Raw genomic sequence first — 81,772 nt, forward strand, 5'->3', positions numbered from 1 at the left:
TTCCTTATCGGGCGTTTTCGGGGGGGGGCGCCCCGCCCGCGCCCGTGCATTCCCCCCCCCCCCCCGGGCGGGCGGGGTTCGGATTTGTGCCCCCCCCCCCCGGGGCGGCGGGCCGGCCCCGGCCGCCCCCGGCGGGTGCTGATCACGCTGTGTCTGACCGAGATCACCAGCTGGGGAATCCTGTACTACGCCTTTCCTGTACTGGCGGTGTCGATCTCGGCCGACACCGGCTGGTCGCTGTCGATGACCACCGCGGCGTTCTCGGTGAGCCAACTCGCCGCCGCGCTCACCGGGATTCCGGTCGGTCGTGTGATCGACCGGGCCGGGCCGCGGACGGTGATGACCGCGGGCTCGGTGCTGGCAGTGCCCGCGCTCATCGCGGTCGCGCTGGCACCGAACCCCGCGGTGTTCTTCGCGGGATGGCTCGCGGCGGGTGTCGCGATGGGGGCGGTGTTGTATCCGCCCGCGTTCGCGGCGCTGACCCGCTGGTTCGGCGCGGACCATGTCAAAGCCCTGATGATCCTCACCCTCTGCGGCGGCTTCGCCAGCACCGTCTTCGCTCCGCTCACCGCCACCCTCGTTCAGCACACCGACTGGCGCGCAACATATTTCACCCTCGCCGCCGTACTGGCGGTGGTGACGATTCCCGCGCACCTGTTCGGCCTGGCCGGCCCGTGGCCGAACCCCCCGACGGCTGCCTCGCCTGCCGACGACGACCACGGCGCGGTATCACGCAGTCCCGCGTTCGCGCTGTTGGTCGTCGCGTCGAGCCTCGGCGCGTTCGCGGTCTTCGCCGGGGTGTTCAACCTGGTCCCGCTGCTGATCGAGCGCGGTTTCTCACCGTCGCTGGCCGCTCTGACGCTCGGCCTGGGCGGTGCCGGACAGGTACTGGGCCGAATCGGCTACTTGCCGTTGCTCGCCCGCACCACCGTGCGTGGTCGCATCGTCGGCGCCTTCGCGGCAACGGCCGTCGTGACCGCCATGACCGGCTGGGCCACCACGGCCTTCGCGCTGATCACGCTGTCGATCGGCGCGGGCGTGGTCCGTGGCATCACGACCCTCGTCAAAGCCACCGCCGTCACCGATCGCTGGGGCGCCACCCACTACGGTCGCCTCAACGGACTCCTCTCGGCACCCGTGGTGATCGTGATGGCACTCGCCCCGTGGGCGGGAACCGTGCTGACGACCTGGACCGGCAGCTACGCCCGCACCTATTTCGTCCTCGCCGCCGTCGCGGGCCTTGCTGCGCTCGCGGCCTGTGCGACGATGCCCGCGCGCGATCACCGACTTGTCCAGGCAACATCCCGTTAACCTGCGGTTCGGTGGTATGGGTAATAGTCACCGGCTGGTGCGTCGGCTGTCGAACAGCTCCACAAATATCTGGATCGATCCCGGTTACCGGCGGGTAGTCACCTACATTGGGCTGATGAACGATGACACCGGCCATGGCGGGCGATCGCTCTCTCGAGGCGGTGGCGACGAGGTGCGCCGCAACCTCGAACTCGATTTGGGGATCGAGTCGCAAGGAAGCGATCTTTCAGCTACCCATCTGGGTTCGGTGGTCGATCATCTGGAAACCGCGATACAGCTCTGTGCCAGGGAGGGTATCCCGCTTCCGCTGGTGCTGAGCGAAGTGGAGTCCGCCCTCACCGCTATTCCTGACGATGTTCCCTTCGATCGGCATTCGAGCCTGCGCCTGCACCTCGTCGACTACGTGACAGCGTCGTTCGCGAAGAGTCACCTGCGATCGCCGTCGAGCGCGCAGTAGACCGTTTCAGGCCTGTGCTTTCGGGTCGACAGTGGTGTCGAGTCGGTGCCAGGCGGCGAGGAAAATCAGTGCCGCGATCACCGAACCGGCCGAGGCGAAGGCCGTGGCTCCGAGGTAGATGTCCCATTCGTCATCGTGGGTCGCGGCGGTGATGCCTTCCTCGCTCAACGGCACACCCCACAGCACGGCTCCCATCAGCAGGCTCGTCACGACCGAGATCGACGCCAGGACCGTGACGATCACCGGAAGCACCTTGGGGCGCCCGGTGTATCGCTGAACTCCGCCGCGCGCGACGAGGAACCAGGAGGCCAGGCAGGCCAGGCTCAGGGAGATGGCGTCGGCGGCGATGGTGTCGCTGAGGCGATGCCATTTCGCGGTCAGGGTGTAGTGGCCGATCCCGATCGCCCAGGTGAGCACGACGATCAGCGCGAGCCCGCGCCAGCGATAGGGCACCACGATGATCGTCGCGAAAAGCACCGTCATCGCGATCGTCGTGTGCCCACTCGGCAGGCTGTTCTGCGCGAAATGGCCGGTGATCTCCACCAATTCGGGCCGCGGCAGCACATACCGCTTGAGCGTCTGCACGACCACCTGTCCGGCGACGATCACCCCGACCGCGGCGACCAGCAGATCGAGCCGTCGGCGCAGTAGCGCGATCGCCGCGACGACCAACACCGCGATGCCGAGTGAATACACCGTGATCTGGTCCAGGTGTTGCGATGCCGCGTTCGCGTCACGCTCGGACGCCTGATCCGCGCCACGCAACGCGGCGTTCTCGATGGCCTGGCCGTCGCCGGTGCGCACGGCGAGCAGGTAGGTCGCGGTGGCGACGACGACGCCGAGGACGGCGATGATCGGCCAGCGGCGGTGGGGTGGCGTCGATGCGTCGGACATTGCGTCACGGTATGTCGCCCGGGAATCGGTTCTGGTCCGCCACGCCGAGGGCCTCGGGCGAGCAACTCGGATCATGGAGAGGTTCGCAATCACCCTGCTACCAACCGATTTGGATGCCGTCCGAATGGCTGCAAGTTTCTATGAAGCTCTGTATCAGGCAAAATGCGACATCAGATGGCCACATCAACCTTGACATACGTCCAGTTGCTGCAATTTACTTGGTCGGTTGTCGACGTTCGGCAATGTGACAGTTAATGACTTGGCGGTCGAGCGTGACACCGTCTCGACACGAGCAGAGGATCGACATTCATGCAGAAGACGATGAAGCGTTCGTTGGCCGTCCTGGCGGGTGCGACCCTGGTGTGGGGCGCCACGGCGTGCTCCGACAACAACTCGACACCGTCGCCGACGCCGAGCAGCACCACGACCGCGGCCCCGTCGACCTCGCCTGCCGGGCTGACTTCGGCATCGCCGCAGCCGACCACCAGCCCTGAGCAGCGTGGCGCCGACGGCTCGACCGGCAACAACCTGAGCGCGGAGTACTGCGCGAAGAACCAGGACCCGGGCTGCCCGGCAGGCAGCTACGTCGGTCCGAACGCGATCCAGAGTCCGAACGGTGACGGGACCTGGGTGCCGTGCGAAGGCACGATCTGCACCAACCCCAATCACGGCGCAGGCACTCCCGAGCCGACCACCCCCGCACCCGTCGTCACCCCGACGACCACCCCGGCGGACTCGGCGCCAGTCGCGGGCGCACCCTGTGAAGGCGATGGCCGCTGGGTCCACCTCGAGGGTGGCAATGCCGGCCATTACGGCACCGAATGGCTCTGCCAGCACTGACCGATACCTGCGGCCATCAGGCCGGTACTCGAGGTGGAGGTAGCGGCGCCGGTCGACGACAACAGTGGTTGTCGACCGGCGCCGAACTCATCGGCGCACCGGCACGGCGACCGTGTAGCCCTCGTCTTCCATGGCCAGCCGTAGTGACTCGCGGACCCGGGTGTCGTCCTCGACGATCATCAACTGTGCGTTCATGTGGGAATCTCCGTCGGGCTCAGCTGAGGTAACCAGCTAGCTGGGGGATGGCGTGGACGACGTGTTGGGCCCAGATCGGTTCGCCGATGGGGGCGAAGTCCCAATCCTGGTGGGGGCGGCGGAGTTTGCCGAGGACCAGGCCGGTGTGGGAACCGGCGCTGTCGAGGCCGATGCGCATCAGTTCGGTCCGGTCGACATTGTCGGTGACGCGGCAGAACCCGTTCTCGACCTGGTCGAATCGCTGCCCGGTATAGCAGGTCACGATGAAGACGATGGTGGTGACACTCGGGTTCAGCCGGGTCAGGTCCACCACGATGACCTCGTTGTCGCCGTCTCCGTCGCCGGTGACACTGTCGCCGAGGTGCCGGACCGAGCCGTCGCGCGAGGTCAGTTGCTCGTGGAAGGCGACATCGACGAGGCGGGTGCCGGCGAACATCAGGGCCGCCGCGTTCAGATCGACATCTTTACGCTGTCGTCCGAACATGTTGGGCCGCACGGGATCCCAGCCCAACCCCATCGTGACGTGGGCGAGACCGCCGCGGCGGGGGACAGGTCCGGTCATGGCGTGCTCCTCGTCGAGCGATCGATAGTCGTGCGCTGGTCAGCGCGGGTGTTGATAGACATCGGGGATGCCGTCGCCGTCGTCGTCGCGCGATTCGGCTTCGTCGAGTGCCCGGTAGACGCGGTTGCGAATGCGCAGCACGATGGTGGCCAGGATCGCCGCGGTCACCGTGCCGAACAGCACGCCGATGCGGACGTGGTCGGCGCTCGTGTGGTCACCGGCGAAGGCGAGTTCGCCGACCAGCAGCGACACGGTGAACCCGATACCGCCCAGCAGCGCCACACCGGCGACGTCGATCCACGCCAGTTCCGAATCGAGTTCGGCACGGGTGAGCTTGGCGGTGAGATAGGTCGTCGCGGTGATACCGATCAATTTGCCCGCGACCAGGCCCACGATGATGCCGAGCGTGACTTTGTCGCCGAGGGAATCGGTGAGCCCGCTCAATCCACCGATGGTGACGCCCGCGGCGAAGAACGCGAACACCGGCACCGCGAACCCGGTCGAGAGCGGTCGGATGGCGTGTTCGAACCGCTCGGCAGGCCCGTGCTCGTCGGGTTCGCCGTGCTCGGCCAGCACTGGCACGGTGAAACCGAGCAGAACTCCCGCGACGGTGGCGTGCACCCCCGAGGAATGGACAAGCCACCACGCGACGAGTGCGAGCGGCACCAGCAGCCAGGGCGAACTGATGCGACGCTGCACCGCGAGCGCGAACAGTGCGATCGGCACGATGGCCGCGGCCAGGTAGGGCAGGTTCAGTTCGCTGGTGTAGAAAATCGCGATCACCGTGACCGCGAGCAGATCGTCGACCACCGCCAGGGTGAGCAGGAAGGTGCGCAGCGCGGCAGGCAGGTGTGTGTTGATCACCGCCAGCACAGCCAGCGCGAACGCGATATCGGTGGCAGTGGGAATGGCCCACCCGTCCACCGCGCCGCCCCGGTTGATCAGCACATAGATGATGGCCGGACATACCATGCCGCCGATCGCGGCGACAACAGGCAGCGCCGCCCGACGAGGGTCACGCAGATCGCCCGCCACGAACTCCCGTTTGAGCTCGAGCCCGACCACGAAGAAGAAGATCGCCAGCAACCCATCGGCCGCCCAGGCGCTCAACGACAGATTCAGATGCAGCGACGACGGCCCGATCTGGAAATCACGCAACGCCTCGTAAGCACTCGCCCACGGCGTATTGGCCCAGATCAGCGCGATGATCGCCGCGATGATCAGCAGCACACCACCAACGGTTTCGCGCCGCAGCACCGAGGTCAGCCGTTGAGCTTCGGGCCAACTGCCGCGAGTGAGAACCTTGCGACGAGTCGCGGGCGGCGTCATCGGATCACCGCCCGGCATAGGCGGTCGATAGGGCCTGAACTGCGCAGCAATAGCAAGAGTGGTTACCCGTCACCAATCGAACCCCACTCGACGGAGTCGAGTCGGGGTTGCCGACCAGACTTCCCGGCGCACCTATCCGTAAAGATGCCGCACTGACCCCACCCACCGCAAACCGAACGCGCACTCACCCGACTTCGTCACAGTACCGCTGGCTGTGAGGGATTTACCGATGGCGCTTTTGGGGGCGGTGGTTCCGGCCATCGCGTAGTCGGCGTCGAATTCGATGTAGTCGATCATGTGGCCGGTGACCAGGTGGGCGACGCGTTCGCCCATGTCGTGTTCGGGGAGGACCACGTGGTGGGCGCCGACTCGTTCGAGGATCTGGCCGTGCTGGCGGCTGGTGGCCTCGGCCCAGATCTTCGGGATCTCGAGTATCTCGTGGTGAGGTGGTGTTTTCTACGTCGGTTCGGCGCGGAGGCGGTCGCGTTCGGCGCGCAGGCGGGCGACGGTGTCTTCGAGTTCGAGGATGCGGGCCACCGCGGTGAGGTTGACGCCCTCGCCGGTGAGGGTGGTGATGCGGTGCAGGCGGGTGAGGTCGTCGCCGCTGTAGCGGCGGGTGCCGCCCGCGCTGCGTTCGGGGGTGAGCAGGCCGTGCTGCTCGTAGAGGCGCAGGGTCTGGACCCCGATGCCGGCCAGCTCGGCGGCCACGGAGATCGCGTACACCGCCTGCGCGGGCGAGGGCATGCCGTCGTGCGGGGGGATCATCTAGGTCCTCACCTCGATTCCTTTGCTTCCCGATCAGGTTACTTGGTGCTGGTACTTGCACTCATCTGGGTCAAGTGCTAAATAATATCTATGTCAGATGACACAGGTTATCTGATAATCATCCTGAGTGAGAATGGAGTGAGTTGGAGGTGGCGACCATGTTGATGCGCACCGATCCCTTCCGTGATCTGGACCGGTGGACCCAGCAGATGTTCGGCACAGCAGCGCAACCGGCGGCGATGCCGATGGATGCCTGGCGCGACGGCGACGAGTTCGTCGTCGAATTCGACCTGCCCGGAATCGATCCGGATTCCCTCGACCTCGACGTCGAACGCAATGTGGTGACCGTGCGCGCGACGCGCCCCCGCCTCGACGCCGACCGATCGATGATCGCCGCGGAACGCCCACGCGGAGTGTTCAGCCGCCAATTGTTCCTCGGCGAGAGCCTCGACACCGACCAGATCCGCGCCGACTACCGCAATGGCGTACTACGCCTGTCGATCCCGGTGGCGGAGCGGGCCAAACCCCGCAAGATCGAGATCGCCCGCGACAACGAACCCCAGGTCATCAACGCCTGAGTGCGCTTCCGTCGGTCCACCGGCAGTGTGTACTGGCGCCCCCTTCGCGCCAGTACACACAGCTGTGGTCCCCTGTGCCGAGCCAGGCGCCGGTGGAGTCAGCGTGTGTCGCTGCGCGGCTAGATCTGCATATCATGAAACCATCACAGAAATATCATGAGTAGTTTCATGTCGGGATTTTCACGCTGTGAGCATAGCTGATATCGGCGTGAGTAGTCCATGTAGTCGTCAGGGGTCGAGGGCATGCGGAAAGGTGATTCGGTGAGGGTTGGCATAAGGTTTCGACTGTGGTGACTCGAGGTCTGCAGGGGCGCTTCGGCGAGATCGTCGCCGAGCGGCGCGGCGAGCTCGGGCTCTCGCGCAAAGAGGTCGGTGCCGCGGGCGGGCCCTCGGTCGCGACCCTGGCTCGGGTCGAGCACCCCGGCGACGGTACGGCGCCACCGAGTCCGAAGACGTTGAAACTCCTGGACATCGGGCTCCGGTGGGCTCCTGGCAGCGCCAGGCTCGCACTGCACGGCGGCGATCCGGCGGCGGTGGCAGAACCCTCGCCGACGAGTAGTTCGGGTGAAATCGAGAGCGACCCACTGGCTTTCCGTCTGGTCGAGGTCGATATCGACGTCGTGGACAGTCTCGTCGGCGCTGCCGATCTGTTCTTCCAGCTGTGTGATCGAACGGATCTTCCCGAGGCCGCTCAACAGGCCGCGCAGATGGTGAAAGAGCAGTTGGGCATCGCGGTCGGCAGGCTCGCCGCCGCGCAGGCGACCGAGGTGCTCGAACGGGCGGGCGGCCCCGGCCGGGAACTCCCGAAGGGCATCGAACGGCTGCTCGGCGCGCTGCTCGCGGCACCGCCGGTGACCACCGGGGGCGATTGCGAAGACCAGCAGTATCGGCGTTGGCTCGCAGCCAAGGCCATCGATCTCGACCCCGCCGGTGTGGACAGGTTCACCCGGCGATGGCGGTCTAAGCTCGAGCGGATACGCCTGACCGAGGGAGAAGGTCGTTGAATCAGCGCACCCGAATCGTGCCGTTGGACAAGCGGGTGAACACACTGTTCGCCACCGTCATCGACGGCGACGGCATCGAAGTGGCGGCATCGGCTGTGGCGCAAGCACTGTCGCAGAAGCTGGGGCGCCCGGTGGCGACGAAAGACATCGAAGCGCTGCGCCTGCCCGGCGCGCAACAACCGGCCGATGACATACTCGCGGAGCTGGCCCGATACTTCGATATGCCGGATGCTTTCCTGTCGAGCGACCCCGACCAGTACTACGCCCCCTACCACCAGCTCGGTCTATTGATCATGCAGCGCGACAAGCGAATTCCCTTCCTCGCACTGCGCGCCGACTCGGATCAACTGGGCGAGGACGCGGTACAAGAGTTGACGAAGTACCTTGACTCCCTCGACTAGCGGCGCCACCGACCCGGATCGTGTCGTCGCCGAACGCGCACTCGCCGAACTCACGCTGCGGCGCCCCTGGTCGATGCGCCGGTTCGTGGAGGAATTGAGCCTGCAGCGAGGCCGACCGATCGAAATCGTCGAGGGACTGGGCGAATACGAGTCCATCGACTTCTCCGGCATCTGGATTCCGTTGCCGGAGAAAGACCTCATCCGTCACCGGTCCGAGGTGACCGCGATCGAGCGGGACGGCATCATCGCGCACGAACTCGGCCACATCGTCCTCGGCCACGATGTCTCCGAGGACGAGCGGCTCGAGTACTACTCGCGCACCACGCCGTCGATCCCGGCGGCCGTCATTCAACGGCTGATCGACCAACAGGCTTGTCTGCGAAGCAATTTCGACGCACCCATCGAACGGCAGGCGGAATGGTTCGCCACGCTGCTGATGCAGGCCGCCGAGGAACTCAGCCGCCCACTGCTACCTGACCGGGAACTCAGCCCGCGCCAGCGGCGCATGCTCGAACGCGCGGCTGTGGTCTTCGGGTGGTCGATGTGAGCATCGCCGTCACCGCCATCGTTCCCGTCCTGTTGCTCCTGCTCGCGGCGCACCGCATCAGCTCCGGCTCCCAGGGTTCGGGGACCGGACTCGCGAATCCGCTCACTCAACTGCTGCTCGCTCTCGGCCTGGCGAAGGCCTGCCGTATCCGCCATGTCACCGACAATGTGATCAACCCGGTCCTGCAGGAATGGACGGGCGTCGCGAACGTGATGTCTCTGGCGGGCATGACTTTCGGTGCGCTGGCCGCGATTCCGTTGCTGACGCTGGTCTCCTACGTCACGGGCCGTGACCTGCCCATCCGAGTACAGGCCGCCTGCGCCGTCACCATCGTCGTCGCGATGGCTGTCACCTTCCTGTCGACCCCGATGGCCGACACCCCGACCGAATACATGAGCAACGATTTTCCCGTCACCGGCCCGGTGATCGCGTATTGGATCGCCTATCTCGCGCCGCTGGCCGGCGCGGTCGTCCTCAGTGGCGTGTACACGGTGCGTGAGCTCGCCTGGGTGCGGCGGGGACCGTTCGCGGCGGCCCTGGCACTCATCGCGACCGCCTGTGCCCTCGGCCTCGTCTACTGTGTGTTCAAAATCGTGAACCTCGTTCTCCAGCAGCAGGGTTCGGGTGGATTCTGGCATCGCAACGCCGAATTCATCTCCATCGCCCTCGGGCTCACCGCCGTCGTCGCCGCCGGTTCGGCCGCGGGAATCTATGCGGCTTACCTCCTCAAAGACCGGCTGCGCCGCTATCGGCTGCTGCGCCACCACGGCGACACCTGGGTCCGAGCCCGCACCATGAACCCCGATGTCGTGCTCGACCGAGGTTTCGCGTTCGGCACCACCCGGCGAGCCTGCTGGGCGGCGGCGAGATCGCCGGAGGCCGCCTACCGGCTACAGATCGAGTCGGCCGATCACGCGCACTCCGAGCGGCGCTCGGCCGCTACCAGCCACGCGATCTCGCGACCAGGGGTCTCCTCGTAGGGCAGCTCACGGCCGAGTGTCGCGCCGTGTGCCTTGATCGTCGTCGCGGTGACGTCCCAATCCCGTTCCGCGAGCCACGTTTTCGGATCGGTGATCCAGGATCGGAATCCGTACCCCGCCGAACTGGTGCGCTGGGTCATCTCCTTGGTCTGTGCTTCGGTGAGCGACCCCGCACCGAAATGTCCGCACAGCAAGCGGCTTCCGGCGGCCGACAGCTCGGAGACAGCGGTGATGATCCGGTCGTTGGTCGCGGAGTCGAAATAGATCAGAATCCCCTCGGCGATCCACACGGTCGGCTGCGAAGGGTCGAATCCTGCCTCGATCAGCCGGGCAGGCCAGTCGGCGGCAGTGAGATCCGCTGCCACGTCGACATATTCGCCGCCTCGCTCGTCCATCACCGACCTTTTGAACGCCAGCACATTCGGCAGGTCGATCTCGAAGAACCGGGCCCGCACACCGAGACGGGCAGCGCGCGCATCAAGCCCGGCTCCGAGCAGCACCACCTGCCGACACCCCGCCGCCACCGCGTCGACCACCCCGGCGTCGAGCCAGTGCGTGCGCACCGCGACCGACAGGTAGACCCGGTTCGAGGTCACATCCGAGAGACCGATGTCGCTCACCGGCAGCCCGGAGGCATCCACGAACAGTGCCGCGAACTCATCGTGGAACAGCGCGTCGTCTCGGCTGCTCTCCAGCGCGCGGAAGTGCGCGACGGCAACCGCGGTCGCACTGATGTCGGTTTCGGTGAACGAGGCCATTCGAGCAACATCCTGTCGAAGTCGAGACCGATGAAGACGTACTCAACCTACCGGAGGCAGCCGGTGGTCCCTCGCTACCATCAGGCAGTGATCACGATCGATAGTCCCTATACCGGAGACGTCTCGCCGGGGTCGAATCCCCAGCAACGCAACATAACCGGCGCTCGAATCATCAAGATGTCGGTAGGTGGCGGCGACAACAATGTCTACCTCGTGCAGGACTGCGCCACCGGTGCGGCGCTGCTCATCGATGCCGCCAATGAGGCAGCGCGGCTGATCGAGCTCATCGAGCAGGAAGCCGCGGACCAGGTGCGGCTCATCGTCACCACGCACCAGCACATCGATCACTGGTGGGCGTTGCCCGAGGTAGCCGGGCTCGGAATCCCCACCGCCGCACACGAACTCGACGCGGCCCCGCTACCCGTGACCCCGGATCGGCTGCTCTGCGACAACGACGCGATCGTCATCGGAGACCTGACGTTCACAGTCATCCATCTGCGCGGCCACACGCCCGGCGCGATCGCGCTCGCACTCACCGACGGCGCGGGCCGAACGCACCTGTTCACCGGCGACAGCCTGTTCCCCGGCGGCATCGGCAAAACCGCCACACCAGCCGACTTCGACTCGCTCTATCGCGATGTCACGACCAAGCTGTTCGACCGCTACCCCGACGACACCGCGGTATATCCGGGCCACGGCGCCGACACCACGCTCGGCACCGAGCGCCCACACCTCGACGAATGGCGACAGCGAGGCTGGTGAATCCGCCAGGATCGAAAAGTGAGTGGTTATCTCTAAATCGGGTGACCAGTTTCCGAGTTGGTTGGAACCCCGCAGCAGACTCCCAGGTAGGGCGCACTTTTTTCGGTTCAGAATGTGGTCGAAAAGAAAAGTAGAAGGTGAGCGGTAGCTCATCCTACTGTTATGCCCACGAACAATTCGCAGTGCGATCTGTCACATCGGAACGAGCGAAAGTGCCTACGCGTCAGCGTCGAACACTAGCCGTTCCATCGCTACCTGCGGAAGAAGGAACCGTCACCAACGACCTGTTCGGTCTCGTTGGTGGTACACAAAGGAGTCCGCGATGACGATCGAGCTCGACAAGGCGCCCACCTTCACCCCGCTGCGCGATGTGCGCGGCCTGACCGGTGAGCTGGTGAACCATTTCGTCGCGAATGTGGCGAGCAAAACCTCGCCAGGGGACGCGATCGCCGCCGACGTCACCCGGATGTGCCTCGAGATCGTGGGTGGTGTCATCGAGAGTCGTGACGTCACCGACAAGCTGAAGCGGCTCTCCGTCGCCGCGGCCGGGTGGGCCCACGTTGGGGTGCCGATCGAAGTCGTCCTGCGTGCATTCCACGAAGGCCTGCGCCTGAGCGTGGAGCAGGTCTACACCACGGAAGTGGCCCACGACCGCGACACCATGATCGATGGATTCCGAACGATTCTGTCGATCTCGGATCTGATGTGTACCACCGTGACCCGGTCCTACCTGCGCGAACAGCGTGAGGTCGCCGATGAGCACCGCACCGCGGTGCATACCCTCACCACCGCCCTGCTGGCCGGTCGCCCGACATCGACGATTGCCCGCGAATGCGGAATCTCCGTCGCGGACGCGTATTCGGTACTGGCGCTGTCGATCCCGGCCCATCCCGACGAAGCCGATGCGCGATTCAACGGCTCGGTCGTGGCACGGCGCAAGTTGCGTCGGGTGCAGGCGGCACTGGCCCACCACTGTGGCGAACGGGCGCTCGCGCAGCTGTCCGTCGACGGCGGAACCCTTCTCCTGCCGACCGAGTCGATGAACGACACCCAACTCGACGCGCTGATCGCGTCCCTGTCGCACGCCGCTCGGGTCGACATCACGGCCGCGCTGGTGCCGGCGGCGACCGCGGACATCGCCGACGGGGCCCGGCGCGCCCACGAAATGCTCGACATGGTCGAACGGCTCGAATGCGCACCGCGGCTTTACCGATTCGACGAGCTCGCCCTGGAATACCAGCTCACCCGGCCCGGCCCAGCCCGCAACCTGCTCGGCAACCTCCTCACGCCCCTGGACAACCACCCCGAGCTGTACGAGACGCTGCGGATTCACATCTCCAACAACATGAACCGTCAACGCACCGCCCGGCTGATGCATATCCACACCAATACCGTCGACTACCGGCTTCGCCGGATCGCCACCCTCACCGGGCTCGATCCCACGCAGTCCTCGGGTCTGTGGCAACTACGTTCGGCGATGATCGCCCGCAGCCACCAGGGCTCGCCGACGTCGACCACCGCACACGAGGTGGACGCCACCGGCTTCCTCGCGGCTCGCTCCGCCTGAGGCGACCTGTGATTTCAGAGACCGACGAAGTGGTGAACGGAGATGCGGTGCGAGAACGACGAACGGTGGAGCACGGCGACAGCCCGCTACTACCGTCGCAGGATCCGTTCATGCACTGCCCCGCCGACATTGCCACCTACGCGCCCGGTGCCCTGATCCGCAGTCGTCAGGTCGAGTTGTCCCTGTTCGGAACCGTTCGTCAGCGGGTCGAGGCATGGCAGCTGGCCTACCGCAGCACCGATCTGCACGGACATCCGGAATTGAGCGTCACGACCGTGGTGCTGCCCGCCGACGCGGTGCCGGATCCAGGCCGTCCGCTGCTGCTGTTCCAGTCCGCGATCGATTCGATCACCGAACGGTGCGCGCCTTCCTACGCGCTCAGACACAACACCCGCGCGCGTGGTTCGATCACCCGCCTCGAGTGGTTGCTCATCGCGAACGCGCTCAAACGCGGCTGGGCGGTCAGCATCGCCGACCACGGTGGCAAACACGGCAGCTTCGGGGCGCCGCGAGAACCCGGATACCGGTGCCTCGACGGCGCACGTGCCGCACTGGCCTTCTCTCCACTCGGTCTGCACTCTCGAACCCGAATCGCGGTGTGGGGCTATTCCGGTGGCGGGATGGCCAGTTCCTGGGTCGCGGAAATGGCTCCCCAGTACGCGCCCGAACTCGCGATTGTCGGAGCGGTACTCGGCGCGCCGGTGGGTGACCCCGGCGAAATCCTCCTGCGACTCGACGGTGGTCGTTTCGCTGGATTTCCCGCGATGGTGATCGCCGCGCTGCGTCGGCTGTACCCCGCGTTGGATCGTGCGATCACCGCGAACGCCACGCCGACGGGACTCGACCTACTGAGCCGAGCCGAGAAACTGCCACCACTCGTCGCGGTCTCGCGGATGAGCGGTCTCGAGTTGGACGACCACCTGTTTCGGCCGTTGCAGGAGATCCTCGCCGAACCCGCCGTGCGCGCGGTGATCGACGATCTGCGGCTGGGGCGGTCCACTCCGACGTGTCCGCTGCTGGTGCTCCAGCCGGTCAACGACCAGGTCATCCACTGCGGCAACGTCGACCTGCAGGTCCAGCGGTACCTGCGGGCGGGCGTGCACGTCACCTACTTCCGCGACCGACTCAGCGAACATTTCTCCATGCTTCCGCTGTCCACCTCGTTGAGCCTCGCGTGGTTGACCGACCGCCTCGAGGGCAAGCCGTTGCCCGCGCCACAGACCCGCACCGTGCTCTCGCTGAGCACCCTCTCATCGAGCTGGCGCGGTCTCCCCGGCGTCGCGGGTACGGCGCTCGCGGTCGCGGTCGGCCGACCCCTGCACGGTCGACGGGCCGCGGATCCGGTCACGGAAACCGAGAAGGCGGCCTAGGGGAGGAACTCGACGCCGACCGATCGACGGTCGCCGCGAAACGTCCGCGCGGAGGTCATATTCCGACGACCAGCGCGACCGCGACCAGGACGTCGACAACAGCGCACCATTCGGCGAACGAACGCGCGACCGTCCGGTTGAGCCGAAGATGCACGAAGTCCCACACTCCGTGCAGCAGCCAGCAGGCGGCCAGCACATAGCGCCCGATCTCAGGGTCGGCCACGATGCTGACCACTGCGAGAGCGCCGAAACCGGCCATGCCCAGCGCCTGGATCGTGAAATCCTCGCCGCGGCCCAGCTGGCCGTCGACCGCCGCCCACACCAGCAGAATCAGCGCGATCGCCGCGAACACGTACCCGGTCCGGACGATGTCGAATTTGCTCACGACGGTCGCCAGGACGAGCAGGCCGATGACGACCGGCCAGGTCGATGCGGGGCGGCGCAATTTCGCCACGATGAGGTAGAGCAGCGGCAGCATGAGCAGGATGTCGCCGAGTTCGTTGTCGGCATCCCCAGCCACTCCCGCGCCCAGCGCGGCGACCGTCGCCAGTCCCAAGACCGTCGGCCAGCGCTCGACCAGCTTTCCCAGCCAGTGCCTGCGCTCCGGCGTTTCGGTGGTGGCCATCTGAATTCCTCTAGCTAGGAGCACGATTCGACGCGAGAACGGGAAGCACGGTGGCGGTGACGAGACCGGCAGCGTCCGCAGACCGAACCCGACCGGCGCCGACCTCTTCGGCGGCACCCTTCAAGACGTAATGGATGACGTTGCGCAGCCACGGAACAGGTAGATCGGTGCGGAATTCACCCTGCCGCTGCCCACGGCGAATGAGTTCGTCCATGCGCTCGGCGTGACTGTCGTGGAGCTGCTGGATTCGACCCGCGGGCAGCGCCTCGACTGCGGCGGTCAACAACGCCGAGGACTCGGCGATCAAAGCCCAACTGGCACCGAGCAATTGGATCATCGCCCGCTCGGCGTTCCCACTGAGATCGGCCGCCGCCAACATCTCGTCACCCTCCGCCAGCGCGGCAGCCAGGGCCGCCTCGACCAGCGCGGCCCGGTTGGGAAAATGCCCGTACACCGTCATCCGTCCAACCCCCGCGACCACGGCGATGTCATCGATACTCGCCTGTGGATCCTTGCTCAGCTCAGCGCGGGCCGCACCGATGATGCTGTCGATGCTGCGACGGGCATCTGCGCGTTTGCGACGGGGTGTGGTGGCGCTCACATGCTCCAGCATAACTCGTATAGTGCTGTACGGGTTAGTGGTCATTCGGGGGCGACTGCCGGTCCGCTGGGCCGGCTCGGGTTCGCACTCGGCGTTCTCGCGTCGGCGGGGTTACGTCGAGTAGAGAGCTCGCTCCGGACTGCGGCCCTGAATCGATCCCGACCCCACGCCATGGCGACAGTGCTGGTCAATTGCGCGCAGGGCAGCGCTGCCCTGGCGGTCACTCCGATTCCGTCTGCGCCTCGGACAACCGCAGTGTCATAGCCATACGTACACGATGCCGGTAGATCTCACCCGTGTCGATTATTGACGTGAGTTCGAATCGCCTGCCGATATGTCCGGAGACGCCACCAGGATCGTTTGCGTGAAGATATCGTCGAGCGGGCCCGGTGCGGGGCGTTGGAAACCGTTCTCGGCGAACCATTCCCACCGGAGAAGCCGTGCCTGAGCGGGCGTTGGCATGTGCCGCAAGGTGTGGGCGATCTTGGCGAAACGGCCGCCGCCACGGAGGACGGAGCGGTGTTGGGCGAGTGCGTTCATTCGCTGTGGGGCGAAGGCGCTGACGTCGATGCGGTGGGTGATGTCTGCGCGGGCGGTGAAACCGGTGCTGATCGCGGTGGCGTCGTAGCCGAGTAGGCGCGCGGGCCAGGTCAGTCCCGTGAATAGTTCGCGGGGGATCGTCGCGTTCAGCACCCGGGGGATGCCTGCCCTTTTCGCGGCAAGGGCGCCGACTTCGTGGACCCGGATGTGGTCGGGGTGGCCGTATCCGCCGTTGCGGTCGTAGCTCAGCAGAATTTCCGGGCGTTCCTGGGTGAGGATTGCTGCCAGGCGCTCGGCCGCCTCGTCGATGGGTGCCCGGACGAATCGGGTCCGTCCGGGCGGGTCCGGATACAGAACCGGACCGTGTCCGCTGTCGGCGTAGCCGAGGTGTTCGACCCTGTTCACGCCGAGAACCTCAGCACTGGAATGTAATTCGCGCAGGCGGGGTGCGAGGTCGTCGTCGAACTGTTCCATATGTCCGTCGCAGGCGACCACGATGACGGTGCGGTGGCCTGCGTGGGCGAGTTTCGCCAGAGTTCCGCCGGTCAGGATTATCTCGTCGTCGGGGTGGGCGTGGAATGCCACGACGGTCGCCATCCCGCCAGTATCGCGCTCAATCGCGCGCGCGACCAAGGGCTGGTTTGGTTCGCCACAGCTCGATTCCGATGTCCACGAGGTCGACTCGGTCGAGTTGCTCGATGTCGGTGAGCGGATGCCAGGCGGCGAGGTCGGTCGAGCCGTCGGTTTCGTTGCGGAGTTCACCAGCGCGGATGTCGCCTTCGTACACGATTCGTAGGGCCCTGGAAGTCGGCGAATTCACTGAACGGGTGGTGGCGGTCATGCGGTCGCACTGCACGGGATGGGTTCGCGACCGTCCGAGGATGTCGATCTGTTCTCCGATCGGCGTGGCAGTCCAGGCGAGGTCGCCGACGCTTGCCGTTGCGCTGGAACATAACCCGGGCTTCGACCGGCACATGTTCGCCGAATCGCTGTCCTATCTGCGCCAGGTCCGTACCGTCGTTGGAGAACGAAACTATCGGAGGGGGCTTCATGCGTGTCGATGTCGAATTCACCAGTGGCGGGGTGGTTTTGAGGGGATGGCTGTATAGCCCGGACAATGCGCCGCGGAGTGTGCCGCTCGTGGTCATGACTCATGGCTTCGCGGGCGTGAAAGAGTGGGTAGCCCCTTTTGCTGAAGTGCTCAGCAATGCCGGCCTAGCATGCCTTGTATACGACCACCCGGGCTTCGGGACCTCGGACGGGCAACCGCGCCACGAGGTCGACCCTGGCGCACAGATCGAGGGCTATCGCGATGCGATCACTTTCGCCCAAACACTAGAGGGGATCGACTCCGACAGGATAGGCGTCTGGGGTACCAGCTTCTCGGGTGGACACGTCCTGGTGGTCGCTGCGACAGACCGGCGCGTGCGCGCGGTTGTCTCTCAGGTACCGACTACCAACGGGTGGGCCAACTTCCGCAGCTTGGTCCCAACGACAATGCTGCCGATCGTTCACGAGGCGATCGCTGCTGACCGCATGGCCCGCGCGTGCGGCAAGCCTCACCAAACGCTCAAAGCAGCCTCCGAAGTCCCGACAGACTTCGTCGCTATGCCCGGAACAGAGGCATATCAATGGCTGATGGCCAATGGTCCCCAGGTGCCCTCTTGGCGTAACGAGGTCACCGTCTCCAGCATCGATAAATTCCAGTCGTACACGCCGGAAGCGTTCATACGACGGGTGTCGCCAACCCCTCTGCTGATGGTGATCGCCGAACAGGACACTCTGGCACCGACCGACATCGCGCTGCAAAGCTACGCCGAAGCGTTGGAACCGAAGCGCCTCGTCCTGGTACCCGGGCCGCACTTCGCAGTGTACGAGGAGCAGTTCGAAAGAACATCCGGGGCTGCTCGTGATTTCTTCCTCGAAACCCTCGCCTAGTCCGCGGTCGAGACGCGACGACCCGATGGCATCCTTACAGGCTTCGGGGTTCGTCTCTAGACCTGTGTAGCAAGGCATGCAGCCCAAATGCGTTGGGCGTCCCACACCGCAACACCATCGGATTGCCGCCAGTCCAAGCCGGCGAACGGAGACTGGTACCGATTGGCTGCACGATGAATGTGCACTCGAGAGGTCGATGCGCCCCCAGGATCTCGACCGCGACCAGTGCCTGGTCTTCCTGCGGGCTGCGACTTGGCAGATTTCGGTGACCTGGCCGGAGGGGATCGCGTAGCGGTAGATGCCTGTCAGCGGCGGAACGAGCGGCTCGATCATCGCCGACCACCCTCGGTCGACGCAGACATACACCGCAGTCGCGGCCAGGCGAGAAGTGGTCTGCCTGCCACATTTGTCCGGCGTTCACGCTGGTCAGAGCTGTCACGGGCGATGGTCGAGTGCGCGAGAAAGTCCTCGAACACCCAAAACCCCGAAAACGGCACCTGTGCTGCAAATGTGTGCGCAAGGGGGGACTTGAACCCCCACGTCCGTGGACACCAGAACCTAAATCTGGCGCGTCTGCCAATTCCGCCACTTGCGCGTGGTGCGTGCTCTACCCGTTGGGATAGGTACGACCGTCCAAACTCTACCGGGCGAATCGGGCTGTGCGAAGCGTTGGGTCGGCGTGGCGTACTCGTGGGTAACACTACCTGGGATTATAACGATTCGGTAAACCTCAATGTGAGGGGTACTCATGTTTGAGAACTCGGGTAACAGTCCGGACCTGCGCGTTCAAACATGAGGTGGAGTCATGTTTCAGAAGGTTTTGGTACGAGCGTGCAGAAATACTGGGGAGTAGGGGATGATGTGGTCGGAAACGTGAGGCTTTCCTCATGATTTTGTGCGATTGTGGCTCTCAACAGGCCCGAGGGGCTGCCGGATACGTGCGCGTGCCGTCGGTGGGCGACACGCCAGGAGAAGGAAGTCGAGCGTCTTGACGATCAACGAGAGCACCGAAATCGGCAGGGGAGCGACCGCGAAGGCGAATGGTCGCAGCCAGGCGAAGGGTGCCCGCGTGGCGCTGCTGGAGCAGCTGCGCACCGGAGCGGGATACGCGTTGGCGTTCGGTGGACAGGGTGCGCAGTGGCTGCGCGAGCTCGAGGAGATCGGTCGCGACAGTGCGCTGGAACCCGAGCTGACCGCGCTGGTGAACGAGGCCTCCGTACTGATCGAGCCGGTTGCGACCCAGTTGCTGGTGGTGCGCCCCGGCGGTTTCGATCCGATGGGCTGGGTGCTCGAGAGCGAGCTCGACGAGCCGGAGGAGCCGTCCTCGGCGCCCGCGGACTCGGTACTGCGCTCGGTGGCGGTGTCGATGCCCGGCGTGCTGCTGGCTCAGCTCGCCGCGATCAGGGCGCTCGAGCTGCAGGGTCTCGACCTGGCCGAGCACGCGCCGGTCGCGATCATCGGACATTCACAGGGGCTGTTCGCCGCCGCGGCCGTCGAGGCGGGCGGCACGCGGGACGCGGAGCTGCTGGCCATCGCCCAGCTCGTCGGTGCGGCGGCCGGGCTCGTCGCGCGCAGGCGTGGGTTGATGCCGGTGGGCGAGCGCTCGCCGATGGTCGCGGTGTCGAACGTCGATCCGGAGCAGTTGCGGGCGATCGTCACCGAGGTCGCCGAAGGGGTGGATCCCGCGATTGCGGCCGTGGTGTCGATTCGTAACGGACGCAGGCGCGTCGTGCTCTCGGGTGCGCCAGCGCAGATCGATCGGGTGCGCACGCGTTGCGCGCAATTGCACGAGGAGCAGACCCGTCAGCGGGAGAGCAAGGCGCGCGGCGGTGCGGTGTTCTCGCCCGTGTTCGAGGACATCTCCGTCGACGTGGCCTTCCATCACCCGGCGCTGGCCGAGACCGTCGAACAGGTCGCGGGCTGGGCTCGCCAATGCGAACTCGACGCCGACCTCGCCGCCGCGCTGACCCAGCAGGTGCTGGTCGACCCGATCGACTGGGTCGCCACCGTGGACGCCGTGGTCGATGCGGGCGCGCAGTGGATTCTCGATCTCGGCCCCGGCGACCTGCTGTCGCGGGTGACCGGCGGCTCGCTCAAGGGCACCGGTGTCGGCGTGATCGCCGCCGCCACCCGCGCGGGCCAGCGCAGCCTGCTCACCCCGGGTGCCGCGCCCGAGCTGTCGACGCCGTGGTCGGCGTTCGCACCGAAGCCGGTGCGGCTGCCCGACGGCCGCATCGTCGTCGAGACCGCGTTCACCAAGCTCACCGGCCGCTCGCCGATCCTACTGGCAGGCATGACCCCGACCACCGTCGACGCGAAAATCGTTGCGGCCGCGGCCAATGCGGGCCACTGGGCCGAGCTGGCCGGTGGCGGTCAGGTGACCGAGCAGATCTTCGCCGATCGGGTCACCGAGCTGCGCGCACTGCTGCAGCCGGGTCGCGCGGTGCAGTTCAACTCGCTGTTCCTCGACCCCTACCTGTGGAAGCTGCAGCTCGGCGGCAAGCGGCTGGTGCAGAAGGCGCGGGCGGCGGGTGCGCCGATCGACGGCGTGATCGTCACCGCGGGCATCCCCGAACTCGACGAGGCCGTGGCGCTGATCGGTGAGCTGTCCGAGGCGGGCATCAGCCATGTCGCGTTCAAGCCGGGCACCGTCGCCCAGATCAAGGCCGTGCTGCGCATCGCCGATGCCGTGCCGGACTACCCGGTGATCATGCACATCGAAGGTGGCAAGGCCGGCGGTCACCACTCGTGGGAAGACCTCGACGACCTGCTCCTCGCCACCTACGCCCAGTTGCGCGCGCACACCAACGTGGTGATCTGCGTCGGCGGCGGCATCGGCACCCCCGAGCGCGCCACCGACTACCTCACCGGCACCTGGTCCACCGGCCACGGCTACCCGATCATGCCCCTCGACGGCGTGCTGATCGGCACCGCGGCGATGGCCACCCTCGAGGCGACCACAGCCCCTGAAGTCAAGCAGTTGCTCGTCGACACCCCCGGCACCCCCGACTGGGTCGGTGCGGGCACTGCCAGCGGCGGAATGGCTTCCGGGCGTAGCCAATTGGGCGCCGACATCCACGAGATCGACAACGCCGCCTCGCGCACCGGCCGCCTGCTCGACGAGGTCGCCGGTGATGCCGAGGCCGTGGCGAGCCGACGCGCGGAGATCATCGCCGCGCTCGACGCCACCGCCAAGCCCTACTTCGGCGACGTCGCCACCATGACCTACCAGCAGTGGCTGGAACGCTATGTGTCCCTTGCTGTTTCGAGCGACGTGCCGATCTCGTTCGATTGCGGTAGCGATATCGGTGACGCGATCCGCGACGCCACCCGCTCGGACTGGCTCGACATCAGCTGGCGCGACCGTTTCGCGGAGATGATGCGGCGCACCGAATCCCGGCTCAACCCGGCCGACAGCGGCGAGATCGAAACCCTGTTCGCCGACGACGAGGCCTTCGAACACCCGGTGCAGGCGCTGTGCGCGCTGAAGAAGCAGTACCCGTCGGTCGCCGACACCGTGCTGCACCCGGCCGACGTGCCGTTCTTCTTCTCCCTGTGCAAGACCCCGGGCAAGCCGGTGAACTTCGTCCCCGTCGTCGACGCCGATGTGCGCCGCTGGTGGCGGTCGGATTCGCTGTGGCAGGCCCATGATCCGCGCTACTCGGCCGATCAGGTGTGCGTCATTCCCGGCACCGTCGCCGTCGCGGGTATTACCCGCGTGGACGAGCCGGTGGGCGAACTGCTCGACCGCTTCGAGCAGGACACCGCGTACAGCCTGGTCCGGGCCGGTGTTGTCCCCGAACCGGTGGACGCGCGCCGCACCGCAGGCGTGGTGGCCGGTCCGATCGACTCCGTGCTCGCCGCCCCCGACGTGCAGTGGGCCGGTCGCACCACCGTCAACCCGGTGCACCGCCTCGGCGATGTCTCGGAGTGGACCGTCGAGCAGGGGAGTGCGGTGCACCAGAGCACCGGCGCCACCCTGACCGAAACCACCGGGCCCGAAGCCGAATTCGGCTACGTGGAGCTGACGGTGCCGCTGGCCCGTGACTCCGTGCGGATTCGCATCACCGTGCCCGCGAGCGTGTATTCCGGTGGCGCGCCGGTGATCACCGACGCCGATGCCGAGATCGCGATGTCGGCCCTGCTCGGCGTGGCAGCGGGCAAGGCGCTGCCCGAGGTGAAAGCCGGTGTGGCGCACCTCAACCTGGCCTGGATGCCGGATCTCATCGCCGACCACGCCGGTGTCACCGGTTCGGGTCTGCCCGACACCCTCAGCACCCTCGGCCGCATCGCTCCCGACGTGCTCGTCGGTGCGTGCTGGCCCGCGGTGTTCGCGGTGCTCGGTGCGGCCCGCACGCCGGTCGGTGGCTCCGTGATCGAGGGCATGCTGGACCTGGTCCACCTCGATCATCAGATCGAGCTGCTGAGCGAACTGCCTGCCGAGACAAGCATTCTCGTCGTCCGCGCCGAGGGTGGCGCGGTGGTCGACACCGATATGGGTCGCGTGGTCGAGGTCGTGGTGAACATCGGCCTGATCCTCGATCAGGGACTCGACGCCACCCCGCTCGCCCGCCTCATCGAACGCTTCGCCATCCGCGGCCGCAACGGTGCGGGCGAACTCACCGATCCGCCGCGCGCGGCAGGTGCGGTGTCGGACAACGCCACCGACACTCCGCGCCGCCGTCGCCGCGATGTGCAGATGGCCGCCCCCCGCGCCATGCACGCCTTCGCCGCAGTCTCCGGCGACCACAACCCGATCCACACCTCCGACGCCGCCGCCAAACTGGCCGGCCTCGGCAGCCCGATCGTGCACGGCATGTGGCTCTCGGCCGCCGCCCAGCACGCGGTGGTCGCACTGGATCCCGAAAGCTCCGTTCCCGCACGCACTCTCACGGCATGGACCACCAGGTTCCTCGGCATGGTGCGCCCCGGCGCGACCGTGGACGTGCGCGTGGAGCGGATCGCGGTGGACGCGGGCGCCGAGATCGTCGAGGTCTCCTGCCGCGTCGACGGTGACCTGGTCATGACCGCGACCGGGCGCACCGCCGCCCCGAAAACCGTGTACGCCTTCCCGGGCCAGGGCATCCAGCGCAAGGGGATGGGCCTGGACGCGCTGACCCGCTCGAAGGCGGCCAAGCGAGTGTGGGAGCGTGCCGACGCGCACACCCGCGACGCCCTCGGTTTCTCGATCCTGGCGGTGGTGCGCGACAACCCCACCTACCTCAAGGCGCGCGGCGTCGAACACCGCCACCCCGACGGCGTGCTGCACCTGACCCAGTTCACCCAGGTCGCCATGGCTACCCTCGGTGTCGCCCAGGTCGCCGAGCTGCGGGAAGCGGGCGCGTTCGTCGAAGGCGCGATGCTGGCCGGTCACTCGGTCGGTGAGTACAACGCCCTCGCCGCCGTCGCCGGTGTGCTGCCGCTGGAAGCCGTGCTCGAAGTTGTGTTCCAGCGTGGCTCGGCCATGCACGAGCTCGTGCCGCGTGATGCGCAGGGCCGCAGCGACTATCGGATGGCTGCCATTCGCCCGTCGCAGATCGGGCTGCCCGACGCCGAGGTGATCGACTTCGTCAACGGCATCGGCGCCGAAACCGGTGAGTTCCTCGAGGTCGTGAACCTGAACCTGCGCGGCTCCCAGTACGCCATCGCGGGCACGGTCGCCGGGCTCGAAGCCCTGGAAACCGAAATCGATCGCCGCCGAGCCGAATTCGGCGGCAAGCGGGCCTTCATCCTGGTGCCCGGCATCGATGTGCCGTTCCACTCCTCGGTGCTGCGCGACGGTGTACCGGAGTTCCGGCAGAAGCTCGGTCAGTTGCTGCCTGCCGAGGTGCACCCGGAAGTCCTTGTCGGACGATACATTCCGAACCTCGTGCCCCGTCCGTTCTCGCTGGATCGCGAATTCCTCACCGAGATCGCCGAACTCGTGCCGTCCGAGCCCCTGGCCGCCGTGCTGGCCGACTTCGACAACTGGGCCAAGCGTGACGCCGAACTGTGCCGCGTGGTGCTGATCGAGCTTCTCGCATGGCAGTTCGCCAGCCCGGTGCGCTGGATCGAAACCCAGGACCTGCTGTTCACCGACGCCGCCCACGGTGGTCTCGGCGTCGAACGCTTCGTCGAGGTCGGCCTCGGCGCCACCCCGACCGTGGCGAACCTGGCCACGCAGACGCTGAAACTGCCCGCATTCGGTGGGGCGACCGTCGAGGTCGTCAACGTCGAGCGGGATGCGGCGGTCGTCTACTCCACCGACACCGACCCGGCCCCGGTCGAGGACATCGACGAGACCCCGGTCGAGACGCAGGCAGCACCGGCAGCAGCAGCCCCCGCCGCCGCTCCGGTAGCGACCGGCGGCCCCCGCCCCGACGACATCGCCTTCAGCGCCGCTGACGCCACCCGCGTGCTCATCGCACTGTGGACCAAGCTTCGTCTGGACCAGATCGGCCCCGTCGACACCATCGAAGGCCTCTGCGACGGTGTCTCCTCGCGGCGCAACCAGCTCCTCGTCGACCTCGGCGCGGAACTGTCCCTCGGCGCCATCGACGGCGCGGCCGACGCCGACATGGGCGCACTCGCCGCCACCGTCGAACGCCTGGCCCGCACCTACAAGCCCTTCGGCACCGTGCTCACCGACGCCATCGGCGACCACCTGCGCAAGGTCTTCGGCCCGTCGGGCAAGCGGCCCGCCGCCATCGCCGACCGGGTCAAGAACGTCTGGGAACTCGGCGACGGCTGGGCCAGCCACGTCACCGCCGAGGTCTCGCTCGGCACCCGCGAAGGTGCGAGCGTGCGCGGCGGCGACCTCGGTGGTCTCACCGGCGGTGCGCTGAGCGACGCCGCTTCGGTCGACGCCGCCATCGATGCGGCCGTGCAGGCGGTCGCGGCGCGGCGCGGGGTCGCGGTCTCGATGCCCTCGGCGGGTGGCGCTGCCGGTGGCACCGTCGACGCGGCCGCATTGGGTGAGTTCACCGAGCAGATCACCGGACGCGACGGCGTGCTCGCCACCGCGGCTCGGGTCGTGCTCGAACAGCTCGGCCTCAGCGAGAAGATCAGCGCACCCGAGGCGACTCCCGACACCCTCGCCGACCTCGTTTCGGCCGAATTGGGTTCGGACTGGCCGCGTTTGGTCGCGCCCGCGTTCGATGCCCGCAAGGCCGTCCTCATCGACGACCGCTGGGCCACCGCCCGCGAGGACCTCGCGAAGATGTGGCTCGGTGACGACGCCACCACCGCCGCGCAGCCGATCGACGGCTTCACCGGCGCCGGGGAAGCTGTTGCGGCCCAGGCGAACTGGTGGCGTCAGCGGGCCATGCACGAGGCCCGTTCGGTGCTGGCCGGGGTGTACGCGCAGATCGCGAAGGCCGCGCTCGGCACCACCGAGCCGGGCCTGTGGTCCGACGATCTCGCCGTGATCACCGGCGCCAGTAAGGGTTCCATCGCGGCAGCGGTCACCGGCAAGCTCCTCTCCGGTGGCGCGACCGTGGTGGTCACCACCTCGGGTCTCAACGACGAGCGCCTGAGGTTCTACCGTTCGCTCTACCGCGACAACGCCCGCCACGGTGCGGCGCTGTGGGTGGTCCCGGCCAATATGGCCTCCTACCAGGACCTCGACTCGCTGATCGACTGGGTCGGTACCGAGCAGCTCGACAACGCGGGCGGCGCCAAGATCAAGGTCAAGGACGCCATGACCCCGACGATGCTGCTGCCGTTCGCGGCACCGCGCGTCGCCGGTGACCTCGCCGACGCGGGCGCCCGCGCCGAAATGGAAATGCGCGTACTGCTGTGGTCGGTCGAACGGCTGATCGGCGGCCTGTCCGCCCTCGGCGCCGACCACGACGTCGACGCGAAACTCCATGTGGTGCTGCCGGGTTCGCCCAACCGCGGCCTCTTCGGCGGCGACGGAGCCTACGGCGAATCCAAGGCCGCACTCGACGCGGTGGTCGCCAAGTGGAAGGCCGAGAAGTCCTGGGCCGAACGCGTCACCCTCGTGCACGCGCTCATCGGCTGGGTGCGCGGCACCGGGCTGATGGGCCACAACGACCCCATGGTCGAGGCTGTCGAGAAGGCAGGCGTGCACACCTGGTCGACCGCCGAGATGGCCGACGAGCTGCTCAAGTGGTGCACCTCGCGTGCCCGTCAGGTGACGATCACCGGCCCGCAGCAGATCGACCTCACCGGCGGTCTGGCGCGCGCCAAGCTCGACCTGCCCGCCTTGGCCAAGCAGGCACAGGAAGCCGCTGCGGAGAAGACGGAAGAAGTCGCGACCGCCGCGACCATCTCCGCGCTGCCCGCACCGCCCACCCTGAGTTCCGCACTGCCCGTCCCGGATTGGGCGCCGGTCACCGCGGACCTGAGCGAGATGGTCGTCATCGTCGGTGCCGGCGAGCTCGGCCCGTACGGCTCCTCGCGTACCCGCTTCGAGATGGAGGTCGAAGACAAGCTCTCGGCCGCAGGCGTGCTCGAACTGGCCTGGACCACCGGCCTCATCCGCTGGGAGAACGAGCCCAAGCCCGGCTGGTACGACACCGAATCCGGTGACTTCGTACCGGAAGCCGAGGTCGCGGAGCGCTACCACGACACCGTCGTCGAACGCTGCGGTGTGCGCCGCTACGAAGACGACGGCGCCATGCTCGACAACGCCGCCCCGCTGCTCACCTCGGTGTTCCTCGATCAGGACCTGTCGTTCACCGTCGCCAACGAGACCGAGGCACGGGCATTCGCCACCGCCGATCCCGAGCACACGGTGATCAGCCCGGTCGAGGGTTCGGGCGACTGGACCGTGACTCGCCAGGCCGGCACCGAGATCCGCGTGCCGCGCAAGGCGAAGCTCTCCCGGGTGGTCGGCGGTCAGATCCCGACCGGCTGGGACCCCACCATCTGGGGCGTCTCCGCCGACATGGCCGCCTCGATCGACCGGGTCGCGCTGTGGAACATCGTCTGCACCGTCGACGCGTTCGTCGGCGCGGGCTTCAGCCCCGACGAGCTGATGAGCTGGGTGCACCCGAGCCTGGTGGCCAACACCCAGGGCACCGGTATGGGTGGCATGTCCTCGATGCGCTCGCTCTACGTCGACAACCTGCTCGGCGAACCGCGCCCGAACGACATCCTCCAGGAGGCTCTGCCCAACGTCGCCCTCGCGCACGTGGTGCAGTCCTACGTCGGCAGCTACGGCGCGATGGTGCACCCGGTTGCGGCGTGCGCCACGGCGGCGGTCTCGGTCGAGGAAGGTGTCGACAAGATTCGGCTCGGTAAGGCCGAGGTCGTGGTCGCCGGTGGTTTCGACGACCTGGGTATCGAAGGCATCGTCGGCTTCGGTGACATGTCGGCCACCGCCGACTCGGCGAGCATGCGCGCCAAGGGCATCAGCGACCGCTACTTCTCCCGCGCCAACGACCGTCGTCGCGGTGGGTTCGTGGAATCGCAGGGTGGCGGCACCGTGCTGCTGGCCCGCGGTGACGTGGCCGTGGAGATGGGTCTGCCGGTGCTGGGCGTCGTTGCCTTCGCCCAGTCCTTCGCCGACGGCGTCCACACCTCCATCCCCGCACCGGGTCTCGGTGCGCTGGGTGCGGGGCGTGGCGGCAGCGGCTCGCGACTGGCGGCCGAACTGCGCAAGCTCGGCGTGACCCCCGACGACATCGCCGTGATCTCCAAGCACGACACCTCCACTGCCGCCAACGATCCCAACGAGTCGGAGCTGCACGAGCGGCTCGCGGGCGCGCTGGGTCGCACCGAGGGCGCACCGCTGTTCGTGGTCTCGCAGAAGAGCCTCACCGGCCATGCGAAGGGCGGCGCGGCGGCGTTCCAGCTCATCGGGCTGTGCCAAGTGCTGGAAAACGGTGTGGTGCCGCCGAACCGGAGCCTGGACTGTGTCGACGAGAAGATGGCCGCCTACCCGCACCTGGTGTGGGCGCGCGAGCCGCTGCGCTTCGGCGAGAAGTTCGCGCTGAAGGCGGGTCTGGTGACCTCGCTCGGCTTCGGTCACGTGTCCGGTCTGCTCGCGGTGGTCCATCCGCAGGCGTTCCTGGCCGCGATCGAACCGGGCGCGCGGGCCGAGTACCAGGAGCGTGCGCAGCAGCGTGCGCTCGCGGGCAGGCAGCGGTTCGCCGAGGCCATGTGCGGTGGGTCGGCGCTCTACGAGAAGCCCGCCGATCGTCGACTGGGCGCGGAGGGCACGCCGGCCAAACAGATTCGTCAGCTGGAAGCCAACATGCTGCTCTCGCCGCAGGCTCGCCTCGACAGCGACGGCCGCTACCGCGCGGACGGCTTCGGTTGTGGCACGGGGCAAATCGCTCCGCAGTCGACCGAAGCGTCGTAGGCTGCCGCTTCGTGACGATTCTCGGTATCGGCTTGGACCTGGTGACCATCTCCGAGTTCGCCGAACAGCTGCAACGGCCCGGGTCGACCATGCTCAGGGAGACATTCACCGCTGGTGAACGTCGCTACTGCCAGAGCAAACAGACCGACCCGGCCCGCAGCTTCGCCGCACGCTGGGCCGCGAAGGAGGCGGTGCTCAAAGCCTGGGCAGCGTCTCGCTTCGCCCGCAGTCCCCAGATCGGCGACAACCCGTATCCACTGATCGAAGTCGTCAACGACGCGTGGGGCAGGCCGAGCATCAAACTGCACGGCCTCGCCGCCGAGTTCCTGCCCCGCGTGCGCGTGCACCTGTCGTTGACCCACGACGGTGACACCGCCGCGGCGATGGTGGTGCTGGAAGACCCGGGCGAACTGGCCGACCTCATCGAGGGACGGACCAGCACCAGTCAGCGCGACAACTGATTTCGCGAGAACATGGGTAACTCGCCGGGGACATCCAGAACTCGGCGAGTTACCCACCGCAGGCCCGATTGAGACCTCGAGCGCACTCAGCTGTCGGCTGAATCCTCGGGGAGGCGGGACTGCTGCCGTGATTCCTTTTCTGCCACAAGCAGATATGCGACCATCAAACGCTTGAGTTCGGCGACGGCGTCTTTGTTGGACTGATCTTCCTGCACCGAGAAATTCAGCATCGAATACACCACGTGCACCAGCACTTCGGCCATCATCGTGCGCCGGGCGGGTGGCGTGCGCGGGGTCAGCGGCCGCAGCATCTGCGAGACGACCGCCGCGAATTCCTTCTCGTGCAGCGCGCCGGTAGCCCGTGTGGACGGGGTTGACTGCATCGCCAGCCACACCTCACGCCGGGACGGGTCGCTGGTCCACAGGTTCGCCATGTGGTCGACGAACTGGTTCATGTGCCGCAACCAGTCCAGCGAGGGGACTTCACCGTGGAAGTCGGCCAGCTCACGCGACACCGCGACCAGGTCCTGGCGATTGAGCTCGCAGACGATCACGTACTTGTTGGCGAAGAACTGGTACAGCGTGCCGATCGGCACCTCGGCGCGCTGGGCGACCTCTTCACAGGTGAACGATTCGAAACCCACCTCGGTGAGCAGTTCGCGCGAAGAAGCCAGCAGCGCGTCGAACTTGCGCTTGCTGCGCTCCTGGGTCGGCCGCTTGCGCGGCATCAACTCCTGCGGGTCGTCCTGCAATTCCAGCGCAGGGTCCGGACGGCTCTGCGGTGACCGGGCCTGCGCGTGTACTTCCACCCATCCAGGCTAGCGGTATGCGCACGTCCGCGGCACGCCTCTACCGACAGCGTGTCAACAACTGGCCGAAATCCTGACCCATCCACACCCCGACCGGTGACGAATCATCAGATAAGTGTGCGTGTATCCGCATGCTTATTCGCGGCTGAACGCTCACGCCGCACCAGACCTACCGCGAAGAGACGGACCCGTGCGGTCCCGTCCCGCACCGTTTCGCTCAGGGGAAGGGCTAGCTTGTGGCATCAGGATCTGTGGTAACACTCGGCGTCAGCACCGAGCGGGGAGCCGTACACGCGGTCGCGTTCGCCGACACCGGCGTCACTCTGACGGACCGGATGTTGCTGCGGCGCACTGTCCGTGCCGGTGGGGACGGCAAAGGAGACGTGGCGGCGGCGGTGCACAGCGCACTCGACACGATCGCGGCCGAACTCGACGACGAGCACGAGATCGCCGGGGTGGCAGTGAGTTACCGCGACGCGAACGAGCGGCGCGCGATCGTGACCCGGCTGGCCGAGACCGAATGGCGTGCGGCCTCGCTGGTTTCGGCGAAGTCGGCGCATCTGTTCGTCGCGGGCGCGATGACCTGGCTCGACGAGTTCGACAACCTGCTGGTCTACGAGGCGGTGCCCGGCTACCAGGCGATGACTTTGATCGACCCGGGCCGCCACCGTGTCCTCGCCGCCTACTCGCAAACCGGCGCGCCCACCCCCGATGCCTTGCGCGCCGGGGTGTCGTCGGCATGGGACCAGTTCGAGGCGGCGTCGGTGAAGCCCAGCGCGGTGGTGCTGATCGGTTCGTCGTCGGACTCGCCCGCGGTGCGTGACGCGGTCGCCGGATTCGGGGTGCCGGTCCTGCCGTGTCGATTGGCGCCGTTCGCGCCCGCCGCCGGTGCCGCGCTGGTCGCGCTCGGTGACACGGTCGTGGTGCCGATCTCGGTGGCTTCGCGGTCCAAGCGGGGGACGGCGATGGTCGCGGCGGCGGCGAGTGTGCTGGCGGGCGGACTCGTCGCGGGTGGTTCGTATGCGGTGATGAACGGCGGGACGCCGGTGGTCGACAACACCGCGGTGTCGTCGGAGCCGGGTGCGGCGTCGGCGCCGGTTGTTCCGCAAGCCCCCCAGACGCACGAAGCCGCCTCGGTCGAGACCGGGTCGACCGGTGGTGTGGGGTCGAGCAACGGGTTGCAGGTGAGCCCTGCGGAGGAATCGACCACCTCGCCGTACGAGACGGTGTCGCCGAATCCGCAGTTGGTGAACCCGGGCGAGTTCCCCCTCGACTACCCGACCCAGCTGTACGGCGATGCGCCGGAAGAAGATCCGCTGCCGCTCGAACCGGCCGCACCCGTGTTGCCGCAGATCCCCGCAGCAGTGCCGACCCTGCCTGGCACCGGCATCCCGCTCGGCATGCAGCCAGCGCAGGCCGGTGTGCCGGACGGTCCGCGCACCGAATCCGCCGACTGATCTTCGCCAGATCGAAATGGGGCAGCGCATCGCTGCCCCATTTCGGCGTTGCGACCGTCTATAACAACAGGCCCGGCAGTCGCTCCCCGAAAGTACTGCGGTGCCGCACGGCCTCGTCGAACCGCCACCGGTCCGAGCCTTGATGAAGTGCAGCTAACGAAGACGCTGCGGCGCGGCCAACGGTCTCACGTTCGTGTTCATGTTCCTGCCCCTTCGATGAAGTGCAGCTCCCGAAGGTGCTGCGGCTCGCCGATGTGACCGAACCAGCGCATTGGGCTGTGCCTCGATGGAGTGTAGCTCGCGAAGGTGCTGTCAGACGCTGAGTCGGCCGCCGATGGGCCCGACCACATGGCCTGGCCCATCGCTCGACGGTTACGAACCGTGTTCATCGCCAAATTCTGTCTACACCGACAGATCGCGGCGCAACTTGGCGACATGGCCGGTCGCGCGAACGTTGTACTGGGCCACCTCGATCTTGCCTTTTTCGTCGACCACGAACGTTGAGCGGATCACGCCGGTCACGGTCTTGCCGTACATCATCTTCTCGCCGAAAGCGCCCCACGCTTTGAGCACCTCGCGCTCGGGGTCGGAGAGCAGCGGGAAGGTCAGGCCCTCGTTGTCACGGAATTTCGCCAGCTTGGCGGGCTTGTCGGGGGAGATGCCGAGCACCTCCAGGCCCGCGCCACCCAGCTCGGCCAGGCTGTCGCGGAAATCGCAGGCCTGCTTGGTGCAGCCGGGGGTGCTGGCGGCAGGGTAGAAATAGACGATCACCTTGCGGCCGCGGTAATCCGACAGCGACACATCGTTGCCGTCGGCGTCGGGCAGCGTGAACTCGGGGGCGGTGTCTCCGGGGGACAGGCGTTGGTTGTCGGTCACCACCGCACGGTAACCGACCGGTCCGACAAGACGCATGGATAGACTCGGTGACGAGCAGTAGACATATACCTGGAGGTGACGGTGGCCAAGGACGACACCGACCGGATCGAACGCGAGATCGAGATCGCGCGTACCCGGTTGGCGACCACGCTCGACGAACTGGCGGTGCGCGCGGATCCGCAACGGATCGCCGACGACACCAAGAACATGGTGGTCGCCAAGTTCAACGAGCCGAAGGTCAAATACACGCTGATCGGAGCGGGCGCCCTCGTGGCAGGCCTGGTCCTGATCAAGATCTTCCGCCGCTGAATCAGTAGGCCGGACAACAAAAAACACCCGATGTGCCAACGAGCCACATCGGGTGTTTTTTCGTGCTCTTACTGCGTGGGGCAGGCCAGGCCGTCGCCGTCGGGATCGAGGTGCGGCGAGTAGCCCGCCTCGCCACGGAACAGCGGCGCGCGACCGGCGGCCATCGCGTCGTCACAGCTGCGGAACGCGCCACCGGCCGACCCGGACTGGACCAGGTTGGCCGAGCCGGTCGCGCCGAGAAGGGAGTCGAAGCTGGACGAACCGGTGCCGGCCGAACCCGCGAACGGGTTGGCACTGGCGACGGGAGCGGCGATCAGGGCGAGCCCTACGGCGGCAAGGCTGACGGTGAGCCGACGAACGTTCATGTATTCCTCGATGTCTGCTGCGGTTCAGTGTGGGCGCGGCCACGATCGGCCGCTAGGCCCCGTCCACCTTGGTGACGAGGCGACCGATTGTCAACCGCACGCGGTGTCACCTTCATTCAGGAATGCTCTACGGCGCCATGGATCACCACGATTCCGATGCTGCAGCTAGGAAATCTATGGCTGCACGTCATACGGAGGCGGCCTCGTGGCCCAGTGCTGTCAAGACCTTCGGAATTGACCATTTACATTGTCGCACTCAGGATTTGGCAGCGGGGGTGCCGTCTTTTGTGGGATCGTCTACTCGATGCAAGGCGCGGGTCGCGGAGTAGCTCAACCGACTAGCGAGGCATCAAACGATAACTACTATGACTATGACTAGAGGAGACGAGATGGCCGAACATAGGCAGGATCCGGCGGAAGGGGAATTTCGGATGGTGTGCGAAGAGAACGCCCGGTTGAAGCGCCTTCTAGGTCACGCAGAGCTCGAAAAGGATGTGCTGCGTGAAGATCTAGAGGGGCCCCAGTAACTGGGTGGTCACTGGGCTGGAGCGGTGTGCGGCAGTCAGTGGTATCGAGGGTGAGTTGGTAGCCTCGGCTTGCTGCACTTCATCCAGGTCTACTGTGCCTCTGACGAAAGTTGTTCGCCGCAGCGGCGGCTTCGGCTGTCTTGGGAGGTGGGGCTCAGGCATGAGCCCCACCTGCTTGGAGTTCATGTCAAGGTCGTGAGGGTGCCTGCCAGGATCTGGCGTTCGGGCGCGCTCGGATTGTCGCTGACGGACACCGGGAATTGAGCGATCGCTGGAACTCCTCTGTTGTACAACCACATTCGTGCTGCTGTATGTCCTGAATCGTTTGGTTCGACGGCTGACGCCAGCTGCTTGGAGATGAGAAGGCTGCGAAGGCGCGCGGTTGTCAGTGGTTCGGTCGGTACAGGCAGATGCATTGAGACCGGATGCGTTCGCCGGGCTGGCACCGTAGCGCCAGGCGTCACGGACTGTCTGTCTGTCTGGTGGATTGTGGGGAGCTGGCTGAGTCCCCACAGTGCGCACCAAGCGACCGCATTGTCGACGGGGCCCGGACGGGTGAGTCCGGTGGCGGTACGGGAGTCCGCTTTGCTGCTGCCATTTTCGTCGACAAGAGTGTCGCCACGAAGGCCGCTGAGGATTTGGGTGCCGGTGCGCGCGGTGACTGCGTGCGCCAGCGGGCCCAGCCGGTTGCCGACGAACTCTTCGCCACGATTGCGTGTCTTCATCTCCCATCGGCTCGCACCGTCATCGGGACGTGGCGCGTTCTGCTCGAATCGCCAGTAGGCGGGCTCACCCAAAGCGGCGATCAAACGGAGGTCGTCTGTCGATGGCTGCTCGAGTTGGTCGATCGTGAGGTGGCGCGCGGCTTGTAGGTGTCGCCACGATTCCGGCGACGACGGTGTTTTGATCCGAGGGCTGAAGGTCCCGGTCGCCCGTCCTTCGTGTGTAAACCTGTGTTGAACCCAGCTGTCGTCAGTGCTGTGTTGGGTGGCATGGCGGTGGACAGCCGCCGCGACATCGTCGAACTGTGCCTCGCCGATGTCTAGTTGTGGCTGTGGGGTTCGCGTGCGGCTCCACCACAAACGTGTTCGCTTACCAGTCTCGGACTCCCAGATCGCGGCCATCCCGTAGAGCGTGAAATGCGTCAGTGCATTCGTGACATCACCGGGAAAGGTGAGGATCGTCATCTGCCCTCCTGCGAGATCTGGCAGTCAGCCGCTCTGAGTAGCGCTTCCAAGTAGGCACATCCCCACGTTCCCCACTGCTCGTGCGTCGATTCGATCAGCTCATCCCAGCTGCCACGGTCGAACAATTCGGCGGTCGTGGCGCGAGCTTCGGGAGACTGGGTATCCACCAATTCCTGTGCCGAATGAGGGAACCCGGGTCGTCCGTGTCCGTGACTTGTTCCAACGAGGCGAACGGTCAGGGCGCTTGCTTCGTCGACGATACCGAGGGCGTTCGCCGCTAACGTGGCCGACAGTTGCTCGTGCCGCCAACCGACCGGAAGCCCACCAGTGCCATCTGCCCGTTGCGCGCGCCGCGTCGAGCCCCGGCCCTTTGCGAGGAGGACGGCAGGATCGCTGTTGCCGAGCCGAAAGACCTGGAAACGCCGGTCTGCTTTGCCCGCATCGTGCCAGCGCCCGGCGTTCCGCAGCGTTGGTATCAGCGTCTCGGACAGCCCGATCGCAGTCCCGATAATCGCCGCGCGATCGCCGACGTCCTGGTTGTGAGCATCCAGGTGAACGATATTTCGTGAATGAACTTGCTGGATCTGGTCAGTCAGGGTTTGTGCTTGCCCGACGGCGATCGTGAGCCACGCGCCCGACATGTCTTCTAGCCCTCCCCAACTGAACTGCACCATGCTGAGATCGGCCTCGACGAGTTGCGCGAGGCGCGGATCGTCGTCGATATACTTCGCCGCAAGGGCGACGAGATCTGATTCGCTGGGTTCCGGGTTGTCGCGGACCAAGTCGCTGAGGTCATCCAGCATTTGACTGATCCACGTCGCCGAATTCGGATTGAGGTCGGTGAAGAATCTCAGCCGAGCGTGGTCCAGCGAGTCGTAGACGTCGACACCTAGCTCGGTGGGTGCTTTCACAACCACTTTTCCGGTACACACCTTGTGGTCGCTGTCGATCACCACGACATCGCCGGGTTGCACGGACTCGTTGACTGCCCGTGTGGTGGCTGCCGCGTCGCCATCCGCGACGACAGCGGCGCTGATCTCGCCCTCCCTGAACACGAACGCACGTCGCGGTGCCTCGGTTTGCTTTCTGCTGTCGTCATCGAGCAGACGCGGGATCAGGTAACGCAAGTCATCCAGACTGCAGGGGTAGATTTCGTCGGCAAGTGGCGGCGTAGCGTCCATCAATGCCTTGGCCGCCAGCTCATCCGCCGGGAGCGTACGGACAACGAGACCTGCTGAAGCGGTGTCGGATTCAAGTGAATCTCGCAACCACAGCGCGAGGTCGGGATCGGTGACGAGATTGCCGTCGGTGCGACTCAACAGCCAGGCGTCCGGCGATTCGAGACGTTGCAGCAGTGTTCGGGCGAGACTGCCGGGAGCGGGTGGGTCGTCGGTGAGCGCCCAGGGGGCCAGGCCGTTCGGATCGGCCGCACGGCGACTCAGCCATTGCCACGTGTCGGCGAGGTGGTCGTATTCGGCGGTATCGCCCTTTTGCGCGTACGGGTAGATCGGGATAGAGCGCCGATCGGATGCGTCGGTGGCAAATTCGGCGAACAGCTCAGAATCAGTGGTCGGTCCGATCACCACGAACTCCGTGTAATCGCTTGTGCCAGTTCGGTTCACCCGACCGGCTCGCTGTGCCAATGGTTGCGCGGGTGCAAGCTCGGAAACACCGGCGGCGAGATCCAGGTCGACCCCGACTTCCAGCGTCTGCGTGGCAACAAGAACATCGACGGATGAATTACCCTGTGGTGTAAGAAGATCCGTCGGCATCCGCTTTAGGTCGAACGGCCGTAGTCGTCCGACTACGGCTTCGACCCTGAGCCCCGCTCTGTGCAACGACTGCGCGACGTCACCAGCCACCGAGACGGTATTGACGAAGCAGCCCACCGTTCGTCCGCCCGGACTCCCGTGACCATAGGTATTGTGTAGCCGAACAACCTGGTCGACGATTTCGTCGAGATAGGCGGCGCGGGCGCTACCGGTCCGCGCCGGTGGCCAATTCTCGGATTCGACCTGAACTATCTGCTTTGGTGTCGACAGTCGGTGCCGCAAGGCGTCACTGTGGTCGAGATCTGATGAGACGACACCGCATTCGGTGTAGGTGCCTGCTTCTCCGCCCGGGGTCGCCGTTGTCTCCACGACTTGCAGGGCGGGTACTTCGAGCAGCTCTGCTTTCGGTGCGGTCAGTTCGGAGATCCTGCGGGCGGTCATCAACAACTGCTGATTGAGGTGAGCCTCGTCGAGAACGATCACGCTGTCGTGTGTCAGCAGGCCCGCCGCACGGGGTGCTGTGAGGCGACTGGCACCGTATCCCCGGAACAACACGCGGCTGCCCCACATGTCAGGAGTCGCGCAGATAACCTGAACTGCGCTGGGGTCGTTCACCCAATCTCGTTGGAGCGCGACTGCACCGCGAAGATTGATGACGTCGAACGGTGCGTCAGATGAATTCGATGCCATCCGTAGTCCGGCCAGCGTAGCGGCGACTGTGGACGAGATCGATCCGGCGGATGCCGTCCCGATGGATTCACCGATCACTACGGCTCGTTGACCGTGGCGATCGACCAGTGCCCGTCTGTTCACGACGATGGCGAGTCTGCGCGGAACGCGCGCTCCTAAACCTGTCGCGGCCAATGCGCAAGCAAACAGGTGGACTTCGACGACGCTGGACTTTCCTGCCCCGGTCGGGGCAACGATACGGTCTGGCCACCTTCCGCTGGCGGCGACTTGGTCGAGTAGCCGTTGCTGCCACGGATACGGCCGCATTCCGTTGTTGACCTCGGCAAAGAAGTCACCGAAGTCACCGGTCGTCAGCACGACTGCTCCTTCGCCAATGAATCGAGCAACATCTCCACCGGAACGTCCCGAGGTACCAACAGGCCACCGCCGAGGTGTCTGCTCTGGCCGATCGCGACAAGCGTTCGATTGCCTGCCAGATCGCCGAGCGTGAGCGTTGCGCGATAGGGCTGCACGACGATCTGGCTCGGCGTCTTGTGGACCCAGTGGGACACGTCTGACGCGTGAACCCGCTGGGTGTCGAAGACATGGACCTGATGCCCGCGGACTTCATCGGACAGCTTCTCGAACCAGCGGTTACCGGTAGGCGGGCCGAACATATCGCGCCAGACCAGACCGACCGACACTAGGGCCGCATCCTTCAACGTCCATGTCGAGCGGGGGCCATTCGCACCCCGGCCACGCCGCTGCGGCGCGGTTTCCGGGATAACAACGGTATCGGTCCGCCACAAGCGGACATGGTCGGGCAGCGGGTCGTCCCACATCGAATGTCCGCTGATGGCGATCGGTTCGCCGAGACGGACAGTTCTATCCCTCGAGGTGATCTTGTGCAGCCAGGGAAGGTTCGCTTCTACCGCTTCCAGTTCCATCCCGCTGTTGGGCGGCAGCATGATAGCGAAGGCGGGACCGTTGATACCGTGCTGGCGAACGAAGTTTCGAGACAGGTACTGAATGGCGACACGATTCTGTGGAATCGATGCACCGTCGGGATACCGGCCGGTTATCAGGGGCGATGCGCCAAAGCCGATTGCTGAGATCAGGGCGCGATGCAGGGTGACACACCAACGAACCCGGTCCTGCGGTGCGATCTCGGCACCGAAGGACGGCTTCGCTGGAACAAGTAGAACTTGGGCCCATGGAGCCGTCGATTGTTCGGGTGTCGGCTCCCGATACCGGAACGGTTCGAGACCAGCACGCGATGGCGGTGTCGAGCCAGCGGATTCGGCGCTGGTGTGCCGATCTTGGGTGACTGACGGCGTACGAGCCGTCGCGACCTGATGGGCTTCGGTCAGTGCGCTGGTTCGACCGACGACAGCGACTTCGACGGCGACGCCGCCTGGATCGAATGGTGTTGCCTCGTGGTCGAGGAGATGGGTCGCCTCGACGTCGGCCAAGTCGAGCACAACGGGGCTCAGCGATTCGCCCAGACAGCCGACATCGTTGCAGAGCAGGCTCAACGTTTCCTGCACATCGGAAGGTATCGGCTCGTGCCAACACCAGCCGATCTCACTTTCGAACGCGTACCCGTCGGATGTCGCTCGTGCTGTGACCTTGTCCTTCCAGTCCTTTCCTTCCTTCGGAATCGTGCCTTCCTTTCGGAACGCCTTGACCGCGTCGCGGCTCAACGGTGCGATTCGTGGAACTCGAAGTCCGGTTGGGGGGTGCTGCTCCAGCCACTCCAGTGCAGCGATCGCTGCCGGTGACGGTGCCAGACCGTGTGCAGTCTCTACCGCGGTGATCCCTTGGCCCGCGGCGTTGAGCAGTGCGGCATGTAGCCGTCCGGGGCTTGGCATCGGCTCAGCCAACCCGTTCGGTAGATGCCCGACATATGTGCCGAGCAAGAATCGCGCACGAATTCCAGTCGCCACGGATCATTCCTCGCCGGCGTCAGCTACGGCAGACCCTGCGACCAATGGATTGCCGACCACCTCGAAGACCTGTCCCGACCAGTTCACATCCGCGACACGGCGCGCGGTGGTCAACGCTTCCTCGAAGACTGCGTCGGCGGCATCGATCGACAGCGGCGCCAGCTCCACGAACTGCCCGTGACGTGCATCCAACCGAACCTGGGTTGGAGCGGACTCGAGCAGATCGCAGTTCGCGCGCAGCGAGAGCTCTGAATCCGACCGAGCCAGGCCTGCTAGCGCGTACGCCGCCAGCAATGCTCGGCAGGCGGCGTCGCCCTCAACTCCTGCTCCGAACCGTAGCTGACGCAACGCTGCGAAACTCAGCACATGGGTGCGGATGATGCGACTGCACGACACAGCGCCGAGCGATTCGAGGGCGGGTGGGATTCCGCCAAGGCCCAGGACAGAACCTGAATTACCCTTTGCTGCACGGGCTTTCGCAGCCTTCTCGACCTTCTCGATCAGCTTGGGACTGAGCTCGGATTTTTGCTCGTTGACAAGTGAGAGCAGATCTTCGCCGCTGAGCTGAACGCTCATGCCGACCGGGTCGACGCGGGCTCCGCCACGGCGGGGTTCAGGGGCGTGACGATCCTGTTCTGACAGAACGCCAACGATCTCGCCGACCAACGCACTACGGTAGCGACCCTGTCGGCTACGCCGGGTGGAGTCCCAGCCACCGAAAACTAGTGCAGTGGGCGCGAATTCGAGCAGCGCGCGGGCATTCCCTGGTGAGGCGTCGCGTGCAGCCCGATAGGCGGCGCTCGCCGTGACCGGCTGTCCATCAAGGGATCCTGCGCGGATATGCCCGTCGAACACTCGGTGGGGGAGGCTCAAATCTGAGTACGAACCACCATCTCCTCGGTAGGTGACCTCCACACGCGGCACGGCGCCGAACAAGGGATGACCATCGGCAATCGCCTGTTCGATAACGGCTTCCACCCGATTCAACTGGCTCTGCTTTTGGTCGATGACCACCGTCAACTTCGGCCCATCGTCGATGAACCGTGTTTCGTAGGCGAAGATCGCCTGGCCCCGGCTGTCCACATACCGGGCGGGTGCAACCGCAGCATGTGGGCCACCGGCGGCGACGAGCTCGGTCACTGACGTCAATGCCGACGATCCTCCCGCTGAACACGCATCGAGTACCTGATTGAACGACAGGTCTGTCACTGAGTCTCCCCTGGTCACATTGTGTTTGGTGTCGAGCCCCACTGCTGCCACCACGAGCCTGGGCAGCTGACGAGCATCATTCATCATCGGTACGACATGTTCGGCGTTACGAGTCGATCCCGCGACGAACACACCTCGCCCTCGCGGTCGCACGCCCGAAGCCGCCGCCCAAGCGCCCGTGGATTCGGAAGCTTGTCGGTGGGGTGGACTACCTTCCGCCTAGCAGCCTTCGCGGCTGCAAGCTTCACCGTTCGATGGTCGATCACCGCAGTGATCAGAGCGGAGCGCTCATGGTGGCTCCCATGTATGAATCGGCATGTCAGATGAAGGATTCTGGGAATGGATATCGTCCCTATCAGTTTGGTTGCGCATCACGTGTTCTGCCCACGGCGGGCATGGCTGGAGGCGGCTGGCGAGAGCACTGACACCTACCAGATGGCAGTCGGTTCGGCTGCGCACCAGGCGGTGGACAACCCTGCGGCCTCAAGACTGGGCGTACATCGAGCCGTCGACGTCGCGCATCGCGCGCTCGGGTTGGTCGGCCGAACCGACGTTATCGACGATGGTGCCGACGGAATCAAGGTCGTCGAGTTCAAAGCCACGCCGGTGCGTCGAATTCCCGAAGTCACCGATGCGATGAAGATCCAACTGGCACTTCAGGGCGAGTGCCTTGCTGACATGGGACACGAGGTCGCGGAGTTTGGGGTCTACTTCACGACGCACAACAAGTATGCCGCGGTCGATTTGACCGACGCGGACAGAGCTGCCGCGGAAACTCTTGTGCTCGAGACCCGCAACTCCGTGTCGGCGGCTGTGGCTCCACCTCCGTTGGAGGACGATCCACGATGCCTGCGGTGCTCTCACGTCGGTGTTTGCCTGCCGGATGAGCGAGTTCAGAGCGAGGTCGTTCGGCGAATCAACGTCGCCGACCCCGACTCGAATATTGTCCATCTCGCTACTCCTGGGAGCCGGGCTTCGGTAGGGCGCGGCCGGATGAAGGTCGAACATCGAGGCGAGCAACTCGCGTCGGTGCCGCTCGAACGGATTCAGGGTTTGGTGCTGCACGGCAACATCGACTTGTCTGGCGCACTGATTCGGGAGTTGCTGTGGCGCGGACTGACGATTGTTTGGTGCTCGGGGGCCGGACGTGTGGTCGGCTGGAGCCATACCGCGCGAACGCCGAACGGTCTTGCTCGGGTGCGACAACACGAGGCCTCGGCAGAGGGGCGGATCGGCTTGGCACGCGAATTCATCGCCGCCAAGGTCGGAAACCAGGCGACACTGCTTCGGCGCAACGGCGATGCACCCGATGTCGCAAAATTTCTCAGGGTGCTTCAATGTGAGGTCGCTGCCGCGCAGACGCTGGGAATGATCTTCGGACTGGAAGGCGAGGCGGCCGCGCGATACTTCGGCGCGTTCACCACAATGCTGCGTGGGTCGCAATCGGAGTGGTTCAAGGATCGCTGGTCGGGGCGATCCGGCCGAAACGCTGTCGACCCGCTGAACGTCGCACTCAACTACGTCTACGGCGTGCTGGCAGCCGAGGCCATTCGGGCGATCGCCGCGTGTGGGCTCGACCCTCACGCCGGGTTCTTGCACAGCTCGAACCGAAACAAGCCCGCGCTCGCGCTCGACCTGATGGAAGAGTTTCGCGCCCCGCTCGCAGACGCGGTCGTCCTCGCTGCCATCAATAACGGCGAGCTCGGGGCGGACGACTTCAGCCTTGCCATGGGGTCAGCGCGGCTACGTGACCGGGGTCGTAAGAAGCTGATCGCGGCCTATGAACGGCGAATCGGCACTGAGTTCACGCACCCGGTCTTCGGGTACAAGATCACGTGGCGGCGCGCCATCGAGGTACAGGCGCGGATGGTCCTCGGCTACCTCGACGGCAGCCAAGCCGAGTACACCGGGATCACCACACGATGACCAGGAATGACACCCATCGATACCTCGTCGCCTATGACATTTGCGATGACGCCCGCCGTGACCGTCTGGCGAAATGCCTACAGCGACACGGTGATCGAGTCCAGTACAGCGTCTTCGTCGTGGACATCAGCCCGGCCCGGATGGTGCGGCTCGAGGTCGAAATCGGCACGATCATCGCCCACGTCGAAGACTCGGTTATCTACTGTGATCTCGGTGTGGCACGGACGGTCGACATCGAACGATATCGGGTGGTCGGGCGGTCGAGACGAATCACAGGCTCAGGTGCCGTGGTGATCTGAGTCGATCGCGACACGCAGCTCTTGTCCGCATTCGTATCCGCGCACAACTCGAACATTCTTTCGCGAGGGCTTCGTCGAAACGAAAAGTGCGGCGAGCCCTCGCGGCGTGTAATCCGAGGTGAACTCGAGATACACAGTGGGAGGTGCCGACTTTTGCGGTTCAGTCGGCGTGTCGAACAGGACCTCTCGCGGAGGGGCGCGTTATTGCTGGTCAGGTAGGGTGTAATTTGGACCCTGCCGCAGCGCCTTCCGGTGCTGCACTTCATCGAGGCCATGCGATCATGCTCCTGGGGGCGGGGGCATACCCCGCCGCAGCGCCTTCCGGTGCTGCACTTCATCGAGGCGTCGCGATCCCGCGAGCGGGGCGGAGGGGACACCCGCCGCAGCGCCTTCCGGTGCTGCACTTCATCGAGGCTCAGCGGCAAGTACAAATCCAAGCCATCCGACTCCACGCCGCAGCGCCTTCCGGTGCTGCACTTCATCGAGGCTTCGTCGATGATCGGGGCGACCTGGGCGCGGGCTGCCGCAGCGCCTTCCGGTGCTGCACTTCATCGAGGCCAAGCAAAGCGCGAGTAAGGCGGATTTCATCGAAGTTCGCCGCAGCGCCTTCCGGTGCTGCACTTCATCGAGGCATCCAGACCGCCGACACGGCTGAGGCATTCCGCAAAGCCGCAGCGCCTTCCGGTGCTGCACTTCATCGAGGCGCGCCCCCACGGTGTAGCGGCCATTCGCGATGGCCGCAGCGCCTTCCGGTGCTGCACTTCATCGAGGCAAGCAGGTGTGGGTGCCGACGCTCGACGAGATGGCCGAGCCGCAGCGCCTTCCGGTGCTGCACTTCATCGAGGCTGCGAAAAGCCAAGCGACGAAGCCCTTCCCGGGTCACTCGCCGCAGCGCCTTCCGGTGCTGCACTTCATCGAGGCTGTGGGAGCGCGCCGAACAGCGCGCCGAGCGTGAGCAGCCGCAGCGCCTTCCGGTGCTGCACTTCATCGAGGCCCCAGGCCATCAGGGTGGTGGCGCCGGGCACCCGCGCCGCAGCGCCTTCCGGTGCTGCACTTCATCGAGGCGTGATCTCCCGTGCCCGATACGGGCGCCGGTGGGAGCCGCAGCGCCTTCCGGTGCTGCACTTCATCGAGGCCCGGATACAGCCTTTCTTGTTCTTCCCTTTCGAGGCCGCAGCGCCTTCCGGTGCTGCACTTCATCGAGGCGTATCCATTCGTCTGGTAGTCCGACCCGTCGATCTCGGTGCCGCAGCGCCTTCCGGTGCTGCACTTCATCGAGGCGACTACCTCACCGACTCGATGGAGATCGACAACGGCGACAGCCGCAGCGCCTTCCGGTGCTGCACTTCATCGAGGCGCGAGATGCCCACGATTTCGTGAAGTTCCGTCCCATGGCCGCAGCGCCTTCCGGTGCTGCACTTCATCGAGGCCGCGCCTACGCCGCCACGCCAACGCGCTGACACAGCTCGCCGCAGCGCCTTCCGGTGCTGCACTTCATCGAGGCACATGGATTCATGCGGCCCTGGTGAACCCTGCACCACGCCGCAGCGCCTTCCGGTGCTGCACTTCATCGAGGCGACGAATCCCGTTCCCGCCGACTACCTTCCAGGCCGCAGCGCCTTCCGGTGCTGCACTTCATCGAGGCGCGGCTGCCCCCTGGCTCCGACCGGGGAGGGAGGGCCGCAGCGCCTTCCGGTGCTGCACTTCATCGAGGCCACCCTCGACACCGCTGTCCAGGATCTCGACACCGCCGCAGCGCCTTCCGGTGCTGCACTTCATCGAGGCCAGCACGACCGCCTGCGTGGGAGACGACTCGCGGCTGGCCGCAGCGCCTTCCGGTGCTGCACTTCATCGAGGCGGGGTCACCTCGAGCAGACGGCGCGCCTGCGACGAGGAGCCGCAGCGCCTTCCGGTGCTGCACTTCATCGAGGCAAGCGCATGTTCAGTGAGGACGTCTTGCGCGCGTTGGGCCGCAGCGCCTTCCGGTGCTGCACTTCATCGAGGCATTCCGAATGTTCGGCCTGCTCGCAGGTGGCGTAACGGCCGCAGCGCCTTCCGGTGCTGCACTTCATCGAGGCGCCTCGCATCGCGATCCATACCGGGCCATCGGCTACACGCCGCAGCGCCTTCCGGTGCTGCACTTCATCGAGGCCAGAACCCACGACGCGGCGATGTCGCCGCGATCATCAGCCGCAGCGCCTTCCGGTGCTGCACTTCATCGAGGCCTGCTGGCGCTCTACTCCGGCCGGACTGAGTTCCTGCCGCAGCGCCTTCCGGTGCTGCACTTCATCGAGGCTCGAACCGCGGTCCGCGATAGCCGGGCGCGTTGCGCCGCAGCGCCTTCCGGTGCTGCACTTCATCGAGGCGGCGGTCACTGCCACCACTTCCCCGCCTCTGCTCTGGGCTGCGGCCGCAGCGCCTTCCGGTGCTGCACTTCATCGAGGCGACGAATCCCTGTGGGACTCCCACGTTTCCGGAACGGCCGCAGCGCCTTCCGGTGCTGCACTTCATCGAGGCGGGTCGCCGCCACGGCCAACCAACCCGAAAGGAACGCCGCAGCGCCTTCCGGTGCTGCACTTCATCGAGGCCCATTTGCTTGTTGCCGGATTCCACAGCGGCACAGCAGGCCGCAGCGCCTTCCGGTGCTGCACTTCATCGAGGCGCAGCGCGCAGCGAGAACCGCAAACCAGTCACTATTTGGCCGCAGCGCCTTCCGGTGCTGCACTTCATCGAGGCTCAGCATTCCGCGCATGATCACCCGATGGATCGCCGCGCCGCAGCGCCTTCCGGTGCTGCACTTCATCGAGGCTACAAAGCCCATCCCGAGGACACTGCGGCCACCCCTGCGCCGCAGCGCCTTCCGGTGCTACACTTCATCGAGGCATACCGGGTAGGGGTTGGGGGTAGCTCGGGGCGTGGTCGCCGCAGCGCCTTCCGGTGCTGCACTTCATCGAGGCGGCGCTCGACGCGCTGCGTGAAGACGCGGTCGCACGGGCCGCAGCGCCTTCCGGTGCTGCACTTCATCGAGGCCCCAGAGCACGCCGCTCGCCATTGCCTCGATAAAGCTGAGCCGCAGCGCCTTCCGGTGCTGCACTTCATCGAGGCCGCAAGATCGGTGAAGAACTGCCCGGCTTGGTAGATCAGGCCGCAGCGCCTTCCGGTGCTGCACTTCATCGAGGCGCCACGATCTCGTCGCTGGTGGCCCAGTCTGCGGCAAGGCCGCAGCGCCTTCCGGTGCTGCACTTCATCGAGGCTCGTGCAGCTCGTCGACGACGAGGTAGTCGATGCCGGTGCCGCAGCGCCTTCCGGTGCTGCACTTCATCGAGGCCGCAACGCGGCCAAGGTTGCCGAGCAGGGCGCACGCGCCGCAGCGCCTTCCGGTGCTGCACTTCATCGAGGCGCCACCCACGGCATCCGCACCGTGGACAACTGCCACGCCGCAGCGCCTTCCGGTGCTGCACTTCATAGAGGCGACTGGGCCTCGGACTTCACCGACCGGACACCCGTGCCGCAGCGCCTTCCGGATCGCACTTCATCGAAGCTCGTGCATCTTGTTGTCGCGCGCAGCGATCGTCGCGCCGTAGTAACTTCGGGAGCTGTACTTAATCGAGGTGGTTCGGCGCTGGCTAGATCGGAGACAACTTGTTTCCATGTCAACCAGATGGGTTATAGGATCATCGGCGTGACTCGATGGTTGTCCAGCGAAGAGCAGCAGACCTGGCAGGCCTATATCCGGCTGAGGCAGCGCCTGGACGCGGCACTTGCTGCCGGGCTGGCGGGTTCTGGGTTGTCGATGGCGGACTTCGAGTTGATGGTGCCGTTGTCGGCCGCGCCGAATGGGTGCATGCGTGCCAAGGAACTGGCGGCGGAGGTGTGCTGGGACAAGGCGCGCTTGTCCAAGCAGCTGAGCAGGATGGTCGCGCGCGGGCTCGTGGACCGTGCTCCCGCTGTCGATGACGCCCGTGGAATAGTGGTGTCGCTGACTGAGCGGGGGAGCGTTGTGTTGCGGCAGGCGGCACCCGAACATGTCGAGTTGGTTCGGGAATTGTTCGTGGACAAAATGACTCGACGCGAGGCCGACGCGATTCGGTCGCTGTCAGACAAGGTCGCTGCGGCTAGCGAGGGTCAAACGACACCGTCTACATGACCGATGATGAGATCCTCGAATTGACGCCGAGTATGGTGCGTGGTTGTCGTGTCGACAGGGGGTTGTGGCCTCGAAGAGCAACAACGGCGCGATGGACGGTTGGGCGTCGGTTCGACGGGTCCTATGCGTCGACGGTGCTGTCGGCGTGTCGACCAGGACCCCTCGGGGGCTGCGGTTTGCGCAGTTCACAGAGGGTATATTCGGGACCCTGCCCCAGCTCCTTCGGAAGCTGCACTTCATCGAGGCGTTCCATACCCCGCCGCGTTCGGTGGTGTTGTCGGCTCCCCAGCTCCTTCGGAAGCTGCACTTCATCGAGGTTGCATCGGCGATCCGCCGCTGCCGACGATCGCGGATGCCGCGGCTCTTTCGGGAGCTGCGGTTTATCGAGGTCACGTCCAGCAACCCTGGTATGAGGACGTTTTCGCGGCCGCAGCTCCTTCTGGGAGCTGCACTTCATCGAGGCGATGGACTCGGCTCCCGGAACCGCGTCCGATACGCGGGCCGAATTGTCCGCGCTACGCGGTGCAGGTCGTAGCGCCTGACACCGTGGCGAACCCTGTCGGATTGGGCCGGTATCGTTCGCGCTTATGCCCCTCGTTTCGCTCAACGGTATCCAGCTGAACTATGACGTCACGGGTTCGGGACCGTTGGTCCTGCTCGTGATGGGGAGTGGGAGTCCGGGGCGGGTTTGGCGGACCTATCAGGTGCCTGCGCTGGTCAAGGCGGGGTTCACCGTCGCTACTGTCGACAATCGGGGGATCGCGCCCTCGTCGGAGTCGGCTTCCGGGATCACCATGGCGCAGTTGGTCGGGGATACCGCCGCGTTGATCGAGCACCTCGGCGCGCCCGCGCATGTTGTCGGTACCTCGATGGGGGCGCGGGTTGTCGCCGAGCTCGCGCTCGCCTGCCCCGACGTGGTGCGTAAGGCGGTCATGTTCGCGGCGACGGCTCGGCCGCATCCGGTGACCAGCGCGCTCAGCAAGGGTGAGCAAGCGTTGTACGACAAGGGGATTCAGCTGCCGCCGGAGTATTCGGGCGCGATCAAGGCGATGCTCAATCTGTCGCCGCACACCCTCGCCGATCCGGCCAAGGCGCAGGAATGGCTCGACATCTTCGAGTTCGCTTCGGGCAAGAGCACGGCGGGAACTCGCGCGCAGCTGGGGATGGATCGGTCGCAGGACCGGCGGCAGGCTTATGGCGCGATCATGGTGCCCAGCTTGGTCGTCGGTTTCGCCGATGACCAGATGGTGCCGCCGCAGTTCAGCCGGGAGGTCGCCGAAGCGATTCCGACCGCCACCTATACCGAAATCGAGCGGTGTGGACACTACGGGTATCTGGAGCGGCCCGATGAGGTCAATCGGGTGCTGATCGACTTCCTTTCCGGGTCAGCTGGTCGTCAGGGCTGAGGCCGCGGCTGCGGCGATCGCGGTGGCGACGGCGGCCAGGGCGGGGGAGTGGAGTTTCCACTGCTGCCAGTAGAGCGGGACATCGATGTGGGCGTCACCGTCGATGTTCACCAAAGTGCCTGCGGTGCGGTCTTTTTCGGTTTGGAGGTCGGGGAGCATGCCCCAGCCGAGGCCGAGCCGCACCGCGTCGGCGAACGCGCTCGACGACGGCACGTAATGACCCGGCGGGTCGACTCGGCGACGGGTGCGGCGGCGTAGCTGGCAGAACTGGAGGTCGTCCTTGCGATCGAAGTGCACGACGGGGGCGGCGGCGTACGCGGCGGCGGTCGGGCCGTCCGGGAACCAGGTGCGGACGAATTGTGGTGTCGCAGTGGGGCGGTAGCGCATCGCGCCCAGCGGGGTGACGGTGCAGCCCTGGACCGGTGTCGCGGTTGCGGTGATCGCGGCCGTCACTGTGCCGTCGCGTAGTAATCGGGTGGTGTGTTCCTCGTCTTCGCGGTGGAGGTCGAAGGTGATGCCGGCGGGGACCTGGGCGAGTGCGGGCATCACCCAGGATTCGAGGGAGTCGGCGTTGACGGCGATCGGGATGCGGATCGGGTTGTCGGCGGGGCGGTCGGCGTCGCCGAGTTCGCGTGCGGCGTCGCCTGCGAGCAACTCCACCTGCCTGGCCAGGCGCAACACCGCGAGCCCGGATTCGGTGGGGCGCACGGGTTTCGAACGTTGGACCAGGACTCGGCCCGCTGATTCCTCGAGCGCTTTGATCCGCTGACTGATCGCCGACGGGGTGAGGTCGAGGCGGCGGGCGGCGGCGTCGAAGGTGCCTTCGGTGAGGACGGCGTTGAGGGCACGTAACTGGTCCAGCTGGAGATCCACATCAGCAACTCTAATGGTTGTGAAGAAACATTAGCTGGACTGAAATGAAGCCTGCTCTTAGCGTCGATGGACGTGACTGCATCATCGGCGGCTTTGGCCGCGCTCTCCGGATTGGGCTTCGGGCTCTCGCTCATCGTGGCGATCGGCGCGCAGAACGCGTTCGTGCTGCGTCAGGGGGTGCGCGGGCAGCACGTGCTGCCGGTGGTCGCGGTGTGTGCGGTGTCCGACATCGTGTTGATCGGGGTGGGAGTGGCCGGGTTCGGGGCGGTCGTCGAGTCGTTTCCGGGGATCGTGACCGTGGCCCGATGGGCGGGTGCGGCGTTCCTGCTGGTCTACGCGGCCGTCGCGGCCCGCCGGGCCCTGCGCTCGTCGACGCTGATCGCCGACGGGGCGGGTACGACGGTCACCGTCGGTGCGACCGTGCTCACCTGCCTGGCGATGACCTGGCTCAATCCCCACACGTTCTTGGACACGGTGGTCCTGCTCGGCTCGTTCGCGGGCACCTACGCCTCGCCCGACCGGTGGTTCCTCGCCGCAGGGGCGATGCTCGGCAGCATCATCTGGTTCATCGCCCTCGGCTACGGCGCTCGGCGCCTGGGCCCGCTGTTCGCGCGTCCGGGTGCCTGGCGTGTGCTCGATTCACTGATCGCGGTGATCATGCTCGCGCTGGCCATCGGGCTGCTTCTCGCCTGACGGGCTAGGACTCCGCCGCCCAAGGCTTGACCGGTGGCTTCACCCACAGCAGCTTCTCGTCCGCGTGTGTGCGCACCGCGGCGGCGTGGTCGGGGTTGCGGGCCGCCCAGGCGTCCTTCTGGTCGAGGAGGTCGGCGACCACCTGCCAGGTCTCGCCGGTGCTCGGCGGGTTGGTGTCGGCGGCACGGGCCAGCTTGCGCAGGGTGGCCGCGGACAGTGCCAGCAGTTCGGAGCTGCGGATATCGCGCGACCAGGCGTAGGCGGCCATGCGGCGGGCCTTGGCGACGCGGCTGGCGGTGGCCGCGTCGGAATGCGCGTGATCGGGTGCCTGATCGGCGCTGTCTGGCACGAGGGCGATTCTACGACGAACGCCCGCGCTCCGGTCGACACGATGACCGGGGCGCGGGCGTTCGCCCGTCAGATGGTTCATGAGGCGCTGTTCACGCCTGGTTGGCTCAGTACGCCGAGTTGACGTTATCCATCGAGCCGTAGCGGTTGGCGGCGTAGTTGCAGGCCGCGACGATGTTGGAGACCGGGTTCCAGACATCGAAGGGGGTGCCCTCGACGTGGTAGGTCGCGAACGTGGGGTCGATCACCTGGAGCAGGCCCTTGGACGGGATGCCGTTGACGGCATTGATGTCCCACAGGTTGATCGCCTGGGGGTTGCCGGTCGACTCACGCATGATGTTGCGGTGGATGCCCTCGTAGCTGCCGGGGATGCCCTTGGCGGCCATGATGTCGAGCGCTTCGGTGATCCAGCCGTGCAGGTCGTTGCTGTAGACCTTGGGCGCGGGGGCGGGCATCGGGGCAGGCGCGGCCTCGGGAGCCGGTGCGGGCAGGGCCTCCGGCGCGGGGGCCGGTGCCGGGATGGCCTGGATGGCGGGTGCGGCGCCGACGGCGGGGATGTTCTCCGCCTGCTCGACGACCATGGCGGCACGCTCGGGAACGCTGTCGTCGGCGAACGAGACGGCGGAGGACGCGGCTACGGCGACCAGACCGACCGCGGCGACCGCCACGGTGAACGCCTCACGGCGCGAGCGACGGCCGATAACGGTGCTGAGCTTGTCTTTAGTGAGCATTGCTTTTCTGTTCCTTCATCTCTGTCTGGCGACGCAGGCCCTGGTTGAGGGCGCGATGGATCGCGCAGCGCGCACGGGAGTGCCACGCCGGTCAGGCGATGCGTTGTTTCTGTCTGTGTATGGAAGGTGCGACACTGTCGGGGGACGAACGCTCGATGGCTGTTTCGTCGCTGGCGTCGCACGGTGCTCCACAGCTGGCTGCGGGGAGACCACGCGCTGTTCGGTGCTATCGGAGGTTGGATACTTCCGGGCTAACCAAACCGCAGGTCCGTTTGTGACCTGATGACAGAATGGTCACGGTAGGTTAACGCAAGGTGAACGAAACTTGAACGGCAAACGTTGCCGATCTTGTTTCATTGCCGGGCAGTTGCAGAATCGTTATGTATGCAGGAGGTTTAGAACTCCGAACTGCGTGCTCGCCGTCACAAAAAAAGTTTGCCCGAATCGGGTTTTGCGGGGGTTTTCGCAGCTCGGGGGAGTTCGAATCGGGTCTCGAGCGCTCTGGCGTCAGCTCACCCATGGCAGTTCGATAACGAGATCGTGACCGTTGTCCGGCAAACCTCCATCGAGCAAAAAGACCGCATCCCGGCAGTTGTGGTAACTGCCGGGATGCGGTCTGTTGTGCGCCATCAGGGACTTGAACCCCGAACCCGCTGATCGGGAGTGAGCCATCCTCCGTGTTCCCGAGGGTACCTGTACGTGCCTTCTGCCAGCGCTTTTGCCGTAGCGGCGCTACCCGGACGTTCCCGGCCGTTCTTCAGGGTTCCCGGATTAAGCGTCGGCATATCCGCCTGCGCCGGGCTGGGGGCAGCTCCTAGTTGGTGTGAGACAAGTCACTACCACAGTAGGTGGTAACCCTTTGGCAACCCCTGCGCGTTGTTCCAGCGATGGGCGTAGGCGGTGCGCGATCTGCAGCAGCAGATCGGCATGGGGCCTCAATGTAGTGCAGCGCCTGAAGACACTGCGGGACGACGGTGACGTCTGCGCCTCCGCCCAGATGCATTGGCTTGCCTCAATGAAGTGCAGCCGCCCGAAGGCGCTGCCGGTGTGCGCCGTCGATGTCGGGGTGTGTCCAGCCGATGCCGCCTCAATGAAGTGCAGCGCCCGAAGGCGCTGCGGGACCACATTTTCGGGTTCGCCATCCGGCCAACATAGCCGCGGCCTCAATGAAGTGCAGCGCCCGAAGGCGCTGCGGGACGACGGGGGCGAACCGGCGCACCGCAATGGCCGAGCCTCAATGATGTGCAGCGCCCGAAGGCGCTGCCGGGGTCCTTGCCGACGCGCATATCGGAGAGCCGCCCGCCGCCTCAATGAAGTGCAGCGCCTAAAGACACTGCGGGGCTCGGCGGCGACGGTCGTGACCGCGATGAGCCAGACGCCTCAATGAAGTGCAGCGCCCGAAGACGCTGCGGGGGTCGGGCACGCGGATCGGCAGGACCCCGGTGGTGCCTCAATGAAGTGCAGCGCACGAAGGCTCTGCGGGTGCCCACGCAACTGGACTCGCCCCTGGGGTCTCGAGCCTCAATGAAGTGCAACGCCGCGAAGGCGCTGCGGGGAGTCCACCGTGGTGCCCAGCCAGTTCGACAGCAGGCCTCAATAAAAGTGCAGCGCCCGAAGGCGCTGCGGGATCTCGATGAGTACTTCGTCCTCGGAGTCCGGGAGAAAGCCTCAATGAAGTGCAGCGCCCGAAGGCGCTGCGGTAGTGCCGTCGCTTCCTCGGCATTGGTGCTGTTGCACACCCGGCCTCAATGAAGTGCAGGCCCCGAAGGCGCTGCGGGCCGGGCGGCGGTGCGGGCCGGGCGGCGCTGCGGGCCGGGCGGCGCTGCCAGAGGAAGGGGCCGTCATGGAGCCTCAATGAAGTGCGGCGCCCGAAGGCGCTGCGGGAGCGCCGGGCACGAGTCCATCACCACCACCGACAAGGCGCCTCAATGAAGTGCAACGCCGGAAGCCGCTGCGGGTCGCCCGACGGTCATATCCAGCGCGAGGGCTAGGCGGAAACCTCAATGAAGTGCAGTGCCCGAAGGCCCTGCGGGGGCACCCCGCAGGGGGCGATTCTGGCGTTCGGATGGTCGCCTCAATGAAGTGCAGCGTCCGAAGGCGGCATCACGGCCGCCTGGACCTGTTCGTCGAGAAGCCTCGATGAAGTGCAGCGTCCGAAGGCGCTGCGGGTGCCGAGAAGATCGCGGACAAGGTGGTCACGATCCTGCCTCAATGATGTGCAGCGCCCGAGGGCGCTGCGGGTCGAGGGCCGACGCCATCGCGAGCAGCGGGATGGCGCCTCAATGAAGTGCAGCACCCGAAGCCGCTGCGAGGGGTTGGAAGAAACCGTTCGCACCGATCGGCAGCCCGCCTCAATGAAGTGCAGCGCCTGAAGGCGCTGCGCGCGGGCCGCGCTGTGCAGCTCGGCGTTCGCCCACTGAAAGCCTCAATGAAGTGCATCGCCCGAAGGCGCTGCTGGGACGCTGACGAGATCGCCGTCCGGATCAACTCGCCGGGTGGTGATGTGCCTCAATGATGTGCGGCGCCCGAAGACACTGCAAGTCGGCCGTATCGGAGTGTCCGAGCTGTGCGCACACGCCACAATGAAGTGCGCCGTTCGAAGGCGCTGCGCCTCACCCCGTCGCAGGTGCGCAGGTGCACCGTGACGCCGCCTCAATGAAGTGCGCCGTTCGAAGGCGCTGCGGGCGGCAGATCGAGCAAGAGTCGGCGCAGCTCGTCGGCGCCTCAATGAAGTGCAGCGCCCGAAGGCGATGCGAGCCATCGCCAGCTCCACGACGCGGCGGGTCATCTCTGGGCCTCAATGAAGTGCAGCGACTGAAGGCGCTGCGAGAGGGTCCCGAAATGGTACCCACTGACCAGCACGAACGTGAACCCTGCGAGTGGTCTGTCTGACATGCCCGTGAACTACTTGCCAGACCATCTACTACGGAACAGTATGACGAGGACCAGCGGTTTCGTGCTGCGAGGGCTCGCCGGATTTTGTGGTGTGGGTTCGCTCTCGCGGAGGCTCGCGGCCAACAAGCCCGGTTTCCGGGTCGGGATTTTCTCGCTCAGTGGGCGCAGTCGGTTGCCCACGAACTCCGACCCGCGGCGAGTTCAGCATCTCCGACAAGCCAGCGCTAGCGAGCTGGCTTTACCCCTTTTGAGCTGCTGAGACCTCTCGACGTGGATGGTCTGTTGTGGCCTGCACGAGGCATATTCGGTTGCTCTTCTGACGTGAACACGCAGTTCGGCTGGCTCCGTTGTCGCCAGACAGTGTCGACCAACCGGGGCTTCGCGCTGAATATTTCTTTCATTTTTCCCTTCCGGCGACCGATTTTGGGCCGGGAATCCGGCGGTTCGTCAACCCCTGTTCCCGAAAATTTCCGCCCCCTTGGGCTGGCTCGCTTCGCTCGTGCGGAATTTTTCGGACAGGCGTTGCGCCCCGGCGGATCTCCCGGCCCGAAATCTCTTTCGCCGGAAGGGCAAAAGAACGGGCGGTAGGTGGGGGCCGCGCTACCAGCTAGGAGGCGAACTCTCGATGAGTACTACGGATGTTTTGACGCGCAGCGAATACAACGCAAAGCGCAGGAACGAGCACGCTGGGCCGGTATCGGACTTGATGCCGGAAACCGTCGAGCGGTTCGAGCGGCTGTACCCCGATTGGAAGGGCAAGAACTGGCACGTCTCGGCCGGAACCTACGGAATGCATCTAGGGCCGGTGAACCTGGTTCGCGATTCTCAGCCGGACGAGGAATCCACGGACCGTACCGCGTGACAAAACGAACACCTAGCCGATGTGGCGGACCTCGGTCGCGCAGTCGGCAGGTCACGCACTGACGAATCGCAGTGCCTCACAGCACCACCTGATACACGGCGCGTCGGATTAATCGCGCCGATTACTTCACAGAAAGCGAAGACCATGACTCGCGGCATTGAAACCGACACGTCCAACCCCGACAACACCGAAATTCTCGACACCGAGAGCGCAGCCGCTGACACCGAGGCCACCACACCCGACCCCGACACCGATGCAAGCAGCGACGTGGCCGTACTCGACGCGCCCGGACTGGAACCGGCCGACGCTCCAGATCCGCCAGCTCATCGCTCGCGGGGGCCCGATCCAGAATCTCGACGAGCCTGTCGAGATCGGCGAGGAACTCGGCCGGTCGCTTTGACAGCGGGAGGCTGAGGGCGTCCGCGCCACGGATCGTAACCGGCTTGCCGCCAAGGCCGATCCCGTCGATGATCCCCGACGCGACTACTCGAGTCGCGAGTTCTCCGATGTCCTCAAACCCGAAGCTCCTCAACGACGCGCCGACGGGTATCGACGACCGGTCTGTCTTCGCAGACTCGTCGAGCGTCACTTTCGTTATTGAGTTCAAACGCGCCGGGTCGGCGGTCCTGATCGCAACTTTCTGCCCGAAACCGGAGTCGATGTATCGCTGGTCGAGCAGGTGGAAGCCCATCCCGAAAGTGACGGCCCATGCGAAATCCGCTGCGGCTTCATCTTTGTCGGAGCCAGGGATCACCAGGACGGCGGCGGCGACTCCCGTGGCTAGCTCGACGCTGACGCCTGAAAGCCCTGCCACTGTGTCCGCCCACTTGACGGGCTTGTCGGGAGTGCGTCCCCAGTAGAGGACGGACCGCCGTTCGCCAACCATCACGCGTTCCTCTGTGAACTCCGAGTACTTCTCGCGGATCACTTTCGCAAGAGCGGGGAACCCAACCAGCCGGTAGAGGGTCATCCGTGTCTCAGTACTCGGTTTGCGCGCCATGTCGGCTCCTCGGGTGTGGCGTCACACAGCGAACGTTATGGTGGGCTTGCGTGAGTGTTCGGCGTGGTGAATTGTCGGCCTGCCGACAGTCGTCATAGAGCTTGATTCTGTCAGGCATTCACGACATCTCCGACCGCGTCGACAATCCAGTTCTACGCCTTCCCGCGCTACTCGGATCCACTGCCACCGACATCGAGATTTCTGTTGATGAGGTCGGGCTGATCTCGGATGTGTTGGCCCCGAAGACCCTGAGCAGGAGAACTGATCTGGTCGGCGGTGCCACCGAGTATGGATGACAGTTCATCGACTGCTTTCGCGAAAGCCGCGTACGCCCGGGAGAGTTGGACTTGCCGACTGCCGATCTCGATTCTGATCTGCTCGAGGATGTGCGCGGTCGGCTTGTGGATTGTTGCGTGGTCGGCCTGAACGCGCCAGTGTGAGTCGACGAAGAACGTGATCGGGTATCCGCCGAGACCGAGGCACCCCGCTGCCTCGGTCTCGGCGACGGCGTCGAGCAGCCGCTCGCGCTCACGGGTGATCAGGTCTGTTCCGGAACGAACCGCTGTCACGAAGCTGCCGATCTCGGACGCCAAACGGGCACCGGCCGCGTTCTCGGACCTCATTAAACTCGAGGCGGCGCTGGCGCTCTTGCCGATCCAGAAGTCGTCGAGATCAACGAACTTGGCCGCGGTGCGGTGCAGCTGCCAGGCATAGCCGTGAACGGCGTCCTCGAGGTCGGTCACCCACGCGTGGAGCTGGCCGAGTTGCCATTGCTGGAGCTGGGGGAGCGTGATCTTCAGCATCATCACTTCGCCTCTGGTCCCCGCTGTAGCAAGGTGGCGCGAGCCATCAGAAACTCTCTGTGAGCCTTTTCGGTCAGATCGGCGTACTTGACGATGATCGTCGACGTCTGCCGAGTACGTCGTGCGGCCCGCAGCCAAACACCTTCGAGGTGTGTACCTACCTGTTCACAGGCGGCTGTTATCGGGCATCCCGGTAGCGCAGCGCTCAGGGTGCCGGTGGAGGGGGCGATGTCGAGAGCCTCGATGTAGGTCGCGAGGTCATCGACAGTGCCGGCGAGGTGGCGAATCCGTGTGAAGTCAGCCTTGAGGACCAAGATTTTTCCTATTTCGCATTGTGTGCGGCGCCGGTCGCCGATCGGAGTTGTTGTTGTCGCGGTACGGGTTTCACGTAGGTCCGAGCTGATCGAGCGCCAATGGTCGGCGGCGGTGAAGTTCAGCGAGGATCGGGTACGGATGCGGTTGTCTGCCTTTGCGCCCGTGTGGTCGGCGCGGGTGTTACCAGATCTCGAAGACCCAGCCGCGGCCGTCCACGAAATGGCATCCCGCTGTCACGCCGAGTTGGTGCCTGGCGCGGCGGATCGCCTGCCAGCACGCTGCTTCGGTCGGGAGAACCGGTGCGACTCGTGATGGCGGACCGCCTGCGATCGTGTCCTGGACAGGTGGCGTCCCGGTCGAATTCCGCAGCGTTGCAGCTGATGTCGCGAGCATGGCTACGAATGCGACCAGAACGGTTGCCGCGGCCATCACTGTCGGTCGGTGGACACGTCGGAATTCCGATTTCGCATGAACTGGCCGGGCTCCATCGTTCTCGCGCGCCATCGCAGCGTCAGTGCGCGGACGGCTTGTGTCCCTGATGATCTGCGCCATGACGGCCTCCCCGATCACGGCCACCGCTGACGGTGGTGATCTACGACTCTCGACGCCGAGGCTCGGCGTCGCCCATGGCCGAGCGTAGGTCAAAAGTGTTGGAATTGCTAAAGATTCCCGATATTGACCATCCGATTGACGGGAGCAGTGGTTATGCCTCAACATCATTCATGCATCGCAACTAATCGCAATCTAGGGGGTCGGGATGCATGTACGTTTCCTGGGTATCAGCACGGTCAACGACGGGTCGCCGACGTTGTACGCCACTGACCGCAACACCTACCTCGTCCAAGGCTGGAAGATCGACGGACGCGGTCGAACACACGTCGAGATCCCGTATCCGCTGCTGAGTTTCCTCGAGCCGGGGACCTGCTTCAGTACGCGGCTCGAGGACACAGGCAAGGGAACCTTCGTTCTCGTCGGGGTACCAGTCGACGATCCGGAGGTACTCGCGCCCCTCGCGGTCCCCGACCACGAGCAGTGCGTCGAGGTGCCGATGGGAGTCGAGCTTCGCCCCGACAATCCCGATATCGTCGGCGTTGGTGTCGGCACCACCGGCCAGTCGGCTTCAGCGGCTATCGTCGGTAGGCGTGGGTGATGTTGAACAGGCACGGGTGACGTTGGGGGCGCGGCTGCGTGAGCTTCGGAAGGCAGCGAACCTCACCGGCCGCGACCTCGCCAGCCGAGCGGGCTGGCATCCGTCGAAAGTCACCCGCCTCGAACAGGGTTCGAAAATGGCGACCGAAAACGAGATTCGTGTGTGGTGTGCGTTGACCGATGCGCCCGCGCAGGTACCGGTACTCATCGCCTCCGCGCGCAACATCGACGCGGAGTATCAGTCGTGGCGTCGTCAGACCTCACGCAAACTGCAGCAGAGTACCGGCGAGCTCGAAGCGAATGCCGAACTGATCCGGGGATACGACCACCAGCTCGTTCCCGGACTGCTCCAGACGCCGGCCTACGCCCGAGCGATCCTCACGACTGGCATCGAATTCATCGGCGGTTCCGAGAATGTCGACGAGGCGCTGGCCGAACGGATCAAACGCCAACAAGCCGTCAGGGAACTGGCCCGAGCGAGCCATTTCATCCTCGCGGAACAAGCGCTCTACACCACTGTCGGCGACGACCAGGTGATGGCAGAGCAGCTGAACGCGCTCGCTGACCTCACCGATACCGACGGACCCGTCACTCTCGGCGTCGTCCCTCGAAATGTCAAGGCACTCGGCCGGACGGTCGACTTCACGATCTATGACTCGTCCGTGGTGCGGATCGAGACCACGACCGCGAGTATCTCCGTCACTGATCCTGACGAGCTTGCCTTCTACGAGAAGATGTTCCGCTTGTTGGTGAACGAGTCGGTGGTTGGAGAAGATGCCCGCGCTCGCATCAATGCAGCGTATGCGGGCGAAGCGGCTGGGACGCCGTGACTTCCGCGTGAAGCAGTTCCACCGGGTTGAGAACATCGCTTCTTGCCTGTTGCTGTGAGTACGTAACTGCCTTCGATCTGCGCGAAATCAACGAGTGCCAAGCTCGGGTCAGTTGTACCCATAAGGCCATCGATTGCTGCTCCGCTGTTGCAGCAGTCGAGATTCGACAGTTTCAGGCGAGCGCCGGATCGAATGAACTCCTCGCGCACCTCGTCGAAGTCGAGGGCGGACGCTGATGGGTGTGCCAACTGCGAATCCTGATGAGCCAGGCCGAGTCCGCCGCAGGGCAACATGATGCCGTGGCCAGCAAAGTAGAACAGGAGTACAGCGCCTGTTGCGTTCTTGACGTGGTCGGTGATCGAGCGGAGTTCGTGCGGCCGGTGGCAGTTGGCAACGCAGGACGCGAGGCTTAACACCTGCACCGGCCTGCGCCAAGTTACGCGGTTAGTACCCATAGGGCTACTACAGCGCGGTGCGGCCAGCGATCACGCTGGTGTGGACCACAAGGAAGGGGTGGCAGGGCCGGGCACGAGCGAGCCATGCGGGTGCACAGCCGGTGTGGATTGGTGGTTCTTCGGTCTGGAGGACGAGTCCGCATGGGGGAATCGGTTCTCATTACCGGGGTTCGAATTTGTGAATGGCAGACATCCGGCAAGATTTTGTCACCCACAGACGAAATTCTGTCCATGATCCTTGCATCCGTGTGCGATTTCCTACCTGTTCGGATTTATCGCTAAGCAGTCCGTGCGGGCCTAGCGTAGGCAACTGGACGTTTGCTCATTTGTGAGCGTGACCTGTTCATCGAAAGTTTGCCCCCGTCGTGACGGTTGGCGCCTGTTGGCCATCAGTGTTCAGGCGAGAGCGGTTACTGGCCAGTAGAATTCGCCCGGAGTCGCAATTTACCCGGGTTGGCGGGGGTGGGTGAAGCTGTGGTCGAAAATGTGTTCGAGATCACAAAAATAACCCCCCGGGGGTGTGAGTTTGCCAATGGTGTGCTAGCTATTCACTCCCTGAGCTGGGGAGATATTCCCGAAGCGTCCCTGTTATTGGGCTGTAATAGGTATCTAGCTCAGTGCTGCTAGCCGACTTTTAGCGCCTGCGGGAGGGTTCGACGGTTCCGGCCGACCGATTCTGTCGGGGCCTCTTGATATGATGAGTTCGGCTCCATGTGGACATCCCCATAGATATTGGAGGGGCGGTTCACATGGAGCCGAGTGACGCATGTATCACTGCGCTCGCAACGCAGCGGTCATGTGTCAATGCCGGGCGCGTACGCCACGACAGGTGACTCTTCAGACGGGTCACTCAGTAGCGTACCGGGGTTCGTCGGGGTCGTCGACTCCAACCCTCGTTCGTGTCTCGGCACCTACTGAAACGGAATCAAATGTCAACGATTAAGGATCACTACGGGATCCACGGCCAGGTGCCGTTCATCGACGTCGAGTTGACTGTCGACAACCAGGTGTACGTGGATCCGCACCGGATTCGACTGATGGGTACCCCTCAGCCCTTTGCTGATGATGCCTGCCGGGCGATGGACACCTTCGCCACCGAAGTCGCCCGCTGCGTGCTCTCGTACCGTGCGGCTGATCACCGCCGCGGTCGTGACCTGCTCCAGCACTTCAATGAGCCTCGCGAGACGCGCCTCGGCATGTCTGCTGCGGGTATTAACGGGCACGGTGGGGCGAAGGTGCTCGGCGCGGCAATCTGGGACTCTCTCGCTGGTCCTGACCTCCGTCCCCTGCTCGAGATCGGCATCCTTCGTAAGTTGGAAGCGGTTCCGGTTTACGTCGAGGGAATCGGCAGCGACATCACGAGTGACCTGACCACGCGCATCATCTTCGCGGCGCTCGCAGCATTTACCGCGGAGATGGTCGCGACCTACCCTGAATTCCGGCGTCACCCGGAAGGCATGACGAGGGTTCAGCGGCCCGTATGGGACGAGGTGAACCTGCGGTGGCGTGATGAGTACTTTGAGCTGCCGGTCGCCGAAGGTCGGCCGTTGGTTCTTGTGCCAGAGGGTTGGGCTGAGAACACGCTGCTGATGTCACACAGTCGGTTCTTCGACGTTGAAGTGCTGAGTTGGGCTCAGAACGAGCAGGCGTTCATCCGGGCGGGGAAAGTGTTGAAGACGCCGAAGAATGTCCTGCGCCTTCAGCCGGGACTTACCCGTGGACGGAACACCTCGATCGCGGTCACGATGCGAGCCTTTCGCAACAGCCAGGTCAACCTCTTCGATCACTTCGGCGACTTCGTCGATGAAAAGTACGAGCCGCCGCACGGTCGTGCTGCCGCGTGACCGGCAACGCCAGCGCTATGGCGTGAGCTAAACCAGGCCGCTCGGTAGCGGGGTGCAGGTCATCCCGCTACCGAGCGGCTGTTCGCTCAACCTTGGTCGGACGCGAGGACGAGAGTGCGCGGCAGCCACGTCAATTTGGGGGATGATTGCCGTGTTATCGCAGTTCAGCGCAGTGCTGAGTGTAGTTGACCTATTTCACAGCATATCTCCGAGCCGCGCCCGGCGGTGTGCGTCTCTTGCTCGTGCGTCGGCGACCGACGCACCGTAGCGGCTGAGCATCTGTCTGGAGCGCCAGCCAGCCAGCATCAGTTCTTGTTCTTGGCCGCCATCGGCGAGCCAGTTGTGTGCGAAGAACTGACGTCGCGGGTGTGGGTGAACGTGGTCGATTCCTGCTGCTTCGGCTCGCCGTTCGATCATCTGCTGGATGTCGGAGGCGGTCATCCGCCCGAACCTTCCGAGCCACAAGGCAGGGTTGTCGTTATACCGCGAACGTGTGTTTGGACCGGACACGCAGGTACCGACGTAGTGCGGTGCGTGTCTTGTCGCTGAACGGGAGCGTACGTGGTCGACGTCCTTTGCCGAGGACCAAAACGGTGTTTTCGGTGAAGTCGAGCGCGTCGAGGTCGAGGTTTGCGACTTCGCCGATTCGGGGCCGGCGTCGACCATCAGCCGAATGACCACGACGACGGTGACGAAGCCGAAAGCCACGGCCATCACGAAGGTGACGATGAAACCAAAGCCCGCGCCCGTCACGGCCGCCAAGGCCCGCAAGGTGTCCGAAGGCTGGGCCGCGTCGGTCCGCGAGGTGGTAACCACGCTGAGCAACGGTGACCAGGGTGCCGAGTTGGCGACCGCATGCACGCGCTGGGAATCACTGCCCGCTTGCCCGAGTGCGCTCGTGCCAAGCCCGGCCGGTTCCTGACTACCCGCGGGCGATTCGAAGTGGTTAAGACTCCGGTCCAGAACGGGCGTTCCATCCGCACCTACTGTGCAACAAATCGACCTCCGCCCATCGCTGAGCTCACAGCGGGAAGGCCGGGGCGTAGGCCCTACTCCGCTGCGGGTGATTCCGGCACGGTGGCCGTCGCCGGGGTCGCGGACTTGCCCGAAGTGGCCTTGCCGGGCGCGGCGGTTGAGGTCGTGGGACGTTTGCCTGCTCGCGTTGTAGCCGGGGCAGGCTTCTTCGCGGCGCTTTTGCGGGCCGCCGTTGGTTTGGTCAGGTCGTTGATCGCGCGGTAGCCCGCTTCGTTGAGTGCGCGTTCGGTGAATCCGGCTTTCAACGCCGCCGCGCGGGTAGCTCGGACCGCGGCCACGTTCTGCGCGTCGAGGCCAGCGAACTCCTCGCGGTCGGTAAGGAGTTTCCGGTAGGCGTCGGCGAGCGGTTTGACCGCCGCGAGTTTCGCGTCCGCTTCGGCGCGCACCAGATCCTCGAGTCGAGCGTATTCCGGTGTCGGTGTGGTCACTCAACCAATGTAAGACCGGACGGTCTCCATTCTCGGCAGGAACACGACTGTGTGGGGGTAGGTCGCCTGCCTTATCCGCGTGACCGCGAGCGGGGTATCGCTGCTGGCGGGACCGGTAGAAGGCGCGCGCGGCTCAGCTCTTTCCGGGGCGCATCTTGCGCGGCCTGTACTCCAGCGGCTTGCCGCATTTGGGGCACGACTCCTTTGCCTTCACGGACTCCTCGTCAGCAGTAGTGCCGGGGATGATCCCGACCAGCGATTCGCGGCAGGTCGCTCCGTGCTGACCCACTCGTTGTATCGGCGGGTGCTGGCGAGTCCATCCGACGTAATGCCGGACGGCGATGCCGTCCACGTCGCTGTCGCGCAGTTCGGTCGGCTCCTGGAAGCACGCGAAATAGACGTGTTCGGGATGCTCTCGGCATTCGTTCGAGCATCGGGGCCGGGCGAGCGGTTCGACCTCGCGGTAGGCGGGTTCGGGCGCTACCTCCCGGACCGGCAACTGCGGCAGGTCAGCGACCGGCGCGCCGCCCCAGACCTGGTGCGGGTCGGCGCCGCGCGTCGACACGTCGGCGATCAACGCGGCCATCCGGTCCGCGTTCTCGCGGTGGATTTGGAGTAGGGCAGTCCGGTTGAGATATTGGGCTGTCGCCGCGGAAATACGTTCTCCCCATTCCACGGCGTCTCCGGTCTTGCACCGGCACATCGAGGCCAATGGCCTACCGTCTCCGTAGGAGCCTTCGTAGCCCGCCACTCGGTCCTTGCACCACAGGCACAGCACGCCGCGCTGTTTGCGCTCCGCTGTGCGCGTGGCGGTATCGACGATCATCGCGTGACAGCTCAGGCACACCATGCACCGTCCATCGAGCAAACGCAGCAACTCCTCGAGTTGCCCCTTGGCGAACCGGTACCTGGAGGTACTCCGTGCTATTCGTTCTGGATGCTGCTCGAAGCAGCCTTTGAGGCAGGCCCAATGCGGATCGCGGTCGTTAGCCATGTCGCGTCCTCCTATCCGCTGTGGAATGGAGAAACGGTATCGCTCGTCTGGTGCGAAGCACGACCACTGGACACCGCTGCGTGTTCAAATCTGCTGCGAAGTGCTCGGGCCGTGCAGCGGCAGATATGCCCAGCGGGTCACCGTGGCCGAAGGCCCCGATATTCGGCGACCACAGGTTTTGCTGAGCCTATCCTTTGTAGTTGGTGATGGGAGCAAGCTGGACGGTTAGATATCTAACCGGTGTGGTTTCGCTCACTCAGCCGCTACCGTAGCGGGCTCGGGTCCGCCTCCCGGCGTGGCGCTGCGCTGGGCATCTGGACGGCTAACGGCAGATCAGGGCTAACGGCAGGAGGTAAATCTCGGCATCGACGGAGTTCAAAGCCTTGCGTTGCTGCGACTCGATTCCGTACTTTCGCGCTATGGCTGAACGAATCGGTCATTCGGTTAGTTGATGGTTAACGAGAGGGTGGCCGGTTAATGGCTTCGTCGACAGGGGCAGGCCGCTCCACTTCAGCCGGGTCGCGCTCGGGGGCGCGGTGATGGCCGAGCGCCGGGCTGACGGCGAGGCCACGATTACAGAGTTGCCGGTGCGCGCCTACGCCCGACGGCGGCAACGCCAAGCCAACACTGTCGGCGGGCGGGCGAAAGCCCATTGTGTGAAGGTCACCCCCGAACAGGAACTCGAACTCGTCGCGCGCGCTGCGCGGGCAAAGGTCTCGGTGTCGCGCCTGCTTGTGGAGGCGGCGCTCTCGGATGCGGGGAACACGGTAGGGACGAGTCGCGACGTCGCGGATCGGCTGGCGGGAATCGAGCGACTTCTGGCGAACATCGCGAATAACGTCAATCAGATCGCCGTGGTCGCCAATTCCGATGGCAGCGTCAACCACGAGGCGCTGGCCGCCAACATGGAGCTGCTGCGTCGCCTGCGTGGCCGCGTCGATATCGCGCTCGATGGGTGGAGCGCTGCGGCGTGATGCCGAACGTGACGCGTGGCGGTCACATGGGCGGCCTGCTGGCCTACCTGGTCGGGGCGGGCCGCGCGGATGAGCATCGCTTTCCGCATCTGGTTGCCGCAGACGAGACGGTCACTGCGGACTACCCAGTCGGGGTCGAGCTTGCCCCAGCACAAGCGCTCTCGATTGCCCGGCGCCTCGATCGAGCACGTCGACTGTTCGGTGTCGAGGTCGGCGTGCCGAACTACTTGCGCGATGGGGAGGGGCGCGTCCGTCTCGATGACCGAGGCCGCAAGATCAAGGACCCCGCCCGGCCGTTGACCCCCGGGCACGTCTGGCATTGTTCGCTGTCATTGAGCGCGGAGGAAGGCGAGCTGGCCGACGAAACCTGGGGCCGGATCGCGACCGCGTTCATGAGCAAGATGGGATTCACCGCCGACAGTTCCGGACGCTCACCGGCTCGCTGGGCTGCGGTGCGCCACGGTCTGTCCACCGGCGGAAACGATCACATCCACATTGTGGCTTCGACTGTCCGCGACGATGGCACAAAGGTTGATCTGTGGCGCGAACAGAAGCGATCCCAGCGCGCCGTGGGCGAGTTGGAGCACGAGTTCGGGTTGCAGGTTCTCGAATCCCGCGACACCCGGATCGGTACTCGCGGATTGACCCGCGCCGAACTCTTGCCCGGTGGTGTCAGCACTCGCGAGGAGCCGGCGCGGTGGCGGCTCGAACGTGTTGTGCGCGCCTGTGCGGTTGCATCGCGGGAAGAGGGCGAGTTCGTTCGTCGGCTCCGGCAGGAGAAGTTGATCGTTCTGCCGCGCTACGCACACGGCGATACCGATGCGGTGGTGGGTTACGCGGTCGCGGAGCCGACCCAGAACCGAGGGCGGCTGGTGTACTACGGCGGTGGTCGACTCGCGTCCGATCTCACGCTTCCGGCGTTGCGCAACGAATGGGACCGAAACCCGGCTCTTGACGCCGAGGCGGTCGGCGAGTGGCGGGCCGCGCACCGCAATCGGCTGCCGGTCAACTCCAACGGTGTGGAGGTGGTGCCAGTCGATGCGGCTGAGGTCGGACGCGCCGCGCAGGATCTGCAATGGTGGAATCGCTACCTCGCCATGATCCCGCCCGAGGATCGCGCCCAGTGGGCGCGCGCGGCAGCCCGCACCGCGGGCGTGATGGCCGCGTGGTCGGTACGCACCGAACCCGCCTCGGGCCCATTAGCCGCGACCGCGCGCGCATTGGCCAAGTCCGCGCAGCGTTCCGCCCACACTCGTTGGCAGAAGCCGCCGCGCGCGCTGACGGCCTCAGGCGCGGCGCTGATCATGCTGCAAGCCCGACAGCAGTCCACGGCGGCCACATATCAGTTAGTCCTAGCGCAGCTTGCTCGCGCGGCGGGCGCGATACGTGACGCTCACATCGCGATGGGAGACCTGCACCGCGCAGCCGAACTCGACCGGGCGATGCAGTCCGAGCTGGCCGCAGTCCACGCTCACTACACGCCCGTCCCAGTGGCAGAGGGCGGTCGGCAGACGTCAGTCCAAATGCAACGCGTGCTTGACGGTGCCCTCGAGTTCGGCAGTGCCGAGTCACCAAGTGCAACCCGTCGGTTGGCATCGGCTCTGGAACACGATCGAGCACCCTACGATCCTGATCACGGGCTAGATCGATCCCAGGATCACGGACATGAGCGGTAGCCGTCGAACAACGCGTTACGTCGGGAGGGAGACCACGGTTGATCACATCGCATGAGAGTGGTAACGGAGGCCATGCATGCGTTGGGGTTGCCGGGGTTGCGCCCAAGCTGAGCCCTGCCCAGCTCAAGCAGATGGAGTTTGCCGCCGACCCTTGTCATGAACGAGTATTCGTTTTACTTTGATTCATGCCCCGAGTCAGCGAAGAACACCTGGAACGCCGCAGGCGGCAGATCCTGGACGCCGCGCAACTGTGCTTCGCCCGCAAGGGCTTCAACGCGACGTCCATGCAGGATGTCTTCACCGAATCGGGGATGTCGGCGGGCGCCGTCTACCGGTATTTCGCGAGCAAGGACCAGATCATCTGGGCACTCGTCGCCCCCACCCTCGGACCGCTGCGCGAACGGCTCGCCGCGTACATCAGAACCGAGCAGACGCCGACCCCCGCCGAGGTGATTCGCATGCTCACCCGGGAAATCGTTGCGCGCAGCGGACCCGATGGGCCGCTGCGGCTCGCACCGCAGGTTTGGGCACTGGCTCTCGTGCAACCCGACGCCGCCGCGATCCCGGTCCGCGAGTCGATCGCGGGAATGCGCGAGCTGTGGCTCGAGTACGCGATCAGGATGCGCGAGCTTGGCTGGGTTCCGGACGACACCGATGCGGACGCGCTCGCCAAGGCGATGTTCGGCCTGCTGCCGGGATTCATCCTGCAGCACCTGCTGCTCAACGACGTGACCCCGGACGACTTCGCCCGTGGGGTCGAGGTGATGCTGCCGGGCCCGCGGCCCTAGCCATCGTTGTCGGCAACCTCGCCCTGCGCGGTGATGCGACCGGGGTCGACTTGCTGGCGACCCCGGTCTAGGTCTATCCCGATGAGGAATGGGAGGTCGTCGGGATCGTGCCGCAGTGCCAGCAGGCACAGCGCAGCGCGTCGACAAATCCTGCGCGGCGCGATCCCGGTGCGGTCACAACAGACAGGTCAGGCAATGTCCGGCGCCAAGGCGGACCGCGCGGCGGCCAGACACGCGCGGGCCTCGGCTTGATCGGCCGGTCCGGCTGGCAGCAGCGGGAGACTCCGGCTGCGTCCGGCCAGCACCGCCGGATGCCGCCTGGCGATAGCGGTCAGGCCCCGGCCGGGCCCGCACTCCACGAGTTGCAGGTCCGGGCCGCGCAGCAGAGAGTCCAGAGCGGGCCAGAACCGCACAGGTGCGGCCGGGTGGGAGGACCACCAAGCGGGGTCGGCGGCCTGGTCGGAGGTGAGCGGGGCAGCGGTATAGCCGGAGATCAGCGGGAGCGAAGGCGGGCGCGCTCTCACCGCGGCGAAGGCTGGTTCGGCGCGGGCGGCCAGCGGCGCAAGGACCGGGCTATGGAACGGCGTTGAGGCCGGTACGGTCCGGCACACTATGCCCTGCTCCCGCAACAGGCCGATAACCTCGCCCAGCTGAGGCTCCGGGCCGGCCAGCACAGTCTGGCGGGGCGCGTTGTGCGCGCCCACCACCACGCCGCCGCGCAGATATGGGGCCAGCGTGTCAGGAGCCGCGGCTACCGCGACCATCCCGCCGACCGGCCCTTCGGCGAGCCGGGTCACCCGGTCCAACATCAGCCGGGCGGCGTCGGCCACGGCGAATATCCCGGCCAGGACCGCCCCCGCCATCTCGCCAACGCTGTGGCCGAGCAGCGCCACCGGACGTACCCCCCACGACTCGACGGTCCGCCCGAGGGCGTAGTCGATCGTGAACAGCATGATCTGGGACCGGGTGACGTGGTCCATCGGAACCCGGGGGCGTTCCCCAAGCCAGTCGTCGCGCACTCGGCCGCCTTCCGCGCCGAGCGCGGCGAACACCTCGTCCGACGCACCGGTGAAGGCCTCGTCGTGGCCGTACAGACCGGTGGCCATACCCGGGTGCTGAGCCCCTTGGCCCGGCAGCAGGAGCGCCACGGGAAGCGGCTCCGGTCCGGCGGTCGGCATTGGGCGCGACATGGGTCCTCCTCTCGGCGAACCTCTTCGAGCGGTCCGCCGCTCAGATCCTCGCGGGGCCCGCTACAGATTCACTCGACCGCGGATTGAGATCCTCCAGCGATCCTCGATCCATGGTCGAGACGCGGGCCGGACGATCTGAGCGGCGCCCCGCAGGTCCGGGCCCAGAGAGGAAAGTCCATGAGGTGTGATCAGCTGTACATCGCCGGTCTCGGCAGCTGGCTGCCACCCGCGCTGTCGGTGGCCGAGGCGGTGGCGCGCGGAGAGTGGGGGGCGACCGCGGCCGCGAGGAGCGGCATGCGGTCGGTGACGGTCTGCACGGATGACACCGAGGCGCCCGCCGAGATGGCTGTGCGGGCCGCTGCCCGGGCGCTGGAGCGAGCCGGAATGGACGGCTCGGAGGTGGATTTGCTGCTACACGCGAGCCTGTACGACCAGGGCAATGCTTTGTGGGGCACCGCCTCCTACGTGCAGCGGCGCGTGTTGCCCGGCGGCGGCTGTCCGGCGCTGGAGGTGCGCCAGGTGTCGAACGGGGGCATGGCGGCACTCTTCCTAGCGTCCGCTGTGATGGACCCCGGATCGGAGGCGAGGCCACGCTCCAGGCAGGTGCTGGTCACCACAGCCGACCGGTTCTGCCCGCCGGGCTTCGACCGCTGGCACAGCGACCCGGGCACCGTCTACGCCGACGGCGGCACCGCGATGCTGCTATCAGCACGGGAGGGACTCGCCCGGGTGCGTTCGCTGGCGCTGGTCTCGGATCCAGAACTGGAGGGGATGCACCGCGCTGGCGATCCCTTCGGGGTGGCACAGACCGCACCGTCGGGTGTGCTCGATCTCGAGGGGCACAAGAAGAGGTACGTCGACCGGGCCGGGATGTCGTTCAGCGTGGCTCGGGTGGCGGCCGGGCAGCGTGACGCCGTGAAGGAGGCACTGGCGGACGCCGGGGTGAGCGCCGCCGAGATCTCCCGGTGGGTGCTGCCGCACTTCGGGCGTCGTCGCCTGGAGATCAACTGCCTGCGCCCGCTGGGCATCGACGCCGAGCACACCGCCTGGGAGTTCAGCAGAAGGGTGGGACATTTGGGTGCCGGGGACCAGATCGCCGCTCTGGAGCATCTGGTGTTCTCCGGCGCTCTCCGGACCGGGGAGCTGTGCGTGCTGATGGGCGTGGGAGCTGGCTTCACCTGGTCGTGCGCGGTGGTCGAGGTGGTGCGGGACCCGGACGGCATGGCGTCCCGACCTTTGCTGCCATAGACGCCGGAAGCGTGGCTGTAAGGGTGAATTCTGAGATCAATTATCGGTCAATTTCGACGTCACCTCGGTCGGCGTGTCTGCTGCCGGGCGAGTCGTCGGCGATCCTCCTGGGACCTGATGGAGCGTGCTCATCGCGACCACACAGGTGACGGTCACGCCTGTGATTACGGTTAACTGGGTCGGTGATCGATCATGATGTACTGAGCGTTTTCTGCGGACCAGCAGGCGATTTCGGTAACGAGCTCGGCGTCGTTCAGGGCTTGAATGTCGGCTCCGACGCTCAACGACTCGCCATCGCGCGTGACCTTGGGTTCAGCGAGACGGTGTTTGTCGACGATCCGGTTCGCGCCACAATCGATATTTGGACACCCTCGGTGCGGCTTCCGTTCGCTGGGCACCCCTGCGTGGGCACGGCGTGGCTGCTGGAAACTGCTGAACTCGAAACTGCCGCAGGGATTGTCACCGCGCGTCGCGACGGCGAGTTCTCATGGATCACGGCCCGCGCAGACTGGGCGCCACCCCGCACCGTCAAGCAGTACGGCTCGGCTGAGGAGGTAAACGAGCTCGAGGTGCCGCCACCGGGTGAGTGGATCTACGCGTGGGCCTGGCAGGACGAGACCGCCGGCCAGGTTCGGGCCCGAGCCTTCCCCGGCCGCGGCGACGGCATCGACGAGGATGAGGCGACGGGTGCCGCAGCGTTGCTCCTGACGGCTCACCTCGGCCGCATTCTGACCATCACGCAGGGTCTGGGATCCCAGATTCTGACGTGTCCGAAGCCCGACGGCTCGATCGAGATCGGTGGGCGCGTGCGGCGGATTGGGTCCGGAGCTGGCGGATGAGAGCCCCGGACCTTAGCAGCGTTTAGGTGTCGGTGGTGTCGTAATTCACCGATAGTTTCCTGGTCAGGACACAACTTCGAGTGTCTGCGCTGTCCGATGTCAGTGAATCTGAGCCATTGCCAATGGATCTGAGCCATGCAGCTCTACTCGGTAGACTCTCCAGCCATGCCTGATGGTCGCCCCAGTATCCCCCGACCGCTCGAACGGTCCGTGTTGGTCGAAGCTGGCCACCGGTGTGCGATTCCGGCTTGTCGGTCGATTCCGGTCGAGATTGCCCATATTGTTCCGTGGGCGCAAGTTCGCAAGCACTCTTTCGACAACCTGATCGCGCTATGCCCCACCTGTCACGCACGGTTCGACCGGGGTGACATCGACCGCAAGTCGATGCTCCAGTACAAGGAGAATCTCGCGGTCCTCAACGGCCGCTACACCGATGTGGAGCGCCAGCTGCTACGGCACTTCAGCAGCTACGGCCCAGGTAAGGGTTATCCGATGCTTCCCAATGGAATGAGGTGGATGGTCCGAAACCTTCTTGACGATGGCTTGGTAGAAGTCTCAGATGAGTGCGGGAACAGCGGAACGAAGCTCCATGACGGCCCTGAGCAGTTCTCACACTATGTGGTGCTAACAGATCATGGCAGCGAGTTCATCGGCAGATGGCTTGGCGCCGAACCGCTCCTGTAGGTCGGTGTGCGTCGCCCTGGTCTCGCAGGTGCTGCCAATGATCGGCTACGTCAACCACTCGGGATGATGGCTCAGATACGTTGACAATGGCTCAGATTCGCCAGCGGTGGAAATTCACCGATCAACGATCTCGCGATTCACCGATAGAACCAGAAGCGGGGCGCACACCGGGTGTGTGCCCCGCTTCGATGGCTTGAGCGTGCCAGTGACGGACGCTGGTTGAGGGGGTGTCAGCTTTGGTCGATTGTCCGCATGAAGTGCGCGGGGTAGCGCGGCCCGGCAGTGGCGCCGACCGGGAAGAGGTCGGAGAGTCGGCCGACTTCCTCGTCCGTCAACCGGACCTCGGTGGCTGCGGCGTTCTGCTCTAGGTGAGTGATGCGCCGGGTGCCGGGGATCGGCACCACGTCACCGCCCTGTGCGAGCACCCAGGCCAGCGCTAGCTGGGTGAGGCTGATCCCTTTGTTGTCGGCCAGTTCCTCGACCGTGCGCACCAGGTTGCGGTTGTGGTCGAAGTTCTCGCTCTGGAACCGCGGGTGGTTGCGGCGCTGGTCGTCCTCGGCGAGGTCATCGGCACTGTCGAAGGCTCCGGTGAGAAAGCCGCGGCCGAGCGGGCTGTAGGCCACGAAGCCGGTGCCCAGTTCACGGCAGGTGGCCAAGATCTCCTCCTCCACATGCCGTTCCCACAGCGAGTACTCGGTCTGTAGGGCGGCGATCGGGTGCACGGCGTGCGCCCGCCGCAGGGTGCGTGCGGAGACCTCGCACAATCCGATGTGCCGCACCTTGCCCTCGGCGACGAGTTCACCGAGGGCGCCGACGGTCTCCTCGATATCGACCTTCGGGTCCAACCGGGCCAGGTAGTAGAGGTCGATGTGGTCCAAGCCCATGCGCTGCAAGGATGCCTCGCAGGCCTCGCGGACGTACGCGGGGCTGCCGTCGACGTATGGAGGGCCGGCGGCCGGGCGCCGCATCCCGAACTTGGTGGCGACCACGGCCTCGTCCCGGCGGCTGGAAAGGGCTTGGGCGACGATCTTCTCGGCGGTGCCCGGCCCGTAGAAGTCGGCCGTGTCGATCAAGGTGACCCCAAGGTCCAGCGCTCGGCGGATGGTGGCGACGGCCTCGTCGTTGTCCGCCGCTCCGTACGCCCCCGCCATTCCCATGCAGCCGAGGCCGAGGGCCGAGGTTGCGAGGCCAGCCGAACCGAGTTTTCTGTTCTCCATGAATGCCTTTCATAGCCCGCCCGTCGGGCGGTGCGTGGGAACCGACGCTGGGTCGCGCCGCGAGGACCACGGGTCCGAACCCGCGCTGGATAAAAATGTAGCCGACTAAGTAATTGTCTGTCACGAGATCGCGGAGGGTCGTGATAGTTCCTCCCCGCGTCGTCCGACGTTCACTCCTCGATCAGCGCCACCACCCGTGACCAGCCCGCACCGGCCCTGGCGATCTTCACTGGCAGGCAACTGATGGTGAACCCGGTCGAGGCCGGCAGGTCTTGTAGGTTGGCCAGTCGTTCAAGCTGGCAGTACTCCTCCTGGCGTCCGGCAAAGTGTGCCGGCCACAGCATGTTCCGATCCCCGGTGCGGTGGTACTCACCGATGATGTGGGTGAAGGGTGCGTCGAGGCTGAAGGCGTCAGTACCGATCACCCGTACCCCCAGGCCGAGCAGCAGCCTGGTGGCTGGCCCGTCCAGGCCGGTGAACTCGGTGAAGTACTCAGGCTTGCCGAGGTGCCGGTCGGCGCCGGTGTGCAGTAGTACTACATCCAGCGGCTGGGGTCGGCGCCCCACACGCGCGAACTCACGCTCAAGGTACTCGACCCCGACCGTGCCCGTCCCGGCCTCTCGCAGGTCCAGCACCATGCCGGGCCGCACGAACCAGTCCAGCGGCATCTGGTCGATGGTCCGTGGGGTGCGTCCGTCCGCCGCGGGGCCGTAATGTGCAGGGGCGTCGACGTGGGTGCCGGTGTGCGTGGTGAGTGTGAGGTAGTCGTTGGTGAGGAAGGCGCCGTCCGGGAAGACGTCCGGGTCGAGGTCCAGGCCGAAATGTTCCTTCATCTCGTCACGGACGTGCAGGGCCGCCTGATGCGCATCCAGTACCCGGTGCACCACCTCGTCGGGTTCCCAGAACGACGCGTCGATCGGTGAGGACAGATCGATGATTCTCATGGTCCGGAAGCTCCCCATCGTGTCGATTCCGCCTCGCCGAACAGATCCGAGCGCACTGTGACCGGCCGGTCTCCGAACGCGATGGTTCGCAGGATCTTGTCATAGACGGGGGTGTGCGCCAGGGCGCGCGCCGCCAGAGGGCGGATAGCTCCGGCGATCCGGCCTCCGCCGCCGAGCATTGCCTTACTCTGTCGGGCCTGCAGGGTGAAGACCTTCTCGATGTCCTTGCGGCGGCCCGGCACCCAACCCGATAGCTCTGTCTTGCTGAAACCGCCGGTCTGCAGGGCCGATATCAGCACCGGGTGGAGCAATACGGCGTCCTGCACGGCCAGGTTGATGCCTTGGGCGCCGATCGGGCTGTGTGTGTGGGCGCTGTCGCCGATCAGGACCAGTCCGTCGGCCGCCCATTCCTCGGCGTATCCAGAGAAGACGTCGAGCAGGGTCAGATCACTGAGATCTTGGATCTGTTCGAGTACCTGGTCGGCATATCCCGGAACCGCCCGCGCGATCTGCGTGCGCAGCGATTCCACTCCTTTCTCGGCGATCTCCCGGTAGCCGTTGTGCGGCAGTGTCCAGCCGATCTGCACGCAGTCCGGGTAGGAGTCGTAGATGAGAACGGGAGCACCGTCGGTGCGGTGCACCCGCACAGCACGGTCCCGCCGGTCCTCGGACTGCACCCTGAACCACAGGATGTCGTGCGCGAAGGCTTCTAGACGGTGCTGTTCGATCCCGGCCAGCCGCCGGGTCTTTGAGTACCGGCCGTCGGCGGCGACGGTGATCGGCGCGGTGATCTGGCGGCGCCGCTCGCCCTGTCCGCACACGATGCCGGTGACGGCGTTCCCGTCACCGGCCAGTTCCCGGAGCCCGCAGCCGTCCAGGTAGGTGAAGTCTGGATATCTGGAGCAGGCGTCGAACAGCTCGCTCAGCAGATGCTGTTGGGGCAGGCTCAGCAGGAAGCCGTAAGGGGGCGGGAGGGTCCCGTAGTCGATGTTCATCAGCAGGCGCTCGTTCTCCACGAGCTGGAACCGGCCGAGTTCGTAACTGCCGCGGGCGCGGGCTCCGACGAGCACGCCCAAGTCATCCAGGAGTTTCATCGCGCCTGGCTGCAGGATCTCGCCCCGGTACTCGCGGTCGAAGGACCGGGCGCGTTCCACAACGGTGACCCGGACGCCAGACCGCAGCATCAGCAGGGCCAGCGTCAGGCCGGCCGGGCCAGCGCCGACTACACAGACGTCGGTGGTGATGTCCATGTCCGCCCCCTCAGGCCCGCAGGCCGAGGCCGCCGTCTGCCACCACGACCTGCCCCTGGATCCAGGCGGCCTCCGGCGCGCATAGCAGTGCAATCACGTCGGCGACGTCCTCGGGACGGGTGAGGCGGCCGTTGGGAGTGCGGGACGCCAGCAGTCCGGCGATTGCCTTGTTGGAGGTGTGCTCTCCCTTATCGAGCAGATGGGTTGAAACGGCGTTGACGGTGATGCCGAACGGTGCCAAGTCGACGGCGAGATAGCGCACCAGGTTCTCCAGCGCCGCCTTGGCGACTCCGGTGGCGAGGTAGTTCGGGATCACCTCAAACGCACCGTTGCCGGAGACGGCGATGACCCGGCCGCCCTCTGGCATCAGCTTGGCGATCGTGCCCGCACCGTGTAGAAGCGGATTGAGGGCAAGGGCGATCTCGTCGAAGAGGGGGCCGATCTTCGGTGCCACGGGGAGCATCGGGTGCATGGTGGCGGCGTTGTGCACGAAGATGTCCAACTGCCCGTGCTCGTCCCGGATCTGGTCGAACAGGTCGGCCAGGAACTCGGCTGAGCGGATGTCCCCCTTGACCGGCGTGGTGCTGCCCGGCATGCCCGCGGCCACCTCGACGGCCTCGGCGGCGGCCGCGTCGTCACCCGCGTAGTTCAGGTAGACGTGACAGCCGGCCTTCCTCAACCGGTGGGCGATGGCCCGGCCGAGTCCGCGGGAGGATCCGGTGACCAGGGCGATCCGGCCCACCGGGAAGAGGCGTGGGGGTGGGGTGCCCGGGTCGGGGTCGGGGGAGTGGTGCGCAATGCGCTGCTCGTTCATGTGCCAAACCGCCTTCGTGTGATCATGGCCGACCGCCGTTGACCACCTGGAGGTGGCCGTTGACAGCGGCTGAGAGGTCAGAGGCCAGCGCGAGAACGCAGCCCGCCACTTCGTCGGGGGTAGTCGGGACGATGCCCGGACCCATGGGACCGCTGTGCGGCGTACCCGGCTCTTGTACCGGGCCGGGGGCCACACAGTTGACCCGTACGCCTTCGCCCGCCAGGTCGTGGGCTAAGGCGAGGGTAAGACCGGCCACCGCCGCCTTGACCGAGCACAGGTGGGCCGCGGCTGGCCTGCCGCGGACCCCGGCCAATGAGGACAACAGCACCACCCGGGACCGCCCGGCCGCGGCAAGCAGCGGAAGAGCGGCGGTGACCAGGCGGAAAACCGCGACCAGGTCGGTGTCCAGCAACGAGCGGAACTCCTCGGCAGTGAGCACGGCGGCCGGGCGGGGCTGTCCGTCGTAGCCGGTGACGCAGTTGACCAGGACATCCAGCCGGTCCACGCCCGCTGCGGCGAGTCCCGCACACAGCATCTGTGTACCTTCGGGCGCGGCGAGATCGGCGATCACCGGATGTGCGCGGATGCCATGCTCGGCGGCGACGCGGTCGGCGAGCGCGCTGGCAGCGTTCTCGTCCCGGCCGTGTACCACGACCTCGGCGCCCGCTGCGGCGAAGGCGCGCACCACCGCGCCGCCCACCAGTCCGGTCGCCCCGGTCACCAGCACCCGGGCGCCGACGAGGCCCAGCGGGTCAGCCGCATTCGACATGCGACACCACGGTGTGCAGTTGCGGCGTGGCCTTGGCGACCGACGTGAGCTCCCGGATATGTTCCTGGAAGCCGTCGGACTGCACCACCTGTATGTGTGCCGCCGCATCTTCCCAGCGTGCGATGTTGGTGTAGACGTTCGGGTTGGTCAGCGACCGGACCAGGGTGTGGTCGATGAACCCGGGCTGCGTGCGCATGTACACCGAGCTGGCCTCGAAGACCTTTTCGAACTCCTCGGGTGCCGAGGTCAGGATGAATTCGTTGATCAGGATCACCATTGGGGAACCTCCGTCGAGTCGTGCGTGGAAGGAAGCCCGCAGCTCGCGCCGCGGTATCTTGCCGTTGGGGGTACGCGGAAGCCGTGCGACAACCTCGTGACTGTGGACATGCTTGTAGTAGGGCAACCGGGCGTTGAGCCGGCCGATGATTCGTTCCGCTTCCTCGGGGGAGCCGGGGTCGGTGAGGACGAGCAGGGCGTGGGCGACCGCGCCGGACACCGGGTGTGGCCGGTCGATGACGACGCTGTCGGCGACGGTTGGGTCCTCGGCGAGGGCGACTTCGATCTCGGTGGGCGAGACGAGCCAGTTGTCGCACTTGAACACGTCCTTGATGCGGTCGGTGAGGTGGAGCCGGCCGTCCGAGTCGATCCGACCGACGTCACCGGTGGCGAGCCAGCCGTCGGCGTTGACGGGCTGGCCGTGCTCGCCATCGAGGTAGCCCTGCATCACCTGAGGTCCCCTGAGCTGGATCTCCCCGTTCTCGCCGGGCGGCAGCACCGCTCCGTCGTCCAAGGACACCACCCGGTGCTCGGTCCCCTCGACCGGCGTGCCGACCGATCCGGGTCTGTGGTCGCCTGGCCGGTCGAAGTGAGTCAGGGGCGAGGTCTCGGCCAGTCCATACCCCTGGACCACGGGGAGGCCGAAATGCTTGGAGAGGGTGTCGGCCAGGGCCGGGGCGAGCGCGGAACCGCCGGAGGCGATCATCCGGGCGCCTGGCAGCCGAAGTTCGGACAGACGTGGGTGGGCGGCCAGCTGAGCCAGCCGGGCGGGCAGCATGTACACGTGGCTCGCGGTGTGCGCGCGGGCCAAGTCGATCGCTTCAACAGGGTCCGGTCCGGGCACCAGGACCTGTGTCGCTGCGGCTGCAAGGGCCGAGTTCATGTGCATGGGGTGGTAGCTGGGAAAGTGCACGAGGGTGACAGAGGTACGGTCCAGGCTGTGTGCCCGGGCGGTCTGGACCGCGTTCACCGTCACATTTCGGTGGCTGAGCACGACGGCCTTCGGCATCCCCGTGGTGCCGCTGGTGAAGTGCAGCGCGGCCGGCTCGTCCGGGGCCGCGCGGTGCTCTGGCACGCCGGAACCGGCGGCATCGAGCAGGTCCGCGAAACGCGGGACCTGCCGGTCGTCCACCGGGTTCTCATCGGAGTTCTCGCCGAGGACCGCGACCAGTTCCAGCCCGGGGAGGCCGCCTTGTATCCGGCGCAGCCGCTCGTAGAGCTGGGCACCGACCAGGGCGGCCCGCGCGCCGGACTTCTCCAGTACGTACTGCAGTTGCTGCTCGCGCAGCAGCGGAACCACCGGGAGCGCCAGGTTCCCGCTGCGCAGGACACCGTGGTAGGCGATCACCACGTCGGGGTGTAGGTCCGCCCCGATTGCGACGACCGCCCTCCCCGCGCCGAACCGTTCCCGCAACAGGGCGGCGCACCGGTCCACCGCCGCGTCGAGCCGCGCGTATGTGACCGTATCGCCGTCGAGGACGAGCGCGGAGTGATCGCCGGATCGGCGGGCGGCCGCTCGCAGCAGCAGATCAGCGCGGGCCGGGAGTCCGCCTAGGAGGTCAGGCACCGCTGGTCCCCTCCACGAAGGCCTTGGCCTGCCGCAGGGTCGTCGAGCTGTTGCGGCCCAGCGCCTCCCGGACGAAGGCCCGAGCCTGCTCCTCGGTGGCGTCGGGTCCTAGCACCCGGTCGATAGCGTCCGTCGCCAATACGACGGTGTGCTCGGCGGTCGCCGTGACGCCCCCGTTCTCATCCTCGTCCAGCAACCAGCTGCCGATGTGTACGCGCAGCAGGGCCGGTGTGACGAGCTGCTTGTAGTGGATGCTGTGGGGGGCGGTGCAGACCCGGACCGACCGGGTCGTGTGGGACGAGCCGTCGGCGGTCTGGGTGTCCATCTCCAGGATCTGCACCCCGGGCAGATGCTCGGTGAGCTTCACCCGGGCGACGTGGGGGAGCCGCTCCACCCAGTGCTCCGCGCGGTCTAGGAAGGCGTGCACCGCGGCGAAGGTGCCGTCGATCCGCAGGCTGTCGCGGAAGGTGAAGCTGGCCTCTTTGCCGGTTTCGGCATCCCGGGCAGCCTCGGCCAGGGCGGCCAGCTCGCTGCGGCTGTTGCCGTCGACGGCCTTCTCAAGCCAGGCGAGTGTCTCGGCGTCGTCGTCGACCGCAGCGTAGGTGTGGGTGAGCACCACCTCGCTGCCGCCGCCTGTCATCGGGCGTACGATCCACTCCCCGCCCATGGCAGCGATCGGTGCCACAGGCCGGTCCTGTTCGAAGGAGATGCGCTGCCGCATCGGCTCGACCAGCCGACGGGACGTCCAGGTGCGCACCCCACCGTTGGCGGTAGCCCACAGCTGAAGCCGTTCCGGACCGCCACCTTCCGGTGCCTTCTCCAGGAAGCGGGCGTGAACGGTGGGCGGGAAGATCAGCGGCCACCGCTCGACGTCGGCAAGCAGGGCGAAGACAACGGCCGGGGCCGCCGGGACGGTGACGGTGTGCGCCACGTCGATACGGGTCGCGTCACCGGGCCGCTCACCTGGTGTGCGCCGCGAGGGGCTGACGGTGGGGTTCGGAGCAGGGGGCGTGGTGGTCGGGGGCGTGGTCTGGGACAAGGTGTGCACCTTCCGAAAAGAGGCGGCGGACCGGTCAGTAGCTGCCGAGGCCGCCGCAGACGTTGAGCGCCTGCGCGGTGACGGCGTCCGCGGCCGGCGAGGTGAGGTAGCTGACCATGGCGGCCACCTCCTCCGGGGTGGTGTAGCGGCCGAGCGGGATCTTGGACTCGAAACGTTCGCGGATCTGTTCCTCGCTGGTATCCCACGCCTCGGCGTAGGCCCGGCGAACTCGTTCCGCCATGGGGGTCTCGACGTATCCCGGGCAGACCGCGTTCACGGTGGTTCCGGAGGTGGCGAGTTCCAGTCCCAGGGCCTTGGTCATGCCGATCACAGCGGCCTTGGACGCGGAGTACGGAGCTGCGAGGACGACGCCCTGCTTTCCTCCGGTGGAGGCGATGTTGATGACCCGTCCTCGCGGCCGACCGAGTATCCCGCCGGCCGATAGCACCTCCCGGGTCACCAGGAAGACGCTGTTGAGGTTGGTGTCGATGACGTCGTACCAGAGCTCGTCGGAGAGTTCAGCGGTGACGCCGCCGCCGTTGCGGCCGGCGTTATTGACCAGCACGTCGATCGGGCCGTACACCGCGACGGCTGCGGCGACCAGCGCTGTCACCTCCGTGCGGGAGCGGACATCACATACCGTGCCGTCGGCCTCATACCCCTGCGCACGCAGTGTCTTGATGGTGGTGGCGACGTTCTCCGCGGAACGTGCGCACAGGAAGACCCGCAGGCCGCTCTCGGCCAGGGAGCGGGCGATCGCGAGCCCGATTCCACTGGTGGCGCCGGTGATCAGGGCAGTGCGCCGGTCCGCCGGGATCCTGGTATCGCTGGCAGGCATCTCGCTCCTCGTTGCTAGCCGCAGTGCGGCGTTCTCGGGCCGCGGGCCGATGCCCGACGTCACCAGCGAGGCTGCCGGGCGGCGGTCGAGGCCCGCTTGAGCACGGGTGGAGCGCTGTCGCGAGGGCATGGACTGGTTTTCGAGTGCTTCTCCAGCCACTGCTCCTACGTTGGCCACGTCCTGGCGAACGCCGGGCCTGTGTGAACCTGATAAAGGAGTGGTGATGGAATTTCCTGCCGACCAGCCGATGCGGGTGGCGGCGACCCAAGAGGTCGTCGACTACGTGGTCGCCAGCAGCATCGCACCGCTGCCCGCCCATCACGACCTGGTGGAACGCACAGAGAAGGAGACCGGCGATAAGGCTGGCATGCGGATCGCGCCTGAACAGGGCGCACTGATCACGCTGTTGGCCCGGATGGTGGGTGCACGGCGGGCGATCGAGGTGGGCACCTTCACCGGGTACTCGTCGCTGTCCATCGCCCGTGTCCTGCCGGCCGACGGACACTTGCTGTGCTGCGACACCAGCGAGGAGTGGACGAGCATTGCTCGGGACGGATGGGAGTCGGCGGGACTGGCTGACCGGATCGAGCTGCGCCTCGGCCCCGCTTTGGAGACCCTGCGGTCCCTGCCGCGTGAGGAAAGCGTCGACTTCTCCTTCGTAGACGCCGACAAGACCGGCTACGCGGCCTACTACGAGGAGCTGATCGTCCGGACCCGGCCGGGCGGCCTGATCGTCTTCGACAATGTCCTCTACGGCGGCCGGGTGCTGGGTGACGAGCCGGTGACCGGAAACGCCGCCGCGCTGCGCGAGTTCAATCCGGCACTCGCGGCCGACCCGCGGGTCGAGGTGGTAATGCTGCCGCTCGCTGACGGCCTGACCATCGCCCGCAAGCTCTGATCCACCCTGCCGCTGTGGCCCTCCGTACGGCCGCCTGCTGTGCCGGGCATGCGGCCGTACGGAGGGCGCAGCGGCTGCCGCGATGAAGTGCGGCGGAATTCCCAGGCGGCTGCGCCGTCCGTCGACCCGGTCCATCCCCCGTTCTTCGATCAGTCAAGGAAGTGATATGCCAAGCAGAAGCGGGCTCTCCCGTCGCGGGTTCCTCACCAGTGTTGCGGCAGGCACGGCACTCGCAGCCCTTCCGCTGCGGTCCGCCAGCGCCGCGGAATCCGTCAAGATACTGATCATCGGCAGTGGTTACGCCGGTAGCGTCGCCGCGCTCCGGCTCGCGCAAGCCGGGTTGGACTCGTTGGTCCTGGAGCGCGGTAGGCGCTGGCCGATCACGGACCAAGGCGGCACCTTCGCCACTCCTGCGGCCCCGGACGGTCGGGCCTCCTGGCTGAACTCCTGGAGTCCCTTCGTCCCTCAGCCGCTCGATGTGTACCCGGGGGTGCTCGAGGCGTTCCAGGCCAACGGGGTCATCGCCCTGGCCGGCGCGGGCGTGGGCGGCGGTTCGCTGGTCAACAACGCCGTCATGCTCCAGCCTTCCCAGAACGTGTTCAAACGGGCGTTCGGCGCCCACGTCGACTTCGACGAGATGAGCGATCAGTGGTACACCAAAGCCCGCGCGCTAATCGGTATGGCACCGATGCCGGACGACGTGTACAACTCCACGCACTACACCGCCGCCCGCTCGTTCGTCGCGGAGACCACCGCCGCAGGACTGGCGCCATTCCGGGCCGACATGGCGGTGGACTGGCAAACGGTGCGCGAGGAGCAGGCGGGCACCCGGGAGGCGTCGCTGATCATCGCCCGCTCTATCTGGGGCGCCAATAGCGGTGCCAAGCGAAGCGTCGACCGGACCATCCTGGCGGCCGCCGAGGCCACCGGCCGGGTATCGGTCGAGACCTTGACCAGGGTGGTGGACGTGGTGCCCACGAACGGCCATCAGCGCTACCTGGTGCGGTGCGAGCGTATCGACGACACCGGTGCCGTGGTGGCACGGCCCGAGTACAGCGCGGAGCACGTCTTCTTCGCCGCGGGTTCGCTGGGTACCAGTCGGCTGCTGGTGGCCGCCAGAGACCGCGGCAGCCTGCCCGCCCTACACGCCACGGTGGGTAAGGGCTGGGGCACCAACAGCGACCGGCAGACGGTACGCGTGGGCATGCCCTGGAACAACCCCACACAGGGCGGACCGTCCGGCATCGTCGCCCAGGACCTCGCCAACCCCTACGAACCTGTCACGCTGATCAACTTCCCGTGGCCGAGACCGCCCGCAGACGGCACCGGAGCGCTCGGCGCCCTCGCGATGACCACCTGTTCCCCCGACGGGCACTTCACCTACGACGCGGCCACCGACAACGTGTCCCTGACCTGGCCGAGTACCAGTCCCTCGGCATTGCGTGCCACCCAGGCGGTGACGACCACCATGGACCGGATCAACGCCGCCAACCCCGGCACCTCCACGCTGCGGCTAAACGCCGACACCACCTCCCACACGCTCGGCGGCGTGGTGCTGGGCCAGGCGTGCAAGGCCGACGGGCGGCTGTATGGCTACAACAACCTCTACGTCATCGACAGCTCGCTCATCCCCGGCAGCATGGCGACGGTTCCGCCGGCGCTGACTGTGACTGCACTTGCCGACCGATGCGTCGACCTGGCGCTGCGCCGCATCCTAAGGAATGTCCCGTAAGTCGTTGAGCAGCAACAGGTATCGTCTTACCGGTGGTGATCTCGGCGTCTGACCCGGTGATGGTGGAGTTGTTCTC

Annotated in this window: 68 protein-coding genes, 1 tRNA gene, 1 pseudogene and 1 CRISPR repeat array; of the genes and pseudogenes, 34 read left to right on the forward strand and 36 right to left on the reverse strand. The window is 65.9% G+C overall.

The window, feature by feature from the left end:
- The first annotated feature begins 135 nt into the window (after positions 1–135).
- Positions 136–1,311, forward strand: coding sequence for an MFS transporter (locus tag ACFW6D_RS20120; RefSeq protein WP_379330204.1), 1,176 nt, complete (start codon positions 136–138; stop codon positions 1,309–1,311).
- A gap of 115 nt (positions 1,312–1,426) precedes the next feature.
- Positions 1,427–1,768: a hypothetical protein gene (locus tag ACFW6D_RS20125; RefSeq protein ID WP_379330205.1), complete on the forward strand. Its 342-nt coding sequence runs from the start codon at positions 1,427–1,429 to the stop codon at positions 1,766–1,768.
- A 6-nt stretch (positions 1,769–1,774) separates the two neighbouring features.
- Here the strand turns inward: ACFW6D_RS20125 and ACFW6D_RS20130 are convergent, their stop codons facing one another.
- On the reverse strand, positions 1,775–2,662 hold the full coding sequence (locus tag ACFW6D_RS20130; protein WP_379330206.1) for a phosphatase PAP2 family protein: 888 nt from the start codon (positions 2,660–2,662) through the stop codon (positions 1,775–1,777).
- Between the two features lie 498 nt (positions 2,663–3,160).
- Between ACFW6D_RS20130 and ACFW6D_RS20135 the strand changes: the two are divergent.
- Positions 3,161–3,340 (forward strand): annotated as a pseudogene (locus tag ACFW6D_RS20135) (hypothetical protein); the annotation flags it as partial.
- A 376-nt stretch (positions 3,341–3,716) separates the two neighbouring features.
- Here the strand turns inward: ACFW6D_RS20135 and ACFW6D_RS20140 are convergent.
- The 4 genes from ACFW6D_RS20140 to ACFW6D_RS20155 form a co-directional block, all read right to left on the reverse strand.
- Positions 3,717–4,259, reverse strand: a complete 543-nt coding sequence (locus ACFW6D_RS20140) for a TerD family protein (protein WP_379330208.1) — start codon at positions 4,257–4,259, stop codon at positions 3,717–3,719.
- Positions 4,260–4,298: 39 nt separating this feature from the next.
- On the reverse strand, positions 4,299–5,588 hold the full coding sequence (gene nhaA / locus ACFW6D_RS20145; protein ID WP_379330331.1) for a Na+/H+ antiporter NhaA: 1,290 nt from the start codon (positions 5,586–5,588) through the stop codon (positions 4,299–4,301).
- A 132-nt stretch (positions 5,589–5,720) separates the two neighbouring features.
- On the reverse strand, positions 5,721–5,942 hold the full coding sequence (locus ACFW6D_RS20150; RefSeq protein ID WP_379330210.1) for a hypothetical protein: 222 nt from the start codon (positions 5,940–5,942) through the stop codon (positions 5,721–5,723).
- 102 nt (positions 5,943–6,044) lie between these two features.
- Positions 6,045–6,353, reverse strand: coding sequence for a MerR family transcriptional regulator (locus tag ACFW6D_RS20155; protein ID WP_379330212.1), 309 nt, complete (start codon positions 6,351–6,353; stop codon positions 6,045–6,047).
- 158 nt (positions 6,354–6,511) lie between these two features.
- On the opposite strand from ACFW6D_RS20155, the gene ACFW6D_RS20160 reads away from it, so the two are divergent.
- The 5 genes from ACFW6D_RS20160 (at position 6,512) to ACFW6D_RS20180 (ending at position 9,863) form a co-directional block, all read left to right on the forward strand.
- Complete coding sequence (locus tag ACFW6D_RS20160) at positions 6,512–6,931, forward strand: Hsp20/alpha crystallin family protein (RefSeq protein WP_379238546.1); 420 nt, start codon at positions 6,512–6,514, stop codon at positions 6,929–6,931.
- 287 nt (positions 6,932–7,218) lie between these two features.
- Positions 7,219–7,935, forward strand: coding sequence for a multiprotein-bridging factor 1 family protein (locus ACFW6D_RS20165; RefSeq protein ID WP_379330214.1), 717 nt, complete (start codon positions 7,219–7,221; stop codon positions 7,933–7,935).
- Complete coding sequence (locus ACFW6D_RS20170; protein ID WP_379330216.1) at positions 7,932–8,336, forward strand: hypothetical protein; 405 nt, start codon at positions 7,932–7,934, stop codon at positions 8,334–8,336. Before ACFW6D_RS20165 ends, ACFW6D_RS20170 begins: the two co-directional genes overlap by 4 nt.
- Positions 8,320–8,883: a hypothetical protein gene (locus ACFW6D_RS20175; protein WP_379330217.1), complete on the forward strand. Its 564-nt coding sequence runs from the start codon at positions 8,320–8,322 to the stop codon at positions 8,881–8,883. The genes ACFW6D_RS20170 and ACFW6D_RS20175 overlap by 17 nt, the downstream gene beginning before the upstream one ends.
- On the forward strand, positions 8,880–9,863 hold the full coding sequence (locus ACFW6D_RS20180; RefSeq protein WP_379330219.1) for a hypothetical protein: 984 nt from the start codon (positions 8,880–8,882) through the stop codon (positions 9,861–9,863). Before ACFW6D_RS20175 ends, ACFW6D_RS20180 begins: the two co-directional genes overlap by 4 nt.
- On the opposite strand, the gene ACFW6D_RS20185 is transcribed toward ACFW6D_RS20180, so the two are convergent.
- On the reverse strand, positions 9,794–10,621 hold the full coding sequence (locus ACFW6D_RS20185; protein ID WP_379330221.1) for a class I SAM-dependent methyltransferase: 828 nt from the start codon (positions 10,619–10,621) through the stop codon (positions 9,794–9,796). The two genes, ACFW6D_RS20180 and ACFW6D_RS20185, sit on opposite strands and share 70 nt — an antisense overlap.
- Positions 10,622–10,651: 30 nt before the next feature.
- On the opposite strand from ACFW6D_RS20185, the gene ACFW6D_RS20190 reads away from it, so the two are divergent.
- The 3 genes from ACFW6D_RS20190 (at position 10,652) to ACFW6D_RS20200 (ending at position 14,320) form a co-directional block, all read left to right on the forward strand.
- A complete protein-coding gene (locus ACFW6D_RS20190; RefSeq protein WP_379330223.1) occupies positions 10,652–11,383 on the forward strand; it encodes an MBL fold metallo-hydrolase in 732 nt (243 codons plus the stop codon).
- A gap of 322 nt (positions 11,384–11,705) precedes the next feature.
- Entirely contained in the window at positions 11,706–12,950 is a 1,245-nt protein-coding gene (locus tag ACFW6D_RS20195) for a PucR family transcriptional regulator (RefSeq protein ID WP_379330225.1), read from the forward strand.
- Positions 12,951–12,997: 47 nt separating this feature from the next.
- Positions 12,998–14,320, forward strand: coding sequence for a lipase family protein (locus ACFW6D_RS20200; protein WP_379330227.1), 1,323 nt, complete (start codon positions 12,998–13,000; stop codon positions 14,318–14,320).
- Positions 14,321–14,375: 55 nt separating this feature from the next.
- Here ACFW6D_RS20200 and ACFW6D_RS20205 read toward each other — a convergent pair whose 3' ends face one another.
- The 4 genes from ACFW6D_RS20205 to ACFW6D_RS20220 form a co-directional block, all read right to left on the reverse strand.
- Entirely contained in the window at positions 14,376–14,945 is a 570-nt protein-coding gene (locus ACFW6D_RS20205; protein ID WP_379330229.1) for a hypothetical protein, read from the reverse strand.
- 10 nt (positions 14,946–14,955) lie between these two features.
- A complete protein-coding gene (locus ACFW6D_RS20210; protein WP_379330231.1) occupies positions 14,956–15,558 on the reverse strand; it encodes a TetR/AcrR family transcriptional regulator in 603 nt (200 codons plus the stop codon).
- Positions 15,559–15,849: 291 nt separating this feature from the next.
- Complete coding sequence (locus ACFW6D_RS20215; protein ID WP_379330233.1) at positions 15,850–16,683, reverse strand: PIG-L deacetylase family protein; 834 nt, start codon at positions 16,681–16,683, stop codon at positions 15,850–15,852.
- A gap of 16 nt (positions 16,684–16,699) precedes the next feature.
- Positions 16,700–16,927, reverse strand: a complete 228-nt coding sequence (locus ACFW6D_RS20220) for a hypothetical protein (RefSeq protein ID WP_379330235.1) — start codon at positions 16,925–16,927, stop codon at positions 16,700–16,702.
- A gap of 209 nt (positions 16,928–17,136) precedes the next feature.
- Here ACFW6D_RS20220 and ACFW6D_RS20225 point away from each other — a divergent pair, with 209 nt between their 5' ends.
- The gene (locus ACFW6D_RS20225; RefSeq protein WP_379330237.1) at positions 17,137–18,024 is read left to right on the forward strand and encodes an alpha/beta hydrolase; all 888 of its coding nucleotides are present in this window, start codon (positions 17,137–17,139) and stop codon (positions 18,022–18,024) included.
- Positions 18,025–18,537: 513 nt separating this feature from the next.
- On the opposite strand, the gene ACFW6D_RS20230 is transcribed toward ACFW6D_RS20225, so the two are convergent.
- Positions 18,538–18,619, reverse strand: a tRNA-Leu gene (locus ACFW6D_RS20230).
- 393 nt (positions 18,620–19,012) lie between these two features.
- Between ACFW6D_RS20230 and ACFW6D_RS20235 the strand changes: the two genes are divergently transcribed.
- Entirely contained in the window at positions 19,013–28,333 is a 9,321-nt protein-coding gene (locus ACFW6D_RS20235) for a fatty acid synthase subunit beta domain-containing protein (protein ID WP_379330239.1), read from the forward strand.
- An 11-nt stretch (positions 28,334–28,344) separates the two neighbouring features.
- Positions 28,345–28,794, forward strand: coding sequence for a holo-ACP synthase (locus tag ACFW6D_RS20240; RefSeq protein WP_379330241.1), 450 nt, complete (start codon positions 28,345–28,347; stop codon positions 28,792–28,794).
- Positions 28,795–28,880: 86 nt separating this feature from the next.
- Here ACFW6D_RS20240 and ACFW6D_RS20245 read toward each other — a convergent pair whose 3' ends face one another.
- Positions 28,881–29,522, reverse strand: coding sequence for a TetR family transcriptional regulator (locus ACFW6D_RS20245; RefSeq protein WP_379330333.1), 642 nt, complete (start codon positions 29,520–29,522; stop codon positions 28,881–28,883).
- A gap of 332 nt (positions 29,523–29,854) precedes the next feature.
- On the opposite strand from ACFW6D_RS20245, the gene ACFW6D_RS20250 reads away from it, so the two are divergent.
- Positions 29,855–31,060 (forward strand): hypothetical protein, encoded by a 1,206-nt coding sequence (locus ACFW6D_RS20250; protein WP_379330242.1) that lies wholly within the window; start codon positions 29,855–29,857, stop codon positions 31,058–31,060.
- A gap of 402 nt (positions 31,061–31,462) precedes the next feature.
- On the opposite strand, the gene bcp is transcribed toward ACFW6D_RS20250, so the two are convergent.
- Entirely contained in the window at positions 31,463–31,936 is a 474-nt protein-coding gene (bcp, locus tag ACFW6D_RS20255) for a thioredoxin-dependent thiol peroxidase (RefSeq protein WP_379244902.1), read from the reverse strand.
- Between the two features lie 75 nt (positions 31,937–32,011).
- On the opposite strand from bcp, the gene ACFW6D_RS20260 reads away from it, so the two are divergent.
- Complete coding sequence (locus tag ACFW6D_RS20260; RefSeq protein WP_378963472.1) at positions 32,012–32,245, forward strand: DUF3618 domain-containing protein; 234 nt, start codon at positions 32,012–32,014, stop codon at positions 32,243–32,245.
- A gap of 68 nt (positions 32,246–32,313) precedes the next feature.
- Here the strand turns inward: ACFW6D_RS20260 and ACFW6D_RS20265 are convergent, their stop codons facing one another.
- The 5 genes from ACFW6D_RS20265 to cas7u all read right to left on the reverse strand — a co-directional run bounded on the left by ACFW6D_RS20265 (position 32,314) and on the right by cas7u (position 40,052).
- On the reverse strand, positions 32,314–32,610 hold the full coding sequence (locus ACFW6D_RS20265; protein ID WP_379330244.1) for an excalibur calcium-binding domain-containing protein: 297 nt from the start codon (positions 32,608–32,610) through the stop codon (positions 32,314–32,316).
- A gap of 709 nt (positions 32,611–33,319) precedes the next feature.
- Complete coding sequence (locus ACFW6D_RS20270) at positions 33,320–34,324, reverse strand: hypothetical protein (RefSeq protein ID WP_379330246.1); 1,005 nt, start codon at positions 34,322–34,324, stop codon at positions 33,320–33,322.
- A complete protein-coding gene (cas3u, locus tag ACFW6D_RS20275; RefSeq protein WP_379330248.1) occupies positions 34,321–37,143 on the reverse strand; it encodes a type I-U CRISPR-associated helicase/endonuclease Cas3 in 2,823 nt (940 codons plus the stop codon). Before cas3u ends, ACFW6D_RS20270 begins: the two co-directional genes overlap by 4 nt.
- On the reverse strand, positions 37,137–38,711 hold the full coding sequence (gene csb2 / locus ACFW6D_RS20280) for a type I-U CRISPR-associated protein Csb2 (RefSeq protein WP_379330250.1): 1,575 nt from the start codon (positions 38,709–38,711) through the stop codon (positions 37,137–37,139). Before csb2 ends, cas3u begins: the two co-directional genes overlap by 7 nt.
- A 3-nt stretch (positions 38,712–38,714) precedes the next feature.
- The gene (gene cas7u, locus ACFW6D_RS20285) at positions 38,715–40,052 is read right to left on the reverse strand and encodes a type I-U CRISPR-associated RAMP protein Csb1/Cas7u (protein WP_379330252.1); all 1,338 of its coding nucleotides are present in this window, start codon (positions 40,050–40,052) and stop codon (positions 38,715–38,717) included.
- A gap of 207 nt (positions 40,053–40,259) precedes the next feature.
- Here cas7u and cas1 point away from each other — a divergent pair, with 207 nt between their 5' ends.
- From cas1 to ACFW6D_RS20305, 4 genes are all read left to right on the forward strand, one after another.
- Positions 40,260–41,846: a CRISPR-associated endonuclease Cas1 gene (gene cas1, locus ACFW6D_RS20290; protein ID WP_379330254.1), complete on the forward strand. Its 1,587-nt coding sequence runs from the start codon at positions 40,260–40,262 to the stop codon at positions 41,844–41,846.
- Positions 41,843–42,145 carry a CRISPR-associated endonuclease Cas2 gene (cas2, locus tag ACFW6D_RS20295; RefSeq protein ID WP_379330256.1) on the forward strand — a complete coding sequence of 101 codons (303 nt, stop codon included), beginning with the start codon at positions 41,843–41,845 and terminating at the stop codon, positions 42,143–42,145. Before cas1 ends, cas2 begins: the two co-directional genes overlap by 4 nt.
- Before the next feature lie 236 nt (positions 42,146–42,381).
- Positions 42,382–45,688: a CRISPR direct-repeat array (repeat unit 36 nt; unit sequence GCCGCAGCGCCTTCCGGTGCTGCACTTCATCGAGGC).
- A 151-nt stretch (positions 45,689–45,839) separates the two neighbouring features.
- Positions 45,840–46,292, forward strand: coding sequence for a MarR family winged helix-turn-helix transcriptional regulator (locus tag ACFW6D_RS20300; RefSeq protein WP_379330258.1), 453 nt, complete (start codon positions 45,840–45,842; stop codon positions 46,290–46,292).
- Positions 46,293–46,879: 587 nt separating this feature from the next.
- A complete protein-coding gene (locus ACFW6D_RS20305; protein ID WP_379330259.1) occupies positions 46,880–47,698 on the forward strand; it encodes an alpha/beta fold hydrolase in 819 nt (272 codons plus the stop codon).
- On the opposite strand, the gene ACFW6D_RS20310 is transcribed toward ACFW6D_RS20305, so the two are convergent.
- A complete protein-coding gene (locus ACFW6D_RS20310) occupies positions 47,678–48,571 on the reverse strand; it encodes a LysR family transcriptional regulator ArgP (protein WP_379330261.1) in 894 nt (297 codons plus the stop codon). The genes ACFW6D_RS20305 and ACFW6D_RS20310 overlap by 21 nt on opposite strands.
- Before the next feature lie 66 nt (positions 48,572–48,637).
- Here ACFW6D_RS20310 and ACFW6D_RS20315 point away from each other — a divergent pair, with 66 nt between their 5' ends.
- Complete coding sequence (locus ACFW6D_RS20315; protein ID WP_379330263.1) at positions 48,638–49,264, forward strand: LysE/ArgO family amino acid transporter; 627 nt, start codon at positions 48,638–48,640, stop codon at positions 49,262–49,264.
- Positions 49,265–49,268: 4 nt separating this feature from the next.
- Here the strand turns inward: ACFW6D_RS20315 and ACFW6D_RS20320 are convergent, their stop codons facing one another.
- Positions 49,269–49,613: a hypothetical protein gene (locus ACFW6D_RS20320; protein WP_379330265.1), complete on the reverse strand. Its 345-nt coding sequence runs from the start codon at positions 49,611–49,613 to the stop codon at positions 49,269–49,271.
- Positions 49,614–49,719: 106 nt separating this feature from the next.
- Positions 49,720–50,343 (reverse strand): transglycosylase SLT domain-containing protein, encoded by a 624-nt coding sequence (locus ACFW6D_RS20325; protein WP_379330267.1) that lies wholly within the window; start codon positions 50,341–50,343, stop codon positions 49,720–49,722.
- 3,520 nt (positions 50,344–53,863) lie between these two features.
- Between ACFW6D_RS20325 and ACFW6D_RS20330 the strand changes: the two genes are divergently transcribed.
- A complete protein-coding gene (locus ACFW6D_RS20330; protein ID WP_379330269.1) occupies positions 53,864–54,100 on the forward strand; it encodes a hypothetical protein in 237 nt (78 codons plus the stop codon).
- A 121-nt stretch (positions 54,101–54,221) separates the two neighbouring features.
- Here the strand turns inward: ACFW6D_RS20330 and ACFW6D_RS20335 are convergent, their stop codons facing one another.
- Positions 54,222–55,100 (reverse strand): DUF6119 family protein, encoded by an 879-nt coding sequence (locus ACFW6D_RS20335; RefSeq protein WP_379330271.1) that lies wholly within the window; start codon positions 55,098–55,100, stop codon positions 54,222–54,224.
- A gap of 167 nt (positions 55,101–55,267) precedes the next feature.
- Positions 55,268–55,906 (reverse strand): hypothetical protein, encoded by a 639-nt coding sequence (locus tag ACFW6D_RS20340; RefSeq protein ID WP_379330273.1) that lies wholly within the window; start codon positions 55,904–55,906, stop codon positions 55,268–55,270.
- Between the two features lie 1,069 nt (positions 55,907–56,975).
- Between ACFW6D_RS20340 and ACFW6D_RS20345 the strand changes: the two genes are divergently transcribed.
- The 3 genes from ACFW6D_RS20345 (at position 56,976) to ACFW6D_RS20355 (ending at position 60,496) form a co-directional block, all read left to right on the forward strand.
- On the forward strand, positions 56,976–57,368 hold the full coding sequence (locus tag ACFW6D_RS20345; RefSeq protein WP_379330274.1) for a hypothetical protein: 393 nt from the start codon (positions 56,976–56,978) through the stop codon (positions 57,366–57,368).
- Positions 57,361–58,197: a helix-turn-helix domain-containing protein gene (locus ACFW6D_RS20350; RefSeq protein WP_379330276.1), complete on the forward strand. Its 837-nt coding sequence runs from the start codon at positions 57,361–57,363 to the stop codon at positions 58,195–58,197. Before ACFW6D_RS20345 ends, ACFW6D_RS20350 begins: the two co-directional genes overlap by 8 nt.
- Positions 58,198–59,581: 1,384 nt before the next feature.
- Positions 59,582–60,496, forward strand: a complete 915-nt coding sequence (locus tag ACFW6D_RS20355; protein WP_379330278.1) for a hypothetical protein — start codon at positions 59,582–59,584, stop codon at positions 60,494–60,496.
- Positions 60,497–60,691: 195 nt separating this feature from the next.
- On the opposite strand, the gene ACFW6D_RS20360 is transcribed toward ACFW6D_RS20355, so the two are convergent.
- Together ACFW6D_RS20360 and ACFW6D_RS20365 are read right to left on the reverse strand one after the other, a co-directional pair.
- Positions 60,692–60,937, reverse strand: coding sequence for a hypothetical protein (locus tag ACFW6D_RS20360; protein ID WP_379330280.1), 246 nt, complete (start codon positions 60,935–60,937; stop codon positions 60,692–60,694).
- Positions 60,938–60,974: 37 nt separating this feature from the next.
- Complete coding sequence (locus tag ACFW6D_RS20365) at positions 60,975–61,085, reverse strand: hypothetical protein (RefSeq protein ID WP_379330282.1); 111 nt, start codon at positions 61,083–61,085, stop codon at positions 60,975–60,977.
- Positions 61,086–61,169: 84 nt separating this feature from the next.
- Between ACFW6D_RS20365 and ACFW6D_RS20370 the strand changes: the two genes are divergently transcribed.
- Positions 61,170–61,418, forward strand: a complete 249-nt coding sequence (locus tag ACFW6D_RS20370) for a hypothetical protein (protein ID WP_379330284.1) — start codon at positions 61,170–61,172, stop codon at positions 61,416–61,418.
- A 127-nt stretch (positions 61,419–61,545) separates the two neighbouring features.
- On the opposite strand, the gene ACFW6D_RS20375 is transcribed toward ACFW6D_RS20370, so the two are convergent.
- Together ACFW6D_RS20375 and ACFW6D_RS20380 are read right to left on the reverse strand one after the other, a co-directional pair.
- Positions 61,546–61,959, reverse strand: coding sequence for a hypothetical protein (locus tag ACFW6D_RS20375; RefSeq protein ID WP_379330286.1), 414 nt, complete (start codon positions 61,957–61,959; stop codon positions 61,546–61,548).
- Between the two features lie 133 nt (positions 61,960–62,092).
- On the reverse strand, positions 62,093–62,953 hold the full coding sequence (locus ACFW6D_RS20380) for a hypothetical protein (protein ID WP_379330288.1): 861 nt from the start codon (positions 62,951–62,953) through the stop codon (positions 62,093–62,095).
- 539 nt (positions 62,954–63,492) lie between these two features.
- Here ACFW6D_RS20380 and ACFW6D_RS20385 point away from each other — a divergent pair.
- The 3 genes from ACFW6D_RS20385 to ACFW6D_RS20395 all read left to right on the forward strand — a co-directional run bounded on the left by ACFW6D_RS20385 (position 63,493) and on the right by ACFW6D_RS20395 (position 66,391).
- On the forward strand, positions 63,493–63,927 hold the full coding sequence (locus tag ACFW6D_RS20385; RefSeq protein ID WP_379330290.1) for a plasmid mobilization protein: 435 nt from the start codon (positions 63,493–63,495) through the stop codon (positions 63,925–63,927).
- Positions 63,927–65,603: a relaxase/mobilization nuclease domain-containing protein gene (locus ACFW6D_RS20390; RefSeq protein WP_379330292.1), complete on the forward strand. Its 1,677-nt coding sequence runs from the start codon at positions 63,927–63,929 to the stop codon at positions 65,601–65,603. Before ACFW6D_RS20385 ends, ACFW6D_RS20390 begins: the two co-directional genes overlap by 1 nt.
- A gap of 185 nt (positions 65,604–65,788) precedes the next feature.
- Entirely contained in the window at positions 65,789–66,391 is a 603-nt protein-coding gene (locus ACFW6D_RS20395) for a TetR/AcrR family transcriptional regulator (RefSeq protein ID WP_379330294.1), read from the forward strand.
- Between the two features lie 188 nt (positions 66,392–66,579).
- Here ACFW6D_RS20395 and ACFW6D_RS20400 read toward each other — a convergent pair whose 3' ends face one another.
- Positions 66,580–67,581, reverse strand: a complete 1,002-nt coding sequence (locus ACFW6D_RS20400; RefSeq protein WP_379330296.1) for an acyltransferase domain-containing protein — start codon at positions 67,579–67,581, stop codon at positions 66,580–66,582.
- 177 nt (positions 67,582–67,758) lie between these two features.
- Between ACFW6D_RS20400 and ACFW6D_RS20405 the strand changes: the two genes are divergently transcribed.
- From ACFW6D_RS20405 to ACFW6D_RS20415, 3 genes are all read left to right on the forward strand, one after another.
- A complete protein-coding gene (locus ACFW6D_RS20405) occupies positions 67,759–68,829 on the forward strand; it encodes a ketoacyl-ACP synthase III family protein (RefSeq protein WP_379330298.1) in 1,071 nt (356 codons plus the stop codon).
- 182 nt (positions 68,830–69,011) lie between these two features.
- On the forward strand, positions 69,012–69,668 hold the full coding sequence (locus ACFW6D_RS20410) for a PhzF family phenazine biosynthesis protein (protein WP_379330300.1): 657 nt from the start codon (positions 69,012–69,014) through the stop codon (positions 69,666–69,668).
- A 135-nt stretch (positions 69,669–69,803) separates the two neighbouring features.
- Positions 69,804–70,352, forward strand: a complete 549-nt coding sequence (locus ACFW6D_RS20415; protein ID WP_379330302.1) for an HNH endonuclease — start codon at positions 69,804–69,806, stop codon at positions 70,350–70,352.
- A gap of 230 nt (positions 70,353–70,582) precedes the next feature.
- Here the strand turns inward: ACFW6D_RS20415 and ACFW6D_RS20420 are convergent, their stop codons facing one another.
- The 8 genes from ACFW6D_RS20420 to ACFW6D_RS20455 all read right to left on the reverse strand — a co-directional run bounded on the left by ACFW6D_RS20420 (position 70,583) and on the right by ACFW6D_RS20455 (position 79,066).
- Entirely contained in the window at positions 70,583–71,569 is a 987-nt protein-coding gene (locus ACFW6D_RS20420; protein WP_379330304.1) for an aldo/keto reductase, read from the reverse strand.
- A 170-nt stretch (positions 71,570–71,739) separates the two neighbouring features.
- Positions 71,740–72,513: a cyclase family protein gene (locus tag ACFW6D_RS20425; RefSeq protein WP_379330306.1), complete on the reverse strand. Its 774-nt coding sequence runs from the start codon at positions 72,511–72,513 to the stop codon at positions 71,740–71,742.
- A complete protein-coding gene (locus tag ACFW6D_RS20430) occupies positions 72,510–73,763 on the reverse strand; it encodes an FAD-dependent monooxygenase (RefSeq protein WP_379330308.1) in 1,254 nt (417 codons plus the stop codon). Before ACFW6D_RS20430 ends, ACFW6D_RS20425 begins: the two co-directional genes overlap by 4 nt.
- A 10-nt stretch (positions 73,764–73,773) precedes the next feature.
- A complete protein-coding gene (locus tag ACFW6D_RS20435; protein WP_379330310.1) occupies positions 73,774–74,577 on the reverse strand; it encodes an SDR family oxidoreductase in 804 nt (267 codons plus the stop codon).
- A 22-nt stretch (positions 74,578–74,599) separates the two neighbouring features.
- Positions 74,600–75,346, reverse strand: a complete 747-nt coding sequence (locus tag ACFW6D_RS20440; protein WP_379330312.1) for an SDR family NAD(P)-dependent oxidoreductase — start codon at positions 75,344–75,346, stop codon at positions 74,600–74,602.
- Positions 75,330–77,189, reverse strand: a complete 1,860-nt coding sequence (locus ACFW6D_RS20445; RefSeq protein WP_379330314.1) for an AMP-binding protein — start codon at positions 77,187–77,189, stop codon at positions 75,330–75,332. The genes ACFW6D_RS20440 and ACFW6D_RS20445 overlap by 17 nt, the downstream gene beginning before the upstream one ends.
- On the reverse strand, positions 77,182–78,228 hold the full coding sequence (locus ACFW6D_RS20450; protein WP_379330316.1) for an aromatase/cyclase: 1,047 nt from the start codon (positions 78,226–78,228) through the stop codon (positions 77,182–77,184). Before ACFW6D_RS20450 ends, ACFW6D_RS20445 begins: the two co-directional genes overlap by 8 nt.
- Before the next feature lie 34 nt (positions 78,229–78,262).
- Complete coding sequence (locus ACFW6D_RS20455) at positions 78,263–79,066, reverse strand: SDR family NAD(P)-dependent oxidoreductase (RefSeq protein ID WP_379330318.1); 804 nt, start codon at positions 79,064–79,066, stop codon at positions 78,263–78,265.
- A 223-nt stretch (positions 79,067–79,289) separates the two neighbouring features.
- Between ACFW6D_RS20455 and ACFW6D_RS20460 the strand changes: the two genes are divergently transcribed.
- Positions 79,290–79,964: an O-methyltransferase gene (locus tag ACFW6D_RS20460; RefSeq protein WP_379330320.1), complete on the forward strand. Its 675-nt coding sequence runs from the start codon at positions 79,290–79,292 to the stop codon at positions 79,962–79,964.
- Between the two features lie 166 nt (positions 79,965–80,130).
- Positions 80,131–81,696 carry a GMC family oxidoreductase N-terminal domain-containing protein gene (locus ACFW6D_RS20465; protein ID WP_379330322.1) on the forward strand — a complete coding sequence of 522 codons (1,566 nt, stop codon included), beginning with the start codon at positions 80,131–80,133 and terminating at the stop codon, positions 81,694–81,696.
- The last annotated feature ends 76 nt before the right edge of the window (positions 81,697–81,772 follow it).

It is taken from the genome of Nocardia sp. NPDC058705, from assembly GCF_042749305.1.
GTDB lineage: Bacteria > Actinomycetota > Actinomycetes > Mycobacteriales > Mycobacteriaceae > Nocardia.

What these genes read in the sequence shown, in the direction of transcription:
- ACFW6D_RS20340 (WP_379330273.1), bottom strand. Translation starts at nt 55,906, where the DNA reads ATGATGCTGAAGATCACGCTCCCCCAGCTCCAGCAATGGCAACTCGGC.
- ACFW6D_RS20405 (WP_379330298.1), top strand. Translation starts at nt 67,759, where the DNA reads ATGAGGTGTGATCAGCTGTACATCGCCGGTCTCGGCAGCTGGCTGCCA.
- ACFW6D_RS20130 (WP_379330206.1), bottom strand. Translation starts at nt 2,662, where the DNA reads ATGTCCGACGCATCGACGCCACCCCACCGCCGCTGGCCGATCATCGCC.
- ACFW6D_RS20455 (WP_379330318.1), bottom strand. Translation starts at nt 79,066, where the DNA reads ATGCCTGCCAGCGATACCAGGATCCCGGCGGACCGGCGCACTGCCCTG.
- ACFW6D_RS20385 (WP_379330290.1), top strand. Translation starts at nt 63,493, where the DNA reads ATGGCCGAGCGCCGGGCTGACGGCGAGGCCACGATTACAGAGTTGCCG.
- ACFW6D_RS20390 (WP_379330292.1), top strand. Translation starts at nt 63,927, where the DNA reads ATGCCGAACGTGACGCGTGGCGGTCACATGGGCGGCCTGCTGGCCTAC.
- ACFW6D_RS20420 (WP_379330304.1), bottom strand. Translation starts at nt 71,569, where the DNA reads ATGGAGAACAGAAAACTCGGTTCGGCTGGCCTCGCAACCTCGGCCCTC.
- ACFW6D_RS20195 (WP_379330225.1), top strand. Translation starts at nt 11,706, where the DNA reads ATGACGATCGAGCTCGACAAGGCGCCCACCTTCACCCCGCTGCGCGAT.
- cas1 (WP_379330254.1), top strand. Translation starts at nt 40,260, where the DNA reads ATGGATATCGTCCCTATCAGTTTGGTTGCGCATCACGTGTTCTGCCCA.
- ACFW6D_RS20225 (WP_379330237.1), top strand. Translation starts at nt 17,137, where the DNA reads ATGCGTGTCGATGTCGAATTCACCAGTGGCGGGGTGGTTTTGAGGGGA.
- ACFW6D_RS20160 (WP_379238546.1), top strand. Translation starts at nt 6,512, where the DNA reads ATGTTGATGCGCACCGATCCCTTCCGTGATCTGGACCGGTGGACCCAG.
- ACFW6D_RS20305 (WP_379330259.1), top strand. Translation starts at nt 46,880, where the DNA reads ATGCCCCTCGTTTCGCTCAACGGTATCCAGCTGAACTATGACGTCACG.
- ACFW6D_RS20370 (WP_379330284.1), top strand. Translation starts at nt 61,170, where the DNA reads ATGACCACGACGACGGTGACGAAGCCGAAAGCCACGGCCATCACGAAG.
- ACFW6D_RS20345 (WP_379330274.1), top strand. Translation starts at nt 56,976, where the DNA reads ATGCATGTACGTTTCCTGGGTATCAGCACGGTCAACGACGGGTCGCCG.
- ACFW6D_RS20335 (WP_379330271.1), bottom strand. Translation starts at nt 55,100, where the DNA reads ATGGCGCGCAAACCGAGTACTGAGACACGGATGACCCTCTACCGGCTG.
- ACFW6D_RS20415 (WP_379330302.1), top strand. Translation starts at nt 69,804, where the DNA reads ATGCAGCTCTACTCGGTAGACTCTCCAGCCATGCCTGATGGTCGCCCC.
- ACFW6D_RS20210 (WP_379330231.1), bottom strand. Translation starts at nt 15,558, where the DNA reads ATGCTGGAGCATGTGAGCGCCACCACACCCCGTCGCAAACGCGCAGAT.
- ACFW6D_RS20140 (WP_379330208.1), bottom strand. Translation starts at nt 4,259, where the DNA reads ATGACCGGACCTGTCCCCCGCCGCGGCGGTCTCGCCCACGTCACGATG.
- cas2 (WP_379330256.1), top strand. Translation starts at nt 41,843, where the DNA reads ATGACCAGGAATGACACCCATCGATACCTCGTCGCCTATGACATTTGC.
- ACFW6D_RS20440 (WP_379330312.1), bottom strand. Translation starts at nt 75,346, where the DNA reads ATGTCGAATGCGGCTGACCCGCTGGGCCTCGTCGGCGCCCGGGTGCTG.
- ACFW6D_RS20315 (WP_379330263.1), top strand. Translation starts at nt 48,638, where the DNA reads ATGGACGTGACTGCATCATCGGCGGCTTTGGCCGCGCTCTCCGGATTG.
- ACFW6D_RS20245 (WP_379330333.1), bottom strand. Translation starts at nt 29,522, where the DNA reads ATGCCGCGCAAGCGGCCGACCCAGGAGCGCAGCAAGCGCAAGTTCGAC.
- ACFW6D_RS20265 (WP_379330244.1), bottom strand. Translation starts at nt 32,610, where the DNA reads ATGAACGTTCGTCGGCTCACCGTCAGCCTTGCCGCCGTAGGGCTCGCC.
- ACFW6D_RS20380 (WP_379330288.1), bottom strand. Translation starts at nt 62,953, where the DNA reads ATGGCTAACGACCGCGATCCGCATTGGGCCTGCCTCAAAGGCTGCTTC.
- ACFW6D_RS20330 (WP_379330269.1), top strand. Translation starts at nt 53,864, where the DNA reads ATGAGTACTACGGATGTTTTGACGCGCAGCGAATACAACGCAAAGCGC.
- ACFW6D_RS20460 (WP_379330320.1), top strand. Translation starts at nt 79,290, where the DNA reads ATGGAATTTCCTGCCGACCAGCCGATGCGGGTGGCGGCGACCCAAGAG.
- ACFW6D_RS20355 (WP_379330278.1), top strand. Translation starts at nt 59,582, where the DNA reads ATGTCAACGATTAAGGATCACTACGGGATCCACGGCCAGGTGCCGTTC.
- ACFW6D_RS20220 (WP_379330235.1), bottom strand. Translation starts at nt 16,927, where the DNA reads ATGACCGCCACCACCCGTTCAGTGAATTCGCCGACTTCCAGGGCCCTA.
- ACFW6D_RS20465 (WP_379330322.1), top strand. Translation starts at nt 80,131, where the DNA reads ATGCCAAGCAGAAGCGGGCTCTCCCGTCGCGGGTTCCTCACCAGTGTT.
- ACFW6D_RS20435 (WP_379330310.1), bottom strand. Translation starts at nt 74,577, where the DNA reads ATGAACGAGCAGCGCATTGCGCACCACTCCCCCGACCCCGACCCGGGC.
- nhaA (WP_379330331.1), bottom strand. Translation starts at nt 5,588, where the DNA reads ATGACGCCGCCCGCGACTCGTCGCAAGGTTCTCACTCGCGGCAGTTGG.
- ACFW6D_RS20215 (WP_379330233.1), bottom strand. Translation starts at nt 16,683, where the DNA reads ATGGCGACCGTCGTGGCATTCCACGCCCACCCCGACGACGAGATAATC.
- ACFW6D_RS20190 (WP_379330223.1), top strand. Translation starts at nt 10,652, where the DNA reads ATGAAGACGTACTCAACCTACCGGAGGCAGCCGGTGGTCCCTCGCTAC.
- ACFW6D_RS20425 (WP_379330306.1), bottom strand. Translation starts at nt 72,513, where the DNA reads ATGAGAATCATCGATCTGTCCTCACCGATCGACGCGTCGTTCTGGGAA.
- ACFW6D_RS20155 (WP_379330212.1), bottom strand. Translation starts at nt 6,353, where the DNA reads ATGATCCCCCCGCACGACGGCATGCCCTCGCCCGCGCAGGCGGTGTAC.
- ACFW6D_RS20400 (WP_379330296.1), bottom strand. Translation starts at nt 67,581, where the DNA reads ATGTCGCGCCCAATGCCGACCGCCGGACCGGAGCCGCTTCCCGTGGCG.
- ACFW6D_RS20395 (WP_379330294.1), top strand. Translation starts at nt 65,789, where the DNA reads ATGCCCCGAGTCAGCGAAGAACACCTGGAACGCCGCAGGCGGCAGATC.
- ACFW6D_RS20125 (WP_379330205.1), top strand. Translation starts at nt 1,427, where the DNA reads ATGAACGATGACACCGGCCATGGCGGGCGATCGCTCTCTCGAGGCGGT.
- ACFW6D_RS20430 (WP_379330308.1), bottom strand. Translation starts at nt 73,763, where the DNA reads ATGGACATCACCACCGACGTCTGTGTAGTCGGCGCTGGCCCGGCCGGC.
- ACFW6D_RS20205 (WP_379330229.1), bottom strand. Translation starts at nt 14,945, where the DNA reads ATGGCCACCACCGAAACGCCGGAGCGCAGGCACTGGCTGGGAAAGCTG.
- ACFW6D_RS20360 (WP_379330280.1), bottom strand. Translation starts at nt 60,937, where the DNA reads ATGACCGCCTCCGACATCCAGCAGATGATCGAACGGCGAGCCGAAGCA.
- ACFW6D_RS20270 (WP_379330246.1), bottom strand. Translation starts at nt 34,324, where the DNA reads ATGACGATCCTCACCTTTCCCGGTGATGTCACGAATGCACTGACGCAT.
- ACFW6D_RS20325 (WP_379330267.1), bottom strand. Translation starts at nt 50,343, where the DNA reads ATGCTCACTAAAGACAAGCTCAGCACCGTTATCGGCCGTCGCTCGCGC.
- ACFW6D_RS20185 (WP_379330221.1), bottom strand. Translation starts at nt 10,621, where the DNA reads ATGGCCTCGTTCACCGAAACCGACATCAGTGCGACCGCGGTTGCCGTC.